Genomic DNA, 115,343 nt, shown 5'->3' with positions numbered 1-115,343 from the left:
CCACGACGACATCGCGATGATCGCCGTCTCGCGCCTGCAATTCCAGCGCGCCGAGATATTCGCTGATGTCCTTGGTAAGCGCGGAGACGGTCGCGGCAGATGCAGCAAATTGCGGGTCTTCCCGCAGCATATGGCCGTAGTCCTTGATCACGGTTCCGCAGCCCGACGTCGTCACCAGGATGGCATCTAAGCCGCCGCGCGCGGCCTCCGCAGTCCACGCCCTGATGTTGGCGCGCGCGCTGGCCAGCGCCTCGTCGTCGCGGCCCATGTGATGGGTGAGCGCGCCGCAGCATTGCTCGTCGCGGACCAGCACCACCTCGATGCCGTGGCGTGTGAGCACGCGAATCGCCGCCTCGTTGATCCGCGGCGCCAGCGCTTGCTGCGCGCATCCCTGCAGCAGCGCAACCCGCCCGCGTCGCGGGCCCTGCGCTCCGAACACGGCGCCGGGCGCTGGACCGGGCGCCGGCAGGCTGGCGCTAGGGGCCAATGCCAGCATCGCCCTGATCCGCCGCAGCAGGCTCGGATTCGGGCTAGCCGAAACCGGGGGCGACGGCAGCAGGGCTGCCAGCGGCCGGCCGATCCGCGCCAGCGTCATGGCGATCCGAAACACGCCGGGCCTCGGCAGCACGAAAGCCAGCACGGAGCGCAGCAGCCGATCGGTCAGCGGCCGCTGGTAGGTCTTCTCGATGCGGACCCGCGCCTGGTCGACCAGGTGCATGTAGTGGACGCCGGAGGGACAGGTCGTCATGCAGGCCAGGCAGGACAGGCAGCGGTCGATATGCTTGACGACTTCGGCAGTCGGCGCCTGGTCCTTCTCCAGCATCTGCTTGATCAGGTAGATCCGCCCCCGCGGGCTGTCGAGCTCGTCGCCGAGCAGCACATAGGTCGGACAGGTCGCGGTGCAGAAGCCGCAATGGACGCAGGCGCGCAGGATCTTGTCGGCGACGGCGATATCGGGATCGGCGAGCTGCGCCAGGCTGAATTCGGTCTTCATGGTGCAAGGCTCCGGCGCATACGGCCGCGATTGAGAATGATCTTGGGATCGAAGGCGTGGCGGACGCGCTCCTCCAGCGCGGCGACGCCAGGAGCCTGCGGCTGGAACACATCGACCGTGCGCCGGACGTCCTCCGAGGCCCGCAGCAGCGTGGCATGGCCGGAGGCGGCCGCGACGCGCTGGCGCACCAGGCCGGCCTGCGCATCCGCACTCGGCGGCAGCGCGGCCCAGATCAGCCCGCCCCCCCAATCGTAGATCACCTGCCCGTCCGTCTCCCGCGCCAGCGCCTGTCCCAGCGCGCCGCCAGCGGCCGGCGGGCAGACGATGCGCCACACCGGCCAGTCCCCGACCGGCCCTCCCGCCGCAAACGGCAGCACGTCGCGCAGCGCGCCCCACGCCGCGGCGGACGCCGCGTCCTCAATGATTTCGGCATCGCCGAACGGCGCCAATTGCCTGGCAAGCGAGGCCGCGCGATCGGCGGCGGACGCCGTGATGCCCTCCAACCGCAGCAAGGTCAGCGCCTGCCCCGGCGACCCGATCCGCGCCAGCGCCTCGACCTCGGACCACGAGGTGGAGGCCGGCAGATGCGCGGCGCCGGAGACGTCGAACGGCGAGCCGAGCGCAGCTGTCATGGCCTGGTTCGCTTTGAGATCATCGAGCCCGCGCAGCACCAAGGTGCGCTCGGCTTCGGGCCGCGGCATCACCTTGAGCGTCACCTCGGTCATCACCGCGAGCGTGCCCCAGGACCCTGCCAGCAGCTTGCAGAGGTCGTAGCCGGTGACGTTCTTCACCACCTTGCCGCCGGTCTTGAAGCTGTCGCCGAAGCCCGACACGGCATGCGCCCCGAGCAGGTGGTCGCGCGCCCCGCCGGCCTTGACGCGGCGCGGACCGGCCAGCCCCGCCGCGATCATGCCGCCAATTGTTCCCTTGTCTTGCGTGCCCCTGCCCCGCGTGCCCAGCAGCGGTGCGGTATCGACCGGCTCGAACGCGAATTGCTGGTTCTTGGAATCGATCAGCGACAGCACGTCCGAAAGCGGCGCACCGGCCTGCACCGTGATGATCAGCTCGTTCGGCTCATAGGCAGTGACGGCGTTCAGTGCCGAGAGGTCCAGCACCGCGTTGGTGGCCATGACCTGCCCGACCTGGCGCCTGGTGCCGTGCCCGATGATCTCGAGCGGCTGCTCACCTGCGATGGCCGCGCGGACCACCTCCTCCACGTCGGCTGCGTTGCGTACTTTGAGGGCGTCCACCACTGCTGGCCTTGCTTGATTGTGACGATCGAGCGGATGCGCGAGGCGACCGCTGCCATTGCAGCCTTTCTAATGCGTTGGAGGCCGGACACAAGGGCAGGCGTGACGGAACATGCAGCCTGCGCTTGGCGTATCCGCTTCGATGCCGCGGAAGCGCTCAGGAGCGCGCGTCATCCCGCAACCATCGTTCATCCACGATCGAACTATCCGCTGCTGAACGGAGCTATCGATGGCCTCGCAGATCTCCGAAAGAAAGGATGAGGACAATGGCCCGATATGCAATCGATACGAAGACCGTAAGCGAGGCCGTCAGCGGCGGCGGCCTGCTGGTGGTGGCGCAATGGGAGGCCAGGGATGGCGAGGCCGACCGCGTCGCCGAGATCCTGTCACGCTTCCTGCCCGAGGCGCAGCAGGAGCCCGGCGTGCAACTGTTCCTGATCTCCCGCGCCAAGGATAACCCGGCGCAGTTCCTGTTCTACGAACTGTTCCGCGACGAGGCCGCCTTCAAGGCGCATCAGGAGAGCGATCACTTCAAGACCTATATCGGCGGCCAGGCCCTGCCCTTGCTGGCGCGGCGCGAGCGGGCGCAATACAACTTGATGTAGACGAGCGTGTCGTGAAGTATTTCAAATCGAAGGGCCGAGGCTGGCAGACCATGATTGATGACGCCCTGGTCGAGATCGTCGCAAAGAAACCAACGAAGAAGCGCAAGGCAGCGAAGAAGTCACCCCGCCAGGCCGCGTGAGCGGCTGGTGAAGCAATCGGTATTGCAGCGCGTCCAGAGGTCCGCTCGGACTGTACCGTGCTTGTCACTGTGCAGCGGCGCCCTTCCCGCAAAGTTCGCGTTCAGATGCCGCGGAGGAAGTCGATCTTGCCGATCTCCACCCCGTTGTGGCGCAGGATCGCGTAGGCGGTGGTCACGTGGAAGTAGAAATTCGGGATCATGAAGCCGAACAGATACTGCTTGGCGGGGAAGGTCATGTCCTTGCCGGCGAGCTTCTGGGTGATGGTGCGATCCTCGGTCCCGGTGAACGTCTCCGCCCGTATGCTCTCCAGGAAGGCTATGGTCTTGGCGAGGCGGTCCTTCAGCTCCGCCACGGTCTTGTCCTCATCGGGCAAGCTCGGGATCTCCATTTGGGCCAGGCGCGCCGCGCCGCCCCTCGCCGTTTCCGTGGCGCGATGGATCTGGGTCGAGAAGGGCAGCATGTCGATGGCGAGCCGGCTGCCCATGAGGATGGTCGGGTCGGCCTTCTTGCCCTCGGCATAGGCCACGGCCTTGTCGAGGATGGCATCGAGATTCTTCAACGCGCGCACCGTGGCGGGAACGGCGGCGTCGTACATGGACAGGGACACGAGCACACCTTCCGGTTTTGCGATTTGATCAAGTGGACGCAGGCTTCACTTGCTATGGCGATCACCATAGTATGGCGATCGCCATAGCGTCGTCAAGCGGGGCTCGGTATGATCAGGTCATGCCACGCAAGACCGACGCCCGCGCCCGCGCGATTGCCACCGCCGAACGACTGTTTCGCATCCAGGGCTACGCTGCGACCGGATTGACCCAGATCATTGAACAAAGCGGCTCGCCGAAGGGATCGTTCTACTTTCACTTTCCGCGCGGCAAGTCCCAGCTGGCAGAGGAAACGATCGATCTCTACGTTGCGAACAGAGCAGCCGCGTTCCGGCACATCTCGGCGAATACGACCGGCGACGCGCCGAGTTTTTTCAAACGGATTTTTACGGTCATCGCGGCCGAAATGATTGCCGACAACTACCAGTACGGATGCCTGATGCAAAACCTGGTGAATGAGCGGTCCGCGCTGGATGCTGAGCTGACCGAACGGGTCGCACGCGGATTTGTCGATCTGACCGACATCATTGCAGAGCATCTCCGCGGCTGCGGTTTCGCTCCCGCGCGCGCCTCCTCCAGCGCAGTCGCATTGTTGGCCGCCATCGAAGGCGGACGAACGATTGCCCGCGTGGAACGCGCGCCTGCTGTCTTCGAGGCGCTGGCGGATATTTTTTGCCGGAGGTGGCCTGCGCCCGAGCGACTACGGTGACGCTGCATTTTAATATTTCACCGGATTTAGTGCACTGTCACCGTAATTCAGGAGGGTGAGCACTTCAGGACCTACATCGCGTGCCAAGCCCTGCCACTGCTGGCGCGGCGCGAGCGGATACAGACGGGCTGATCTAGGGCGTGAGCCCATCAAGACCGGATTGGGTGGATAGCGGCCTGTCCCTTTTCCGCGCGGTAACAGGCAGGACGCCGGCAGAGGGCGCTTTTTCAGCGGCAACGTACGGTACGCTGCACCAGCTAACAAAGTGCACCGTCGCCGTATTCATCGTGGAATTCTAAAGTCCGAATGAAGTCGAGATTCCGCGCCTGACAACCTGAAAAAAAGTCATTGCGGTAGGAATCAATAGGAAAATAAAACCAACTAGGTAGAACCACAAAATGGCGATACGTAACCAGCGCATCGACCGGTTCTGCAGGAAGTAGTGCTGCCCCATCAATTCAGAGAGGTCGGTCTGCTTCATCATCTCTTCTGCGGAGCGAGCTGGATACATGTATTCAGCTGCAATATAGCTATTAATGCTAAGCGCGATAATGTGATTGATTAGAAAAAGCCGATGTTGAGCAGTGTCGTAATAGTCCTTTTCGCTCTCATAGAAATCATGGGCGTTAGCATGACGATCGACGACCTGCGGGCAGAACATGGTGTAGAGCAACGAGCCGACGGCGATAAAGAACCCACCGATGTACAGAGCGTACAATCTAGGCGACACACTGCAATCGAGGCAGAATGAGGAGTGGATCTTCAGGTACGCGACCGCGTAGTCGTTGAAGAGTATCAGATACCCCAAGACCGGGAATGCGATGGCTGCTTTGCCCAGCGCGGACCCGCCGATCACACCCAACCTGTTCCACTTTGACCACTCACTAACGCGTTGCGGCGCCCCGACCGGCCGGAACTCAAGATCCGAGTTCAGGTTGCCTTTGACGTTTTCTTGCATTCGAATCGCTCTTTAGCTCAGCGTAAGATTTTATCGTAAGTATCCGGTGAAGACCGCGGGTTAGTCGATTGCCGCCCCGCCAGTCCAAGGATCAGGCGACGAGCTTCTGGGCTGAGAGCTTCCAATTCCAAGGCAGAAGCTGGTCAAGCGTGCGGATGTTGTGGTCGTTGATTCGAGCGAGGACGTCGGCGAGCCAAGCCTGAGGGTCGACGTCGTTGAGCTTGGCGGTCTGTATCAGCGTGTACATCACGGCGGCCCGTTCGCCGCCGCGATCGGAGCCGGCGAACAGCCACGCCTTGCGGCCGAGTGCGATGCCGCGCAACTCGCGCTCGGCGGCGTTATTGGTCAGGCAGATGCGGCCGTCGGAGAGAAAGCGCGCGAACGTCTCCCAGCGCTTGAGCATATAGTCCATGGCCTTGGCGACCTCGGAGTGCCGTGACAGCTTAGCGCGCTCGGTGCGCATCCAGATCTGCAGATCAGCGACCAGCGGCGCAACGCGCAGCGCGCGCTCGGCGAGCCGTTCGAGCGGCACCCGGCCGTTGATCTTGCGTTCGACGTCAAAGATCGCGTCGATGCGCTTCACCGCCTCGAACGCCATCGGCGCGATGACGGCGAGTTTGCCACGCGCCTTGGCGGTGACGTCGGCGAGCACGAAGAACTTGCGCCGAGCATGCGCCCAGCAAGCGGCCTCGGTGATCGGCCCTCCTTGCGGCCGGCCTCGTACAGCCGGTTGAAGCCAGCGTAGCAGTCGGCCTGCAGGATGCCGCCATAGCCGTGCAGGTGACGCTCGGCGTGCTCGCCCGCGCGGTCGCGCGAGTAGAAGAACACTGCCGCTGGTGGATCGTGGCCGCCGAATGGGCGATCGTCGCGCACATAGACCCAGGCCCGTCCAGTCGCCGTCTGGCCCTTGGCAAGCACTGGCACCGGGGTCTCGTCGCCATGGACGCGGTTGCCCGCGAGCACGTGCGCACGGATCAGATCATGCAGCGGCCGCAGCAGCGCCGCGCAACCGCCCACCTGGTCGGCGAGCGTCGACAGGCTCAGCGCGATGCCCTCGCGCGCGTAGCGCTCCGACTGGCGATTGAGCGGCTGGTGCTGCCCGTACTTCTCGAACAGGATCATCGCCAACAGAGAAGGCCCGGCGAAGCCGCGCGGCAGAACGTGGAACGGCGCAGGCACCTGCGTGATCTTCTCGCAGTCCCGGCAGGTGAACTTCTCGCGCACGTATTGCACGACCTTCCACTGCCGCGGCACCACCTCCAGTGTCTCAGTAACATCCTCGCCGAGCTTGGCGAGCCGGGTCGAGCCACAGCAGGCGCAGGCATCGGGACCGGGCAGCACGACCCGCTCGCGCGGCAGATGCGCCGGGAACGGCTTGCGCGCAGGCTTGTTGCGCGGGAACGCAGACAGCGGCGGCGTCTCGCCAACAGCAGCGGCTGTCTTCTCGGCCGCAAGTTCGTCCTCCGCCGCAGTTGCTTCCAGCTCCTCAAGCTGAAGCTCCATCTGGTCAAGGAGCCGCGCCTTGTGCTCGCTGCGCTGTCCAAAGAGCTCGCGCCGCATCTTCGCAATCGTCAGACGCAGATGCGTGATCAGAGCCTCCGCGCCAGTCGCCTCGGCACGCATCCGCGCGATCTCGGCGTCGCGATCGCGCAGCAGGCGCGTCAATCTCTCGATCTCATCCGTGGGAGAATCACTGGGGCTCATCGCCAATGATGGAATCACAGGGCGCGCGGTTTGTATGCCCTTCCTATCGCGCTCCAACGCGTTCAGCCCGCCGCCTCCGGCCGCCATGTCCGCTGCGGCAGCCGCCAGTCGATCCCTTCCAGGAGATACCCGAGTTGGGCCGGCGTGATCGCCACCGTCCCGTCCGCCGGCGACGGCCAGATGAAGCGGCCGCGCTCCAGGCGCTTGGAGAACAGGCACATGCCCTGGCCATCGTGCCACAGCACTTTGATCAGGTCGCCGCGCCGGCCGCGGAATACGAACAGGTGGCCGCCATGCGGATCGCGCTTGAGGGTCTCCTGCACCAGCAGCGCCAGCCCATCGAACCCCTTGCGCATGTCGGTGCGGCCTGTCGCCAGCCACACCCGCGCCCCGCTCGGAATAGGGATCGTCATCGCCGCTCCAGCGCGCCGATCATCCGCGCCAGCGCACCGGGATCGACGCCTTGCTCGACGATGACCCGCAGCCCATCCGCAAGCACGATCTCCATGCGTCTGCACCCACCAGCGGGAGGCGGCGATGCCGCCGCGGCCGATCCTCCATCCGCAATCACCGCTTCGGCAAACGACACGGGCTCGGCATTCCCGCCCAGTCGCCCCTTGCGTGCCAGCCGACGCCAGGTGAACAACTGACCGGTCGACAAGCCATACCGCCGGGCGGTTGCCGAGACCTGCCGCGTGCCGCTATCGCTCTCGGCGACGATCCGCCGCTTCTCTTCCAGCGTCCAGCGACGCCGCGACCCGGTCTGGATCACCTCAAGCCGCGACACCTTCGGCATAGTCGTATGCTCAGTCATACGACTATGTCTTCGCGCCTCCCTGCATCAGCGCAAGGCGGTTCTCACCGGAGGGGTACATTTTATCGGCCATAGGCCCTTAGTTTCTATTCAACAAGGATGTTCTCATCCCCATAACATGGGTGAGACAAGCGCTCGCTCCTGCGCTTCTGGGAATATCCGCATGAGTGGAGCCATCAACTGTTCAGCCGTCGGCCGTTAAGAAGCTGGTTTTTAAAGTGCACTTAGTAGATAGATTGAGGAGTCGGACAGTCCGGCAAAGCAACGGCCTTATCAAACTCCGTAATTAAGTGCACTGTTCCGGAGACACGCGTGGAGTATCTCAACATCGTTCTTGCCGATGGTGATCCCGCCGAGGTGCGCGACGACCTCAATCTCATCGCCCGAGCGCAGGGCATGAGCCAAGTCGCAAAGGCCGCCGGCGTGACCTGAGAGGGGCTTTACAAGACGCTCGGCGAGAATGGAAATCCAGAGTTCGCAACTGTCCTGCGGGTCATCGGAGCCATGGGAATCCGCCTTAAGGCGGAGCCGACCCGAGCCAAGCCGAAAAAGAAAGCCGTGGCTTGACGCCGCGTCTTGCAGCGAACTTACCCACATCCGTGGATTCGCGGGTTCCGGGCCGCGCGAAGTAATGGCACAGTCATTGCTTCGCAACTTTGGGAGGAATCGATGTCACTTCGCGAGGGCGAAATTGCCATAGTCAAAGGAATGCTACTTCGCGGTGACAAGCAGCATGACATTGCCGCATGGTTCGGCGTCAACCCCGCTCGGGTAAACGAAATCAGCCAAGGCACAAACGGCTCTAGCGTCGCAGCAGCCCCGGCTGATCAACTGCCACCCCGAGGCCCCTATATGGCTGGCCGATCGGCATCACGCGCGCGCGACACCCTGATCGCCCTACGCGAACTAGTAGATGAGGCCATTGCTGATATCGACCTGTATGAGCGAGTCGGATAGAGAGACGCCCAAAGTCTCCACAGGCCCCAAGCGCAAATCAAGATATGGGAATGTGTGATATAACCTCCTTGTAATGTTAGTTGGGATGATCGAATGGCTCGCACCACGCAACCGCCCCCGCCTCCTCACCGTCCTTCTCTGTCGATCGAGCAGAAGCGACGGTTCATGGATCGATTGCGCCAGCGAATCGCCGATCTTGAAGCCTTCGATCCACAAAAAATTCAAGTCCGTCGTGACCCCAGCGTATTGGCACTCGAAACCGCTATCGACGAAACGTTATCGTCGGCATTTGGGCACGATACGATCGAATACAAACGCTACAGCGCCGCCGCGCGACTGGACAATGGCCCAATTAGTGCGATGTATATCGCCGGCCGGCGCCCACCGGGTTACGATGCATCGCAACTAACCAACGCGCGACACTATCTAACCCAAGGGAAAGCAAAATCCATCGCGCTTCTCGGTCAGGCCATCCGCTTCCTTGAAGACGAAATTGCCGAGCAAGAAGAACTCCCACCATCGAATGTCAAGGCGATCCGACCGACTCAGAAAAATGAAGTCTTCGTCGTACACGGCCATGACGAGGCCGCCCTGCAGGCAGTTGCTCGCTTCCTCGAACGGTTGGAATTGCCCGCCATCGTCCTACGCGAGCAGCCCGACCAGGGGCGCACGATTATCGAGAAATTCGAGGATTGCGCCGGCCGAGTCGGTTTCGCGGTTGTGCTCCTCACCCCCGACGATATCGTCGGTACTTCGTCGGCGCCTGCAGCGCGCAGCCGTCAGAATGTAATTTTTGAGCTGGGCTATTTTGCCGGCAAGCTCGGCCGCGGGCGCACATGTCTTTTGCGTAGAGGCGATGTCGAGATCCCGTCGGACCTTTACGGGGTCATCTATACCGAACTCGATCTCGCTGAAGGCTGGAAAATGAAGCTCGTAAAGGAGCTGAAGGCGGCAGGCATGAATTTTGATGCAAACAAGGCGTGGGGATAAAACGCGGCAAAGCACCGCCTCATGAGAGTCATGGCGATCCGGCTTAAGGCGGAGCCGACCCGAGCCACGCCGAAGAAGAAGGCCGTGGCATGATGACGTGAGCAGGCGGACGGCTGCATTACGACCGTCTTCCCCTCTGAAACTCGATCTTTGGAGAGATTTCGTCCCGAAACAGCCGGGCGTTGGAGAGCGCCGCGAGCTGCTCTAACATTTGTTCGTGGTTATTCAAATATTCCGGGATCGGACCACCGAAACCATCCGTTGATCCAAGACTCTGAAAACCGATCTTCCGTTGTACGAATACCGCTGTGAGTTTACCGATGGCTTCCATAAAGCGATCGCTCAGATCTTTCGGCATAAAAATTAGCTGCTTACGGAGCAGCAATCTCGCCTGGTGCTGTTCGCGGCCGGCGCGCGCTATCTGTTGCCATGTTACGATAGCCACGTATTCCTTATTCTTGTCGGCGGCTTTGCGAAGTCGTTCCTTTTCACGGTCTGGGAAATCGCTCCCATAGATGAACGCCTCTTGCTCAGCTTCGGACATGCCCGCGAAGTCGGGATGTTCGACATACCCCAGTGCGCAGGTGGTCGTCGCTAAATATGCTTCGACGAAACTCTCCCAAACCAGCTTAATCGCAGCAAACTCCATTTCATTCGATCGTTTTCCGCGGTCACCAAAATGGGCGAGCTGTTCCTTAAGTTTCTCGATCTCCTGGTTTTGCTGATCCTTCAGATCAGCGAGCTTCCGGTCGAAATGAAAGCCGAGATATTTCTCTCCCAACTTTGTGGGCAACAAGACGACAAAACCCATCCCAGCGACGCCGGCAGCGACCGCCGTTTGCAGGAGCCAGGATACAATTTCCCCCCAACTGATCATTGCGGCGAAACCTCGTCCTTATGCGAGGACAGCGAACCTTGGTTGCCAGTCTCGCTGCTGACCACTCAACCGTATTTTACCACGCGGCCACGCCGCGCGGCGAGGGCCGAAGGCCACCCGCCCAAAAATTCGCCCAAGCGCCCAGGGCAACGCCGAAAAGGACCGAGATAACAAAACGATAAGATAGGGTCTTCCCTACCTTTACACGGGAGAGGTCCAACGTTCGATCCCTTGCGCGTCGGACGAGATCATCCCGCCCTGCTTCGAAGAGACTGTCTCCAAAGCGTCGGGCAAATCACTTTGTGTTTTGCGCGATCTAACGTCACAAATTACGCTGGCGGATACAGAAATCGCCCGCGCGTAAAAACTCATTTCACAAGCTATTTCAACGCAGAACGCCGAACTGCCTCCAGATGGCGAAAATCTCCCCTTTCGTTTTTACAGAAATCGTGCATTATTACGCGCATCCTGCCTCACCGAGAGGGGCGCACGCGCGGTCGTCACGATGCGTGAGGCGGGGATGCGGTGGCCGTGTCGGGTCGCAGCGTGATCTGATCATGCCGACGAACGATGCCGATGCGGACGTGAAATCGTGTGGGCCTGGCCTCCCGGTGCTGAGGTCAAGCCGGTCGCAGCGCTTGCGCGTTGTTGCCGACGACGGGGGCAAGACAGCCGGTCCCCGGGGCGAGCACGTATAAGCGTTAAAACCAGCGCGCGGGGAATGCCGGTTGACCGGCTGCACCTGTGGTACCTGCCGCCTGCATTTTTTTCTGCAGGCGGGCCATGGGTGAGGCCTTCACCCGGCATTCCCCGCGCCCTCTCGATTTTTTCGAAGGGCATGTCGGTCGCACTGCCCGGGCGCAACGCGCCGCGGGGATGCGGGCGTGTGTCTGCGGTTCGAGACCATGGATAGGATCAGGAAGGCTCTCGCCGTCATCGCGAGCGAAGCGAAGCGATGCAGGATCGCTCGGAGAAGCAAGTCTGGATTGTTTCGCTTCGCTCGCAATGACGACGTTGAAGAGCCGATGCGTACTTCAAAATCTCGGAATGTCCGGGAAGGCGAGCTTGCCGGCATGGACGTGCATGCGGCCGAGCTCGGCGCAGCGATGCAGGGTCGGGAACACCTTGCCGGGGTTGAGCAGGCCCAAATGATCGAAAGCGCATTTGAGGCGCTGCTGCTGGTTCAGGTCGATCTCGCTGAACATCTCGCCCATCAGGTCGCGCTTCTCGATTCCCACCCCGTGCTCGCCGGTCAGGACGCCGCCGAGCTCGACGCAGCAGCGCAGGATGTCGGCGCCGAAGGCTTCCGCCCGCTCGATCTCGCCGGGCTTGTTGGCGTCATAGAGGATCAGCGGGTGCAGATTGCCGTCGCCGGCGTGAAACACGTTGGCGCAGGCGAGACCGTATTGCTCGGACAATTCGCGGATGCGCGCCAGCGCCTTCGGCAGCGCGCCGCGCGGGATGGTGCCGTCCATGCAGAGATAATCCGGCGAGATGCGCCCCACCGCCGGAAACGCCGCCTTGCGGCCGGCCCAGAACAGATTGCGCTCAGCCTCGGAGGTCGAGATGCGGCAGGTGGTCGAGCCGCAGCCGGTCGCGATGCTCTCGACACGCGTGATCAGCTCGTCGACCTCGACCGAGGGGCCGTCGAGCTCGATGATCAGGAGCGCCTCGACATCGAGCGGATAGCCGGCATGCACGAACGCCTCCGCGGCGTGAATGGCGGGCTTGTCCATCATCTCCATGCCGCCCGGAATGATGCCGGCGCCGATGATGCGCGCAACGCATTCACCGGCGGCCTCGACCTGCGCAAATCCGACCATCAGCGCGCGCGCCGTCTCCGGCTTCTGCAGGATGCGCACCGTCACCTCCGTGACGACGCCAAGCAGGCCCTCCGATCCCGTGATCACGCCCATCAGATCGTAGCCGGCATTCTCGGCGCACTTGCCGCCGATGCGCAGGATCTCGCCGGTCATCAGCACGATCTCGCAGCCGAGCACGTTGTTGGTCGTCATGCCGTATTTCAGGCAATGCACGCCGCCGGAATTCTCCGCGATGTTGCCGCCGATCGAGCAGGCGATCTGCGAGGATGGATCGGGCGCGTAGTAGAAGCCGGCATGCGCGACCGCCTGGCTGATGGCAAGATTGGTGACGCCGGGCTCGGTGACGACGACGCGGTTCTCGAAATCGATCTCGCGGATGCGCTTGAACTTGCCGAGTCCCAGCAGCACGGCATCGGCCAGCGGCAGCGCGCCGCCCGACAGCGAGGTGCCCGAGCCGCGCGGCACGACCTTGATGCCCTGCGCATGGCAATATTTCAGGATCTGCGAAACCTGCTCGGTGGTCTCCGGCAACACCACGACCATCGGCGGCTGGCGATAGGCCATCAGCCCGTCGGACTCGTAAGGCAGCATCTCGGCGGTGCTGTCGATGACGCCCTCGCCCGGCACGATCGACCGCAATGCAGCAACGATTTGCTCGCGGCGCGCGAGCACGCCCCTGTCCGCCTCGGGCATCTTGATCGCCATCGTCGCTCTCCCGGTGTCACGCGCGATTTGTCGTGTCTTATCAATCACAACTGCGAGGATTTGAACAGGCGGCAGAGCGGCTTTGCTGCGAGGTGCGCGGCCAATGGGTCGCCCAAATTGATGATTTCCCAAAACGCGTCACGGCTTGTGCGAGGCGTGACGCCATGTAACAAACCGCGCACATCCGTCTCGCAACCACAGAGTCTGATCCATGAACAAACTGACTTTGAGCGCTCTCGTCGTCATCGCCTGCTCGTCGCTTGCCTCTGCGGCGCTGGCGCAGGACGCTGCCGCAGGAAAGACCGCGTTCAACAAGTGCCTGCCCTGCCACTCGATCGGCGAAGGCGCCAAGAACAAGGTCGGCCCCGAACTGAACGGGCTCGATGGCCGCAAGTCGGGCACGGCGCCGGACTACAACTACTCGGATGCAAACAAGAACTCCGGCATCACCTGGAACGAGGCGGTGTTCAAGGAATACATCAAGGACCCGAAGGCCAAGATTCCCGGCACCAAGATGACCTTCGCCGGCATCAAGAACGAGACCGAAATCAACAATCTGTGGGCTTATGTTTCGTCCTTCGACAAGGATGGCAAGCAGAAGCAGTGATCGGCGCTGTCGCGCCGCAGCGAAACGTGGCGCCAGCAACTGGCCTCAAAACCCCGGGCGATGGCCCGGGGTTTTCATTTCGTGAGCGCATCCGCCGCCTCGGGCACGCGGCCGAGCTCGGCGACCATCCGCGAGACCTCGGCCGCGACGAGGTCGGGCGCGGCGTTCTGCACCATGTGACCGAGATCCGGGATCACGACCAGCCGGGTCTGCGCCACGGCTTTGGCGAAGGCGCGCGAATGGATGTCCGTGAACACCGTCCGGTCGGCCTCGCCCGAGATCACCGTGACCGGGCAGCGGATGTCGCCATAGCGCGGCATCTGCTCCATGACCGCCGGCTTCAAGGTCACGAGATCATGGGCATTGGCGAGAAACTCGCGCGGCCGCAGCAGCAGTGGCGTGGCGCTTTGGTCGACGAAATCGTCCGGCATGGGCTGCGGCAGGAAGACGCCGCGGGCACCGGGATCGAGCAGCCCAAGGCCAAGCGGAAGCGTGATCGTATGCGCCAGCAACGGCCCGAGCAGCGGCGTGGTGACAAGCTTGTTGTAGCGGCCGACCCCGCCGCGCCACACATGGGTCACCGGCGCCAGCATGACGAGCCCTGCCACGCGCTCGGGGAAGTCGAGCGCCATCCGCGTGCCCAGCGCGCCGCTCCAGGAATGCACGACGAGAACGACGGACGTAACGCCGATCTTATCGAGCGCCTGGTTCAGCATGCGCGCCTGGACCGCCGGCGTGGAATCCTGAACATGCGTTCGCCTGCTCCAGCCGTGGCCGGGACGGTCGACGAGCAGCACACGATGGCCCTGGGCCGCCAGCAGCTCGCCAAGCGGGTGCCGCATCGCTTCGAGATTGGAGCTCGCGCCATGGATCAGGAGCAGCGGCGGCTTACTTGCATGCTTGGCGCCGATATCCACAAGATTGATGGTTGCATCGTCAACTTCGATCGCCTGTCCTCGCGCCGGATAGCGGCGCTCGATCACAACAATGCCGACCTGCGTGAGGAGCGCCAGCAAAGCCAGGGCGCCGAGTAAGAACATTGGAATCATTGATGTTTTTCTACCTGCCACGCAACCAGATACGAGTCCGGTCGGGACAGGTTGCACAATTGTCGGGACCGTGTCCGGCGCGATCGCGCAGATCCTGTCATCACGGCGTCGTCGGCCTTTTTATAACCATGGTCGGGACTTTTTCTCACCTGCGTGGGCAAACGCCGTGAATCGCTCGCGGCCCCGATCTATCCACATGATCCACAGCAACGCGGATCGGGCGCCGGGGTTAGACCTGAAGGTTAGTTGAGGGGGTATCCGATGAGTTTCCGATCAAGCGAGGCCGCGATCGACGAGATCGTCGCGAGCTGTAATGGCGACCTTCGGGGCGCGCTGAAGGCGCTCCTGCTGGTCAACGAGCATCTTGAGGCCGAGATCGCCCAGCTCTACGCCGCGGCGGCTCAATACGGTCTCAGCGAGCGCAATCGCAACGCGCTGCACTGAATTGCCTTCCGGGCTTGCCGGCGCGCCACCCGCACCAGGCGCGCATGAAGGATGTGGACTCCGCCTCACAAGGCGGGCCTGAGATCGTGGTTGGAGTTGCCAGCGCGTCGTCAGATGTCGCGCCCTTCGACCTTCTCGCTCAGGGTCTTCACCAGCTCCGGCACCTTCTCCAGGTAGGGGTCGACCTCGAGCGCCCTTCGGAAGGCTTCGAGCGCGCGCTTGTCCTCGCCGAGGTCCTGCATGATCATGCCGAGGCCGGCGAGCGCCCCGAAATGGCGAGGCTCGCGCACCAGCACCTGCTGGATGTCGGAGAGCGAGCGCGCGTAGTCGTTCTGCAGATAGTACAGCGTGGCGCGGCGGTTCCAGGCCTCGACATAGTCGGGCCGCAGCTTGATCACCGCATCCAGGAGCTTCAGCGCGATCTCGGTCTGATGCGCATCCAGCGCGGCCTTCGACCGGGTCATCAACAGGGCGACCGTATCGCTCGGCGTCTGCAGCCACGCCGCCCAGATCCGCGCTTCGACATGGCGGGCGCTGACCTCGTCCGGGGCCGCCTTCAGCGCCCCGAACAGGAAATCGAGATTTTTGCTCTTGTCGCCGCCGACCTTGGGCAGCTTGGCAGGCGCCTCAGGCGGCTTTTGTTTTGGCGCCGCATTGCGCGGATCACCCTGCGCACTGGCAATGCTGGGTGCGGAGATGACGAGCGCGGCGAGCAGAATCGCCCGGGAGAGTCTCGATGTCATCCCCGAAGTTTAGCCGCAGCCGAACAGCCTTGCAAAGCAAGGCTGGCGTCAAACAGCCGTGAGCGATCGGCTCAAGAAGACTTAGCCCTGACGCGCCTTGAAGCGGCGCTGGACCTTGTTGATCACATAGACGCGGCCCTTGCGGCGGACCAGGCGGTTGGCGCGATGGCGGCCACGCAGCGATTTCAGCGAGTTACGGACCTTCATGGGACATCCTGATGCGGTAAAAGGCCGTGTTGGACAGGCCGAAAGTGGCAAAAAGGAATTCTTTCCCGCTGGCGGCCGCGCCGCCCGGGACGGCCGGTTTCTACCCACCACCCGGGTTGATGTCAATCGAAACGGCCCTTTTATTAACTCTGCGGAGCCGCCCCCCGCCCGGCCGGTCCGGAACCGCTCCTCCCCCTAAAAAAATCCCGCCGCAGACCCGCGAATACCATCGCTGCCAAATTTGTTATATCGTATAATCAATTCGCAACGCCAAAAATGAACACCGGGAACGCCTGAGATGCCCAAGCTCGCTTTGCCCAAGATCGATGATGTCGTCGCCATCGATATCCACACCCATGCCGAAGAACCCTGCGGCATGCACGGCGATGACGGCTATGACGACTTCCAGGCGCAGATGGCGGAGTATTTCAAATCGCCGCACAAGCATCCGCCAACGGTGCCGGAGACGGCCGCCTATTATCGCTCCAAGAACATCGCCGCCGTGATCTTTCCGGTCGATGCCGAGCGCGAGACCGGCTTTCGCCGCTACAACAATTACGAAATGCTCGAGGTCGCCTCCGAGCATCTCGACGTCCTGATCCCCTTCGTCAGCATCGATCCGCACAAGGGCAAGCTCGGTGTGCGCGAGGCCCGCAGGCTGATCGAGGAGTACGGCGTCCGCGGCTTCAAATTCCATCCCACCATGCAGGGCTTCTACGCCAACGACCGCATGGCCTACCCGCTCTACGAGGCGATCAACGACGGCGGCGCGATCGCGCTGTTTCACACCGGCCAGACCGGCGTCGGCTCCGGCATGCCCGGCGGCATGGGCATGCGGCTGAAATATTCCAACCCGATGTATATGGACGACGTCGCGGCGGATTTCCCGGACCTCAAGATCATCCTCGCCCACCCCTCCTTCCCCTGGCAGGAAGAGGCGCTCTCGGTCGCGACCCACAAGCCCAACGTCTACATCGACCTCTCAGGCTGGTCGCCGAAATATTTCCCGCCGATCCTGGTGCGCTACATCAATTCGATCCTGCAGGACAAGATGCTGTTCGGCTCCGACTGGCCCGTCATCACGCCGGACCGCTGGCTCGCCGACTTCGCCAAGCTCGAGATCCGCGACGAGATCAGGCCGAAAGTGCTAAAAGCGAACGCACGGAAGCTGCTCGGAATCTGACGCGGAGGCGCGCGATGCCGTTCAAAGCCGTGGTCTTCGACGCTTATGGCACACTGTACGACATCCAGTCGGTCGCAGCGGTGACGGAGGCTGCGTTTCCCGGCCATGGCGATCTGATCACGCAAATCTGGCGCATCAAACAGCTCGAATACACCTGGCTGCGCTCGCTGATGCGGCATTACCAGGATTTCGCCACTGTGACCCGCGACTCCCTGGCCTACACGCTGCGCACGGTCGGCCTGAGCTGCGATGCGGCCACTTTCGATCGGATCATGGACAAATATCTGCATCTGGATCTCTATCCGGATGCGCTGGCCGCGCTCGGCGCAATGAACGATCGCAAGCTCGCGATCCTATCCAACGGCAGCCCGGCGATGCTGGAGCCGCTGGTGACCAACAGCGGGCTCGACTGCCTGCTCGATGCCGTCATCAGCGTCGATGCGGCCAAGGCGTTCAAGCCGCGGCCGCATGCCTATGCGTTGATCGAGAGCACGCTTCATATCGCGCCGGCCGACGTGCTGTTCGTCTCGTCCAATCCGTGGGACGCTTCCGGCGCCAAGTCTTTCGGGTTACGCGTGGCCTGGATCGAGCGGGTAAGCGCGCGAGCCATGGCGGCGGCCTGCGCCAGAGGCGATCTCGTCGCGCCACTGACAATGTTCAATGCCTTGCGCACCCAGATGGACGAGTTGGGTTTTGCGCCGGATTATCGTATTGCTGCCCTGTCCGAACTACCTGAGATCGTCGCCCGCGCATGAGCCTTGCATCCGTCCGCGCCTTCTTCGCGGAAAAAGCCCCCGACATCAACGTGATCGAATCCGTCCAGAGCTCGGCGACTGTCGCGCTCGCGGCGGAAGCCTATGGCGTCGAGCCGGCGCGCATCGCCAAGACCCTGTCGCTACGGATCGGCGATCGCGTCATCCTGATCGTGGCCGCCGGCACGACACGGATGGACAACAAGAAGGTCAAGGCGCTGTTCGGTGGCAAGCCGAAGATGCTAGGCCTCGAAGAGGTCGCCGACATCACCGGCCACGAGGTCGGCGGCGTCTGCCCGTTCGGGCTGAAGATGCCGCTGCCGGTCTATTGCGATGTGTCGCTGAAGGCTTTCGATATTGTGGTGCCGGCTGCGGGCTCGACCCACAGCGCGGTGAAGATCACGCCTCACCGCTTGGCCGAGCTGACATCAGCCGAATGGGTCGACGTCTGCCAGCATCCCGCCGAGAGCACGCTGCAGGGCGCCGATCACTCGTCGTCCTGATAGGCGGGATACTGCGGATAGGTCTGATAGGGTGGTGGTGGCGGCGCTACCGGACGACGCGCGCCGCGGCGTGGCTCCGTGCTCGCCGTTTCGAACACCGCGCGGCAGGGCGGGCTGAGGCGAGGCACGTTGGCGCGCAGACAGGCCTTGATGCGCTCAACATCGGGAATCTCTGCTCCGCACAATCGCCAGACATCCGGCGTGCAGGCCATCCGCTGCTCCTCAGTTCCACGATTTTCCTGCGAGACCGCCGGATCCACGGCCATGCCGCCCATCATCAACGCCGAGACAAACAAAACCAATCCTTGCACGCGCATGCCGTGCCCTTCCCTCGTTCGAAATCATGCTTCCCCGCGACAGGGGCACCCAAGCTGCCCAATGACCGGGGCGCGGGAAGGTTCGCATCAGACAACAAGACGTGATCGCGCTGATTTGGAACCACACGTCCACACAACCACGCGTGAGCTCGCGCCTGTCGTTACGGTGAAATGCCTGCCAGTGGCATCGTCACTCCACCCGGCCGATCCGCTTCACCGCCGCAATCAATCGCGCACTGTCTGTCGCAACGAATTTTGCGAAGTCCGGCGCATCGAGATAGGCGACCATGCTACCAGCAGCCTCGAAGGATTTCGTCACGTCTGGGCTGGTCGCGACCTGTGCCATCGCTTCGCGCAGCCGCGTCATGATGGCTTGTGGAAGCGCGCGCGGCGCGAACAGGCCAGCCCAGATGTACATCTCGACGTCCTTGTGGCCGAGCTCGATGAAGGTCGGCGTATCAGGGAAGCTCGGAATGCGCGCGGCGCCCCAATTGGCGAGCACGCGCAGCCGGCCATCATCGACCTGCGGCTTCACGGTGCCGGGCGCTGCGGCCATCGCCTGCACCGTGCCGCTGAGCAGCGCGGTCAAGGCGGGGCTGCCACCGCGAAACGGCACGTGCAGCAATTTGATGTCGGCACTCGCGGCAAACATCTCCATCGCAACATGCAGCACGCCATAGGGGCCGGATGAGCCGTACGGAATTTCGCCGGGGCGCGCCCTGGCATCTTCGACGAACTCCGCGAGCGTCTTCCAGGGCGCCGTGGCCGGCACCGCAAGCAGGGTCGGATCCGCCAGCACGCGCGCGATCGGCGCGAACTGCGCGACCTCATAGGCGACGGGACGATTGAACAGCCGGTCGGCTTCCGGCAACACAGCCAGTGACGACAGCGTCATCAACAGCGTGTAGCCATCGGGCGCGGCACGCGCGGCCTGCGCATTGCCGACCGAGCCGCCGCCGCCACCGGCGCGGTTGTCGACGATCACGGGCTTGCCGAGAATCCGCTCCATCGCCGCGGCCACCGGGCGCGCGGCAAGATCGGCTTGTCCGCCGGCGGGGAATGGCACGACCATTGTGATGTTGCGGCTGGGATAGGCATCGTCCGCGAACGCGCTGTCCGCAAGCGCCTGTCCAAGCAGTGGCGCCGCAGCTGCAGCGTGCAGAAAATCGCGTCGGTTCATCGGCCATCCCTCCCCGTTTTTTGCTTGGGGAAAGCCTAACCCGAACTGCGTTCGTCCGTCAGCATGACATTGCGCGGCAATGCAGGCGTCTCATGCTCAGCGCTGCGCCGATCTGCCCTTTTTGCCTTTCGCCAATTCCGTGACCAGAAACTCCGTGAGCACCTCGACCCGTGCCGGCCGCGGTCCGCCGGGCGGCATCACCAGATGTACCGCGCCTTCCACCTGTTTCCAGCCTTTCAGGATCACCTCGACCGCCCCGGCGGCGATCGCATCCCCAATGATGAATTCGGGAAGATCCGCAATGCCGAGACCAGCGACAACCGCCGGCAGCACCGCCTCGCCGTTGTTGACGCGAAGCTGTCCGCCGGGACGGACGCTCGCCTGCTCGCCGGTCCCGTTGGTGTAGGTCCAGACAGCGGGGTTCGAGAGATAGGCATAGCCGAAGCATTTGTGCTCGGCGAGATGCATAGGATGAGATGGCCGCCCGTGCCGTTTCAGATAGGACGGCGCCGCCACCGTATAGCGCGGCATGCCGCACAGGCGCCGCGCGATCAGCGAGGAATCCGGCAGCCGGGCAATTCGGAGCGCAAGGTCAAAGCCCTCGCCGACCAGATCGACCGTCGCATCGCTCAAGTGAAGGTCGATCGAGACCTCCGGATATTCCGCAAGGAACGCAGGCAGCAGCGGCGCGATGCGCTTGACACCGAAGGTCATCGGCACCGCGAAGCGCACCAGCCCGCGCGGCACGACCGACTGCGCCAGGGCTTCAGTCTCGGCCTCCTCGCCTTCGGCGAGCAAGCGTGCCGCACGCTCCGATAGCCGCTGGCCGGCATCGGTGAGCGCAAGGCGGCGCGAAGTGCGGTTGAACAGCCGCGTGCCGAGCCGCTCTTCCAGCCGGCCAACTGCCTTCGAGACCGTGGCCTTGGAGAGCGCGAGATCCTGCGCGGCGCCTGCGAAGGAGCGCAGCTCGACCACCTTCGCGAAGATCGCCATCGCCTCGAAATCGGGAAGTTTTGCCATCGCGGAAACTATGTCTCGCTTTTAGAAACAATTCGTTTCGATCATTTCTATTTCTACACTAGCTGCGGAGGCATATCCAGACGTCATCGCAAATTTCAGCAGCGGAGAAATCCGATGACCAAGAAGCTCTCAGGAAAGGTTGCCCTCGTCACCGGCGGTTCGCGCGGCATCGGCGCAGCCACCGCCCGCGCACTGGCCGAGGAAGGCGCCCATGTCGCGATCAGCTACGTCGCCTCGCCCGAGAAGGCCGAGGCCCTGGTGACGGAGCTGAAAGCCAAGGGCGTCACGGCGCGCGCCTACAGGGCTGACCAGGCATCGAGCAGGGAGGTCGAGCAACTGGTCAACAATGTTGCCCGCGATTTCGGCCACCTCGACATTCTCATCAACAATGCCGGTGTGGTGGCTGTCGGCGCGGTCGATGATCCCAAGGCCGACTCTGCGGCACTCGACCGGCAGGATGCCGTGAACGTGCACGGCGTGATCACGGCGATCCGCGCGGCGTCGCGGCTGATGGGCGACGGTGGCCGCATCGTCACCATCGGCTCCGATCTTGCAACACGCGCCACCTTCCCGGGCGTCGCCGATTACGTCGCCAGCAAGGCTGCGATCGTCGGCTACACAAAGGGCGCGGCACGAGACCTGGGACCGCGCGGCATTACCGTGAACGTGCTGCAGCCGGGCTCGACCAACACCGACATGAACCCGGATGACGACCGCGAATTTGCCGAGGCGCAGCGCCAGCAACATGCGCTGAAGCGGTTCGCAAGGCCCGAGGAGATCGCAGCCGGCGTCGTCTTCCTCGCCAGCCCGGACGCCTCATTCGTCACCGGCACGGTGCTCGACGTCGACGGCGGCTTCAACGCCTGAGCCCGAGCGCAGCCGCCAGGCCCGGCCGCGGGTCGCGGCCGGCACTGATCCATTCAATAAGGGGAACAATCCATGATCGAGCTCAAACCATTCGCGACACTCGGCGCCGCCGACCACGGCTGGCTGAAGGCGAAGCATCACTTCTCGTTCGCCAGCTATTACGATCCGAACAATGTGAGCCATGGCGCGTTGCGGGTGTGGAACGACGACGAGATCGCGCCGAACACCGGCTTTCCGGCCCACCCGCACGCCAACATGGAGATCATCACCTATGTCCGCGAAGGGGCGATCACCCACCAGGACAGTCTTGGCAACAAGGGCCGGACCGAGGCAGGCGACGTGCAGGTCATGAGCGCCGGCAGCGGCATCCGCCACTCCGAATACAATCTGGAGCCAATCACGACGCGGATCTTCCAGATCTGGATCGAGCCGACCACCGAAGGCGGCCAGCCGACCTGGGGCGCCAAGCCGTTCCCCAAGGCGGACCGCTCCGGCAGACTGATGACGCTGGCGAGCGGTTTTGCCGATGATGCCGACGCGCTGCCGATCCGCGCCAACGCCCGCGTGCTCGGCACCACGCTGCGCGCCGGCGAGCTCGCCGAATACGACGCCAACGCCTCACGGCACCTTTATCTGGTGCCGGCGACCGGCAGCGTCGAGGTCAATGGCGTTCGTGTCAACGCCCGCGACGGCGCTGCGATCCACGACGAAGCCAGGCTCACGATCACCGCGCTCGAAGATTCCGAGCTGGTGCTGGTGGATGCCGCCTGACCCCTCACTCACGATCATTGAACTCAACGGAGCATTCCATGACCAAAGTTCTCGTTCTCTACTACTCCGCCTACGGCCATATCGAGGCAATGGCCAATGCGGTCGCCGAAGGCGCCCGTGAAGCCGGCGCCACCGTCGACATCAAGCGCGTGCCGGAATTGGTACCGGCCGAGATTGCCAAAGCCTCGCACTACAAGCTCGATCAGGCCGCACCAATCGCCAAGGTCGAGGAGCTCGCCAACTACGACGCCATCATCATCGGCACCGGCACCCGCTTCGGCCGCATGGCGTCGCAGATGGCCAACTTTCTCGACCAGGCCGGCGGCCTCTGGGCGACGGGCGCGCTGCACGGCAAGGTCGGCGGCGCCTTCACCTCGACCGCGACCCAACATGGCGGCCAGGAGACCACGCTGTTCTCGATCATTACCAACCTCCTGCATTTCGGCATGACGGTGATCGGTCTGAACTACGGCTTCGCCGGACAGATGAAGCTCGACGAGGTGACGGGCGGCTCGCCCTATGGTGCGACGACGATCACCGGTGGTGACGGCAGCCGGCAGCCCAGCGCGAACGAACTCGCCGGGGCGCGCTATCAGGGACGCGTCATCGCAGAGACCGCGAAGAAACTACATAGTTAATGTTACGCCCGTAACGCTGGAGTTGACGTTTGCATGACGTCGTAATGAAGGAACGGCAAACGTCAACTCTGCTGCATGGCTGATGCGACGCATGCGGCACTCCTCTCGCAGGTTGGGTCGCACCATCTGATGCGGGGGGAAGAAGGATTTTGCCATGCTCGAACTCTTCATGATCATAAACATGGCGCGCAGCCCACTGCAGGCGATGGCGCGGCGCTGGTATTGCAAGGGACTGTTCCGGGCCACCCGCGGCCAGCGGCGCTGTGCGGAATGCGGGGCAGCCTGAGCCGTCGACCGGTTGGCGCGCCATCCGTCGGAGGTGCGCCATTGGCTTCGTGGCCATTCATTGAGCTTGTCCCCATATGGGTTTGACAACTCACGACGCCGGGCCGGCCGCGTCTGTTGTTGCATGCACCTGCGACACTCATAGTTAATCCGTGAGACCTGGTACGAATTCTTCCAAACCTTGTTTCGATTTCAGACAGCAATGCTGTGCCGCGACCGCACCAAATCGGGGCAGCCTGCGATGTCCTTGACGATTGCCGCGTAAAACCCTGGCCGATTTCGCCCGCCCCACGCATCTCTCCGTTCTCCACCGATGGCACGGCAGTTGCTGACATGCCGTCGCAAAAGCCCGCTTCGACATGTTGTCCGACGACCGACAGTTCAGGGCGCTCCGGGCATCTCATACTCTCGAAACAGGGCACGCGAGGACACATGCTGTTCATGCTGGGACATGACCGGTCGGCCCTGGTCCATGCCGTCTGCCGGACCCGCGAGCTGCAGCTTCCGGATTTCACCGATGCGCGGCGCGAGCCGATGCGCGCCCCGCGACCCCATGGCATGGATTTCGCGCAACAGTTCGACGCCACCACGCTGCTCTACGACGCGCTCGACCTCGGCGATGGCGAGGCCGTGCTGCTGGCGCCGCCCCTCTTCAATCTCGCGGACGAGATCGCCGCCACGACATTCACGGGCGATGGCGAGATCTGCCGGGCAGACATCAAGACTTACGACCGCCATGCGCAGATCTGGCTGACCGGCATTCGCGCCAACGCGGTGCAAGCGCGTGGACCGATCGGTGATATCACGATTCCGCTGTCGCCGAGCCACAGCGAGATGTTCCGCGATCGCCGTGTCATCTTCACGATCTCGAAGGACAATCCGGTCGCGTGGATCCTCGATTGGGTCCGGTTCAATCGCGATATCCATGGCGCCGATGCCGTGCTGATCTACGACAACGGCTCGGCTGCTTATGACGGCGCGACGCTGAGCCAAGCACTGCAATCGATCCGGGGCATCGCTTGCTCAGTCGTGGTCGAATGGCCCTATCCCCGCGGTGCTCAAGGTACGAACAGTCGGGATCACGCCGATGTCTGTCGGCTCGGTGCATGGGAGCACGCGCGCTGGTGCTTCCTGCAGCATGCGCGCAGCGCAATGAACTCCGATGTCAACGAACTGGTGCTGTCGCAGGATGGGCGCTCGGTGTTCGAGGCGGCCGAACGCTCCCACTACGGCTTCGTCCGGTATCGTGGGCGCTGGATCATCGGCGTTGACGGCCCCGATGCCGATCCCGGCGATCGGCTGCCGCGCCATCGCGACTTCTCGATCCTGATGCCGCCGGACTACCGCTGGTCCTGGCGGCGTGGCCGGCGGGACCTAAGCCGCTGTCTGCCAAAATGGACAGTAGTGCCGGCGCGGTGTCCACGCGACGTGCAATGGCATGTCCATTCGGTCGCGTCATGGCTGCCCTCCTATCTGCCGTGCAGCCGGAATTTCTCGTTCAGCCGTTTCGGCGAGATAGGCAGCGACTGGAAATCCCAGCGCACCAACCGTGTCGCGTTCGACCCGGCCGTTCACATCACAAATGATCTGCTGGTGAAGACGCTCGCGCGCGTCGACTGGAGCGCCTGACGCGCGATGCGCTCAATCTGCTGTCTGGAGAGCCGGCCGTATTGGCGGCCGGCTCCCGGAGCTCACAGCCGCGTTGCGCTATAGCGGCTTGATCTGCACCTTCCGGAACTTCACCACGCCTGAGCCATATTGCAGGGCGATCGGCCCGCTCGCATGCGTGCTGTCATCGACATCGGCCGTCTTTTCGCCGTTCAGCACGACGGTGAGATGCGGCCCCTTGGCGGTGATCTCATAAGTGTTCCACTTGCCACCGGCCTTCGGCATCGGATCGACCTTGGAGACATCGACGATCGCACCGGTGCCGTATTTCGGATCGGGCCGCTTGTCGAACACATTCACCTCGTAGCAGATCTTGGAGTCGATCGCGTCGGACTTGTCGCAACGGATGAAGATGCCGCTGTTGGCCGCATCATCCACCCAGAACTCGGCCCGGATCTGGAAATCCTTGTAGCTGTCCTTGGAGACGAGATAGGCGAGATCCTTGCCGTCGAGCTTGTCGGCGGTCAGCGCGCCGTCCTTCATCTCCCAATTGGCCTTGCCGACCTCGCTCCAGTCGCCCTTGTGGGTGCTGTCGAGCAGCGTGATCCAGCCATCCTCGGCCGATGCCGCGCGGCCGGATTGAAAAGCAACGGCGCCGATCAGAAATCCAGCCGCGAGAATGAAAGAGCGATAACGCATCGAAAGTCCTCTCCTTGGGTCGTATCGGAGCAGCACAATAGCAAAGTGCCGCGCAGTGCAAGCACCGTTTCAATGCTGCAGTTGCGTTGTCAACGACGCATCGCGCTTGCTTGCCCTTGGACAGCGGCCCCAGCTAACATAGCTGCCAAAGACGGCCGCAGGTCATGTCAGGAGGATTGTCGTGAGGATGGACACACGCCGGAATATGCATTGGCGCGGCTGGCGCCATCTCGCTCTCCCCGTCGTATTTGCGGCTACGTTGAGCGTCGGCTCGGCCGCAGAACTCAATCCCGCTGCCCTGGCTTACAAGCTGCCGGATCAAATTCCTTGGGGTCCGGTCGATGCGCGCGGCGCACAGATGGCGGTCGTGGTCGGTGATCCCGACAAGCCCGGCTTCTACATGGTCTACAACAAATGGACCAAGGGGCATCATTTCAGCCACCCGCACTTCCATCCCAACGATCGCTACATCGTGGTGCTGCAAGGCACATGGTGGGTCGGCACCGGCGCGAAATTCGATCCCGAGCACAGCTCGGTGCCGATGCCGGCCGGCAGCTTCGTCACCCATTTCGGCAAGCAGGTGCACTGGGACGGCGCCAAGGACGAGGACGCCGTGCTCCTGATCATGGGCGAAGGTCCGGGAACGGCGACCGCCGTACCGGAGGAGAAGTGACGCGCTGCTTCTTGGCCCCAGCATTCGGGAGAGCGAATGTTGGTGCCAAAATGAAGAGCGTTACGAAGGCGCGGCAGCTTCAGTGACGGGCGAGCGCCGGCCGAGGATCGCGGAGGCCAGCGCCGCCACGACGACGTTGAGGATCAGCGCGCCGAGCCCGACATAGAAGCTGTAGGTGGTCTCGCCCAGCGTCATGGTCGCAAGCGGCTTCAGCCCGTTGCTCCAGGCCGTATACGTGCCCCAGAGGATGCCGACCGCCCAGCCCGCGAACAGGCCTTCAGCGCGGAACCAGCGCGTGAACAGTGTGAACACCAGCGCCGGGAAAGTCTGCAGGATCCAGAGGCCGCCGAGCAGCTGCAGGTCGAGCGCATACTGCACCGGCAGGAACAGCGTGAAGGCGAGCGCGCCGACCTTGACCACGAGCGAGGTGATCTTGGCGACACTGGCTTCACCGGCGTGCGTGATCGCCGGATTGACATAGGCCTTCCAGACATTGCGCGTGAACAGATTGGCGGCGCCGATGCTCATCACTGCGGCCGGCACCAGGGCGCCGATCGCGATGGCAGCAAAGGCGAAGCCCGAGAACCAGGACGGGAACAGCGTCTGGAACAGCTGCGGCACCACCTCGTTCGGCGAGCTCACCTTGAGCTGCGCCGCATGGGCCATGTAGCCGAGCAGCGCGATGAGGCCGAGCAGCAACGTATAAGCCGGCAGCAGGATCGCGTTCTTGCGGATCGTGTCGGCCGACTTGGAGGCGAACACGCCCGTCAGCGTGTGCGGATACATGAAGGCCGCGAGCGCCGAGCCCAGCGCGAGCGTCGAATAGGCAAGATACAGCGATGGGTGAAGCGTCAGACCCGTTGTGCCGCCTTTGGCGGCAAAGGCATCGCCCGCCGCGGCGAACACCGCGCCATAGCCGCCGAGCTTGGCCGGCACCACCACGACCGCCGTCAGCACCACGATATAGATCATGATGTCCTTGACGAACGCGATCAGCGCCGGTGCACGCAGGCCGGAGCTGTAAGTGTAGAGCGCAAGGATGATGAAGGCCGCGACGATCGGCAATTCGCCCTGGAGGCCCATGGTCTTGATGACAGCGCCCATGCCGACCAGCTGCAGCGCGATATAGGGCATGGTCGCAACGATGCCGGTGAGCGCGACCGCAAGCTCCAGGGCGCGCGACTGATAGGCGCCATGGACGACGTCGGCTGCCGTGACATAACCGTTGCGATGCGCCACCTTCCACAGCACCGGCATCACCGCGAACACGAAGGGATAGACGATGATCGTGTATGGCAGCGCGAAGAAGCCGTAGGCGCCGACCGCATAGACCAGCGCCGGCACTGCGATTACGGTGTACGCAGTGTAGAAATCGCCGCCGACCAGAAACCAGGTGATCCAGGTGCCGAACTGACGGCCACCGAGACCCCATTCATCGAGATGCTCGCTCACCGGCCCCGATTTCCAGCGGGACGCGACGAAGCCCATCACGGTGACGAGCGCAAAGAAGAAGACGAAAACCGAGACGGCTACCCATTGGATCTGACCGGGCATCGCGTGCACTCGCTCAATTGGCTTGGTCGTCGTGTGGCTGGCTGCGATAGACCAGCCAGATCAGAAGCGACGAGATCGGCACCCAGGCGAGCTGATACCAGTAGAAGAAGGGGAAGCCGAACAGCTCCGGCTCCATGAAATTATAGAACGGTACCCAGAGCAGTCCGACAAAGGGCACCAGCAGCAGCAATCGGATCAAGGAAAGCCTCATCGATGGCGAGTTTGGCTGCCCTTATTCGTCACGGAATGGCGCAATCAAAATAAACTTATTGCGATTGGCTTCGCAGGCGCGCTTCGTCGCGAAACCGCGCCGGCAGCAGCATAACCGCTGCCGCCGCATCGCCGCACTGCCCTACTTCACGAGCTCGGCGCCGATCTTGCAGATGGCGGCGTCCTGATCGCCGGTGCCGCCGCTGCAGCCGATCGCGCCGATCAGCTTGCCGCCTTCCACCAGCGGAAAGCCGCCCGGACTTGCAACCAGCGTCGGATCGAGCGTGCTGACATAGGGATGACCGGTCTCAAACGCATTGTAGAACGCGCGCGTCTCTCGGCGGAAGCGCGCCGCCGTCCGCGCCTTGCCGATCGAGATCGGCACGGAGGCGAGCTGTGCACCGTCCATGCGGGCGAAATGCACGAGCTCGCCATGCGTGTCGACCACGGCGATGTTCATCTTCCAGTTCCGTTTCTTGGCCTCGGCCTCGGCGGCCGCCAGCACTTCCTTCGCCCGTTCGAGTCCGATCGGCGTGCCATAGGGAATATCGAACGGCATCGCATCGGGCGTGCCGCCCGCTGCCGGCGGGGCTGGCGGAGCAGCGGGCGCCGCAGCATTCTGCGCCGTCGCAGGCAGGCATATGGCCGTGACGGCGCAGACGCCGAGTACCGTCAGAACAATCGAACGCATCTCATTCCTCCCCATGTTGTCTATGATTTGCCGATCTCGTCTCCGAACGGCGGCGCCGTGGACGACTCCCTGCAACCCCTGTGCACAATCAATATTCCAACCCGCGGCTTATCCCGACCACATCATCAAGATCGTGGTGCCGTTTGCGTCCGGTGGCGGCACCGGCGTCGCAACCGCGAACAACCACGCCTGGATTGAAGGACAGCATTGCGGATCGGGAGTGGTGCATCACTCCGGCTCATTTCCTTGTTGTTATGCGTTTCCTTGTTGTTATGCGCTGCGTGCGCGACGGCCGCGCGACCACGGTGATGGACGTCGCGATCGCCAACAGACTAGCATTGGTACCAACAGCAAAAACAAGCAAACTTTCACTTGGGAGGATCGACATGAAGCGCGCGCTGCTCGGATGCCTGCTGCTTTTCGCCTCGCCCGCGCTGGCGCAGCAATCCGTACCATCGATCAATTTCGAGTCGGTGCCCAACCCGCTGAAGCTGCCTCGCAACATGTATTTCGGCGAGGTCTCCGGCGTCGCGGTTCCAAGGGGCACGTTTACGTGCTCTCGCGGGGCAACACGACAGGTCCCGCCTACGCCGCCGCTGCGGCGCAATTGCTCGAATTCGACGCCAGCGGCAAATATATCGGCGAGATGGGCAAGAACCTCTATGCATGGTCGTTCGCCCATACGGTCAAGGTCGACCCGCAGGACAATATCTGGGTCACGGACAAGGGCTCGGACATGGTCATCAAGTTCGATCCCCAGGGCCGGGTGCTGATGGTGTTCGGCCGCAAGCAGGAGGCATCCGACGAGGACACCGCCCCGCTCAAGCACCCGAAACCGCCGCTGCCGGCCGAGGACGGCCGCTTCCGCCAGGTCACTGATGTCGCCTGGGACAAGCAAGGCAACGCTTTCATCAGCGACGGCTACATCAATTCGCGCGTTGCCAAGGTGGACAGGGACGGCAACTGGGTCAAATCCTGGGGTGACCGCGGCAGCGAGCCTGGGCAGTTCAACACGCCGCATTCGATCGCAACCGATGCCGACGGGAACGTCTATGTCGCCGACCGCGGCAACCATCGCATCCAGGTCTTCGATAGCGACGGCAAATTCCTGCGCCAGTTCACCATCGACGTGCCCGTGCCGCCGGATGCCAAGCCCGCGATCGGCAAGATCCCGGACGAGGCGATGATCAAGGGCGGCACCTTCGCACCAGGATCGCCCTGGGCGCTCTGCATCACGCCGCCGCCGCACCAGGTGCTCTACAGCTCCGATGCCTGGCCAGGCCGCATCTACAAGCTCTCGCTCGACGGCAAAGTGCTCGGCATGCTCGGGCAGTCCGGCAAGCAGCCGAAGCAGTTCGGTTGGATCCACGCCATCGCCTGTCCGTCAGAGAACACGCTCTACGTCGGCGAGCTCCTGAACTGGCGCGTGCAGAAGCTGATCCTGAAGCCCTGATCGGCCCTCAGGTATAGGGATCTATCAGCTTCTTCTGATCGGCGCTGTGGCGCGCCAAAAGATCGATGAAGATCCGCACTTTCGCCGCAAGGTAATGCCGATGCGGATAGCTCGCGTTGACGGCAAATTCGAGCGGCCGATAGTCCGGCAATAGCCGCACCAGATGACCTGCATCGAGATCGCCGCGAACCAAAAATCCGGCGGCGAGGCTGATGCCGACGCCATTGAGTGCAGCTTGACGCAGCGTCTCGCCACTGTTCGTAACGAGCTGACCGGAAATCCGCAGCGCAACCGGTGCGCCAGTGGGATCGAGAAATCGCCATTCGTCCTGATACGGGTAATGCACGTGCCGCATGCAGTTGTGTGCGGCAAGGTCGGACAACTGACGCGGCATGCCATGTTTCCCGATATAGGCGGGTGAGCAGCACAGCACGTGGCGCCACGTAGCAAGGCTGCGGGTGATCAGACTGGAGTCGCGTGGCGGCACCAGCCGAACTGCCAGATCAAATCCCTCCTCGATCATGTCGACCTCGCGCTCGCCCATCATGACTTCGAGCTTGACCTCGGGATAGGTCGACATGAACTCGGTCACGACCGGCACCACGAATGGGACGAGGTGGGTTGCGATATAGAGGCGCAGCGTGCCGCGCGGCGTCGATTGCAAGGTGCTGGCGATGTTGTCGGCTTGTTCGAGATCGGCGAGGATCTGCGTGGCGCGATCGTAATAGGCCTTGCCGACCTCGGTCAGACTGACCTTGCGCGTCGTGCGGTTGAGCAGCCGGACACCGAGCCGGTCCTCCAGCGCCTGCACGTGGCTGCTCACCATGGTGGTCGACATGTTGAGGCGGCGGCCGGCGGCTGAGAACCCGCCGGCGTCGACCACGCGGACGAAGGCCGTCAGGCTGGTCAAGCGATCCATTGCCACCCCGCATTATACGCTATCACAGGATAATCCTTCTAGTTTTTGCCAGATTATCAGACCGAGGAAGACATCGCATCTTACCGGGCAACAGGCGCCCTGGGCGCGAACGCGTTGTTCGGAGATCACCATGTCCAGCCTCGATTATGTCTCTGATCCGAAACAAAAAATCGGCGCGGCGCCGTCGCGGAATGCGATCAAGCGCGCCGCCATCGGGTTGGCCCTGGCGCTCGGCGTCACGGCCGCCGCGGATTATGGCTATGACTATCTGACCGTCGGCCGCTACCTGGAGACCACCGACGATGCCTATGTCAAAGCCGACTCCACGCTGATCTCGCCAAAGGTCTCCGGTTACATCGCCGCGGTGCTGGTCAGCGACAACGAGAAGGTCAAGGCCGGCCAACTCCTTGCCCGCATCGACGACCGCGATTTCAAGACAGCATTGGCGCAGGCCCGCGCCGACCTCGCAGCTTCGGAGGCTGCGGTCCGCAATCTCGACGCCCAGATCGAGCTGCAGAAGCCCATCATCGCGCAGCAGGCCGCCGAGGTCGATGCAGCCGACGCCAACCTCAAATTCGCCGAGCAGGAACGCGCTCGCTATGACGAGCTGATGAAGTCCGGCTCCGGCACCGTGCAGCGGGCGCAGCAGACCGACGCGGCCCTGCGCGCCCAGACCGCGCAACTGCAGCAGGGCCAGGCCGGCTTGATCGCGGCCAACAAGAAGCTCGAGGTGCTGGCGACCGACCGCGCCAAGGCGGTCGCGCAGCTCGACCATGCGCGGGCCGTTGCGCAGCAGGCCGAGCTGAACCTGTCCTACACGGAGATCACCGCGCCGGTCGACGGCACTGTCGGCGCACGCACGCTGCGGGTCGGGCAGTTCGTGCAGGCCGGCACGCAGCTGATGGCGGTCGTGCCGCTGGATCAGGTCTATGTCGTCGCCAATTTCAAGGAGACGCAGCTCACGCATATGGGGGACGGCCAGCCGGTCGAGCTGCGCATCGACAGCTTCCGCGGCACGCCGCTCAAGGGCCATGTCGACAGCCTGTCACCTGCGTCAGGGCTCGAATTCGCGCTGCTGCCGCCCGACAACGCCACCGGCAATTTCACCAAGATCGTGCAGCGCGTGCCGGTGAAGATCGTGCTCGATGCGCACGATCTGAACGGCCTGTTGCGGCCGGGGATGTCGGTCGAGCCGACCGTCGACACCAAGGCGACCGTGATCGCCGAGCGCGCGTCCGGCCGACAAGTCGCGACCAATCGTCCGGCGTCCCGCCCGAACGGCGGTTGAAGCTGAAGGAGGCTCCGATGACCGCGCTGCAATCCACGCTCCCCTCCCTTCCCGCCGCGCAAGCCGGGACTGCGCGGGTTCCTGCCGCGACGCCAGAGGTCTCGGCGCGCACCTGGGTCGCGGTGCTCGGCGCCACGCTCGGCGCCTTCATGGCGGTGCTCAACATCCAGATCGTCAACGCCTCGCTGGCCGACGTGCAGGGCGCGATCGGCGCCGGCATCGACGATGGCGGCTGGATCTCGACCTCCTATCTCATCGCCGAGATCGTCGTGATCCCCTTGAGCGGCTGGCTCGCCCAGGTGTTCTCGATCCGCATCTATCTGCTCACCAATGCGGTGCTGTTCCTCATCCTGTCGGCGGCCTGCGCGCTGGCGCAGGACCTGCCGCAGATGATCGCGCTGCGCGCCGTGCAGGGCTTCACCGGCGGCGTGCTGATCCCGATGGCCTTCACCCTGATCATCACCCTGCTGCCGAAGGCGAAGCAGCCGGTGGGCCTCGCGCTGTTCGCGATCTCCGCCACCTTCGCGCCTGCAATCGGGCCGACCATCGGCGGCTATCTGACGGAGAACTGGGGCTGGCAGTACATCTTCTACGTCAACATCGTGCCGGGCGCGGTGATGGTCGCCATGCTGTACTTCTCGCTCGACGCCAAGCCGATGAAGCTCTCCTTGCTGCGCCAGGGCGACTGGCCCGGCATCATCACGATGGCGATCGGCCTCTCCGCGCTGCAGACCGTGCTCGAGGAGGGCAACAAAGACGATTGGTTCGGTTCGCCCTTCATCGTCCGCCTCACCGTGATCGCGGTCATCGCGCTCGGCCTGTTCCTGGTGATCGAGTTCACCACCGAGAAGCCGCTCTTGAACCTGCGCCTGCTGTTCCGCCGCAATTTCGGCTTCGGCATCCTCGCCAATGTCCTGCTCGGCACCGCGCTGTACGGCTCAGTCTACATCCTGCCGGTCTATCTCTCCCGCATCCAGGGCTACAATGCCGAGCAGATCGGCATGGTGCTGGCCTGGACCGGACTGCCGCAGCTCGTCTTGATTCCGCTGGTGCCGCGGCTGATGCAGAAGGTCGACGCGAGGATTGTGATCGGCGTGGGCTTTGCGCTGTTCGCGGCTTCCAACTTCATGAACATCTTCATGACCAACGACTACGCCACCGACCAGCTGTTCTGGCCGAACGTGGTCCGCGCCGTGGGCCAGGCGCTGGTGATGGCCCCCCTGTCAGCCGTTGCGACCGCCGGCATCGAGCACGAGCATGCCGGCTCCGCTTCCGGCCTGTTCAACATGATGCGCAATCTCGGCGGCGCGGTCGGCATCGCGGTGCTGCAGACGTTCCTCACCAAACGCGAGCAATATCACTCCAATGTGCTGATGCAATCCGTCTCGCTGCTCGAACAGGCGACCCTCAACAGGCTCGACCAGCTCACCCAGTACTTCGTCAATCACGGTGTGATCGACCGGGTTGATGCAGCCCACCGTGCCTATGTCGCGATCGGCCACACCGTGCAGAAACAGGCCTTCATCCTCGCTTTCAGCGACACCTTCTACCTGCTCGGCGTCGCCCTGATCGTTGCGCTGATCGCGACGGCGCTCTTGAAGAAGCCCGATCACGTCAGCGCGGGTGAAGCGCACTGATGACTCACACTGCCGTGGCGCGCGCGAAATCGATGTAGATCTCGCGCAGCCGCGTCGCCATCGGCCCGACCCTGCCATCGCCAACCGGCTTGCCGTCAATCGTGACCACCGGCTGCACGAACGCGCTTGCGCTGGTGATGAAGGCCTCCTTGGCCTTGAGTGCCTCTTCGACAGTGAACGCCCGCTCCTCGACCTTGAGCTGCCGCTCCTCGGCAAGCGCCACTACCGCCTTGCGGGTGCAGCCCGGCAGGATCGCATTCGAATTCGGCCGCGTCACGATCACGTCGTCCTTTGTCAGGATGAAGGCCGAGGACGAGCCTCCCTCGGTGATCTGGCCATCCTCGATCATCCAGGCTTCGCCGGCGCCGGCCGCTGCCGCCGCCTGCTTCGCGAGCACCTGCGCGAGCAGCGCCACGCTCTTGATGTCGCGCCGCGCCCAGCGGATGTCAGGCACGGTGATGACGCCGATGCCGGTCTTGGCCGACGGCGCGTTGACGATGTCCTTCACAGTGACGAACATGATCAGGGTCGGCGTCACGCCCTTCGGAAAGGGAAAGTCCCGGCTCTTGTCGGCGCCGCGGGTGACCTGCAGATAGACCATGCCGTTGTCGAGCTGGTTGCGCGCGATCAGCTCCTTCTGCAATTCCTCAATTCGCGCGACGCTCTCCGGCAGCGCGAGGCCGATCTCGCCGACCGAGCGCTCCAGCCGCGCCAGATGCGAGGCACTGTCGACCAGCTTGCCGTCCAGGACCGCCGCGACCTCGTAGATGCCGTCGGCGAACAGGAAACCGCGGTCGAGGATCGAGACCTTGGCCTCGGAGAGCGGAACGAACGAGCCGTTGACGTAAGCGATCGGGTCCAAGGTCTTTCTCCTAAACTTCGAGTTTCCTGGCTCAGGGCTGCGGCCTTGCCCCGGAGGTTGCCCCCGGTGTCATCGTCCGCCACCCGGTCCGGCCTTCGGCCGGCCGGATGACAGGCTCCGGCGGACGATCCAGTACGCCGCGACGCTTCGGTTCGATCTCTTCTGCCGCTGAGTACTGGATGCTCCGCCTGCGCGGAGCATGACAGCGGTGGGAATCAGTGCGACAGGATCTTCGACAGGAACTGCTGGGCGCGCTCGCTGCGCGGCTTGCCGAAGAAATCCTCCTTCTTCGCATCCTCGACGATCTCGCCGCGGTCCATGAAGATGACGCGATTGGCGACTTTCCTCGCAAAGCCCATCTCGTGGGTGACAACCATCATGGTCATGCCTTCGCGGGCGAGATCGACCATGACGTCGAGCACCTCGCTGATCATCTCGGGATCGAGCGCCGAGGTCGGCTCGTCGAACAGCATCGCGATCGGGTCCATGGCAAGCGCGCGTGCGATCGCGACGCGCTGCTGCTGGCCGCCGGACAGCTGTGCGGGGAATTTCTGCGCCTGCTCCTTCAGCCCGACCCGTTCGAGCAGCTTCATGCCTTTGGCGCTCGCCTCGTCATGCCTGCGGCCCAGCACCTTCTCCTGCGCCAGGCAAAGATTGTCGATGATCTTGAGGTGCGGAAACAGCTCGAAATGCTGGAACACCATGCCGACGCGCGAGCGCAGCTTGGGCAGGTTGGTCTTGGAATCGTTGACCTTGATGCCGTCGATGGTGATCACGCCCTCCTGGAAAGGCTCCAGCGCATTGACGCATTTGATGAGCGTCGACTTGCCCGATCCCGAGGGGCCGCAGACCACCACCACCTCCCCCTTCGCGACAAAGGTCGTGCAATCCTTCAGCACCTGGAAGGCCGGGCTGTACCATTTATTGACGTGGCTGATTTCGATCATGCGAACACTATCTGACGATGGCGATGCGCGACTGCAGCTGACGAACGCTGAATGACGCAACACAGGAGATGACGAAGTAGACCAGAGCCGCGAACAGGTACATCTCGACCAGGCGGCCGTCGCGCTGGGCGACCTTCGAGGCCGCGCCGAGGAAGTCGGGGATCGAGAGCACGTAGACCAGGGAGGTATCCTGGAACAGCACGATGGTCTGGGTGAGCAGCACCGGCAGCATGTTGCGGAACGCCTGCGGCAGCACGACGTAGCGCATGGTCTGGCTGTAGGTCAGGCCGAGTGCGGATGCCGCCGCCGGCTGGCCGCGCGAGATCGACTGGATACCGGAGCGCATGATCTCGGAGAAATAGGCCGCCTCGAACATGATGAAGGTGATCAGCGAGGAGGCGAAGGGACCGACGCTGATCGGCCGCGACGCGCCCGTGAGCCATTGCCCGATATAGGGAACCAGGAAGTAGAACCAGAAGATCACCAGCACCAGCGGCAGCGAGCGGATGAAGTCGACATAGAGGCCCGCGAACCAGCCGAGCGTGCGATAGCCGGAGAGCCGCATCAGCGCGATCAGCGTGCCGAAGATCAGACCGCCGGCCGCCGACAGAGCGGTCAGCAGCAGCGTGAAGCTCATGCCGTCGATGAACAGATAGCCGAGCGAGCGGCGGATGACGTCGAAATCGAAATTGGCCAGCATCTCATTTGCCCGTGATGTAGCCGGGGATCGCGACGCTGCGCTCCAGCAGGCGCATGCCGATCACGACGACGACGTTGATGGCCAGATACATGATGGTGGCGGCACTGAACGCCTCGAACACCTGGAACGAGAACTCCTGCATCGAGCGCGCCGCCCCCGTCAGCTCGATCAAGCCGATGGTGATTGCGACTGCGCTGTTCTTCACAGTGTTCAGGAACTCGGAAGTGAGCGGCGGCAGGATGATGCGGAAAGCCATCGGCAACAACACATAACGATAGACCTGCGCGGTGGTGAGGCCGACCGCCGTCCCGGCCATCCTCTGGCCGCGCGGCAATGAGCCGATGCCGGCCGCCAGTTGCACGGCAACGCGCGCCGACATGAACAGGCCGACGCCGATGGCGGCGGTGTAGAACGGCGCGTTCGGCATCTGCTTCAGCCACAGCCCGGCCGCGGGCGGCAGCAGCTCCGGCAGCACGAAGAACCAGAGAAAGAGCTGCACCAGGAGCGGCATGTTGCGGAAGAATTCGACGTAGCAAAAGCTGAACCACGATGCCGTCTTGGACGGCAAGGTCCTGAGCACGCCGACGATCGATCCGGTGACGAGCGCGACGATCCAGGCGAACAGCGAGACCTTGATCGTCACCCACAGTCCCGACAGCAGCATGTCGAGATAGGTGCCTGCCCCGGTCGGGTCAGGCTCGAAGAAGATGTGCCAATTCCAGTGATAGTTCACGAACGCTGTCCGAGCGGGTTCAGATAAGGATCGCGCCCATGCAATGACTAGGCCATTGCATGGGCGCACGCATCGTCGCTTTTTACTTCAGAACGTAGGACGCCGGATCCGGCGAATCAGACGGCTTGGCAAATTCCGCTTTCAGCTCCGGCGAGATCGGCGTGTTGAGGTTAAGGCCCTTCGGCGGGATCTTCTGCGTGAACCACTTGTCGTAGAGCTTGAGCCCCTCGCCGCTCGTATAGATATGGGCGGTGGCGGCATCGACGACCTTCTTGAAGGCGGGATCGTCCTTGCGCAGCATGATGCCGTAAGGCTCGGGCGTCGAGAACGCGTCCGTCGAAATCGCGTAGAGGCTCGGGTCCTTCGATCCGGCCACCAGGCTCGCCAGCAGGATGTCATCCATCACGAAGGCGGCCGCACGATCGGTCTCGACCATCAGAAAGGCTTCGGCGTGATCCTTGGCCGGGATGATGGTGGCGCCGAGGCCCTTGGCCGCATTGGCCTCGGTCAGCTGCTTGATGTTGGTGGTGCCGGCGGTCGACACCACGGTCTTGCCCTTGAGGTCCGCAATCGACTTGATGCCGCTCGACTTCTTGAAGACGTAGCGGCTCGCGGTCAGGAAGTGGGTGTTGGTGAACGAGACCTGTTTCTGCCGCTCGGCATTGTTGGTGGTCGAGCCGCATTCGAGATCGATGGTGCCATTGGCGAGCAGCGGAATGCGGGTCGAGGACGTCACCGGATTGAGCTTGACCTCGAGCTTGTCGAGTTTCAGCTCCTTCTTGATGGCATCGACGACGCCATAGCAGATGTCCATGGCGAAGCCGATCGGCTTCTGATTGTCGTCGAGATAGGAGAACGGGATCGAAGAATCGCGGAAGCCGAGCGTGATCGCGCCCGTATCCTTGATGTTCTTCAAGGTCCCCGTCAGCTCCTCGGCCTGCGCCTGGGCCGACAACTGGCTCGCGCCAAGCACGGCGGCGAACGCAAGGCCCAAAATTCGAAATTGCTTCATTCGTGATCTCCTCGGTCCGGCAATTTTGCCGGATGCTTGCATAAACCGGGCCCGATTCCTATGGCCCGCCGGTCCCGCGTGGGCGCGGCCGGCCGGGACCATAAACCGTCTGCCGGCGGCCGCCGCCCGGACGATTGCGACAAATTGCCTGTCCTCCGCGCCATTCGGCAACTACGCAGTAGCGCCAAGCTTGCGGATGGTAAACAGCGACGCGAGGCTGAGCAGGGCCACCAGACTAAGGTAGTAGCCGGGCGCCATGTCGCCGATAAAGGCGATGGTGCCAAGCGCCGTCATGATCGCCGGCCCCATGCCGCCGAAGATCATGACGCCGATATTGTAGCCAAGCCCGAGCCCGGTGGCCCGCGACTCCGCCGGCAGCAGCTCCGCCATCAGCGCCGCGAGCGGACCATAATAGAGCGCCTTCAGGGTGGCGACCGCAAACACGGCGCCGATGATGATACCGGATGTCGGATACCGCGTCAGGATATAGAAGGCCGGATAGATCGCGAGCAGCAGCAGCACGTTGATCGTGATCATGTGGGTGGTGCGGCCGATCCGGTCGGAAACCGCACCCGCCAGCGGCGTCAATAGCGTGACGGCGAACTGGCCGGCCAGCGACGCCATGAATCCGACGGTGGCCGGCACGTTCAGCTTCTGCACGGCGTAGGTCGGAAAATAGACGATCAGATAGTTCACCGCCGTCGACACCGCGAGCACGCCGATGCCGAGCAGCACGGCACGCTTCTGCTTGAAGAACACGTCCCTGACCGGCGAGCCGTCCTTGCCCCCCGGGGGCGGACCGGGATCCTCCATGTGGTTGCGGATATAGAGGCCGACCGGTCCGATCAGCACGCCAAAGAAGAAAGGAATCCGCCAGCCCCAGGCCTGCAGATCGGCGGGGCTCATCGCTGAGGTCAGGATGGCGCCGAAGGCGGCCCCGAGCAGGCCGCTGACGCCCTGGCTCGCAAACTGCCAGCTCGCGATGAAACCGCGCCGCTCCGGCATGTGTTCGACGAGGAAGGCGGTCGAGCTGCCGAACTCGCCGCCGGCCGAGAAGCCCTGCACCAGGCGCGCCATGATGACCAGCAGCGGCGCCAGCACCCCGATGGTCGCATAGGTCGGCATCAACGCGACCGCGAGCGTGCCGAACGTCATCAGCAGGATCGAGATCATCAGCGAGGCCTTGCGGCCGCAGCGATCGGCATAGGCGCCGAGCACGATGCCGCCGATCGGGCGCACCAGATAGGACAGACCGAAGGTGCCGAAGGTCAGCAGCAGCGACGTCGTCGCATCATTCGAGGGAAAGAAGGCCTTGGAGATGTAGACCGCGAAGTAGCCGTAGACCGCGATGTCGAACCATTCCAGCGCGTTGCCGACCGACGTCGCGATCACCTGCTTGGCGAAGCTTTTTTCGCTCGCAATCCCTGCTGTCACCGGGGTCGAAAGTGTCATGGATTTTCTTTCTGGCAGACGCTTTGCAAAGCCTTTAGTTCGACCTCGCCGGCTGGATGGTTCGCGTGGGCACGCCTCTCGCGGCGCACTCGCTGCAACCTCGCCCCGCTTGCGGGGAGAGATCGGATCGCATCGTCAGATGCAATCCGGGTGAGGGGGTACAGGTCCAACGACTTGCACCCATCGTGCGTCTGCCCCTCACCCCAACCCTCCGAGCGCGAGCGAAGCTCGTCGCGGCCCCGTAAGAACGGGGAGAGGGAGCGCACCGTGCTCGTTGTTAGGAGGCGTAGCCCGGATGAGCGCAGCGATATCCGGGAATTGCATCCCCGCATGTCGCTGCGCTCATGCGGGCTACCTGCTAGAAACACCGTCACAGCGGCCTCTCCAGCTCGCCGATGTCCCAGAACAGGCCAGCCATGATCGCGAGCGCCTCCTCCGTGACGCTGAGCAGAATGTGCTCGTCGGGCGCGTGCTGGGAGCAGCCGGGATAGGAATGCGGCAGCCAGATGGTCGGCATCTTCAGGACGTCCGCGAACACATCGTTCGGCAGCGAGCCGCCGAAATTCGGCAGCACCGCAGGCTGCTTGCCGCTGCTCGCCTTCACGGACTCCGCCGCCCATTTGATCCAGGGGCTGTCGAGATCGGCGCGCGAGGCGATGAAGCTCTGCGCCGTCGTCACCTCGATCATCGGGAAGCCGTTTGCCGCGAGATGCTCGCGGATCACCTCCGCAATGTTGTCCACCTTGGTGCCGACCACGAAGCGGAGCTGCAGCACGGCGCGGGCGCGGCCGGGGATCGCGTTCGCGGGCTTATCGATATTGCCGGTCGAGAGCGCCAGCACCTCGAGCGTATTCCAGGCGTAGAGCCGCTCGGCCGGCGACAGCCCGTCCTCACCCCAATTGTCCGACAGCTGCGGCTCGTCTTCTGTCGGCTCGACCTTGACGTCGGCGAGCGCATCGCGAATGGCATTGGTGAGCCGTGGCGGCTTCAGCGCCTCGAGCTTGATGCGGCCATGGCCGTCGACCAATGTCGCAATCGCATTCACCAGGATGGTCGCGGGATTGGCAAGCACCCCGCCCCAATTGCCGGAGTGATGCGCGCCCTCGCGCAAGTTCACGTCGAGATGAATGCGGATGCCGCCGCGGCAGCCGAGAAAGATGGTCGGCCGCTCCGCCGACAGCCGCGGCCCGTCGGAGCCGATGAACAGATCGGCCTTCAGTGCATCGCGATGCATGTCGGCGACGCGGGCCAGATCCGGCGAGCCGGTCTCCTCTCCCATCTCGATGATGAACTTGGCGTTGAAACCGAGCTTGCCGCCGCGCGTCTCCTTCACCGCACGCAGAGCCGCCATGTTGATGCTGTGCTGGCCCTTGTTGTCGGCGGTACCACGACCATAGGCGCGATTGCCTGATGTGGTGATGGTCCAGGGATCGAGGCCGTCGCGCCACTCCCCGACCATGCCGTCGACGGTATCGCCGTGGCCATAGCTCAGCACCGTCGGCGCGCTGTCGCTCTCGTGGTGTTCCGCGATCAGGAACGGCGACCGTCCGCTCGGAGAATCGATGATGCGGCTTTCGAAGCCGAGTGCGGCGAAGGATGGCGTCAGCTCATCCTTGAGATAGGCGTAGAGCTCGTTTTTGCGTTCGGCGTTGAGGCTCTCGGTCCGATACGCCACCCTGCGGTCGAGCTCAGCAAGGAACTCGCCTGATTGGAGATATAGGCGGGCGCGGGCGATTGCATCATTCCTGGTCATGGCGCTTTTCCGGTCACGAGGCGACGGCGCGTCTTATCGGGATCGGCGGCGGAACGAAAGAGCTGATATCCGCAAGCGCCGCACGCCTTGTCAGAGTCACCGGAATGCAGCACCGTCCCGCCCTGCCCCGGCACGAGACCGGGCATCGTCAAGGGAGGTGACCTATGAAAACGCTGTTGCGCGCGGGCGCGCTGTCGCTGCTGCTGGCCGGCTCCGCGCTGGCATTGACCGGCGAACGCATGGCCGAGATTCCCCTGGACAAGATGACCCCGGCCCAGCGCGCGGTGGCCGAGGGCATCATGTCCGGCCCGCGCAAGAGCCTGAGCGGCCCGTTCAACGCCTGGCTGCGCAGCCCGGAGCTCGCCGACCGCCTGCAGAAGGTCGGCGAATATCTGCGCTTCAACACCTCGCTCGACAAGCGCCTCAACGAGATGGCGATCATCATGTCGGCGCAATATTGGGGCGCGCAATATGAGTGGTACGCGCACGCGCCGCTGGCACTGAAGGCCGGGCTCGATCCAGCCATCATCGCTGCGCTCGGCGAGGGCAAGAAGCCCGAGACCATGAAGGACGACGAGGCAATCGTCTGGGAATTCACCACGCAGCTTCGCCGCGACCACAATGTCGATGATGCGATTTATGCGCGCGCGGTCGACAAGTTCGGCGAACAGGGCGTGATGGATCTGATCGCCGTCAACGGCTACTACGATGTGGCGTCGATGACGCTCAACGTCGCTCATGTCATGCCGCCCGCGGGGACGGAGATGCCGTTCAAGCAGGCGGGGAAGTAGGCCGTTGCCGTCGCTCCATCCTCGTCATTGCGAGGAGCGCAAGCGACGAAGCAATCCAGACTTCCTCTATGCAAAGACGCTGGATTGCTTCGCTTCGCTCGCAATGACGGAAGGCAGCATTTTGTTTGGATACGCGACCTCCAATTCTCTGCTGTCGTCCCCGCGAACGCGGGGACCCATACCGCGTAATGTCTGAAACAGGCATGCCGTGAGCACCGCGCAAGACAATCAAATCCTGTGGTTGGGTCCCGGGTCGGCGCCCGCCATCGCTATCGCGCTGGCGGGCTTGCCCGGGACGACAGCTGAGAACAATTCGCCGACTTGCGCGTCATCGTTCTCGCGGCGCATTCACGCCCGAGCTATCGATCAGTTCTCGCTCTCCGAAAATCGGAGGGCGCAGGGAAGGCCGGGTGCTTAGCCCACACCCATGGCCCGCCTGCAACAAAGAAAGCAGGCGGCAGTCACCACAGGTACGAGCCGAAACACCGGCCTTCCCTGCGCGGATGGGTTACGGCTTATACGCGCTCTCCTTGGGGACCGGCTCTCTTGCCCCATCGCTCGCGTGCTCGTCAAAGCAACGCGACCTTGGCATCAGCACCGGGATGCCAGGACCACGCGACTTCACTGTCCGCGTCGACAGCCGTTCGTCCGACGGCATCAACGCATCCACCGCATCCCGCGCTCAACGTCCGTGACGACGCGTACGCCCCTCCGGTCGAGCCGGGACGTGGCTAGAAGATCATGTTTTCTGGAAAAACGAAACAAGATTATTTTTGCGCGAGGGGCTGGACTGCCGAATCGGCTTTGAAAGCGTTCACGAAATGAGTTTTTCCGCGCATTGGATGTCGTCCCGGCGGCACAAGATTGGCACGACACCGTTGATGTGACTGCCTCTCAGGCAAATGATCACGCTTTTGCGCGGTCGCAATCACAGCTGCGACATGCAATGCCTGTCGAGGCTCGCTTCAGGATCAGAAAATGGCCTGTTCCCAGGGACCTTGCAGGGCCAGCAACATTTGGAAAAGCTGAGCCCTTTCCAAAAGTTAACGCGACAAGCCGTCGTGAATGCCGTCAGGATGCCGGGCAGAGAAAGTACGGGAAGCTCCAGCTCGGCTAGGCTATTACCGGACAATCAAACCGCCGTCCGAGCCGAATTTCTGAAGTAGAGCAATGGACCAACCGCTGAAGCCACCGAACGTAGCTCCCGAGCGCGAGCCAGAGACCAAGACGCCAGCCAAGCGCCGTCGCGGCCGGCCGCTGCTCACCATCCTCATCCTCGTGCTGCTGGCGGCCGGCGCCGTCTGGTGGCTACGGCGAGAGAAGGCTCCCCAGCAGGACACCGCACGCGCCGGCCGCAACGCTGCGCCAATGTCCGTCGTGGACGAGACCATCGGCAAGGGCGATATCGGCATCAGCCTGAACGCGCTCGGCACGGTCAGCTCGCTTGCGACCGTCACCATCAGGAGCCAGATCTCGGGCTACCTGATGAAGATCGTTTTCAAGGAGGGCGACGAGGTCAAGAAGGGCGACCTGCTCGCGGAAATCGATTCCCGCCCCTATGAGGCCGCGCTGGCACAGGCCAAGGGCCAGCTCGCGCGCGACGAGGCGACGCTGAAGGGCGCGCAGGTCGACCTGCAGCGCTACCAGGGCCTTGCCGCCCAGAATGCGGTTCCTCACCAGACGCTCGATACGCAGATCGCGCTGGTCGCCCAGGACCAGGGCACCGTCGAGGCCGATCGCGCCGCGGTCAAATCGGCCGAGGTCAATTTGAACTACACGAAGATCCTGGCGCCGATCGATGGCCGGGTCGGCCTGCGCCAGGTCGACCAGGGCAACTACGTCACTCCCGGCGATACCAACGGGCTGGTCGTCATCACCCAACTGGCGCCGATCAGCGTGCTGTTCACGGTGCCGGAAGACAACCTGCAGGCGATTGCCAGGCGGCTTGCGAGCGGCGCGGTGCTGCCGGTCACGGCGCTCGACCGCGGCGGCGCCAACAAGCTGGCGGAGGGCTCCCTGCAGACCTTCGACAGCCAGATCGATGCTACCACCGGCACCATCAAGCTGCGTGCGCAATTCCCCAATGACCAGCGCACGCTCTATCCGAACCAGTTCGTCAACATCCGCCTGCTGCTCGACACCCACAAGGACGTCACCACAATGTCGACGTCCGGCGTCCAGCGCGGCGTGCCCGGGACCTTCGTCTATCTGGTCAAGGACGACAGTACGGTCACGGTGCGCCCGATCAAGCTCGGTGTCACCGACGGCGACCGTGTCGAGGTATTGTCCGGGCTTTCGCCGGGCGATCGCGTCGTCATCGACGGTGCCGACAAGCTTCGCGAGGGCGCCAAGGTGGTGGTGCGTCCGCCCACGGATGCCGCGGCTCCGGCATCCGCGCCGCCCGCCTCCGGACCGAACGGCCCCGGCGCTCCCGGCGGCGCCACGAAGCGGCGTTCGGAGGGCGGGCCCAAGCAATGAACCCGTCGCGCCCCTTCATCTTAAGGCCAGTTGCGACGACGCTGTTCATGGTCGCGATCATGCTGTCCGGCATGCTCGCGTTTCGCTTCCTGCCCGTGGCCGCCCTGCCCGAGGTCGATTACCCGACCATCCAGGTGCAGACCTTCTATCCCGGCGCCAGTCCGGACGTGATGACCTCCTCGGTGACGGCACCGCTCGAGGTCCAGTTCGGGCAGATGCCGAACCTGAATCAGATGAGCTCGGTGAGCTCGGCCGGCGCCTCCGTCATCACGCTGCAGTTCGGGCTCTCCATCTCGCTCGACGTCGCCGAGCAGGAGGTGCAGGCCGCGATCAATGCCGCCGGCAATCTGCTGCCTTCGGACCTGCCGGCGCCGCCGATCTACGCCAAGGTCAATCCGGCGGATGCGCCGATCCTCACGCTCGGCCTGACCTCGAAGACGATGCCGCTGACGCAGGTCCAGGACTTCACCGACACCAGGCTGGCGCAGAAGATCTCGCAGCTTCCCGGCGTCGGCCTCGTCAGCATCTCCGGCGGCCAGCGCCCGGCGGTGCGCATCCGCGCGGACATCCGCAAGCTCGCCGCCTATGGGCTGAACATCGATGATCTGCGCACCACGCTCGGCAACGCCAACGTCAATACGCCCAAGGGCAATTTCGATGGGGCGATGCGCGCCTATACCATCAATGCCAACGACCAGATCCGCAACGCAGCGGACTACGCCTCGCTGATCGTCGCCTACAAGAACGGCTCGCCGGTGCGCCTGCGGGACGTCGGCGACGTCGTCGACGGCGCGCAGAACGACAAGCTCGGCGCCTGGATGAACGAGACGCCGGCCATCATCCTCAACATCCAGCGGCAGCCCGGCGCCAACGTCATCTCGGTCGTCAACGGCATCAAGGAGCTGCTGCCGCAGCTGCAGGCGACGCTGCCGGCCGCGATCGATCTCAACATCCTGACCGACCGCACCACCACGATCCGCGCCTCTGTGCGCGACGTCGAATATGAGCTGTCGCTCGCGGTGATCCTGGTCGTGCTGGTGATCTTCGTGTTCCTGCGCTCGACGCGCGCCACCCTGATCCCGAGCCTGTCGGTGCCGCTGTCGCTGGTCGGCACGCTGGGGGCCATGTACCTGTTCGGCTTCAGCCTGAACAATCTGTCGCTGATGGCGCTGACCATCGCGACCGGTTTCGTGGTCGACGACGCCATCGTCGTGATCGAGAACATCTCGCGCTACATCGAGGAGGGCGAGCCGCCGCTTGCCGCCGCGCTGAAGGGCTCCGAGCAGATCGGCTTCACCATCATCTCGCTCACCGTCTCGCTGATCGCGGTGCTGATCCCGCTCTTGTTCATGGGCGACGTGGTCGGGCGGCTATTCCGCGAATTCGCCATCACGCTGTCGGTGACGATCCTGATCTCCGCGGTGGTGTCGCTGACTTTGGTGCCGATGGCCTGCGCCAAGCTGCTCAGGACCGACGACCATGCGCGCGAGAATGCGCTGCAGCGCTTCAACCGCAGGGCGTTCGACTGGGTGATCGCGCAATATGGCCGGATGCTGAACTGGGTGCTCGATCGTCAGACGTTCGTGCTCTTGATCGCGCTCGCGACCTTCGCGCTGACCGCCTATCTCTACGTCATCATTCCCAAGGGCTTCTTCCCGCTGCAGGACTCCGGCGTGATCCAGGCGATCTCGGAGGCGCCGCAATCGGTCTCCTATGCCGCGATGGCCGAGCGGCAGCAGCAGCTCGCCAGCGTCATCTTGAAAGATCCTGATGTCGACAGCCTGTCCTCCTTCATCGGGGTCGACGGCACCAACACCACGCTCAACAGCGGCCGCATCCTGATCAACCTCAAGCCGCATGAGGAGCGCAAGTCCGACATCACCGCGACCATGCAGCGGATCAAGAACGCGACCGCGCAGCTCACCGGCATCACGCTCTACATGCAGCCGGTGCAGGACCTCACCATCGAGGGCACGGTCAGCCGGACGCAGTATCAGTTCATCCTGCAGGATGCCGATCCGGTTCAGCTTGCCGAATGGACGCCGAAGCTGGTCGACAAGCTCCGCAGCCTGCCGCAGTTCGCCGACGTCTCCACCGACATCGCGGCGCAGGGCTTGTCGATCTCGGTCCAGATCGACCGCGACCAGGCGGCGCGCTTCGGCATCACGCCCGCGACGATCGACAATGCGCTGTATGATTCCTACGGCCAGCGCATCGTCTCGACCATCTTCACCAATTCCAACCAGTACCGCGTCATTCTCGAGGCCGATCCGGCGCTGCAGAACTCGCTGAAGTCGCTGAACGACATCTATCTGCCGTCGTCAGTCGGCACGACGCCGGTGCCGCTGGCCGTGATGGCGAAGATGACCGAGAGCACCGCGCCGCTGCAGGTCTCGCATCTTGGACAGTTTCCTTCCGCCACCGTCTCGTTCAATCTCGCCCCGGGCGCTTCGCTCGGTGAAGCCGTCGAGGCCGTCAAGCAGGCGCAAATCGACATCGGCCAGCCGCTCAGCGTCATCACCAGCTTCCAGGGCGCGGCGCTCGCCTTCCAGGCCTCGCTGACCAATCAGCTGTTCCTGATCCTAGCCGCGATCGTCACCGTCTACATCGTGCTCGGCGTGCTCTATGAGAGCTTCATCCACCCGATCACGATCCTCTCCACCCTGCCCTCGGCCGGCATCGGCGCGCTGCTGGCGCTGATGCTGGGCGGCCATGAGCTCACTATCGTCGCGATCATCGGCATCATCCTCCTGATCGGCATCGTCAAGAAGAACGCGATCATGATGATCGACTTCGCGCTCGATGCCGAGCGCAATGAGGGGCTGGCGCCGCGCGATGCGATCTACCAGGCCTGCCTTCTGCGCTTCCGCCCGATCCTGATGACCACGATGGCCGCCGTGCTCGGCGCGCTGCCGCTGATGCTAGGCACCGGCGCCGGCTCCGAGCTGCGCCATCCGCTCGGCGTCTCCATCGTCGGCGGGCTTTTGGTCAGCCAGCTGCTGACGCTGTTCACGACGCCGGTGATCTATCTCTGGTTCGACCGCATCGCGCTGCGGCTGGGCGGACGGTCACGCCAAGCCGGCGAACTCGGCGGATCGCATTAGCCATGGATCCGGCCACACCCTTCATCCGCCGGCCGGTCGCGACCACGCTGCTGACCTTCGGCCTCGCGGCTGCGGGCATCGTGGCGTTCTTCAAGCTGCCGGTGTCGCCGCTGCCGCAGGTGGATTTCCCGACCATCTCGGTGCAGGCGACCTTGCCCGGCGCGAGCCCGCAGGACGTCGCGACCACAGTCGCGAGCCCGTTGGAGCGGCATCTCGGCCAGATCGCAGATGTGACCGAGATGACGTCGCAGAGCTCGGTCGGCACCACCCGCATCACCCTGCAGTTCGGCCTCAACCGCGACATCGACGGCGCCGCGCGCGACGTGCAGGCCGCGATCAACGCCGCCCGCGCCGACCTGCCGACCAGCCTGCGCAGCAACCCGACCTACCGCAAGGTCAATCCCGCCGATGCGCCGATCCTGATCATGGCGCTGACCTCGGACACCATGCCGCCCGGCGAGATCTATGATGCGGCCTCCACGGTGCTGGCGCAGAAGCTGTCGCAGGTCTCGGGCATCGGCGAGGTCGTGGTCGGCGGCGGCTCGCTGCCGGCCGTCCGCGTCGATCTGATCCCGCAGGCGCTCTACAAATATGGCATCGGGCTCGAGGACGTCCGCGCCGCGCTGGCCTCCGCCAATGCGCATAGCCCCAAGGGCGGCATCGATGTCGGCGACCAGCGTTACCAGATCTACGCCAACGACCAGGCCAACAAGGCAGAGGACTACAAGCCGCTGATCGTCGCCTATCGCAACGGCGCGCCGGTTCGCCTGTCCGATGTCGGCGAGATCTCGAACGGGGTCGAGAACCTGCGCAACGCCGGCCTCGCCAACGGCAAGCCGGCGGTGCTGATCATTCTCTACCGCCAGCCCGGCGCCAACATCATCTCCACCGTCGACGCGGTGAAGGCGCTGATGCCCACCTTGCGCGCGTCGATCTCGCCGTCGATCGACATCAACATCGCGGTCGACCGCTCCACCACCATCCGCGCCTCGCTGCACGACGTGGAGCGCACGTTGGTGCTGGCGGTGCTGCTGGTGATCATCGTGGTGTTCGCGTTCCTGCGCAACCTGCGCGCCACCTTCATTCCGGTCGTCGCGGTGTCGGTGTCGCTGGTCGCCACCTTCGGCGCGATGTACCTGATGGGCTACAGCCTGGACAATCTGTCGCTGATGGCGCTGACGGTCGCGACCGGCTTCGTGGTCGACGACGCCATCGTTGTGTTGGAGAACGTCACCCGTTACATCGAAGAGGGCTTGTCGCCGTTCCAGGCCGCGCTCAAAGGCGCCAACGAGGTCGGCTTCACCGTGCTCTCGATGAGCATCTCGCTGATCGCGGTGTTCATCCCGATCCTGATGATGGGCGGCATCATCGGGCGCCTGTTCCGCGAATTCGCGGTTGTGATCTCGATCTCGATCCTGATCTCGCTGGCGGTGTCGCTGTCGACCACGCCGATGATGTGCTCGGTGCTGCTGAGGCCGATGAGTGGCGAGCGGCACGGCCGGCTCTACCAGTTGAGCGAGCGCGTTTTCGAGGCGCTGCTGAATGCCTATCGGCGATCGCTCACCCTTGCGCTGGACCATCCGCGCGCGATCGTCGCGATCCTGATTCTGGTCATCGGCTTCAACGTCTATCTCTATGACGTGATCCCGAAAGGCTTCTTCCCGCAGCAGGACACCGGCCGAATGGTCGGCATCATCCAGGCCGACCAGAGCATCTCCTTCCAGCTGATGCAGAAGAAGCTCGCGCAGTTCGTGGGCATCATCAAGCAGGATCCCGCGGTCGATACCGCGGTCGGATTCACCGGCGGCGGACAGACCAATTCGGGGTTCATGTTCGTCTCGCTGAAGCCGCTCGCCGAGCGCAGGATTTCGGTCGACGGCGTGATCGGACGCTTGCGCCGGCAGATGGCCGTGGTGCCGGGCGCGACCCTGTTCCTGCAGGCGGTGCAGGACATCCGGATCGGCGGCCGTGCCAGCAATGCGCAATATCAATACACGTTGCAGGGTTCGACGCTCGAAGAGCTCAACGAATGGACACCAAAGATCGCAGCCGCCCTGCAGCGCGAGCCCAATCTCGCCGACGTCAACAGCGACCAGCAGAACAAGGGGCTGGAGACCGATCTCGTGATCGACCGCGACGCGGCGGCAAGGCTCGGCATCACCGTGAGCCAGATCGACAACACGCTCTATGACGCCTTCGGCCAGCGACAGGTCTCGACCATCTATGTCGCCCGCAACCAGTACCACGTCATCATGGAGGTGGCGCCGCGCTACTGGCAGAATCCGGAAACGCTGAAGGATGTTTATGTCAGCACCTCCGGCGGCTCGGTCGGCGGCTCGCAGGCCACCAACGCCGTGGTCGGCACCGTCGTCTCATCCACCAAGACCTCGGCAGCGAATTCGGCCAACGCGCAGGCGGCGCGCAATGCCGCCACCAACTCGATCGGCGCCACCGGCAGGGGCGTGGCCTCCACCGGCGCGGCGGTCGCGACGTCGCAGGAAACCATGATCCCATTGTCGGCGGTGGCGCACTACACGACATCCGCTACGCCGCTTGGCGTCAATCATCAGGGCCTCCTCGTCGCCAACACCATCTCGTTCAACCTGCCGCCCAATGTCGCATTGAGCACGGCGGTCGCGACCATCGAAGCAACGATGAACCGGATCGGCGTGCCCGCCACCATCCGCGGCACCTTCCAGGGCGCGGCCAAGGCGTTCCAGGATTCGCTGAGCAACCAGCCATTCCTGATCCTGGCTGCGCTGCTGACGATCTACATCGTGCTCGGCGTGCTCTACGAAAGCTATGTGCATCCGCTGACCATCCTCTCGACGCTGCCGTCCGCCGGCGTCGGCGCCCTGCTCGCCTTGATGGCCTTCAACACCGAGTTCAGCATCATGGCGCTGATCGGCGTCATCCTGCTGATCGGCATCGTGAAGAAAAATGCGATCATGATGATCGACTTCGCGCTCGAAGCCGAGCGCAGCCGCGGCCTCTCCCCGCTGGACGCGATTCGCGAGGCGTGCCTGCTGCGGTTCCGGCCGATCATGATGACGACCATGGCCGCCATGCTAGGCGCCGTTCCGCTGGCGCTGGGCCTCGGCGAAGGCGCCGAGCTGCGCCAGCCGCTCGGCATCGCGATCGTCGGCGGCTTGGCGCTGAGCCAGATGCTGACACTTTATTCGACACCTGTGATCTATTTGTATCTGGACAGGTTTCGCCTCTGGAGCCAACGTCGCCGCGGCGCAGCGCCGCATGCTGGCGCACCTTCACTGCAACCAGGCGAGTAGATGCCGAATCCCGAATCGATCAGCCTCGTTCGCCCGGTCAGGAGCGGCACTCGGACTGCACCCAGGGGCGGCGCGCTGCGCACCACGGCTGCCTTGGTCGCCCTGGTGCTCAGCCCCGGCCTCTCCGGCTGCATCCTTGGCACCGAGCGGCCGGACCTCAATCTCGATGTGCCCGTGGCCTATCGCGCCGGGCCGAAGAGCGAGGCCGCAGCCGACAAGGCGCCGCCCGCCGTCGACTGGTGGCGCGGCTTCCGTTCCCGCGAGCTGACCTCGCTGATGGATGCTGCGCAGATCAACAATCTCGACATCGCTGTTGCGGTCGCCCAGATCATCCAGGCGGACGCGCAGGTCGGCGTCTCCGGCGCGGCGCTGCTGCCGACCATCTCGGGCAATGCGAGCGCCGAGCGCGAGCGTGGCGGCACGTCCAGTGCTGCCACCGCCGCCGGCGGCAGCTCGTCGACGATCTCGATCTTCTCGACGGGGTTGAGCGCGAGCTACATGCTCGACTTCTGGGGCAAGAACCGCGCGACGCTGGCGGCCTCCGAGGAAAGCGCCACCGCCTCGCGCTATAATCGCGACGTGGTCACGCTGAGCACGCTCGCGACTGTCGCCAACACCTACTTCCAGGTGCTCGCCGCGCAGGATCAGCTCCGCGTCACACGCGAGAATCTTGCGGCCGCCCAGCGCATTCTCGACCTGATCAAGACCCAGTTCACCGGCGGCACCGCCTCGCAGCTCGATCTGTCACAGCAGGAGGCGTTGGTCGCGACGCAACGCGCGGCGATCCCGCCGCTCGAGGTCACGGTCGGCCAGGATACGGCTGCGCTGGCGCTGCTGGTCGGCAAGGCGCCGGCGCATTTCAGCCTGCGCGGTGGCTCGCTCAGCAGGATATCGGTGCCGCGGGTCACGCCCGGCCTGCCCTCGCAATTGCTCTATCAGCGGCCTGACATTCGCCAGGCCGAAGCCACCCTCGCGGCGTCGAACTTCAGCGTCGAATCGGCGCGTGCCGCCTTCTTCCCGCAGATCCAGCTGACCGGCACGACGGGCTTCCAGAGCACCGCGCTGGCTTCGCTGTTCACGCCGGGCGCGTGGTTCTACACCATGACGGCGAGCCTCACTCAGCCGATCTTCGACGGATTCCTGCTCGAAAGCCAGTTGAAGCAGGCCAAGGGCGTGCAGCTGCAGAACCTGCAGACCTATCGCAAGACCGTGCTGTCGGCCTTCTCCGACGTCGAGAAGGCGCTGATCGGCCTGCAGAAGTTCACCGAGCAGGAGCGGCTGCAGAACGACGTGGTGATCGCCTCGCGCAAGGCGTTCGAGGTGGCGGAGGCGCAGCTGCGCGGCGGCACGGTCAACCTGATCACCGTGCTGCAGACCGAGCAGACGCTGTTCACCGCGGAGAACAACCTGGTCACGGTGCGGCTGAACAAGATGCTCGCAGCCAGCAGCCTGTTCCAGGCGCTCGGCGGCGGCTGGACGCCGCAGGGCACTCTGGCGACGGCATCGGTGGAGTAGCGCATGCGCAAGCAATCTGACCGAGGCTCGATGGTTATGGCGGTGCGCCGCGCGCGGCCGCACGCAGTCATGCTGACCTTCTGGCTCACGTTGAGCTGCATCGGCTTCGCAGCCGCATCCGCACAGACCACATTCGCGCCGAGCCGGGCGACGCTGCCGCTCAGCTTCGGCATGACGCCTGACCAGGCCTCGCAGTCGCTGGGCGTGCCGCTGTTTTACGTACGCGGGACAACCGGCAACGAGCTCCTGATCGCGATCCCCAACGTCAAGGGCGCGGCGCTGTCGAACCGCAGCGATGGGCTGTACCTGCAGTTTCGCAAGGGCAAGCTCACGGGATGGAAGGGCGATTGGGGGACGATCAGGCCATGACAGCCAGCGACAAGATCGCAGCGAGGACAGCGCTGCTGTTTTCAATCGTGTCGAGCCTTGCGACCGCGTCGCCATCGGCCGCGCAGGACGGCCGCGCGCCCGTGCTGCGCTATGGCCATACGTCCTCGTTCTGGTTCTTCGACGGCCGCGACGACAACCGCGATTTCCGCAATAATGGCGTCTTTCCCGGCAATTTCGCCGGCGATCCACCGAGCGCCTCGATCGGCATCGAAGGCTTCCTCGCTGGCAATTCGCGGCGCTCACCGGAGCCCTATCCGTCGCAGGTGATCATGACACCGCCGCAGGCTCCGCCGTGCCTGCACCACCGCAGGCGCGCTTGCAAGTAGCGGCCGCAGATCGCGGCGAACACCCGGGCGCTCGGTCTCGGGCCCACCCACATCCCGCCGCGCGCGCGAGGGTCGTTATGTCTGGGGGCACCCGCGAAGTGAGGCGGGCTACTCTGATCGGCATTGTCATTGCGAGGCGCAACGCGACGAAGCAATCCAGACTTCTCTCGCCGCTCTGCACTGCTTCGCTTCGCTCACAACGACGGAGCCTGCGTCGCGCGCGATCGGCTCGAGGATGGCCTTCGGTCGGCGTTTGTCAATGCTATGGCCGTGCCATATAATATGATTAATCATTAACTGACGTTTGCCGTACCGGGTGCGTGCTTGGCTGAGTTGACCAAAGTTCTTGTGTCAGCCTTTAAGGTTGCCTGGATCGATTATTACGGGCGGCCTGAGGGCGACTGCGCGCTGAGCATCGAAGTTGCGAGGCCCGCGCTCGCGAGATTTCTGGTCGAGAAGTCGCGCGAAGGAATAACTGATGAGGCCAGCTTGGCCGCGGCTGGGCTGCAGTTTCTGATCTCGCTCGAGATGGCGGATAGACCAAGCGACAGCGCATCTTCCGAGCCGTCTACCTGGCATGTCAGCGGAAACGGGACAGCTCGCTTCCTTGTGCAAGGACGCATCCGTCTGCAAATGAAGTAACAGGTCGACAGCGGGAATACGACAATACCCTCGACGATTAAGCTTTCTCGTTGAGCTTAATCAGCAGATGATCTCGACACCTTGAGCCGCTTGGCCCATTCGAGGCGCGGGGCTGAAGGAATGGTCATGCTGGTTGATCTCAGTGTTTTCGCCGCCATCTGCTGCATCGTTTGTTCGGCCGCGGCCGCCGTTCGTGAACGCCGGCAGAACATTCGCCGGGAGCATCACAGGCCCTGGTATCAGAAACGACGTGCCTAATGCGGTCGCTCTGGCAAACCGGCTTGCGGCAAGCTGATACGAATGTCGGAGCCGGAACATCCGATACGAAATTGCGGCCGCATCTCTTGCCGGCGCGCTGGCCATCATGGCCGGGCGCCATAGCCAGCCTGGATCACCCGACTTACGCGCTGCCGCAGTCCTGCCAGGGCTTCTCCAGCCTATCGGCGGCCGGAGGATTGAGCGAACGCTTCCAGCGCGTGAGCGGAGAAGATCCCGATGCTGAAAACGGCGATGACAAACGCAATCGACCCGAACATGAGCTTGACCTTAACTAAGCATGCAACACGCCCCACGCCTATGACGCGCCTGTTTCAGGATGACTTCGTGACCTCTGAAAATGGTTTCGCGCCGAAACCTCCTGGTCGCGGACCGGCCGCCGAACTGTCGATCAAACAACTCGCAGATCCGGCCAGGCAGAGGTCCGTCGTAGGAGAGTCCGCCCCCGATCGGTCGGCTGGTTAAACTGGTGAGCTCGCACTGAGGGATGCCCGTCAGGGTCCTTGAACCGGACGCCTTGCTGCTATACTCAGGGTTAATGTTATTTTTCTGTATTCCCAAAAAGATTGCTGTAAGAGCCACGAGATGGCAAGCGCATTCCAGACCATCGTCGAAATCTACGTCCGCGGTCGAAACAGCAAGGCAATTCAGGACTCGCTCGCCCATCGCCGCAAACTGACCAGCGACCTCGAATCGATTTCCACCGGCAGTCATGCTGCGCTGCTCGCGGAGCTCGCGCAGGAGATCGCACTGCTGGAAGCAGGCTTGAAACGCCTGGAAGAGCCCATTCAAGAAGCTGCGAGCCAGGAGACGGATCAGGCTCCCACGAAAGACCGTTCAAAGCCTGTCAATCCAGAGACGACCAGAGCGGATATGGAGCGGCATACGCCGGCAGCCCAGCTCGAAACACCGCCAGGCGAGAAGCAGGTCGAGATTCTGGTGGTCGACATATCCAGGGCGCCGCCTGAGCAGTCAGCGGTGGCGCCCCCCCAGCCTCCCCCCGACCGGCCGGTGCAGGTTCAAATTGTCGGCTTGACGATTGCCGCTTCATCCTCCGAAGCCGATGATCAAAGCACCGAACACGTCGATGGAAAGCGAGCCAACGACGCTTCGGCCTGAAAATCAGCCCCTGAAAGGCGGATAATATGCAGGGGCAAGATGGTTGGGCAAACACCATAGGCCGGAAGAAATTCCAGCCGATGCGGTGGAGCTGACAATTACTTCAGCATGACGGCAGGGATCCAAGCGAATGCCGGATCCCAAACCGCACAAGAATCATAATCTTGCTGATGTCCTTATGCTCCGAGATTCGTAAACGAGCTCGCGGCAGGAAGCGAACTTGCGGCAGGGCGGTACGAATGTCAAAGCCGGAACGCTAGTGAAAGATAACCGGGGCCGCCGCTTGCCGCACGACCAACTTCGGCGCGTTCTCGAGGCCAGGTTTGGCAGCTCTTTCAATGTCACGTTCAGCTTTTCGCACCTGAGCGCGCAGCTGAAGCAATTCACGAAAACATTGGTCAAGCTCTTGGCTTGTTAAAGGCTTTTGCATTGCCCCCCGCTCCGATCCAATTCGTGTTCAACAACCAAGTTTCACGGAGACAGCAACCACCGTGAAAGTCGTTTCAAATAGCACTCGAATTATCCGTATCTTTATGGGATGCTTCACTATCACACCTGCGGTGCTCGCGACACTCCTTTTCTTGCGTGACTCGACATCCCCGGCAGCGGACCGCCATTCGATGTCCGACATCGCAGAGCATCCCAATCTTTGGCTGCCAAACAATGATAACGCCTGCCAAAGATTGATTTTTCTTCTTCGACTGCGCCACTTTCTCCTGATGCGCCGCGCACAATAGTGGTTTTCCGTCTGCGTTCATAAACCCAACCAGCGCGTCGCGCCAAACAGCCTGACTTTCCGTCGGGACCGCCGGCCAACCCGTGCACCTGTCGCGGCTTATTCGCAACGCCTGCGCTTGGATGATTTTTCTACTGACGGGCGTTCATCCCAGCGGGCGACACGCCCACATTGAGCCACTCGCAACTGGCGACGAAGTCGCTTGAGTTCGAGAAACTGGGCGGCCAATTCCAGCGAGCCAACCTGCTTCGAGACCACCAGCTCGTTATTTTCCTTGGAAAGTCCCACTTGCGGCGAAAACCGGCATCGCATTCTGCGCATCTCCTATCATCTGCTTTGCCTCAGCACGACGCGTGCCATCCGCTGTCGTGCCATTTCGATGCGGACGACCTCCGTTTGACCCAGCCTCGCTCGGCGGACTGTGCCTAGCGTCTCATTGTGGGACGTATGTTAAGGGAACCGAGATGTCCGGCTCGTGACGCAAACGCGCACCATCTGCATCGAACCTGAGAATGCCCTCGAGCGACATCAGCATGGCTGGCAGCAAGCCCGATCCGGTAATGAGGAGAAAATCGTCTCGCCTTTAATCGCGGGCGGGCGGTTCGGGCCCTCGCAGCGGCGACCGCGTCTCTCGCGCCGCACGCCTGTCGACTGTCGAAAACTACCACACAGGAATAAAGCTGAGCTTGGCAAAATAAATATTGCGCCACAGAAACCGTCATCATATGTTATCGTGGTTAACCGATAATTTAAAATCAAATGATTTTAACAGGTTCCCCGCTGAGCCAAATTAAATAGATGGTGGCACGGCTATGTCGATCGATTCGAACATTAATCAGCAAGCGACGTACTCCGGATATTCAGTCGATCAGGGTTCGAAGACGCTTTCTTCCGACTTGGTATCCTATTTACTCCTGGGCAGCGACGCCATCGTCATTCTCATCTCCGCTCTCGTTGCGGGCGTCAGCTATCAATTTCTCGCCGGCAAGACCGGTTCGGACTATGTCCTCCAATGCGGCATAGGGTTGCTCGCCGGCACCTTGTACGTGCTTCGGATGCACGGCAGCGGCCACTACAATTTTCAGGAAGTTGCCAAGCCGCGGGTCGAACTCCGCGACATACTCATGTGCTGGTTCAGCACCGGCCTGCTCCTTGCCTTCATCGCATTCCTCCTCAAGATCAGCAGCGTTTACTCACGCGGCGCTTTCGTGATTTTCGGGTTCGTTGCCGCCGGAGGACTGGTTTTGGCCCGAAAGACTGCGAAACAGGCCGTCGCGCGGGCGGTCGAACGGGGCACCATCCGCGGGCGTGACACCGTCCTGATTGGCGACTTCGAGGAAATGGCTGCGTTGACGCCAGCCGACTTGCTGGTTCTCTGTGGTGCAACAGAGGTCAACCGATTTATTCTGGGGGTCGAGCGGGACAATTCGGAGCGGCCGCTGCTGGATGTCCAGGTGATCAGTGCCGCCTCTCAATATGTGCGCAAGCACCATTGCCGGCAGGTCCTCATCGCGGTGCCTTGGAACGACACCGACCGTATCGAGCTGATCAAGAATCAAATGAAGCTGCTTCCGGTTGCGGCCCAGTTGCTGCCGGACCTGCGCATCCGCTCATTCACCAGCGTGACCTCGTCCGCACAGCGAAGGGCACTCGTCGTCGAGCTTCAGAGAGCGCCCCTGTCGGAACTGCAGCGACTCGTGAAGCGCGGAATGGACGTCGCGCTGTCCTCTCTGGCGATCATATTTTTCCTGCCACTGATGGCTCTTGCGGCTCTCGCCATCAAGATTGAAAGCACTGGACCCGTTATTTTCAGGCAGGTTCGGCGCGGATTTAATGGCGAGGAATTCGTCATCTACAAGTTTCGTACGATGACGGTTCAGGAAGACGGCCCGCAAATCGTGCAAGCGACTCGTCATGATTCGAGGGTGACGAACGTCGGGCGCATGCTCAGAGCGGCGAGCATCGATGAACTGCCGCAGCTCATCAACGTCATCAAGGGCGATATGTCGCTCGTCGGCCCCAGACCTCATGCTCTCGCTCATGACAGCTACTTTGAGACCATTCTCAGCGGCTACGCCGTTCGCCACCATGTCAAACCGGGCATAACCGGATGGGCCCAGTGCAACGGCGCCCGTGGCGAAACGCCGACAGTCCAGCACATCGCACGGCGCGTAGAGCTCGACCTGTGGTACATCAACAATTGGAGCTTCTGGCTCGACCTGTTCATCCTGCTCAAGACCGCATTCGAAGTCTTGCGCAAGCGGAATGCTTATTGAAGCGCAGAGACGATCGAGACATGTCCGAATGGAATGGGACTGTCCTCGTCGGACCGCTGCGGGACTGACAAGGCCTGACAGCAAGCCCCATTAGTTTCGCATCGGGGCCTTTGCGAGCTGTCAGGCTTGCTATTGGGCAGCCGGCCGACGGCTCGCGGCGACCGGCTGCCCAACGTGTCGCTTAGAGCGGCTTCAAAGTGAAGTGAGCCGGTTTTCGCCAACGAAAACGCGTCAAACTAAGGTACGCAGCGCCAACGGAGCGCCGGGTTCGCGCCGCTTCAACGATCATTGACGACCAAGATCTCGCGCGAGCCTGTCTTCGTCCTCTTGGCGTCGTGATGAGCCCACCTCTTTGATGATCATCACCCCAAGCTCGCCCTATTGTGTGACATGGTGAAAAAGCGCGCACACGTCCTGACCCGGGGACATTGCCGATCGGCCATAGCGCGGAACGAACTAATGGGGCGAATCGGCCAGCTTAACGCGAGGCGTTCTATTTAATTGTGAAAATGTTTCGGCTTCCGTTGGGCGTTCCTGGGCGGGAACACATTATTCTGGTAATCGGATAAAACGACATTTAATATGTCCGGATTCGCGAGACCGGAAATTGCGGGATGGTCAAGAAATTAAACCTCGATGCCATGTCTGTGGGCGAGATATGGCAGCTTCACCAGATGGTTATCGAAGTCCTGGCAACAAGATTAACCGCCGAAAAGCACGAACTCGACAAGCGGTTGGCTCAGTTGCGCCGGGAACAGCAACAGTCTCTTGCGCTGCCTAGCGAAGGCGCTTCTCGGTGGCTCGCAGGCGATCAGGACTCGCGCAAGCACGCAAAGGTGCCGCCGAAATATCGGAATCCCAACGAACCTTCAGAGACGTGGTCCGGCAGAGGCAAACGGCCGCGTTGGCTGACCCAGGCGCTTCTTGCAGGACAGAAGATAGAAGATTTTGTCATCAGCGCGAGCGAGCCGCAGGATGGCACCTTGCATGAAGCCTAGTATCTCGGCCCGACATTCGGATCAGTTCGCCGCTCTTCGGTTTACGAATGGCGGAGCCGTTAGGGACTTAGCTGTTAGTTGTCCGGCGCCTGACGCCTCATGATTCGAGTGCGGTTTTGTCACTGACGTCGCTTCTGTCCCCGCACGCACCAAAAGCCAATCTCCGATTCCGGCGTGCTGGAGCGCATGCCCTGAAGCGCCGACCCGCGGACGGGGTCACGGCCTCCTCAACTGCCCGCAACCGCCGTCTTTCGATTTCGCACGGCGCAGCAGCTCTGCCAATCCGGGCCGGTCTGGTGCTGATATGGCTGCGTTTCGCGAGCAGGTCGCGTCGTGCAGGTCATTTTGTGACCAACTTTTAGTCAGAAGTTGCGCCTTTAGCCGCATATTTGCGCAAACTGTATTCATACGGGGTCGATTTCACGTGACGAATCATCAATTTCCGTGCCGACTCGCTCAGAGATTGTTAACTTGGGGATGGGAACCTGAACGCGCCGCGTAGCGTTATTGGCCGATCGGAGCGATTGGGGAGGTGCTAACAGTGACTGTAGTCATCTTCAGCCTTGCTCTCGGCGGGTTGCTGGCGCAACGGTATTCCATACTGGCACTTCCGGCTGCGACGCTCGTTGTCGTCATGATCGTGGTCGGTCTCAATCTGATGTGGCCGACAGGGGTTTGGTCAACGGTCGCAAAGGCGATCGTCGCGTCGTTCAGCTTGCAAATCGGCTATTTCGTCGGGCTCGCCTGCGCGCACCTGCTGTCAACGCGGATGCCGGCTAAGCTGTCGGTCTACACTCATTCGACATCGACCCAGAATTCTGCAAGGTGAGCTCAGCGCCAGTCGTCGTCCGGCCAGGTCTGCGCCCCATCTGTCGATCACCCCGTCTCGCCATCCCTGCGGAGCGGCCGCAGCTTGAATGGCATGTCAGGTACGCCTGCGTCGACCAGCGGAAGGGCTATTTGACTTCATGAATGTCGGATTGGACCCGGTGCAGGCTCGCATATCGCCCGCCTCGCCTGATGAGCTCGTCGTGGGTTCCGTCCTCTACCAGCCTGCCGCGATCGATGGTGATGATGCGATTGCTGCGGCGAACCGTCGACAAACGATGTGCGATCACCACGACCGTACGGCCTTGCGCAATGCGCTGCATGTTCTCCTGAATGATGCGCTCGCTCTCGTAGTCGAGTGCGCTGGTTGCTTCGTCGAAGATCAGAATGCGCGGATTTGTAACCAGCGCACGCGCAATGGCGACGCGTTGGCGCTGTCCGCCTGAGAGACTGGCGCCGCGCTCGCCGACCACGGTGTCGTACCCCTCGGGCAGCTCGAGGATGAAGTCGTGAGCGCCTGCGAGCTTGGCTGCTTCGACCACCTGCTCAATCGACATCGCCGGATCGGCCAGCGCAATGTTCTCTCTGATCGAGCGATTGAAGAGGACGCTTTCCTGCAGCACGGCACCGATCTGCCGACGCAGCCAGGCGGTGTCGACCATCGCGAGGTCCACACCATCGATGAGCACACGGCCGCGCTCCGGAACGTAGAGCCGCTGGATGAGCTTGGCGACCGTGCTCTTGCCGGATCCGGAGGCTCCCACGATCCCGACGACCTGCCCCGCCGAGACGCTGAAGCTCACGTCGTGCAATATCTCCGGACCGTCGATCCGATATCGAAACGAGACATGTTCAAAAGTCACATCCCCGCGAATCGCCGGCAGCGCGGCCCGGGTCGGGTTGAACTTGGGCTCGGGTGTCGTATTCAGGATGTCGCCCAGCCGCTCGACGGAAATCTTGGCCTGGTGAAAATCCTGCCAGATCTGGGCCAGCCGCAGCACAGGTTGAGTGACACGACTGGCCAGCATGTTGAAGGCGACGAGCTCTCCGACGCTGAGCCCTCCCGCAATGACGAGCTTGGCTCCAAAATACAGCACGCCGGCCATCACCAGCTTGTTGGCGAACTGAACACTGTTGCTTGCGGTGTTACCCAATCGCAGCACGCGAAAGCTCGATGCCACATAGCCCGCCAGCTGCTCCTCCCAGCGGCGCTGCATTTGCGGCTCGATGGCCATCGCCTTGAGTGTTTCCACGCCGCCGATGCTCTCGACCAGGAAGGCCTGGTTTTCGGCGCCGCGCTTGAATTTCTCGTCGAGCAACCGCCGAAAGCGTGGGGTCGCTCCTGCAGAAATCGCGATATAGAACGGAAAGCCGGCGAGCACGATTCCGGTCAGAAGCGGAGAATAGAACAGCATCACGCCAATGAATACGAGCGTGAAGAACAGATCGATGACGAGCGTCAGCGCGGAGCTCGTCAGAAAATTCCTGATGTTCTCCAGCTCGCGCACCCGCGCAACGGAATCGCCGACCCGGCGCGTTTGGAAGTAGGACACCGGCAGCGCCAGCAGATGCTGAAACAGCCGGGCGCCCAGTTCGACGTCGATGCGGTTCGTGGTATGCGAAAACAAGTACGTACGTATGATCGACAGGATCGTCTCAAAGGTCGCGATGCCGACCAGCCCGATCGTCAATACATCAAGCGTGCTGACGCTGCGGTGAACCAGAACCTTGTCGATCACGACCTGAAAAAAAAGCGGAGAGACCAGCGCAAACAGCTGAAGGAAGAAGGAGGCGAGCAGGACTTCCGAGAACTGCCGGTGATATTTCCGGATCGCATCCAAGAACCACGTGATGTCGAAGCGACGCGACAGCTCCATCAGCCCCGAGCGCCTGGTCATCAGGACAACGCGCCCGGTCCAGATCTCCTCGAGCTCCGCTTTCGTCATCAGGGAAGGACGAGGCGTTCTGGTCGACTGCACCATGATCTTGTCTTGCCCGAACTTGCCGAGCACGAGAAAATCGCCGCCTCGCAGAACCGCGATTGCAGGCAAGGGTGTGGTCGCCAATCGCGCCCAAGTCGTTTTCGACTCGCGCGCCTTCAGCCCGAATTCCTTGGCGGAGCGGATCATCTCCGAAACGCCGATTTCGGACGTTCCGCAGTGGTGACGGATTTGCGACGGATCGGCGCCGACACCGTGAAAGCGCAACAGCATGACCAGCGCCGTGAGGCCCGGATCACTCGGTTCTCGCTGCTCCGGATTTACCGTCATGGAAGCGACGCTCCTGGAAATCTTGGGGCCGCCCTGGCCTCGGTAATTGGTTGTGCAAATAACGTGTATACTTTAACGCGTGTTTACTATATTTAAATGGGACACTCTTCCACTGTTTTCGGCCTTGCCAGAGCCGACCTGGATGAGCCGCTCCCTCCACAGCGCTGACACAAAACAGCCCGCAAGTCGGTTTAAATCGATTGGAAAGCAACTCCGGCCATACTGATGGAGGCGCCACTGTCAGGTCAACCTAATCGGTCTGCGCGCTCTACGATTGGCAGGGCTTTCATGCGGCCGGAATTGAAAATCATTCCGTTCCCTGCGCGTCCAGCGCTTCGGGACAAGGAAGAATTCGCCTTCCTGCCTGCTGCCCTGGAGATCGTCGAAACGCCGGCCTCACCGACCGGCAGGGCAATCGGTGCGACCCTCATCGCGCTTTTTCTGACCGCGCTGATCTGGGCCAGCCTTAGTCATGTCGACATTGTGGCAACGGCGAATGGCAAGGTCATTCCCACAGGCCGCAGCAAGGTCATCCAGCCACTCGAGGCCGGTGTCGTGCGGTCGATACGGGTCACCGACGGGCAGAGCGTCAATGCCGGCGACGTTTTGGTCGAGCTCGATCCCACCATCGTCCAGGGCGAAGTCAATCATTTGCAAGGCGACCTGCTCGCGGCGCAGCTCGAGATCGCCCGCTTGCGTGCAGCGCTCACAGATGCTGACGATCCGTTATCAGCATTCCAGCCGCCCAAGGGAGCAGACGCATCCCTGGTCGCGATGCAGCGGCAGTTCTTGATGGCCCAGACGACCGAGCAGCGCTCGAAGCTCGCGGCGCTAGACGGGCATCGGACTCAGAAGGAGGCCGAGCTCGCGACGATCTCAGCCACGATCGAGAAGCTCAATGCGGTCATTCCAACCATCGAGGAACGGGTCAACATCCGGAAGTCTCTGAACGAGTACGGCTCCAGACTGCAGTATTACGAGGTGCTGCAGCAGCTGACGGAAGGACAACAGGAACGCATGGTCCAGAAGAGCCGGCTGAAAGAGGTGCAGGCGGCCCTTGCAGCGATCGTCGAGACGCGTGCACAAACGGTCGGAGAATATCGGCGGACCTTGTTCGGAGAGCTGGCCGAGGCCGAGCGGAAGGCCGCCGGTCTCACGGCCGACTTGTCGAAGGCCGAACAGCGGCTGAAGCTTCAGGAACTGACCGCTCCCGTCTCGGGCATCGTGCAACAGCTCGCGATCCATACCTTGGGCGGCGTGGTGAGTCCGGCGCAGACCCTCATGGTGATCGTGCCGAGCGATAGCCCGCTGGAAGTCGAAGCGATGGTGAGCAACCGCGACATCGGATTCGTCCACGCCGGCGACGATGTCGAGATCAAGGTCGATACGTTCGATTTTACGCGATACGGGCTGCTTCACGGCAAGGTGCGAACCATCTCGTCTGATTCGATCGCGCGAGAAACAAGCGACAAACAAAATGACAAGGTCACCGGCTCGCCGGAGGCCACGAGTGAACCTGCCGGGCAACAGCTGACCTACGCGGCGCGCATTTCGGTCATCAGCCAGGAGATGCGGGTTGAGGACAAAACCGTTCGCCTCTCGCCCGGAATGGCCGTCACTGCGGAAATCAAGACCGGCTCCCGCAGGATCATCAGCTATCTGTTGTCCCCGGTGCTGAAATACGGGCAGGAAAGCTTCCGCGAGCGCTAATCTCCTCCAGGATGTCGCTGCATCCGGCTTGAACTGCCGCTGCGCCGGGCTCGTTGCCGGTCGGCGTGTGCCTTGCCTGTCGATAAGGATCGCCTGCGGGCGTCAGCTGCGGGCAAGTCATTCCCAGACTAATCTGCTGGCGGGATCGCCGCTGGTGTTTCTGCGGGAGCCCCTGCAGCAGGCTTCTTGGCAGGCTGCACCACCGGTATGCCTGTCGAAGCAGTCGGACGGCCCCGAGGGACAGTCCCGGCCGCCACCGAGCCGCTGCTCACGGGCCGCGGGACACTCGCCGTTGCAGGCGCCTCCAAGCTCGGCCTGAGCGGAACCGGCGGAGCGCGCCCCGGTGCGCTGGGCGCTGCGGCCGGACCGTTCGCGACGGCAGCTCCCGCGCGTGGCACACTCGGCTTGGCGGCTTGCATCGCTTGGCGGGCCGCTTGGGGAGCACGCTCAGTGAGCCCCGCCGAAGGCAGCGGTCTCGCTGCCAAAGAAGGCACCCGGTTCGACGGGCCAAGTGCTGGCCGCCGCGCGTCGTCAGAGACAGGTTTTCCGCTCGATGCCGACGCGGATGGTGGGGTCGTTTGCCGTGGCGTGCCCGCGGCCGGCGCCACCGATTGGTAGCTCGGCCCGCCAATGATCCAGGGCGCCGCGGCCACAGCGGGAGATGTAGCGTTCGTCGCGCCTGCGGTCGGGTCCCATGGGGCGGGCCGCACGGAAGGCGGCACCGCGCTTATCGAATTAGCTGCGTCACCGGTCTTGGCATAGTCCTGGGGGAGCTGCTCAGCTTCCCTGGGAAGCGGAGGGGCTGCTGCAACCGCCGCACCCGACTTTGCAGGGAATGGCGACGTCAGGGCTGGCAGATCATGGTCGCCGATAGGGCCGACCGGGACAGCCAAGCGCGGAGGCTCCAGGGCCGAAGCGTTGAGGAAATAGTTCGGCATCGGCAACAGCGGCTCGAAAGCCAAATCCGGGTCGCCGAGATTTAGTCGCGTGCGTTCGACATATTGCCGCTCGTCCGGCAGCGGAGACGGAACGTCACATTCCATTCTGGCAAAAGTGGCAGGCGGCACGGCGGCGGCCCCTGCACGCGTCAGCCATCGCTGAGCATCAGCCAGATGCGGACCACGCGGATACCGCTCCAAATACGTCCAATACGCGTTCGCATTGTTCTTCTGAGTGCTGCGATGCCAAGTGAGGACCTCGCGCCGCACCGCAAGCAAGGCGCGTACGCGGCTTGTCATCGGATCTTTCCAGTATTCTGCGAGAAACTCGGAATAACCGTCGAAGGTATCGCGCAACAATGCTGTGAAATAGGCGTCGCCCGCCGACAATGTGCGCATCGGCTGCGTTCGGAAACTGCGGGTCAATTCGGGGGCATCCGTCCGCTGGGGCGCATCGGAAGGACGTTCCGCGAACACGAACGAATTCTCCAGCTTGGCGTTTTGCCATGGTACCTGACCGCCATTCGTTGTCTCGTTGACCCTCAGTCTGACGCGGGCAAAGAGGTCCCCCGCAGACAGGCCGTCCTGACCAAGCATCTCGGCGAGAGCGACCGCGTAAGGACCGAAGCCAGCGCTATTGTCAGAAGCGATGGTGCCGGGCGCGGCACTGAGCGCGACGAGAAAATTGGTCTCCGGTTCGGCCCAGGCGAAGCCGGCCGCCAACGGCCCGTCAGCGATCGCGAACGGATTCTTCCGTGCGGCATCCAGAATAACAAACGCAGCTTTTGGGCCGAGTTCGGCGAGCGATCCGGTGAGGCCCGACAGTTGAACGGCGTCCCGCCGGATGTCCGAGGTCTGAGTGGGGACGGCGTCGACCGGAAGCAAGTAGTTGTTGCCTTCGACCTGCAATCCAAGACCGGCAAAGTAGACCACGACCACACTGCCGGGTCCGAACGCTCGAACCTTGTTGCGGAACGACTCGAACGCCTGCCGCAAACCTTTTGTATCGAGATCGCGGCTGCCGGTCACGTCGAACCCTTGCATCCGCAACGTCTGTGCGACCAGAGCGGCGTCATTAGCCGGCGTAGCCAGCGCCCCGGTCTTGTATGTGGCATTCCCGATCACCAGCGCTAGCCGGCTTTCCGACGCGTTCGCGACGGCTGCGAGCGGAACAGACAGAAGCAAGAGCGCGAAGAGGCTTCGCAGAATATGCGATATCATCACAATAGCCTTAAAGGACCCGAGGAGGCTGAGCGCAAGGACCGAAAAGGCCTTGCGCCCCTATTCAAGGCTCCCCTGCCATGAGCCGGCCGCCCGACGCTCGATCAGGAGCGTTCTCAGACGTTGGCGTGCTGCTGGGGCGGGATCACCGCCAGATGAGCTAGGCTCGACAACTGGTCCAGGCCGAGCAGCGAACCGTGTTCGGTGTTGGACGACGTGCTTGCGAAATCCGAAGCCATATACTGCGAGAACAGGGCGATCTGCTGATCCAGGCTGCTGACCTGCGCCGAGGCAATCGGAGGATCAACGACCGAGGTGCCGCCATGCCCATCGCTCGATGCCGTGAAATTCGCGAGCGAGTAGCTGCCCAGCAGGGCCACCTGCGCAGTGTGCGTCCCGTCGCTCACCGTCAATGTGCCCGGAGAATTGTTGCCTGAATACGCGAGCGACGCATTGCTTCCCGCGGTGATGTCCTTGAAATCGATGACATCGGTGGTGGTGAGCTGGCCGCCGATCGTGCCATGGAACTGGTCAGAGTGATCGATGATGAGCGTGCCAGTGGCGCCGCCGAACATGATCTCGCCGGAGAAGCTCCCGGTCAGCTCCATCGTTTGCCCGTTCGGGATGGTAATGATGCCGTCACCGTTGAGATCTTGCTGGAAGAGCAGCTCATAGGTCTTCAAAGCGTTACTATCAGCTGAAACTCCGGAGACCAGATCCTTGACGTAGTTCCCGCTGCTGTCAACGCTCCATACGTTGTACAGGCCGGTCGTTGTATTTTTCCAGACCACGTCGTAGCCGCCGCTGACCGCCTCGGCTCCAAGGATCGTCCAACTGCTGCCGAGCTGACCAACGGCCAAAACAGCTCCACCGAACTTCAGCTGCGGACCGGTGCCGCCGCTCGATGGATTAAGATAGTAGGTGTCCGCGACCTGGGTTAGCTTGGTCGCGCCAGAGGATTCCAAAGCCCCCGTGTAAACGCCAATTGTACCATCACCATTGAGGTCCTGCTGGAAGACCGTCTCAAATGATTCGAGAACGCCACTCGTGGCGGAAGCTCCGGAGACCAGGTCCTTGACGTAGTTCCCGCTGCCGTCGACGCTCCAGACGTTGTACAGGCCGGTCGATGTATTTTTCCAGACCACGTCGTAGCCGCCGCTGACCGCCTCGGCTCCAAGGATCGTCCAATTGCTGCCGAGCTGACCGACCGTCAAGACCGCTCCACCGAACTTCAGCTGCGGACCGGTGCCGCCGCTCGATGGATTAAGATAGTAGGTGTCCGCGACCTGGGTTAGCTTGGTCGCGCCAGAGGATTCCAAAGCCCTCGTGTAAACGCCAATTGTACCATCACCATTGAGGTCCTGCTGGAAGACCGTCTCGAATGATTCGAGAACGCCGCTCGTGGCGGAAGCTCCGGAGACCAGATCCTTGACGTAGTTCCCGCTGCTGTCCACGCTCCAGACGTTGTACAGGCCGGTCGAGGTATTTTTCCAGACCACCTCGTAGCCGCCGCTAACCGCCTCGGCTCCAAGGACTGTCCAACTGCTGCCAAACTGACCGACGGTCAAAGCTGATTTGTCGAATATCAACTCTACGCCGCTAGTTCCTCCAACCGGCGTCAGGAAATAATTGCTGCCGACCCGGAGTAGACTGGTGGACCCGGCCGCATCGATCGGTGTGCCAACCAGACCAACTGTACCATCACCATTGAGGTCCTGTTGGAGAACGCTCTCGAATGATTCGAGAACGCCGCTCGTGGCGGAAGCTCCGGAGACCAGGTCCTTGACGTAGCTCCCGCTGCCGTCGACGCTCCAGACGTTGTACAGGCCGGTCGACGTGTTCTTCCAAACCACGTCGTAGCCGCCACCGACCGCCTCGGCTCCAAGTATCGTCCAATTGCTGCCGAGCTGACCGACCGTCAAGACCGCTCCACCGAACTTCAGCTGCGGACCGGTGCCGCCGCTCGATGGATTAAGATAGTAGGTGTCCGCGACCTGGGTTAGCTTGGTCGCGCCAGAGGATTCCAAAGCCCTCGTGTAAACGCCAATTGTACCATCACCATTGAGGTCCTGCTGGAAGACCGTCTCAAATGATTCGAGAACGCCGCTGGCGGCGGAAGCTCCGGAGACCAGATCCTTGACGTAGTTCCCGCTGCTGTCCACGCTCCAGACGTTGTACAGGCCGGTAGAGGTATTTTTCCAGACCACCTCGTAGCCGCCGCTAACCGCCTCGGCTCCAAGGACTGTCCAACTGCTGCCAAACTGACCGACGGTCAAAGCTGATTTGTCGAATATCAACTCTACGCCGCTAGTTCCTCCAACCGGCGTCAGGAAATAATTGCTGCCGACCCGGAGTAGACTGGTGGACCCGGCCGCATCGATCGGTGTGCCAACCAGACCAACTGTACCATCACCATTGAGGTCCTGTTGGAGAACGCTCTCGAATGATTCGAGAACGCCGCTCGTGGCGGAAGCTCCGGAGACCAGGTCCTTGACGTAGCTCCCGCTGCCGTCGACGCTCCAGACGTTGTACAGGCCGGTCGACGTGTTCTTCCAAACCACGTCGTAGCCGCCACCGACCGCCTCGGCTCCAAGTATCGTCCAATTGCTGCCGAGCTGACCGACCGTCAAGACCGCTCCACCGAACTTCAGCTGCGGGCCGGTGCCGCCGTTCGAAGGGTCGAGATAGTAGGTATGGGCGGCTTGGACCAGGTCCGTCGTGCCAGCAGCCTCGATGGTGCTCGGCTGGTCCACCGACAGGCTTGAAAAAGTAACCGCAATGCCTGTCAAGTTGGCATTATTGCCCGCGCTGTCCTTGATGGTCGTGCCGCTCGGCAGATTGAGTTGGCTGATGGCGAGCGCAGAAACATCACTGTCGCTCGCAGCTACCGTATAACTGAAGGTCAGCGCATTGGTGCCGGAGCCGCCGACATAGATCGCCGTGCCGCCATCATTGAGCGTCAGCGTCGGCGTGCCACCCGCCACCGTCACCGCCTCGCTCAGTTTCACCGTCAGCGTCACCACGCTGCCCGCCGCCACGCTACCTGCGCTACCCGTGATCCCCGTTCCGGAGGCTGCCACCGACGATATGGTCGGTGCCGTACCATCGATCTGCAGCGTTCCCGAGGGGTTGGTGATGGCCCCCGTCAAGGCGGCGCTATTCCCTGCGCCGTCCTTGACCGTCGCACCATTGAGATTGACCGCCGTCACTGTCAGGTCGGCGGTGTTCTGGCCTGCCGCCACCGTGTAGCTGAAGGTCAGCGCGTTGGTGCCGGAGCCGCCGGCGTAGGTCGCCGTGCCGCCGTCATTGAGCGTCAGGGTCGGCGTGCCGCCCGCGACCGTGACCGCCTCGCTCAAATTCACCGTCAGCGTCACCACGCTGCCGGCGCCAAGATCGCCACTGCCGGACGCCACCCCCGTCCCGGAGGCCACCACCGACGAGACCGTCGGCGTGGTCGTGTCGATCTGCAGCGTTCCCGATGGATTGGTAACCGCCCCGGTGAGGATGGCGCTGTTGCCTGCACCATCCTTGACTGTCGCGCCATTGAGGCTGACCGCCGTCACCGTCAGGTCGGACGTATTCTGGCCGGCCGCCACCTTGTAGCTGAAGGTCAGTGCATTCGTGCCCGAGCCGCCGCTATAGGTCGCCGTGCCGCCATTGTTGAGCGACAGCGTCGGCGTACCGCCCGCCACCGTCACAGCCTCGCTCAGGTTCACCGTCAGCGTCACCACGCTGCCAGCGCCAAGATCGCCGCGGCCTGAGGTAATGCCCGTCCCCGAAGTCACCACCGACGATACGGTCGGTGCGGTGCCATCGATCTGCAGCGTCCCCGAGGGGTTCGTGACCGCCCCGCTCAGCGTGGCGCTGTTGCCCGCGCCATCCTTGACCGTCGCCCCATTGAGACTGATCGCTGTCACCGCCAGGTCGGAGGTGCTCTGGCCTGCAGAGACCGTGTAGCTGAAGGTCAGCGTCGAGGTACCGGAGCCGCCGGTATAGGTCGCCGTGCCGCCGTCGTTGAGCGTCAGCGTCGGCGTGCCGCCGGCCACCGTCACCGCCTCGCTCAGGTTCACCGTCAGCGTCACCACGCTGCCGGCGCCAAGATTGCCGCTGCCCGAGGTGATGCCGGTCCCCGAGGCCGCCACCGACGAGACCGTCGGCGCGGTCGTGTCGATCTGCAACGTCCCGGAGGGATTGGCGACCGCCCCGGTCAGGGTGGCGCTGTTGCCGGCGCCGTCCGTGACCGTCGCGCCGTTGAGGCTGAGCGCCGTCACCGTCAGGTCGGAGGTGTTCTGGCCCGCCGCTACCGTGTAGCTGAAGGTCAGCGCTGACGTGCCGGAGCCGCCGGTATAGGTCGCCGTGCCGCCATTGTTGAGCGTCAGGGTCGGCGTGCCGCCCGCGACCGTCACCGCCTCACTCAGATTCACCGTCAGCGTCACGACGCTGCCGGCGCCAAGATCGCCATTGCCCGAGGTGATGCCGGTCCCCGAGGCTGCCACCGACGACACCGTCGGCGACGTCGTGTCGATCTGCAGCGTTCCCGAGGGATTGGTGACCGCGCCTGTCAGCGTGGCGCTGGTGCCGGTGCTATCCTTGACCGTGGCGCCATTGAGATTGAACGCCGTCACGCTCAGATCGGACGTGTTCTGGCCCGCGGCGACCGTGTAGCTGAAGGTCAGCGCTGACGTGCCGGAGCCGCCTGTATAGGTCGCCGTGCCCCCGTCATTGAGCGTCAGCGTCGGCGTGCCGCCCGCGACCGTCACCACGTCGCTCAGGTTCACCGTCAGCGTCACCACACTGCCGGCGCCGAGGTCGCCATTGCCGGACGTGATTCCAGTGCCCGAGGCAACGATCGATGAGACTGGAAGGACCTTGGCGTTGACCTGCAAGGTACCAGACGGATTTGTCACAGCCCCTGCGAGATTCGCGGCATTGCCTGCGCCATCTGCCACTGTGGCGCCGTTCAGATTAACAGCGGTCACCGCGAGGTCAGACGTGCTCTGACCTGCCCCGACCGTGTAGCTGAAGGTCAGTGCCGACGTCCCAGAGCCCCCGGTGTAGGTGGCGGTCCCACCATCATTCAGGGTCAAGGTCGGAGTGCCACCGGTGACGGTTACCGCCTCGCTTATATTGACGGTCAGCGTCACCACGTTACCGGTGGTAAGATTGCCACTGCCCGAGGTGATGCCGGTGCCGGACGCCACGACCGACGCCACCGTCGGCAAGGTGGTGTCGATCTGCAAGGTGCCAGACGGGTTGCTCACGACGCCTGACAGATCAGCCGCATTGCCGGACGCATCCGTCAGGGTGCCGCCATTGAGGGTGAAGGCTGTGACCGCGAGATCGGAGGTATTCTGACCCGCCGCCACCGTGTAGCTGAAGGTCAGCGTGCTGGTGCCCGAGCCGCCAACATAGGTTGCCGTGCCGCCGTCGTTGAGCGTCAGGGTCGGCGGTCCACCGGCAACTGTCACATTGCCGCTCATGTTGACGGTCAGCGTAACCACGCTGGCCGCGCCGAGATCGCCTGATCCCGACGTGATTCCGGTTCCGGAAGCCACGATCGATGAGACGCCGACCGAGGCGCCCCCGATCAGCAGCGTATCGACCGCCGACTTGCCGGATGTGCCGGACGAGTTTGTCGCCGTGGCGGACAGTTTGTGAGCGCCGCCGGACAACGCGCCGGTCGTGAATGACCAGGTGTTGTCGCTGTTGACGGTCGCGGTTCCGAGCGCGGTCGTGCCGTCATACACCGTGACCTTGGTGACGCCTGAACCCACCGTGCCGTAGAGCGTAACAGCATTTCCAGTGAGCGCATTGCCGGTGATCGTCGGTGACGCCGGCACTTTCACGGTCGCGCCGAACCCGGACCCATTCTCGGTCCCGATCGCGCTGACGTCGCCCAGCGAATTGACATTGTAGGCCTGGATCGAATTCCACGTGCCGTATTCGAAAGAGGGGCTTGTGAACGTCCAGTGGCCGGTGCTGTCCACAGCGGCGCTGCCGAGCGGCGAGCCGTACGACGTCATGAAATAGACGGTCGTGTTCGCGCCTGCCGTGCCGGTGAAGGTGAAGGTCCCATCGCTATTGGCGACGGGGTCGCCGAACACGGGCGTCTTGACGGCCTGGGTATCGATGGTGACGCCGGGGAATTGAACGGCCGCGCCGGTGAGGATGGCGCCATTGCCGCTGGAGTCGGTGATGGCAGCCCCGCTCGGCAGGGTCATGCCGGTGATGGCCAGCCCCCTGAGCGTCGTGTCGCTCGCGCCCACGACATAGGTGAAGGTCAGCGTGCTCGAGCCCGAGCCGCTCTTGTAGACCGCGGTGCCGCCGTCATTGAGACTGAGCGTCGGCGTCCCCGTGACGGTCACAGCGGAGCTCATCGTGAGGGTGAAGGTGATGGTCTGGCCGACCAGCGCCTCTCCGCTTGCGGCTGAGATCGCGACGTTCTTGATGATGGGACCGGTGAATGTGCTGATCGTCGCGGCCGCGGCCGACGATGCAGCGCCGACCGTTCCCGACCCATCGGTGGCGGTGGCGGTCAGGGTGTGGCTGCCTGTCGCGAGTGCGCCGGTCTCATAGAACCAGGCGCCGTTGGACGCAACCGTGACCGTCCCGAGCTTGATTGATCCGTCATACACGGTCACGGTGCTATTGGCCTGTGCGGTGCCACTCAGCATCACCTGATTGCCGTTCACGGTGTTGCCGAGAATGAGCGGCGCACCCGGCGCTGCTGTCACCGTGGTGTTAGCGTAATTGACCGTGATGGTCTGATTGCTCGACCAACCCTCGTAGACGCCCTCTTTCCAATACATGCCGCCGCCATAGCCAATCGGACCATGGTAATCGACGACCTGCGTGCCATTGATCCAGATCTCCACGAAACCGTTGGAGTTGTTTTGGAAGCTGACCTCGATTTGGATGTCGTAGTACTGGCCGCGGACGATCGGCGTGGGCGACACGTAGAGATAGCCGTTGTAGGGATCCCCAGTCGGCGTTGCAACCGTCCAACTGTTCTGCCCGGTGAGCGCATAGAATCCCTCAATTGCAAGATAGTCACCCTGGCCCTGCCCGTTCGCCCCTGCCAAGTGAAAGGCCAGCGGCGGGCTTCCGCCCTGAATGTTTTGATAGGTGGTGTTGTTATCGTCGCCGTGAAATTGGCCAAGAATCAACCAGGCCAGATTTCCACTAGTGTCGCTGAAGCCGGGCAAAACCTCGAACTGGTATGAGACACTAATCGTCTTCGTCGCGGCGAATACGGTGCCGCCAGAAATCTCGCTTCGATGGCTGTCATTGTCTGCCCAGATATCGTTGGGCCGCAACTGAAACTGCAAGGTGTGGCTGTCAAGCTGCGTGATCGCCCACGGTGCGTTGCCATTCACATTGGCATTTTCAACGTAGTAGGGTTGCCCGCCGACATAAATCGGGGCCGACCATTGATCAGTCAGCGGCGAGAAATTGCTGATATCGGACGCGACGGTCAGCGTCACCGCGGCCGAGGCCGAACTGGTGGTTGATCCGGCGGCGGTCGCAGTCGCGGTAAAGCTGTGACTGCTGTCGGTCAGCGGCTTGGTCTGAAAGGTCCAGACTCCGCTGCTGTTCGCGGTCGCGGTGCCAATCTGGGTCGAACCATCATAGATGACGATCGAACTGTACGGCACGGCGGTGCCGACCAGAGTTAGTTCGTCGGAATAGCTCGTCGAGCCATCGTTATCGAGGGCGAGATCGTCAGGAGATACCGCAAGAATGACCGGCGATGGAGTTTTCGCCATTAATCGATCCTCTCATGGTCTGCAAACATTCGTGCAAGGCCAGCCGATAGATCACGCTCGTCAGGCAATTCAGGAGCCAACGCGCAAAGTATTTGCCGTTCGCAAAAAAAGGGTTCCAAACGGGGATCTATTTTTAAACGAGGGTCGATTTTTAAATGAGGCTCCATTTTTAAATGCGGGTTGCTTGATAAAGACCGCGAATCGTGTGGCCGCCGCGCGCCGGCAAGCCGGCTCCCGATCGCGCTGCAGGTGACTGCCGCGCCCAGCCTTATTCCCGTCAAAGGCAAAACCGTCCCCCGAGCTTGTCAGACCGTCCTTACGCTCGCCGCAACCCCACAGCTCACTCTGTGATCACCGCCCCCCGCCCCCGGGAGCAGATAACAAAATTCCAACATGGTTAACTGAAGGTCGCTGGAGTAGGTGCTCGGGTTGTTCAAAATGTGGCGCGAGACGGGTTAAACCGCCGCACCCCACCTTATGCGACCCGAAATAAGCAGGAAATCCGGCACAACGGAAAATTCGAGAAAATGTTCAGCAAAAATGCGTGGATAGCGTAATGGCCTATTCGACGGCGCGCAGCTTGATTTCGGCGCGTTTTTGCCGCCAGCATTGCGATTCCGCATTGCAAACGGCACCTTTCAGCGCTTTAGCCCCGGCATCAGCAGGGCAATTTATCGACCAAACGTCGCTTCTTGTTCTGGCGGCCAGGCCAGTGTTCGCGCTGTGGATAACCAACCGACGTTATTCCGCTTCCGGGCTTGCGCGATGATATCAAACGTAATTTAAATTCTCTTAAACGTTTTCAGCTGATGCCGAGCCGCCTGTGTCGGTTACGGCCTTCGCGTCTGCCTGCGATTTGCCGGAGGCGTCGGCCATCACCAAGATCAGCGGTTCGGCATTACCGTCTGCTCCCTTACTACTACTGCGGAAATACTCCGCACTCGCCGTCAGTCTTCTTGCGCGCTTGCGGATGTTGGCGCATTAGACTGACAGCTTGGCCGTTCGTTTGCTTTATTCATTATTGGGAGCTAAGGACGATCCATGAGGGACGATATTTACAGGCGCTTTAGCCTGCTTTGGATTGCTCTCCTCTATTTCTTTGTACACGGCGCGCTGTTCATATTCGACATCTACCACCCTCTTGCCTTCCTGAATGGCGACAGAGGCAATGATCGCATCGTTCAGGTCCAGGAGTTCACGACGCGATCTTCCGATTATTGGGCGCTCCTCTTAAGCCCCTCCCCGGGCGACTATGCATTTCATGCGATCCTGTACCGCTTCGGCGGCCAGTATCTCGTCATCGCCGGCCAGGTCCTAATCGAGTTTGGCATTCTCGTCGGCGTCTATATGAGCGTGTCGCACCTGATCGGCCGGCGAGCTGCCTTTTGGGCAGGTGTTCTTCTGGTCTTGATGCCGGGCGGATTGATGAGCCCGCACCTGCTGGTCACCGAAACATGGTGCACGGCCTTTCTCTCGCTCGGCGTTCTTTTCCTCTGTCTCGCAATCGAAGACGACGGGGACCGATGGAGCGCCGGGTCGGTGGCCTTCATTCTGGCTGGCTTCGTAAGCCTCGCTCTGGCAAGCTTCGTCCGACCGCAGGGACTGCTCTTGCCGCTGGCCGGAGGCCTGACGATCCTCGCCACGATCAATCGCGGTCAATCCAGCGTCGTGCTCGGCATTGTTGCGAGTTATCTGTTGTTTCCAACGTCTCTGTTGGCGTTTCACTTCGTTTCGAATGGCTCCTTCGCCCTCGGCGCGTCCGATGCGGATCTCGGGACGAACCTTTTGCTGCGGGCAAACCGGATTCTGAATAACCCGTTTCTCACGCCGGGCGAAAAGCTGACGATCCCTCAGTTCCTCCACATCGCGGCTGGGCACCCAGTGGCTACTGTCAAGACGCTCTATGCCGACGCCGTGAACTTGTTTCTCAACCCGGGCAGCAACCATCTCTTCGGCCGCTATCTCACGGTCTACGATCCGGAGGACTTCACGTTCTGGGTCGGCTTGTTGGACAAGACCGGCCCTGTGGGCGTCGTGAGCCGGATCATTCGCCAGGGCGGCCTCTTCCTTCTTACATTCGCATTTTGGGCGGCCCTGCATGCCACCGTGCTCTTCGGAGTGACGTTGGCCCTCTGGCGTGCCTTTCGCTGCCGCCCCGCGATGCCGCCCTGGTTCTGGATCATCGTCGCCGTCGCCGGCGTCTATCTCGTCACGGCCTTTGCGGCGGGCCAGTTGAGATGGTCGCATCGGGCGGGAATCGAGCCACTGCTGGTTATCCTCTCCGTGTGGGGACTCCATACACCTTTGAGGAAGTCCGAGTCCGAACCCGCAAGGCCCGTAACGGCGGCGGTCTGATGACTGTCGTCGCGCCGATTCCCAGAGGCGGCTTGGCGCATCGCGCAGTCCCGAAAACGACTTGGTGCGATACGACGATGCCGCGCCCGCGACACGCGGGGACAAGCCGAAAAGGGCTATCTCGTCGCTGACCTAGACGCTACATGGCGAAGATGACGATGGCCACGATCGTTGCGATCGCAAGCATGCTGATCCTGTCCCTCAACGCAAACACAATAGGATCGTCATCCATGTGCCGGCGATGCGCCATCATCAAGGCCCGGCCGATCCAGTAGAGCAGGATCGGGCAGATCAGCCACAGCGCCTTCGGATTTCGATAAAGTACCTGGACGTCCGGCGAGGTGACATAGAGCGAAAAGATAGTGATCGCATTCATACCCGCGGCGGCCGCCAACGCTGCAACAATGTCGAGGTCGCTGACGCGGTAGTTGCGGTCGGAACGCTCGGGTAAGCCTCGGTCCAGTCGCGTCGAGAGTTCGACGTAGCGCTTGATGAGCGCCAGAGAGGTGAACATAAAGATCGAGAAAATGAACAGCCACTGCGAAATGGGGATACCCGCAGCCACGCCGCCGGCGACGATACGCGCTGCATAGAGCATCGCGAGGACCACCACGTCCACGAGCATCTTGCGCTTCAGATAAAGCGAATAGGCCGTCGTTAGGACGAAATACCCGGCCAGCGCAGCAAAGAACTCCCGTGAGATCTGCAAAGCTACGATAGCGGCAAAGAGCAGGAGCGCCGGACACACGATCATACCGGCCGAAAGTGAAAGGGCGCCGCTGGCAAACGGCCTATTCCGCTTTCTTGGATGCGCGCGATCAGACTGCAGGTCGAGCAAATCGTTCAGGATGTAGACGGCCGAGGCGCACGCACAAAAGCCGACGAAGGCAATTACCGCCTTCAGGATCGTCGCGGGATTGAACTGATGCGAGGTCAGCAGCGGAACGAAGATGAGAAGGTTCTTAACGTATTGGTGGTAACGCAGCGCCTTGAGCCAAATCTTCCAATTCGCCGAGCTACGCTGCAACGTGACGAAGTCGCCCTTCATCGCTCGCAGCCGGCCTTTCTGCGAACTGGAAAGACCGACGGCGTAGGCCTTGTCGGCACGTTCCCAGACTGGCATGTCGGCGGCACCATTGCCGATATAATCGAAGCCGTTTTCACCGAATTTTGCGACGAGCGCGGCAGCCTTCCGCTCCGCCGACAGATTTGTTTTCCCGTCCGACGCAAACCAACCGTCGAAAACTCCTAGATGGTCACAGATGGCTCGAGCATGCTTGGCGTCGGAGGCAGTCGCTAGAAAAATTTGACGTCCCTCCTCCTTCGCTGCGCGGATCTGATCGAGGACCTGATTATCATAGGGCAAGGTCGAATAATCCAGACGTGACGCCTCAGCCAATCGGTATTTCAATAAGGCCCTGCAACTAAACAGGGCATTGATGACCTCGGCGCCCGACTTCAACCCATAAGGGAAGCTATTGAAAAAGGATTCATGGAGCAGGTCCGTGCGGACCAGGGTCCCGTCGAGGTCCACGACTAAAGGCTTGAGGTCGCTCGCCAAAATATCGCTCGTATCCAATCTCGCAATCCTCTATCCTGTTGGGCTCGCCCAAATCCTCGAATTCTATTTTTAGCAAGCCCCCTCGCGTCGGAGCCCACACCACCGAGCGGTTTTCCGTGGTCGCACGCCGCCAGAGCCGGGTTCATAATGCCCCCCGGGGGTCATAAGGTCCGTGATGCGCGCCGCTGCTACGGCGGGTGAGCTTGTTCGCGTTCAGAGCCCCCCTGCTTGCGCGCGATATTGATGAGGCCGATTTTTCGGACTGGACGAAAACAACAGGCCAAGCGCGATGGAGGTGAGCACCGTGCTCAGGTTCTTGGCCATGAAATTGCTCTCGGTGTAATTGGCGATCAGAATGATCGACCACATGGCGAACGGAAACACGTCCGCGTTGGTATCCTTGTTCGGGGTGGTGACAATCAGCTTGATTCCCCACCACAGCGTGGCGGCGAAAACGAAATAGACCAGGGGTGAGAACAACACACCAAATTCGAGGTACTTGTCGATGAAGCCGTTGTCGACGCTCCATTCCGACAGATCCGAGGCGATATCCGCACCGAAGCCACCGCCGAGGAAGGCGTAGCCGGAATTCGCGAAATTCTGCAGCACAATCGGCCAGATATCGGCGCGGCCGGTCATGTCGGTCGATTTGCCCAGGATCTGGACGATGACGTAGTCGAATGTCCCCGCTTTGAACGCGACAATCAGCAAGACAGCCGCGGCCGCGAACTTGACGAACGCCGGCCCCCGCATCGGTATCGAAAGGCGCGCGACGAACTGAGCGACAAAAAACACCACAGGCGTGATCAGCATGGTGATGAGCCCGGTCGCCGATCCCGTGCCGAAGACGCATGCGACCGCACAGCCGAGGAAAAACAAGAAGACGATCATCGGATAGATGGCAGTCCGGTAAAAAATGAGCAGACCGGCCGTCAGTCCGGCAAACAGGCCGAGGCCCTGCTTGTGACTGAAAATGCCTCGCCAAAGACCCGCATGCACCGTCTGATAGGGATCGGTGAGCTGGTGAATGGCAACCTCGGGAAACAATATCACCCAAATGATGCTGAGCAGACAGCCGAGCGCCATGGTCCGGATAACCAGCTTGACGCATTCAAAGCCGGGAAACAGGCCGACCAGCGCCACTCCGAACAGGGCGACCGTCATGTACGTATTTGCGGTGTGAATTGTCGCGGCAGGAATGCGAGACCAGATCGCGGACATAAATGCCAGACCGACCAGCAGCCAGATCGGCCAGCATCGGACAATCAGCGCCCGCACCTGGGCCGACCCTAAAATGACACCGATCACGAACAATTCAGAACTGATGGTCATAACCTGAAGGATTGGAGAACCGACCCATTTGCCAGTGGCATCCATCGCCAGCTGCATGGTGAAGCCGGGAAAATCAAAAATAATGAAAAATACGCACAACAGGCGGACCAGGAAGCCGGCCTTCCGTGCGGAAGGGACGGTCTGCGCCGTCGGCGGCGGCGTCAGAGGTCGTGGACGCGAGACAAATCGGGCCCGGTCGGGAATTGGGGCAATGCTCATGGGCCTGGTTCCGAACTGCCTGCCGAGCGGCCAGTATGGCGAACAAAAATATTTTTATCCACTTCGGAATATGGCTTGCAATGTTATGGATAAAAAAATCGTATAGTACATAATTCCGGTGCGCTGACCGCCTGGAGCGCACTGACCATAGTTCCAGAATGCTGTCAAATACTTACACTTTAACCACACCCGATGAAACGCATTTAAATTCCATTTGGCGCCCATTATGATGGAAGCAGCGGGATCAGCGTGTTATTTTCGTCCCAGCGAGCGCTACTGCAGGTAAAGGATCGGGAATTCTTATGCTTCATGTAAGCAAGGATCGTAAGCTCGCTGCGTTCGAACCAGAAGTTGTGAACGCTCCCGTATCATCATCGCCCGCCCAGTATATTCAAATCGCGCGCGGTTTCCTCCGCCGTCAGCTTTGGATCTTGCTTGCGACCGTCGCAGTGGCTTTGAGTGCCGCAGCGGCGTTCTTCTTGGTCACGCCTGCGACTTACAAGGCGACATCCACTGTCGGCATCGATACGGCGAAATTCCAGCTTTTCCAGCCTGTCGGCGAACTGTCCATCGAATCGTCGGCGGCGGTCGAAAGCCAGCTCGAAATCATCCGGTCCGAAAAAATCGCGCTCGAGGTCATCAAGACGCTCCATCTGGCCGATGATGCCAGCGAACAGGGCGGCCTGTTCTCATCCTCCAAGCCGGGCTCGGATTTCGAGAACACGCGAAAGATGCTGGCGATCGTGCAGAAGCGCCTCACCGTCAAGCGCCTCGGCATAGCCTGGATCATCGATATCAGCTACGAAGACACCGATCCGAGCCGCGCGGCGCAGATCGCCAACGCATTCGCCGACGCCTATATCACCGACCAGCTGGACGCCAAATACCAGATCACCCGTCAGGCCAGTTCATGGCTCGAAGGCCGCGCCAAGGAGATGCGCGAGCAGCTGCAGGCCGCACAACGCGCCATCGTCGACTTCAAGTCAAAAAACAACATCGTCGATACCGGCGGTCGGCTCATGAGCGACCAGCAACTGGCCGAACTCAACGGGCAGCTTGCGACGGCTCGTACGCAGACCATTGAGGCCAAGGCGCGGCTCGAGCGAATCAACGGCATCATCCAATCGGCTCTCGCGCCGGGAAACAGCAATCCGCTCATTACCGACGTGCCGATCAACGATGCTTTCGCGAAATTGCGCACGCAGCTGGTCGATCTGACCTCCAGGGAGACCGAGTGGGCCGCGAAGGTGGGGCCGAACCATTCGGCTGTGCTCAACGTGCGCAACCAGATGAACCAGGTGCGCAACGCCATGCTCGATGAGTTGCACCGGGTCGGCGAGACCTCCAAGAGCGACTATGAGGTCGCGCAGCGCCGAGAAAAGAGCCTCGACAGCCAGGTGGCGCAGGCGCTCGCGCAATTCGAGGCGTCGAACCGCGCGCAAGTCACCCTTCGGGAGCTGGAGAGCTCTGCGGCGACCACCAAAGAGATCTACGAAAAGATCAACAAGCGATACCTGGAATCGGTCGAGCAAAAATCATTTCCTGTGTCGGAAGCCCGGGTGATTACGCGAGCGGAGCGCCCGCTCCATCGTGAATTCAAGACGACCCTGAAGATCCTGGGCGGCATTGTCGGCGGCAGCCTGGCGCTCGGCTTCGGCCTCGCGGCGGTTCGCGAGCTCACGGACAGCGTCTTCCGCACTGTCGCGCAGGTCGAAAGGCGCTTGCAGATGAGCTGCCTCGCGCTCGTTCCTCTGCGAAAGGACGAAACGCCGGAGCACGCCATGCCCTATCAGTGGCCCGGGCCTCGCGCCGTCCACGTCGAAGGTCCGCCGAGGTCCGTGATCGATGCCCCGTTGTCGGGCTATTCGGAGGCGGTGCGCTCGATCAAGCTCGCAATCGACCTCAACGGCACATTCAGCGGCACCAAAATCATCGGCCTGACATCGTCGCTGCCGAAAGAAGGCAAGTCGACGCTCTCAGCCTCTCTCGCGCTCGCCATCGCCCGCGCCGGCTCCAAAGTCGCCCTGGTGGATTTCGACCTCCGCAACCCCACGCTCACTCGGACGCTGTCCCCGGGGGCGACTGTCGGCTTTCTCGACGTGATTTCCGGCGGAACGCCGCTGGCCGACGCGCTCTGGAGCGACGAGACCAAGAACCTCTCGTTCCTTCCGACGGTCGTGAAGGATCAGTTCGTGCAAAGCAACGAGATCATGGTCGCGCCCGTGACCAAGATGTTCCTGGAGCGGCTGCGCAACGAGTACGCTTACGTGATCGTCGACCTGCCTCCGCTCGCGCCGGTCATCGACACCAGGGCCACCACCAATCTGGTCGACTTCTACATCGGCGTCATCGAATGGGGCGGCACAAAGATCGATGTCGTCGAACACGCGCTGAGCCGAGCGTCCGAGGTCGCCAGCAATATGCTGGGTGTCGTCTTGAACAAAGTCGATATGGAAAAGTTTGACAATTACGATTTCGAAAATCGAGACTACTATATCAACGAGCATTATTCCCAATATGGATATAAGGCCTGAGCTGCCGGCGCTGCGGCTGTCGGCTGACGCTCGTCCACAATCGCTGCTGCCAGTAGCCGCCTGCGGAATTGAGCGCGAACGGACAGGCTGAGCCGGGGCGTTAAACACCGGATCGGCACTTGGGATTCAGCGGAGTGGCGCCACGCCGACCCTGCTGCCCTGCGGCCTGCTCGGACCTCGCGGGGCCAACCGGGCTGCCATAGGTTCATCCGGACTGCATACGCATCGGGTCTCGGCGATGAACGGCCGCACGCCGCGCAGCCTCGGTCCGCGAAAGAAAGTTCATCGACCGGGAGTGCGAATGCGACGGACGGATGCGGCTTGAGCTTTGCCGGCCGGGGCCATCTAGCCTTTCGCGTGGACCTCCGCCCGGGCAAGGCGGCGCAGCGCCAGCCACAATCCCGCGCCTCGCGCGATATCAGAGGAATACAGGGCGACATAGATCCCGACAGGACCAAGGGCACTGCCAAGCACGACCACCATGCCCGCGCCGGCGACGTTGGCGACCCCACTGACCGCCGCCGACACCTTGTGCCGATCTGCAGCGTTCAACGCATCGAAAGCGAGAAACTGGATGGCCGTAGGGATAACCGTCCACGCCAGGACCTGCACGACGCCGGTGGCCTCGTGATAGGCCGCTCCGAACGCCAGCGGCGCAAAGGGAGCGACAACAAACAGACCCATGCTGGTCAGCGCGCTGATCGCGAGGGAATAGACGAGATATTTTCTCGCCAGCTTCAGACTGGCAGCCGCGCCGGCCCGCCCCGCGACGGCGAGCTTCCCGTAAATGACCCGATCGAACGCGCCGGGCACAACGAGCGCCGCGCCGATCAGACGCCGGCCCGCACCGTACACCGCGACGAATTCGGCGCTGGTCACTACGCTCAGGACCAGAATATCGACGTTGTGGCGGAGCATGATCAGAAAGCTCGACCAGGCCAGATGCCAGCCGAGCCAAATCTCCTCCCGCAGCACGCGCCAGCGCGGTCTGCCGAAATGCCGGATGGCCAGGAAGCCAGCGACACCGAGTGCGACGTGGCACCCCGCCCACCATATGGCCCACGTCGTGAGCGATCCGACGCCGAAACCAAGGCACGCAACGGCCGCGACGATCGCCCGGACCACCCCTGCCCCGCTATTGATGAGATTGGCGCGCTTGAAATCATGACGAGCCAGGAAGACGTTTTCGACCTGGCTCAGATAGGCCGGCATGATGACGTTGGTCGGCACCAACAGGCCGAGGATCGTCAGGCGCTCCAGGGGGGGAGCCCCCACATGCACGAAGGGCATCATGCCGACAACCAGCAAAAGGCTCAGGCCGGCGCCGGTCAGCACGATCATCAGGGTGGTGTGACCCAGCGCCTCGGGATAACGGGCCGGGTCGCGACTCACGATCCTACGCAGGACTTCGCCCGGACCGAATCCGCACAAAGTGTTCGCCAACGCCGTGACCGCCGTGATCGTCGTCAGATGACCGAATTCCGTCGTCCCCAGAAAGCGTGCAAGCAGGACGAACGCCAGCGCCTGGGCGAAGATGCCGATGACCAGGCTTCCGATCGAGCCGACCACCAGCCGTAACGTCGGAAGCTTCGGCCGAACGAATTGAACAACCGCGGGGATGCTAATCATTGCCAGCTTCGTCTGCGGCTCGCGGTATCATATCGTTGGCCGCGATCTGGCGACGATGGGGTTCAACCGTATCAACTTTCTCGCCGCTCCGGAGTCTTGCATAACAGCCCCAGCAGGTCGATGCACCTAGATAACGATGCGTCGGAATGGTCCGAGACAGCGCAGGCACGGTCCACTGATCCACAATGTCATATCCCAACTCATCCAGAGAGGCGAGAAATTGCGGAAGATTCCGTATTTGATAAGGGACTTCTGCACAGCCGAAGTTTTCCAGCGTCACGACCGTCGGCCCTTCACGCGTCTGGACCTTGTTGAGCAGGAGGTGTCGCGGCAAAGCCTGAAGCTGGCGAAGAAGGTCGCCGAAAGGAATATCGAGATACTGCAGCAATCCGGAAGCGAGCAGAACGTCGATCCGCGGCAATGCGATCAGCGTGTCGACGAAGCGTATTCCGCTCAATCCCTCCTCGATCGCTCTCTGTTGTCCGGCACGAACGATCGACGGCACGTCATAGACAATCCACTCCAGCTTGCGGACCAGATCCAGATGCTGTCGGAACGCCCGAAATTTCGTGCCCATATGGCCGCCGGCGTCGAGCAGCACCTGCGCGTCGTCACCGATCTGGGATAGCCAGAACAGGACGGGGTAGTCCTCCAGGTTGATCTGGCACATCATATCGAACGCGTGCATGACCACCGCGTCGTGATCGTAGCCGACCAGCGTCCCTGGCCGAACGGCAGCGGCGGCTTCGGCGACGTCCGCGAAAGACCCGCGGTAACGCAGGTGCGATGAGCCGAAGAACGCCAGCACGCGCCAGATGGCGGTCCGCGCGAGCATATCGATCCTGTCAACGAGACTGGCGCGCCTGATTTCGGGTAGCTTCGCGTTCACGACCTGATCAGCCCGTCGTCATTCCGCGGCCGTCGGCATGACGCTCTTTGAGCGACTGCGCACCCACGCTTCGGCACGCAGGACAAACTGGCCGCGAAGCGAGCATGACGGCTGAGTAATATCCTGAAACGTGATTTCGTTCGGCTTCCAGCGCAATTTCGAGAGATCTTTTCCGGTCGAAAGGTTCAATAGCCCGAACTTGTGCTCAATGGCCCATTTGATGATCTCGACCACGAGCGTGGTCATGACGCCGTATTTCCTCCATTCCGGATCGAAGCCGGAGAAGTACAGGTACAGTTCGTCATCGAACACGAATGCCAGCCGGATGGCGGCAAGCTTTCCATTCACGTGCATCTCGAATGCGCGCGCACATCCCTGTGCCGCAAAGCCGTTAATGGCGTCCGCCAGGAAGTCGCGGTGTCGTTTGATGGCAAAATTATCGCGGTGATAGGCCATGTCGTCGGCCTGGGACCGAGCCTTATGAAGATCGAGAAAGCGATGGAGCGCCTCCTTCAATTCGCCCTGCTGATCGATGACGCGGAATTCGAGCTTGTGACCGTCCCGATCAATGAACTCATAGCCCTTTCGCAGGCTCTTGCGCGTGTTGTTCGACAGCCGTGCGTGAAACTCCTCCCAGGTGCCAGGAAGCGGCACGACATAGTCGGGCAGCGACCGTTCCAACGTCGAGCGCTCGAGCGCTTCGAGCGGGCGCTGCGCACCCACATCGGTCCGAACACCACTCCACTTGAAGATATCCCAATCCGCATCATTGCACTTGAAGTAGTTCAGAAGGGCTTCGACGACCTCCTTCTGCCGCTCGGGACGGCAGACGATGCCGCGAATTTCGGTCAGACTCGGGTCGGCTCCGAAGAATTGGATTTTACAGAACCGTATAGGTCCGTAGCCCGGCCGATAGATCTTCACCAGCGGCACCACGGCCACGAGACGACCGTCTGCATCCCGTACGGAATGGAGGAAGAATTCGTCGCGCTTCAGCGACCCTCTGCGCGCAAAGTGCTTCCACCACAATTGGTGCCACAAGGGCGATGTGAACGGAGTGCGCGGGGAAATTTCCGAATCGAGTTGCCGCCATTCGGCAAGCAGGCCCTCGAACGCTTCCTTAACCGTGAGCTTCCGGATTTTGAGCGTCATAGCTTCACTTAATCGCTTTACAGGAATCTCAGGAACCCACGCGCAAACAGCTTCAGCGCGTAGAATTCGACGAAACCGTGATCACGCTTATATTTAGAATTAGTGTGCATCCGGGCTTGGCGCAGTTGCCGCTCGTCCTCCTCCGTCAACTCGGATGCGTGCATGAGAGATGGAAATCCAATTCGATATTTTAGGCCAACCTGATCGATGAAATGTACGCCAAATCGTCGCATGACACGCACGTAGAAATCGACGTCTTCCCGAAGACGAAGCTTGGGATCGAATCCTCCCGTTTGCTCCATGCACTCGCGCCGCACGATCCCACCGCTGCAGACGAGCAGCGCCCGTTGGAACATGAGGCACGCGACGAATGCCAGTTTGTTGCGGAATCGCTGACAAATCCGTGACATTCGGGCAGACTCGGCGAAATATTGAATCTCCTGCTCGAGTTGTTCTTTTGGGCAGTCGCCGAACGGCTCGATCCGACCATAGATGAGCCCGACGTCCGGCCGCTCGGCAAATGCGGCCCTCACGGCCGCATAGTAACCGGGTGGAACGATGTCATCGTCATCAAGGAAGTGGATGAAATTCCCGCTGGCCTGCGGCCAGCAGAGATTCCGAACGATGCTTGGGAAACCTCCGGTCGGCTGCGGATTGGGCAGATAGCGCACCCGCGGATCTGCGAGGCTCGCTACGACCGGCTCGGCCGAGCGCTCGGGGCTGTCATCCATCACGATGACTTCGACAGCAACGTCGTGCTGATCCAGGGCGCTTTGGATCGCTGCCCGCAGCAGCGCCGGCCTGCGAAAGGTAGGCATGACAACCGAGAATTCAGGCGCACTCATCGCGTATTCCGGCACCGGCCGCTCACTTCTATTTGCGGAGATTTCCCGATCACACATGGATCCTGCTGCTCAATACACGATCCCGCCTTGTATTTCGCGCAATTTGAGTAAATTGATTAATCACTGTTAGTCGTGCTGCTTCGGCAGAAATTCATTCAAAAACCGCCTCTCCGCAGGGTCGGAGCGGAACGGTCAGTACCGTCTGCTTGTGAGATGCGCCGGGATGGCGCATGCCGTTACCGGGATCGTCGGTGTCGTTAACCCAGAAAACATTCCGCACGGCCTCATCCCTCCGGAATGGCGTGCTCGAAGCGGTATTCCCCGTCCGAATGCGAACGGTCGAGCAGCGGCTGCGCTGTTCCCTTCAGGTAACGATCGAAGAATGCCAGCGCATATTCTCTAATAATCTGTGCCGCCCGTTGCGGAGCGATCCGGCCGGATCGGTTGAGCCTCCGCAAAGGAGAGAAGAATGCATAATCTGAAAAATTGAAGTGCTTGACTGCGTTGATCGAAAGCCAATAGCCGCCATGCTCCTGGAACAGCTTCTTCATCTGCACGAACTGGTCCCATTCGAGCCCCATCTCCCTCCGTTGGGCCGGACTGGCGTTCGGCACGGCATCCGGCGACGCCGGATCGGCGCCCGCCATCAGGAGAAATGGCGCGCGCGCCCCCTCGCGGAACGATTCCCCGGCCATCACGCCATCCATGTCGAGACAGGCCTTCAGGCGTGGGTCGCTCCAACAGGCCTGCGCCGCGACACCGCCCCCCAGGGAAAATCCGAACACCCCGATCCGCCCGAGATCGAGGCGGCCTGAAAGAGATCCTTTCGGATCGGCGGCGTCGAGCGCACGCAGGCGATCCAGCACGAACCGCAGATCGGCGGCCCTCAGCATGATCTGAGCCTCGATCGTCCGCACGAAATCCTGATAGCTGGCCTCGGAATCGTAGGCGTGCTCGTCCGACAGTGCCGTCCTGACGATCCTGCCGTCCGGAAACACCGTCGCACGCGAGCCATAGGGATGATCCAGCCCCACCACGATATAGCCATGGCTTGCAAACTCCTCGGACAGCGCGGTGTTTTCCGTGCGCATTCCGTCCCAGGATGGCTCATAGATCAGAATCGGATAGCGCGCCTGAGCGGACGCAAGCGGCGCGTCGGCCTTGGCATGGGTCTTCACCAGCGCGAATTGCGCGCTCCTGATGGAGGTCGTCGCCCGCTCGCGATAGGCAACGACCTGCTCACTCCCTGACGGCGCCGCGGGGTACCAGATCTGGACCATCAACTCCCTGGCTCGTTCTTGCAAAGCCGGCTCGCGCCTGCTGTCGTCAACGAAGTGTCTGACCTCTGTCCCGACCTGATAGGGTCCGCTTGGTACGGGCAATTGAAACACCGGAAAAACCGTGCTCAGCACAATTCCTCCACCGAGCCCGCCGAGCATGAGGACGGCGGCCGCATACTGGAATTCGGCGTCCGCCGTGAGCCCAGGCAGCATTTGCCGCAGGATGCCGCCCGCAAGCACGATGTAGATCGGCAGCATCTGCCAGCGATACCCCTCGGCCAGCAGGTGCCACGCCAGAATCGGCACACAAAGCCAAAGGCTCCAACTGATCCATTCATACTCGGTGCGATCCGGCGAGAGCAGATGCAGGACATAGCCGAACAGCCCGACGGCAATCACGCACTCCAGAGGACGCATGTCTCAGCCCCGATCGCCTGCCGGCATCATAAAAGCACTCAGCTGGCTCTGCGTGCAGAACCTAAACCAACTTCTCAAACAAGGTATGTCACGAGTTGCTCAGCCACTCGCGTGACGTGAGGCTGCCGCATGAACGACAGATGATTACCGGGCACGTAGTGCACCTTGACGCCGTTCTGCGCGATCAGCTCCCAGCCGAGAGATACATTGTGATTGTATTCCGGATCGCGCTCGGTGACCCTGAAGAGAATGATCTCGGATGGAACGGGCGTCGGTTCGTATCCGCGGGCCGTCGTCTTGAACATCGTCACGTTGTCGCGCAGCAGGACGGGCATCGGACGATTGGCGATCCGGAACAGCCGTCGGCTGATGGACCAGAACCGTTCATGCACGTTCTTCCGGACGAAATAGGACGCACTTGAGAAGGCGACGCTGGCCTTGTGGTCTGCGAAGCGCCGATAATAGCGATGGATGCGATCGAGCACGCGCGTGGTCCAGAACTGCATCCAGCTGCCCCAGGGCAGGTTGCGGTAATAGCCGGAGTTTGCGGTGTCGAGCATGACGATGAACTCGACGACCTCACCGGCGGCAACGAGCTGCGCCGCCATTTCCAGCGCGACCATTCCGCCGAACGAATAACCGCACAGCCGGTATGGCCCGTGCGCCTGAACGCGTTTGATCTCCTGATTGTACAGGGTGGCGAGCTCACGCACGCTCATGGCCTTCTGAGCGCCGTCGAGCTCGGGGGCGGCGAGCCCGTAGACGGGCTGGTCGCCCGGCAGCGACTCCGCGAGCGCCTGATAGGCCAGCACATGGCCGCCGCCGCCATGGACGCAGAACAGCGGGGTTCTAGAACCGGTTACGCGCAAGGGAACGAGAGACGATTCCAGGCTGTCGGCATGGCCGCCGTCGATCAGCTGGCCGAGTTGCTCGATAGTCCGGCTAAGCAGCAGGTTCGAGAGATCGACCTTGGTGCCGAACTCCCTCTCGATGATCGACATCAGCGACGCCGCCATCAGCGAATGCCCGCCAAGATCGAAGAAATCATCACAGACGCTGACTTTCGGGAGTTCAAAAAGCTGGCCCCAGATCGCCGCCAGCTTGGCCTCCGTGGCACTGCGCGGAGCGACATATGGCCGGACCATTCGCTCAGCGACCGCAGCGGGCGTCCGTTGCGCGAGCGCCGGAGGCGCCAAGGCCGCAATGGTTTGGCCTGCGTCGGCGGCGATCGCTTCCAACACGGAGACGAAATATGTCAGGACGTTCCGGATCGAGACCGGCTCGAACAGACCCTGATTGTATTCGAGATTGGCGAAGACGCCGTCATGGCGCTCGATGACGGCGAGTTGTAGTTCGAACGGATTGCCGAAGCTCGGCGTCGGCACCGGCGTGACCAGGAGATCGCCGGCCCGGCGAGGCTGCAGGAAAGCGGTCTGATATAGAAAATAGAACTGAAACAGCGGATTTCTGCCCTGCACCGAGCGCATCTTAAGGCGCTCCATGATGCTCTCGAACGGGTAGACCGCGTGATCCAGCGCGTCCATCGTCACCTGACTGACCCGCTTCAGCACCTCGCTGAGCGTCGGATCGCCAGCCAGATCCAGCCGCAACGCGATCGGTCCGGAAAACGGCCCGATCAGCGGCTCCGTCTGGGTGTTGCGGTTCGCCGAAGGCGCACCGATGATCAGATGAGGTTGTCCCGTGAACCGCTCCAGCAGAACGGCAAAGGCGCTCACCGTCAGCATGAACATCGTAACATTGGCCGATTGAGCCGCCGTCTTGAGCCTGTCGACGAGGCGTTCATCCAGCCGCTGCGATTGGACGGCGCCGCGGACGCTCGGCCGCTGCCCGGGCGGATGGTCGGTCGGAAAGTCGAGCACAGGTAGCGAGCCACCCAGCGTCGACATCCAATAGTCGAGATGCTCGACTGCCTGCTCCGATGCGAGCCATTCGTTCTGCCAGACCGCAAAATCCGCGTATTGGATCGGCAGCGGCGCCAGCTCCGGCGTGGCTGTTCGCGCCAGCGCCTCGTAGATCGTCCACAGCTCGCGCTGCAGGATGTTCTGCGACCAGCCGTCCGAAATGATGTGGTGCATGGTGACGATCAGGACGTGATCGTCGGCGCCGACATGGACCAGGTGCGCCCTGAGCAGCGGTCCGCGCTCCAGATCGAACAGGCGACGCGCTTCTTCGGCAACGAGGCTGGAGATCCCGCTTTGCCCTGCATCCGCATCCCGCAGATCGGATCGCTGCAGAACGATATCGGCGTGGGTCACAACCAGCTGATGGAGCTCGCCGTCGAGCTCTTTGAACGTGGTCCTCAGGATCTCGTGCCGATCGACCACGACCTGCAGGGCTCGTTCGAGATGATCGGCCGACAGCGGGCCGCTGATCCGGACTGCCGCCGGCATGTTGAAGGCCGGGCTGTCCGGCCAGATCCGCGACAGCCGCCAGAAACGGAACTGGCTGGCGCTCGCCGGCAGCTCGAAGATCTCGGCGGCCTCCGCTTCGGACGAAGCCGCCAGCTGTGCCTCCGGGACGGGCGCTTGGCTCGGCGGCGTCTCGGTCAGCAGGGGTGCAACGGGCGCCTCGTTTTGTGCCGGCGCGATCGGCTGCTCCACCGCCAGCAGCTGCGACAACCTCTTGTCCGGACGGTCAGCAACCTCCTCGACGATGCGGCAGAACTCGTCCAGCAGCCTGTCGCCGGTCGCGGGACTGTAGCGCTCCGTCTTGTACTCCAGCGAAACGCGCCAGCCCGAGTCGCGCTCGATCAGGAAGAAGTTGAGATCGAACAGGCCGCCAGGTGACCGCGATGGCATCGGCGTCACGTCGATGCCCGAGAAGTCGAACTCCGAATTAACCGAACCGCCGAAGGCGCGCTGGCAGATGAAGTTCACCTTGTAGAAAGGCCCGCTCTGCGGCCTGTCCGCACTGGGAAGCGCATCGATTACCGTCTCGAACGCAACCGCCTGATGCGCGAGCGCATCCCAGAGGGCGTCCCGCACCCTGCTTGCCAGCTCAATGAAGGTCGGGTCACCGGCCAGATCTACCCGCAGGGCCGCCGGATTGACGAACAATCCGATCAAGCCTTCGATCTCGGAGCGATCGCGACCGGCGAGCGGCGTTCCGATGGCCAGATCGGTTTCGCCGCTCTGCCTGTTCAGCAACGCCAGGCACGCGGCAAAGGTCAGCGTGAACATGGTGCCGGAGTGGCGGTTGATCGCGCCTTTCAGCCGCTCGGTGATCTCGCGCGGCAACAGCCGCGAGACGATGGCGCTGTTGATGGAGCGGTCCGAGGCATCCGGCAGATCGGGCGGCAGCCGAAAGCGGCGATAGCCACGCAGCGCGGACGTCCAGTACGCGAGGTCACGGCTTTGCAGGTCCGCATCCTGATTGCTGCGCCAGATCACATAGTCGGAGAACTGAATCGGCAACGGCGGCAACGGCGAGGGGCGTCCTTCGACATCGGCCGAATAGACCTGCTGCAGCTCGCGCATGATCACGCCGATGGACCAGCCATCGCAGATGATGTGGTGCAGCGTGAGCATCAGGATGTAGCGCGTATCCTGGACACGCAGCAGCCCCACCCGGATGAGCGGCCCTCGCTCGAGATTGAAGCTGCGTTCGGCCTCCGCCGCGCAGATCTGCTCGATGCGGTCGTCGACACTGGCGGCAGGCGCGCTGCGCAGATCGGTCACCGGAATCAGCAGCCGCAGCGAAGGCTGAACCAGCTGGTGCACGATCCCGTCCACCGGACCGAAGGTGGTTCGCAGCACCTCATGGCGTGCAATGATCTCGTTGAACGAGCGCTGCAGCGCGGACAGATCCAGAGGCCCTTCGAGAGTCCAGCGAAACGAGGCATTGTAGGCCGGATTGCCCGGCCATTCCTCATTGGCCAGCCACATGCGATGCTGCCCGGGCGACAGCGGGAATGCGAGCAGTTCCTCCTCTGGCCTCGTGGGAGATCCGGCTGCGCCGACACCTCCCTGCATGGAACTCAGCACGGTCATGACACAGCTTTACTCTTGCGCCTGCTTGATCAGCGATGCCTCGCGCCGGACACGATAGCCACGCCGTTCCACCGGCGCGATGATCTGCACCTGCGACTGGGCCTTGCCGGCGCTCAGCTCTTCCATGATGCCGCTGATGGTGCGTTGCTGCAGCACCAGCTTCGGCGTCACGTGCAGGCCGGCCTTCACGGCGCGCGACGTGATCTGGAAGACGTGGAGCGAGTCGGCGCCAAGCTCGAACAGATTGTCGGTGACGCCAATCTTCTCGCGGCGCAACACCTCGCAGATGATCTGCGCCAGTTTTTCCTCCTGCTCGGTCCGCGGCGCCACATACGCGCTTTCCTGGACTGCGAAAGCGCTCTCGACCGCCGGCAGGCTCTTCTGGTCGACCTTGCCGTTGACGGTCAACGGAATCGCCTCGATCGGCACGCAGGCGTGCGGGATCATGTGGCCCGGCAGCTTCTTCTGCAGAAATTCCCTCAGCTCGCTTGGTACCAGCGCCGTTCCTGGCCTTGGCACGGCATAGGCGACCAGCTTCGGCGTGCCGGTGGAGTCGGTGCGCACCACCACTGCGGCCTGCTGCACGCCCGGATGTCCGACCAGCGCCGATTCGATCTCGCCTGGCTCGATGCGGAAGCCACGGATCTTGATCTGGCTATCGGCGCGGCCAAGATATTCGACGTCGCCGGTCTTCAACAGACGCGCGAGGTCGCCGGACTTGTACATCCGCGCTCCCGGAGCGGCCGCGAACGGATCGGCCATGAAGCGCTCGGCGGTCAGATCCGGACGGTTGAGATATCCCTGCGCGACGCCGGCTCCACCGACATAGATCTCACCCGGCACGCCCGGGGGCACCGGCTGCCGCTTGGCGTCCAGCACGTAGAGCTTGAGATCCGGTATCGGCGCTCCGATCAGGCTGCGCTGCTCGCCCTCGATATCGGCCGCTGTCAGCGGCCGGTAAGTGACATGCACCGTCGTTTCAGTGATGCCATACATGTTGACGAGCTGCGGCGCGCTATCGCCATGGCGCTTGAGCCAGGGCCGCAGCTGCGCGAAGTTCAACGCTTCGCCGCCGAAGATCACGTAGCGCAGGCTCAAAGGCCTGACCACGCCGGACTCCTCGACCTGAATGAGCTGGTAGAATGCGGCCGGCGTCTGATTGAGCACCGTGACCCGCTCCTGCGCCAGCAGGCCGTAGAAATCCTGCGGCGATCGCGTCACCAGATAGGGCACGATCACCAGCCGTCCGCCTGTCAGCAGGCATCCCCAGATCTCCCATACCGAAAAGTCGAATGACGACGAGTGGAACAGCGTCCAGACATCGCTCTCGCCGAAGCCGAACCATGGCTTGGTCGAGGTCAAGAGGCGCACCACGTTGTGGTGATTGATCAGAACGCCCTTCGGCTTGCCGGTCGATCCCGAGGTGTAGATCACGTAGGCAAGGCTGTCCGGCTTGGCCAGCGCGGCAAGATTCCCCTGGTCCTCCTTGCTGATCGCGGCCGCATCGCGATCGAGACAAATCGTCTGCGCGGCGCCCTGGGGCAGGCTCGCGACGAGCTTCTCCTGGGTCAGCAGCGCCGCCGGCTTGGCGTCCTCAAGCAGCGTGGCAAGCCGCTCGAACGGATAGGACGCGTCGAGCGGAACATAGGCGGCGCCGGCCTTCAGCACCGCCAGCATGGCGATGATCATCTCCGGCGAGCGCTCGAAGCTGGTCGCGACGAGTGACGACGGCGTCACGCCGCGCTTGATCAGCATGCGGGCGACCTGGTTGGCGCGCGCATTCAGCTCGCGATAAGTGAGACGCTGCTCGCCGAGCTGGACGGCAGGCTTCTCCGGGGTGCGGGCGGCCTGGGCCTCGAACATCGCGACGATCGATTGCGAGCTGGACGCCGCCGGCGAGGCGAGCTTGCCTTGAGCCGTGAAGGCGGCGAGCTTCTCGGGCGCCATCAACAAGAGATCATTCACCCGCTTGTTAGGATCGAGGACAGCGTCGAGGAGCAGGGTCTCGAAATACTGCAGCCACAGCGCGATCGTCTGCTCGTCGAACAGGTCGGAATTGTAGTCGCAATCGACCACGAGACCGCGATCGGATTCGATGATGTTGAAGAACAGGTCGAGAATGACCGCGGCCTTCGGATTGGGCTCGACCTCCGAGGTCAGGCCGCTGAATTTGGCCCCTGCCCCGAGCCGCTCCAGGTTGAACTGAACCTCCATCAGCGGCAGGCGCGCGGGATCGCGGCGAATGCCGAGCTTTCGCACCAAGGTGCCGTAGGTGTAGCTCTGATGATCGTAGCCATCGAGCAGGCAGCGCTTGGTCTGATCGAGCAGGTCCGCGAATGAGGCGGTCTCGGCGATCTTGGCGCGCAGCGGCAGGAAGTTGACGCAATGGCCGACGAGATTGCCGTCGCTAAGCAGGCTCTGTCCGGCCGCGGGAATGCCGACGACGATATCGTCCTGGTTGGTCAGCCGGTGCAGCAGCGCATTGAACCCGGCCAGCAGGGTCGCGAACAGCGTGCAGCCCCTCTTGGCGCCGAGCCGCTTGATCTTCTGATAGCTGTCGGCATCGATCTTCGCACGCAGGCTGGCGCCGGCCTGGGTCTTGATCGAGCGCCGCGGGCGATCGGTCGGCAAATCGAGCGGCGGCGGAAGGTCCTTGAATTGATCGAGCCAATAGGCTTCGACCGCTTCCTGCTTGCCGGATCGGCGCTCCTCGGCCTGGTCGCGGGCGTAATCGCTGAAGCGCACCGGCGGCTCCAGACCGGGACCGCGCCCCTCGGCCTTCGCCGTATAGAGCTGGGCCATTTCCTCGACCAGTACGTTGGTCGACCAGCCATCGCACACCAGATGATGCGCCGTGACCACGAGTGCATGGTCGTCCCGGCCGAGACGGACCAGGGCGGCGCGCACCAGCGGCCCGTTGATGAGATCGAACGATGTCCGCGCATCAGTAGCGAGAATACGCGCGAACTCCTCATCGCGCGAGGCGGCGGCAAGGCCTTCGAGATCGTGCACCGGCACGTCGATTACGAGCTTCGGATGGATGCGGAGCAGCGTGCCCTCGCGATCGATCGTCGCACGCAGGGATTCGTGCCGTGCGACCAGCGCATTGACGGACTCGCGCAGCGCGTCCGTCTTGAGCTCACCGCGCAGCCGCACGCTGAAGGATTCATTGTAGGCGCAGGAGGCCTCCTCGCTCAGCATCGCGGCGAGGAAGATCTCCCGCTGCGGCTCGGTCAGCTCGACCGCTTTCTCCGTCTCCTCGGCCGGCGCTGGAGCAGCCTGCGGCGACGGAACCGCCGCGGCGGAGAAGAAGCCCGCCTGGCGCATCTCCGCCGCACTCTCGTCGAATGCGCGCACGATCGCCTCGATGTCGGCGTCGGTGTGCGCGGTCGTCATGAAGCAGGGGAAGCCTTCGCGGATGTGAATCCCCTTGTCGCGCAGATAGAAATAGAACAGCGCGGCCAGCGGCTCCGAGATCGGGAACGAGAGATAGAACACGCTGCCGAAATGCTCGATCCGGGTCGGAACGGCATGCTTCTGCAGAACGTCGTTCAGGCGGCCGACCAGGTTCGCGGTGCGCTCGTTCAGCCGGTCCTGGAGTTGCGGCCCTTCTTCCTTGAAATGCTTCAACACTGCGCGCATCGCCGCGAGCGTCAGCGGATGCCGAACGAAGGTGCCGGCAAAGAAGGTGACGCCGACCTGCGGATAGGAATCATCGCCAAACTGCCACGCTCCGCCGTCGAGCGCGTCCATGAAGCGGCTCTTGCCGGCAATGACGCCGACCGGCATGCCGCCGGCGACCACCTTGCCATAGGTGGCGAGGTCGGCCCGGATGCCGAATTTGGCCTGACAGCCGCCCTGATGCACCCGGAAACCCGTGACCACCTCGTCGAAGATGAAGGCGGTGCCGGACTCCTCAGTGATCTTGCGCAGCTCCTTAAGAAATTCGACCGGCTGCAGCGATGGATGCCGGCTCTGCACCGGCTCCACGATGATTGCGGCCAGATCGTTGGCGTTGCGGCGGATCCACTCGAGCGACTGCTCGGTGCCGTAATCCAGCACGACCATGTTCGAGACGCTCTGGCGCGGAATGCCGGGCGCGATCGGTGCCGACTGCGGCTCGCCCGCCTTGTTCATGAAGCCCTTGACCAGAACCTCGTCGAACATGCCGTGATAGTCGCCGGTGAACATCACGACCTTGTTGCGGCCGGTCACGGTGCGGGAAACGCGCAATGCAGCGAGCACGGCCTCCGAGCCCGTGTTGCAGAACGCCACACGCTCGTTGCCGGTCAGCTCGCAGAACAGCTCCGCCACCTCGCCGGCAAGCGGCGTCTGCGGTCCGATCTCGAATCCGGCATGGAGCTGCGCCTCGATCGCCTGCGTGACGAAGTCCGGACGGTGACCCAGCATGATCGGGCCGAACCCGTTGACGAGGTCGATGTATTCGTTGCCGTCGATGTCCCAGAGCTTCGATCCCTTCGAACGGTCGGTGACCATCGAATAGACCATCTCCTTCCACTGCGGGCGGAAGCCGGACACGACGCGCGGATCGGCCAGGATCTGTCGATATTTCTGCGTGAAAGCCTTCGATTTCGCCGTGCGCCGCGCAACCCGGTCGACCAGCGCGGCAAGATGCTTCTGCTGGTGCTCAGTCATGTCCTGCGACGAGGTGGCCTGCGGCGGCTTGTAGGGGCCAAACGGTTTGCTCGGCGTGCCAGCATCGGGCGAGGCCACGGTCTCCTGCGCTTTTGCCGGCGCCGTCTGAATCTGCTGGCTCTGCACGACGGCAGGCGGGCTGACCGCAGGCATCACGGCTGCTGCAGGCGCGGGCTTGGCGGCCGAACCATTGAGCGTGTCGAGCTGCTTTGCGAACAGCTGGTTCATCGCCTGCAGCTGCTCGCGCATGAGGCGTTCGATCGCGCCTTCCGCCACGGCGCCAGCAGCGACAGTGGCGATTGGCACCGGCTGCATCTGCATAACGGGAGCGGACGCAGCCACGACGGGCAACGGCTCGGGGGCGGGCACTGCGACCGGGGTGACGGGCGCCGGATCCGCATAGGCATCCGACGGCAGCCGGCTCGCCACGTAATCCGTCAGTGCCGTCAGGCTCGAGACATCGCCGAGCAGCTGGCGGAAGGTGGTCTTGACAGAGAATTTCTCCTGCACCGCCTGCGCCACCTGCGTCAGGAACAGCGAGTCGAAACCAAGCTCGAGGAACGTCGTGGCGCTGTCCGCCGCAGCCAGATCGACGCCCGACAATTCGCTGAACATCTCGATCAGGGCCGATTGGATGCGGCCGGAGCGGTTCGCGGCGGCGTCGGCAGCAGCCGGCGTTGAACGGAGATCTGACATCTTATTCACGGCTTCGATTCCCTGAACAATGAAAGGCGGGGCTTCGGTGACGGCGGCCTGGAGCGGCGCGGTCAAACCGGGATCGGTCGCAGCATTGGCTGCGGCTGTACTTTGCAGCCAGAAGCGCTTGCGTTCGAAAGGATAGGTCGGCAGCGACACCTTTTGGCGGCGCTCGTCTCCGGCAACAGCCGCCCAGTCCGGGGTTTGGCCGGCGAGCCACACATCGCCCAGCGCAGCCATCAGCGCGGCGTAATCGCCTGACCCGGAATAGCCGTCGGACAGCGATGACAGGATGGCCTGACCGGCCCCGAGCGGGCCGTGCTGGCGCGCCAGCGTCGCGAGCACGGTGCCGGGCCCGACCTCGAGCAGGACCGCGTCCGGGTGGCTGCGCAGCTCGCGCACGGCTGCCGAGAAGTGCACCGGCGCGCGTGCGTGCCGCGCCCAATAATGCGGATCGGTCGCTTCCTCTGCGGTAATCCAGGTGCCGGTCACGCCGGAAACGTAGGGGATCGTCGGCGGATTGAGCTTGATCTTGCCGAGGGCGGCCGCCAGCGGCTCGGTGATCGGATCCATCATCGCCGAATGGAACGCGTGCGAGGTGACCAGGCGGCGACAGGCGATGCCGGCCGCGTTCAACTCGCTCTCGAAAGCTCCGAGCGGCTCGAACGGCCCCGCGACCACGCAGAGCGAGGGCGAGTTTACTGCGGCGAGCGACAGCTCCTCCGGCAAGCGTGGCAGGAGATCCGCCTCCGGCAGCCGCACCGACAGCATGCCGCCGGCAGGGACATCCTGCATCAGCCGTCCGCGCAGCGCGACGAAGGCCAGCGCGTCCTCGAGCGCAATGACGCCCGCGACGCACGCGGCAGCGAGCTCGCCAACGCTATGGCCGGCCATCGCCTTCGGGCGGATGCCCCAGCTGATCCAGAGCTGGGCCAGCGCATACTCAATAGTGAAAATGGCCGGCTGCGCCATCACCGTCTCGGTGACGGCGCGCTTCGCCTCCTCGCTAGCGCCATCAGCCGGGTAAAGCAGCGTGCGAAGGTCGCGGCCCAGATGCGGGCGCAGCAGCTCGGCGCAGCGATCGACCGTCGCGCGGAACACCGGCTCGGTCTCGTAGATCTCGCGCCCCATGTTCGGGTGCTGCGAGCCCTGTCCCGGAAACAGGAAATAGACCTGCGGTGCCTCGCCGGCACCGCTCCGGGTGTGGATCTGCTCGCGACCGGTCAACAGACGCGCCGCTTCTTCATTCGATCCAGCGACGACAGCGCGGCGGTGAGCAAAGGCGCGCCGTCCGGTCTGCAGCGTCCAGGCCACGTCGGCGAGATTGATGTCTGGATGCGCCGTCAGATGCGCGGCAAGATTGTCGGTCGCCTGTTCCAGCGCTGCCGGCGACCGGGCCGACAGCAATAGCAACTGCTGCGGCCGTCGGGAGAGCTGTTGCTCCCGTTCCGGGGCCTGCTCGAGGATCACATGGGCATTGGTGCCGCCGACGCCGAAGGCGCTCACGCCGGCGCGCCGCGGACCCTGCCCCGTCTTCCATTCCGTCCGCTCGTTCAGGACGCGGAATGGGCTGCTGGCGAAATCGAATTTGGGATTGGGCGCCTTGAAATGCAGCGTCGGCGGAAAAATGCCGTGCCGCACGACATTGGTGGCATTGATCAGGCCGGTCACGCCAGCAGCGACATCGAGGTGGCCCACATTGGTCTTCGCCGTGCCGATGACGCAGAACTGCCGCCGGCTCGTTCGCTTGCGGAAGGCCTGGGTCAGACCTGCAAGTTCGATGGGGTCGCCGAGCGGAGTTCCGGTTCCGTGCGCCTCGATATAGCCGATCGTGTCCGGATCGACGTCCGCGCTATCCAGCGCGGTTGCAATGACACCGGCCTGTCCTTCCACGCTCGGCGCGGTGTAGCCGATCTTAGAGGAGCCGTCATTGTTGACGGCAAAGCCGCGAATGACCGCATGGATCTGATCGTTGTCGCGCAGCGCCTCATCCAGACGCTTGAGCAGGACGACCCCAAGGCCGCTGCCGAATATCGTGCCATTGGCATCGGCGTCGAACGCCCGGCAGTGACCGTCATTCGATCCCATGCCGCCGTCCTGGTAGGTATAGCCGCGCTGCTGCGGAAAGGTGACCGACACGCCGCCCGCCAGCGCCAGATCGCTTTGATAGGTCAGCAACGACTGACAGGCCTGGGTGACCGCCACCAGCGATGTCGAGCAGGCCGACAGCATGGTGAAGCTCGGGCCGCGCAGATTGAGCTTGTACGATACCCGCGTCGCCAGGAAGTCCAGGCTGTTGCCCATCATCTCCACATAGTTGGAGATCTGGTAGCCCGAGGTGAACTTCTCGATGAAGCCCGGCGTGGTGCAGAGCTGGCGGAGGAAATAGGACCAGATGCTGGAGCCGGCGTAGACGCCGATCAGGCCGGAATAGCTGTCGGGAACGACGCCCCCATCCTCAAGTGCCTGCCAGCAGCATTCCAGGAACAGCCGCTGCTGCGGATCCATCAATTCCGCTTCGCGCGGATAAATGCCGAAGAACTCGGCATCGAACATATCGACATCGGCAAGGACGGAGCGCGATCGCACATAACGCGGATCGCTCGCGACCTCGGCCTTATTTGCGATCTCGAGCTGTTCGACGCGAAAATGCGAGATGGCTTCGATGCCGGCGAGCTGATTGCGCCAGAACTCGTCGACGCTTTGCGCGCCCGGAAAACGTCCGGCCATGCCGATGATGGCAATGCCGTCTGGACCGTCGAGTGAGGTGTCGTGGTCGCTCATGATGCACTACGGTGTCGGCGTTGACGCTCTCGCGCGAAAGCGCCGCGCTGAAGCTGCCCCCGCGCCTGTTGCCCGGTAAGGGATGCTATGGGTCCGCTCTTGCCGCCCAGATGATCCGCCAGGGCGCGAACGGTGGTGAACTCGAACAGTGCGGTGACCGGGATCTCGCGGCCGAGGGCCTTCTGCAGACGATCATGCACACCGAGCAGCAGCAGCGAGTTGCCGCCGAGATCGAAGAAGTTGTCCTTGAGCCCGATGCGATCGGTGCCGAGAAGCTCTTTCCAGGCCTGCAGGATATGGCGCTCGAGATCGCCGACCGGCTCGGAGGCCATTGCAGGACGGGCGTCGTCGCGCGGGTCTGGCAGCGCAGCCCTGTCGACCTTGCCGTTCGGTGTGAGCGGCAGCAGGTTCATCGGCACGAAGGCCGCAGGCACCATGTAGGACGGCAGGCTTGCAGAGAGTAGCGCGCGCAGATCTGCTGCTGTGGGCTCGGGCTCGGCGGGCACATAGTAGGCGATCAGATGCTTGGACCCATCCTCGCTCGCGCGCGCGGTGACACAGACGTCCTTCACTCTCTCGCTGGCGCGCAGCGCGGCCTCGATTTCACCCGGCTCGATCCGATGTCCCGAAATCTTGACCTGGTTGTCGGCACGTCCGCAGAACTCCACGACACCATCCGCGCCGATCCGGGCGAGATCGCCGGTCCGGTACATGCGCGCGGCTTCATCTGCGACGAAGGGATCGCGGACGAATTTCTCGGCCGTCGCCTGCTCATTGTTGAGATAGCCCAGCGCGACGCCATCGCCGCCGGCATAGAGCTCACCGATCGTTCCCGGCGGCACTGCGCGCAACTGCTCGTCCAGGACATAGACCGTGGTGTTGGAGATCGGCCGGCCAATCGGAACTGAATCCGGCACGTGATCGCCAGGCCGCATGACATGGCAGCAGGTGAAGGTGGTGTTCTCCGTCGGACCATAGCCGTTGATGACGCGACAATTGGGCAGTCCGTCGAGCGCGCGCCGAACGTGACGCGCCGAGAGCTTGTCGCCGCCGGCCAGCAATTGCTTGACAGGCGCAAGATCCGGCAGCCGCTGGTCGACCATCAGATTGAACAGGCCGGCGGTCAGCCAAAGCACCGTGACGCCTTGCTCGCGAATGACGCGCCCCAGATCCTCGAGCGAAGTCTGGCAGGGCGGCATCACGACGAGACGGGCACCATTGAGGAGCGCGCCCCAAATCTCGAACGTCGATGCATCGAACGCAATCGGAGCGAATTGCAGGAAAACGTCGTCCGAGCCAAAACTGCAGTAGTTGGTCTCGCGTACCAGACGGACGACGGCGCGATTGTCGACCACGACGCCCTTGGGCCTTCCGGTCGAACCCGAGGTGTACATGACGTAAGCCGGGCTGTTCGGCTTTCCGGCCGGCGGAGGATTTGCAAGGTCGGGACCGGACGCAAGCGCCTCGCGGATATCGATGATCAAACAGTCGGACGGGCGCTCGGCCAAAACGGCCGGCGTCTCTCCGGCCGTCAGCACCACCTTGGTGGCGGTGTCTTCGAGAAAGAACTTCAAGCGCTCTTTCGGGTAGCTGAGATCGAACGGAACGTAGGCGCCCCCGACCTTGAGAATGGCGAGCAGCGCGACGATCAATTCGGCGGAGCGCTCGACACAGCACCCCACCATCATGCCGGGTCCTGCCCCGGCAGCGCGCAACCGACCCGCCAGACGGTTCGCCAGACCGTTCAGTTCACGATAGCTGAGATTCTGATTTTCAAAGGTGACAGCAATATAATCAGGACGGGCGGCTACAACGCCCTCGAACAACTCGGCGATGCTCTTATCACGAGGATAATTCGTACGAGTCGAGCTCCACATCCTGTAATTGACCCCATACTCGTGCCGCACGCGCGGAATCGAACGTTAGTATGCCTGCCTACCGCAAAGGTTCGCCGCAACGAGCCCAGCCGCGACAACCGCTAAAATGTCCGCTCCAGTTCGCCGTTCTGCTTGGTCGGCCGCGTGTCCTTTGCTCATTGGAGCTCGGCTTCAACCGACCGGCTTTTCCACGCAGCCCACCTCACCTGAGCGGTAGAACCAATCTGTTTTTATCGATGGCGTACTCATCCTCGATTGAAAATTAGAATGGAATTAAATGGAGGGAAACAACAAACTCTCGCAAGAACATTATTTTCGTTAACTGGTAAGGCTAATTCCAGGGACGTTTCCCTTGATTAAGCCGGTTTCCCGCCCAGGCTCGGAGCCATCAGAAGATCAGCGGGCGCCGGATTCATCACGTCGGGCAGCACTTCGGACTTGACAACTGCGGCGGGATTTCCCGCGACAACACAACGAGATGGAACATCCTTGGTGACCACCGCGCCGGCGCCTACGATTGCGCCATCGCCAACGCGGACGCCGCCGATGATGATCGCGTGCGGGCCGATCCAGACGTCATTCCCGATCACCGGATAGGCGGTTTCGCGGCCCTGCTCGGTGATCTTGTCCTTGCGGCCGATCACCACGCCATTGAACAGCGTCACGTTCGAGCCGAGCAGAGCATCCTTGTTGACGACGATGCCCCAGCCATGAACAAGCGTCAGTCCAGGCCCGGCCTTCACGCCCGAGGGAAAGTCGATTGCGGTCTGGCCCTGGGCCCAACGGTGCAGGATTCGGGTCACGGGCAGCAGGACCGGGACGTGATCCCTGGTCCACTGGCACAGCCGCAAGGTGAAAACGGGACGAAAGGTCCGGTTCGTCAGCGCGAGCCGGATGATGGAGGGCAGCGACACGCGCTTGCCGGTCACGCGGAACGCATCGCCTCCAATGTAGCTCGCGAACGGTCGCATGGACGTCAATCTTTACCGGCCAACGGCGCCAACAGACGCTTCACCAGGCTCGGGCTCTTTGCGCGGGCCGGCTGCTGCGCGAATACCCGCTCATAGGCTCTCAACAGCTTCGGCGCCTCATGCGGCCAGGCCAGATGGTCGACCACGCGCGTCCGGCCGAATTCTCCCATGCGCTGGCGGCGCGGCTCATCGGCCAGCAATTCGAGAATCTTGTCGGCGAAATCGACCGGATCGTTCTTGCGCGCATAGACCGAGGCCTCCTCGGCCGTGAAACGGCCCTCCGTCAGATCGAACTGCACGATCGGCTTGCCGAGCGCCATGTACTCCATGATCTTGTTCATGGTCGACTTGTCGTTCATGGCATTGCACTCGTCCGAATTGACGCAGACATCGGACGTGTTGAGGATCTTCAGCAACAAATCGTCGGAGACCCGGCCCGCAAAGGTGACGTGGTCCGCGACGCCTATCTTGACGGCGGACGCCTTCAGCTGCTCGAGCTCCGGACCGGAGCCGGCGACGCAGAACTGCACATCGGTCCGCTTCAGGTCCTGAACCATGTAGCGCGCGGCCTCAAGCAGATAATCCAGGCCCTCCTGCGCACCGATCACACCGACATAGCCGACGAGATATTTCCGCCCCTTCCGCAGCGCCGGATCCGGCGGCACGATCCGCATCCGGTTCAGGTTCGGCCCCGACCGGACCACGAACACCCGGTCCGGATCCATCCGGCCACGGCCGATCGCGATCGCGCGATAGGAGTTGTTTGTTGCGATCGAAATGTCGGCGATGGCGAAGGTCCAGCGCTCGAGCGCGGTGATCACCCGATACAGAAAATTGCGCGTGCCGAATTTGGCTTCGAACAGCTCGGGATTGATGTCGTGATGATCGAAAACGAACTTCGTGCCGAGCACGAGCTTGAAGAAGCCGCCGATCAGGAAGATCAGATCCGGCGGATTGCAGGCATGGATCACATCGAAGCCGCGCGTGAAGTAGACCCGCCAGGCCAGGACGAACTCCCAGAACAGCGCAACCGCATATTCGACGAAATAGAACGCCATCCCCCGCGCCTCAAAGATCGGGTGGCGGTAGATATGCACGCCGTCGAGGACCTCGTGCCTTGCCGTTGCATTATGCCCGATCGGGCAGATGACCGAGACCTCGTACCCGCCCTTCACCAGGGTGGTAGCCTCGTTCCAGACCCGCCGATCGAACGGGACCGGCAGATTCTCGACGATGATCAGGACGCGCTTTGCACGCAAGGACTCACCAACTGATGCCATTATACTGTCCATCGAGCTTGCGGAAGTCGCGAACGCGAACCAGGTCGACGACAAACTGATCCGGCCGAATCCGCTCGGAGAGGCTGTGGAATTCAGCATCTCCATTACCGATCACGATGATCTCGCCATGCGCGAGCGCCTCGTCGAGGGATTCGACCAGAAGCGACGACACGTGCGGGATCATGCGGAACAGATAATCGCGGTTGGCGCCGACGAGCTTGGAGAGGCTGACGTTCCGATCGAAGATGCGGACGTCGTAACCCTTGCCGATCAGGCGCTCGACCAGTTCGAGAACAGGGCTTTCGCGCAGATCGTCGGTGCCGGCCTTGAAGCTCATGCCCAGAATGCTGACCGGCCGCTTGCCAGCCTGAACGATCATATCGAAGCCGCGCGTAGTCTGCTTCTCGTTGGATGGCAGAATGGACGACAACACCGGTAGATCGAGATCCAGCGAGCGCGCGCGATGCACCAGCGCACGCACATCTTTGGGCAAGCAGGAGCCGCCAAACGAGAATCCCGGCTTCAGATAATACGGCGACAGGTTGAGCTTGGTATCGCGACAGAAGATGTCCATGACCTGATGGCCGTCGATGCCAACGCCTTTGCAGATCACTCCGATCTCGTTCGCGAAAGCCACTTTCAGCGCGTGCCAGACATTGTCGGAATATTTGACCATCTCCGCGACTTCGATCGGCACAACGAGCAGCGGCGCATCGATGCCGTCATACAGGCTCGCGATCTCCTTGCCGGTTCGTTCGTCCCGTGCGCCTACGATCGTTTTCGGCGGATGGTGGAAGTCGTCGAGCGCAGTTCCCTCACGCAGGAACTCAGGATTGCTGCCGACGCCGAAATCTACGCCCAGCTTCTTGCCGCTGGCCCTCTCGAGCTCGGGAATGACGATGTCGCGGATCGTTCCCGGCAGCACGGTGGAACGGATGACGACCGTGTGCCACGACGACTTGTCGCGAAGCACCTCGCCGATCTCGGCGCATACCGACTTCACGGCCGAGGTATCGAGATCGCCGTTCTTCTTGCTCGGCGTGCCGACGCAGATCAGGGACAGGTCCGATCCAAGGACCGCCTCCCGCGCATCGTGCGTGGCCTTCAGCCGCCCTTGTGCTACGGCAGCCGCAATCACCTGATCGAGATTTTTCTCGATGACCGGTGAATTGCCCGCATTGATCAGAGCGACCTTGGTCTCCGAATAATCGACCCCGATCACGGTATGACCGAATGAGCTTAAACAGCCCGACGTCACCGCACCGACATAACCCAAGCCAAAGACGCTAATTTTCATGATTCAATTCATCAAACAAAGCGTTGAGCCGCCGGATTTTCCGGCAGCATTGAATTTCAAAATAAACGATTAACCGGCGGCTTTCCAGCAAATAGATTTTAAATGATTAATATCAGGTCGTGATGTTATCGAGAAGCACTGATCCAACCGTCAAACCGCCAACGCGAGCTGTCCAGCCCCCGGCAGCGCCGCGTTGAGCCAGATATCCTCGAGTCTGGTCACATAATTTTCGATATTGTACCGCTCGGCGTGATCGCGCTTGGCGGCAGCGCCGAGCGCATTGCGCAGGCCCGTATCGGCGATCAAGCGGCGCAATGCCGAAGCGAGGCCGTCGACATCTCCCGCTTCCACGAGCAGACCGTTCTTGCCGTGCGTGATCACGTCGGGAACCGCACCGACTGGCGTCGCCACGACGGCGGCGCCGGCGGCAAACGCCTCCAGGATCGACATCGGCAGGTTCTCGGCGAATGACGGCAGAACGAAAATATCGGTCTTGCGAAGAACATTGGCCGTTCCAGCGCTGTCGAGCCAGCCCGGCACAGCAACGCGATCGCCGATCCCACGTTGCCGAGCCGCGGCAATCGTCTCCTCGACAGCGCCATTTCCGGCAATCGTGGCGGTCCAGTCCTGGCGATCGGCGAGTTGACCGAGCGCCTGGACCAGTTGCGGCGTCCCCTTGCGCGCGCCGACCTCGCCGAGAAACGAGATGCGCGCGCGGCCGTCGTCAGCGGGCTCGCGAGCCAGGCGCATCGGCGCCGTTGCATTTGGAAGGACGACGATCTTGTTCCTGACAGCCGGCACGTGGTCGGCGACCAGCTTCGCCCAGAAGCTGCCCAGCACGATTGTTGCTGAACTCTGGCCGAACATGCGATCGACGAGCTTGCGCGCATGCGGACCGGCGACGTCCCAGAACTGATGAAATCGGGACCCGTGCAGGTGGACGACATAGGGAATTCCCAGCGAGCGGGCGAAGCGCGCGAGAATTGCCTTGCGGAGGGCGCTGCCCCCGGCCGCGACATTGATGTGCAAGACGTCGACGTCTCCGCGCCGCTTGGCCATCCAGAGCTGAGCCAGGGCCGCGCTGAATATAGCGGGCGCCGACGCGAGCGAACCGGGCCCCCGCGTCACCAATCGCGAGACATGGATCCGATCTTTCGCGCCGCTTTCCGCGGTGTCGATGATAATATCGGTCAGGCGATCCATTCCGCCCCGCTGCCGCGCCCCAAATGGCGTCGCGATCAGCACGCGCAGTGCCCGCCCTTCAGCGCTTGTGACGTTCGGCTCAATCACGAGATCAGACTGTCCCCACATGTGCGTTTGACGGCCGGCCGCTATTAAGGTTCAAATTTTAATGATGCCACTATTGGAAGCGTGGTTTTTTGCAGGCCGGCGGCATCATACTGGCGAAAATCCGGCTGTATACGATATTTCGGCCAAAATGGACCGGATCCCTCCATTAATGTAAATTTGCTTGAGATGAAAATCCTTGGACCTATAATGCAGACTGATTTTAATTAGCCTGCTACAGGCAGAGCGACACATAATTATCATTATCCGGAGCGCGGGCCAGGCCATGCTCACCAGACCAATTCCTCTCATCGAACTCGACTGGGCCGGTTTTCGGCCCTGGGCGGTTGCTCCCGTCAAGCACAGGATCTCCGATCATCCTCTGTTCCAAGTCGACAAGCTGCTCGCCCTGGCCAAACGGTTGGAAGCCAAAGGCCGCATTCGGGCGCATAAGAACGATGCGCAAGCGGGAACGCCGTTCAACGCGGCGTCTGATCTCCACCCGGTCAATGCCCCGCTGATGGACAGCCTCGAGCATATCGAGGCGGCGGGAGCCTGGATGTCGCTCCTCAACGTCCAGACCGATGATGTCTATCGCGGCCTCGTCGACGAAGTGCTCGGGAGCATCAGCCCGCAGATTGAGGCGAAGGATCCGGGCATGTCCTACCGCGGCGGCTGGATCTTCGTTACCTCGCCGCGCACCGTGACGCCGTTTCACATCGACAAGGAACACAACTTCATTCTTCAGATCAAAGGCCGGAAGAAGATCTACGTGTGGGAGCCGGACGACGTCCGCGTGGTGAGCGATGCCGCGCGCCGCCGCTTTCACTCGCGACATAACCGCGATCTGATCGCCTGGCGCGAGGAGTTCCGCGCATTGGCGCATTGCTTCGACGTCGGTCCGGGCGAAGGCGCCTACATGCCGTCGACAAGTCCGCATTTGGTCGAGGTCGGCGATGAGCCGTCCATCACCATGAGCTTCACCTACTACACCAACAGCACCCGCCGCCGCGGCTTGGTTCACAAGACGCGTGGACGTTTGGCTGAGCATGGCCTTAACCTTCCAGAGAGCTGGAGCAACGGCCGCCTGGATGAAGCGTTGTATTGGGGGGCGTCGACCGCACAGTCAGCCACGCGTCTGCTGTATCGTGCAACCGGGAGGAAGATCGGCCAGGAGACTGCGCCTTATGCAAGGGCTGACAACATGTAGGCAATCAGCCGCTCGGCGCTGCGCAGCACGGCTGACCGGCGACCGCCCGTTGAATTCACATGGCGCATTTTTCGATCGCGCCAGAAGCTGAGCCCTGCTCCGGTCTGAGAGCGTCATTCGGAACACCTAATAACCAAATGCCTCTCCACGAGACCGATGTGTTTGATGAGCCGAGACGCGAGCTCGACCTCTGGGCTGCTCGCGGACTGAAGGCGAGCTTCTGGATGCGCGACGACGACGCCGTCGAGGTGTCCGACAGCCTCGTCCTACTCCGCGAAATCGCCGCTCGCTACGCGGTCAAGATTGGGCTCGCCGTCATCCCGGGCCAAGCCGTTCCGGAGCTCACCAGCTTCCTGGAGACGAATGCGCGGCACTTTTATCCAATGTGCCACGGCTGGCAGCATATCAACTACAATACCCGACATAAGCCGGCCGAATTCGGTGCCGAGCGCCCGCACCCGAAGCTGGTCCACGATGCCGAACTGGCACTCGGCTCGTTCAGCGCGGCTTTCCGTCACGTCAAGCCCATCTTCGTCCCGCCGTTCAACCGGATCACCCCCGCCTTGATCCGCGCTCTTCCCCGCGTGGGCTTCTTTGGTGTCTCACTGATGCCGACGCTTTTGGAACAGAAGCTTGCCCGACTGGGATCGAAGATCAACGTCGCTTTACCTGTGCCGCTTCCCGACCTGCGCAGCAGCAATCGCATTGATGTCCATATCGATCTCATCAATTGGCAGACCCGGTCGGCCCAGGATTACCGGCTGCTCGCGCAGCAGCTGGTGCGCGAGCTCCGCTACCGCCGGCTTGGATACCTGCGAACTGACAGCCCGATCGGTCTGTTGACGCATCATTTGGCCCACAATCTCAGCATTTGGCGGGCCTGCGACGACGTACTCGGCTTCCTTCGCTCGCATCCTGCAGTCCAGTTTCTCGATCTCGACCAGTGGACCAGGGCGCCTTCGCAGGAGCTCGAGCTTCGCTCGCAAGCGCCTGCGATCGACTGAAGTACGATGAGCCGGCCACCGCCTGCGCAGACGCTGCACGAAGCATCGCGTTTGCGATGCGCGGGAGCTGCGGAGTTCGACGACTTCGATATGGTGCGCAGCGCTGCCGTCCACTGCAGCGTCAACGCGTCTCAGGGATCAGGACGGCACAATGTGCGAATTCGAGATGGCCGATCTCGCTGACTGCGGTCGCGCGCCGCTATCGGCACGCCGGCATCTCTGGGATTGACAGACCGGCAATGGTGTTCAAAGCAAAGGCCATGCGTACGACGCGTAAGCCGCCTCCGTCGACGGATGATCCCGGCATGCCGGTTGCCCTGCCCGGCCGGCTTCCCGACGGAATGAGAATCTACGCCATCGGCGACGTGCATGGACGTCACGATCTCCTAGAGGCGCTGCTCGAGCGGGTCCGGAAGCATGTTGCGGCCAATCCGATCGCGCGGCCGCTCATCGTCTTCGTCGGCGACTATGTGGACCGCGGCCCCTCGTCGCGAGAGGTGCTGGACACTCTCCTCCTGCGCAGCAGCTACCAAGATACCATTTGCCTGCAGGGCAATCACGAGGGGTACGTGCTCGACTTCCTCGACAATCCTGCATCGCTTTCCGACTGGCTGCGCTTGGGCGCCCTGGAAACGTTGCGGTCCTATGGACTGGACCCCGGCAACTATCTCGACTCGCGGACGCAGGAGCTGCTTGCGATGTCGCTGTCCCTCGCCATGCACCAGACTGGGCATCTCGATTTTCTGCGAAACTTGCCCAGCAGCTTCACCTGCGGCGATTTCTTCTTCGTACATGCCGGGGTTCGCCCTGGCGTACCGCTCGATCAGCAGAGCCATCGGGACCTGGTGGAGATCCGCAAAGACTTTCTGCTCTGCACGGCCAGCTTTGGGAAAATCGTGGTGCACGGCCATACGCCGGTGTCCAAGGTCGAGATCCACCCGAACCGGATCAACATCGATACCGGCGCTTATGCGACCGGGCGGCTGACCTGCGTTGCTATCGAACGCGATCAGCTTCAAATCATTTGAAACGACAATCCGCATTTGCCGAATCTGAATTGGTCGATACTCGAAGGATATCCAATGCAAAAGCACGAGATAACCAAACCCTTTTCCGATTCTCCATCCATCCGAGCGATGCAGATGGCAGCGCGCCTGCCCCTTCTGCGGACCATCAGTTGGCTGACGCACCGTCGTTGCGCGCTCACCGCCTTCGCTCTCCTGACGCTTGGAGGAGCCGCGCAGGCCGAGGAGCTCGGCAATTTCAAATGGTCGGCGGTTGTCGACGCGAATGAACGCGTGGTTATCGGGGGCATCCAGTATGCGCCGGAATTCGCGCCGGAGCCCTGGAGCATCAGCCGCGCCAGTGATAGCGCGACAGACGTGACCCGCTTCGAGGTGCGCGCAGGCGATCAGTGGGGGGAAGACCGTTCGTCCGGCGAGAACAAGGAACGCTCCGAGCTCGACGGCTACAAGCGGCGTTTCCCGCAAGGCTCCGACGTCTGGGGCGCGTATGCCTTCCTGATCGAGCCCGGCCCGGAATACCATTCGGATTGGACCGCGATCAGCCAAATGCACGGCAGCAAGACGCGCTCGTTCCACGTCCATTTCAAGGAAGGCAGGTTGATCATCTACAGCGAGGCCGCGGGACCAAACGGCCAAGCGGCGAGCGGCACCCGCTATGCCGGCCCCGTCTCCCGCAACGCCTGGCACCAAGTCGTATTCCACCTCAAAGGTGGCTCGGGCGCCGATGGCCGGCTGGAATTCTGGCTCGATGCCAAGAAGATCGTCGACTACGCCGGGGCGATCGGGGCGCCCGGCAATCAGGCATATTGGAAGTTCGGCATCTATCGCGGCTACGGGCCGATCCAGACCCCTTTCGCGATTCAATTTGCCAATATGGAAGTCGGAACGAATAATTTGTCGGCGCGGATTACTAATCCGCTGCCGATCAAATGACCCTGGCCTCTTCAGGCCAGAGCGCCCAGCAGCTCAGTTGCACGTCACCTGGCCGGCAAAGCGCTGGCAGACCCGGCCGTCGCTGAGGTAAGTCGTATTGCCGTAGGTCTGCGTCACGGTACCGTTGCCGTAAACGCGGCTGTCGCCGAGGCGGTGATAGCTGCTGCCGTCGTTTGTCAGGTACGAGTTGCCGGAGGGGCCGACGGATCTGCCCTCGCTCCAGTAGTTGGCGCTTCCGTTTCGCTGATTGAGCGAACCGATGTCACACTGCGTCTGGTTGCCGACAAGCTGACAATTCTGGGCGTAAGCGCAAACCGGGAGCATCGAGAGAACAGCCACGATCAAGAACCGCATCGCTCGGTCTCCTTCCATTCATTCAGTCGGGGCGCCGCATCAACGGGCCGCTTGCCAGCTTCCCGAGGGAAGCACGGGCACGCGATTCGGCTTGCTCGCCGAACCCTTGCTGGAGCCAAAAGATTAGAGCAGACGGCGCGCTACGGCAATCTCATCCACCCCTCCCGTCGGCCGAACGATATCGCCGGACCGGGCCAATTGGCCCGCCATGACTGTAGCGCACCCCACAGCCGGGCCTTTAGTTGCCGGCTACTCCGGTCACAATCGCTGCACCAACTCCCTTACCCTCAATCGCAGCCTTCAGAGCGTAGCCGCTGATTCCGAGGTTAACCGGATCTTGGGCCGTCCGCACGATCTGGCTTATGTAGGTCAGTAACTTGGTTCCTTCGACCGACGAGGCATTGGAGACGTAGATCACGTCCTTATTTCGCATCTGGAATTTTGAGGCCAGGAAGTAGCCCGCGGGGTCTCGCAGGTCGAGCTGGTAGATGACGGGAATGACTGGTCCGTCGTACCCGGCGACATCAATGCCTAGCTCCCGTGCAACTTCGTGCGTCTCGCCACGATAGATGAACACGGCGGCCGGGTTCGCCTGAAGATCACTCAATCCGGTCGCCTTCGCGATCGCTTCCGACAGCGACACGCGCCAGGCATCGAACGCAAACTGGCCCTGCCGTCCCGCCGCACCGAATGCCAGGAAGGTCCGCGGTTCGCGATAGACATAAATTGTATCCAGCGGCCGCACGTAGATGTTGTTCGCGGGTTCGTCGACCAGCGCGCCGAAGGGGACCAAGGCGCGCTTGCCCTGGCGCTCGAGCACGACCCAGGTTTCATTGCCCTGGCCGAGCAATCCTCCGGCTCGTCCGATTGCATCGAGCAAGCGCTCGCCGCTTTGAAGCACGGGGAAGCGACCGGAGGCGCGCACGTCGCCCAGAACGGTGTAAGCGGACGCCCGCTGATCCAGGATCGTCACGACCACATTCGGCTCGAGCGCCCGATTCTTCAGCGCCGCGACAATCGATTGCTGCACCTGCGCAACTGTGTGGCCCTTGGCAGGAATGATCCCGGCCGACGGCACGGTGATGTTGCCATCGATTCCAACGGCCTGGGGCGGAACGGTGATCACATTGCTGGGCCGGATTCCGGTGTCACCGGGGACGAAGAGACCGGCGCCGGTATCGAAAATCGTGACGCCCACAATATCGCCCACGCCGATCACAACGGTCTGGGGCCCGCGCCGATCGCTGAATGTACCGACGAGTCGCGGCTCATGCGCGGCCAGCACGTTGATCGAATCCGGCCTCAGCTTGACGAGGGCATAAGGCAGCTCGGTTTCCGTCCCCTTTGTAATATCCCAGCTCTCCGGGCCGGATACCGGCGTAATCCCGCAGCCGCTCAAAATGGCCCCGGCTACCGCTACCACCAGACCCAGCGGAAACCGCTTGCTGAAAATCATTCCGTCCCCCAAATGTCGCCATCTCCTTAACACGATGTTTCGAGGGGGTTAGATACCCAACGCACTGAAACTCCGCGTTTACGGCCGAGGTGTCGCAGCAAAACCACACCCGGCAACACTCAAAACACTCGCCCCTGCGCCTAAGGCAGGAGTGCCCACTGGCCGGGCAAGATCCTTCGGGGATCCCCTGCGCTTCTGCGGCCAAGACCATGCCCAGAGCGGGATTGTTGTCTGCCGGCTGATTCTCGCCGCGCCGCGCAAGACAAGAGTGGCGCGCCATTCGCTTCATGAAAACTATTCGGCACTTGGTCTAATGAGGCGTTAACGGAAACGGAAAATTGCGAATCACTTCACATTTAATCGTGCCGTTTCTGATTTATTCTCGACACACGAGCGCCGCCTCCGGTAAATCACTGGGCACATTTTGGCCGGGCAGGAAGTTGAGAATGCGATCCAACCGGCAATGGACCCGTGAATGGGCTCCAGGCTTGATAGCTGTCACCGCACTCGGTTTTTTGCCTGTCCTGCAGCTTGTGTTCGCCGCGGCCGCCTCCGCCGCCGCATTGCCGGAAGCCATGGACGCATCACAGCAGTGCCCGACCGTGCCGGCAGGTAGGCGGGAGAGCTCCCGGTTACCACCGAACCAAAGCATGGAGGCCGGCGTCTCGTTTGCGACGGCCTGGAGCGAGCTGGCCACAGGCGGTTGGTACGGACGCCAAGCCATGGATGACTGCCGCATCAGGCCGGACGGAGTTCGCACCTGGCACGGCAAGGCCGCCGTGCGCGTCGAGGTACAGCCCAACGATGACCCGCTCGATCTGCACGCGAACAGCGAGCGGGCCGAGATGCTGGTGATGCAGGATGCATCCGGACGGGAGATCCGGGAAAGCCCGGCCAGCGGCGCGCAATATTATGCGACGAGTTATTTGCTTCCCCTGACCTGGCGCGGACAGCAGCTGCCGTGGTCTGCATTTGCGCCTATCGACTGCTCGCTCGCCCCCCGGACCGTCTGCAACAGTTGGTCCTACGTCTGGCAGTTCTACGGTTGGGGCGGCCTTACTGCTGCGCAGCGGACGCCGAATGGCCCGCAGCAATATACCTTCAATGATACGCCCCTGCGCGATGGGGGCCTGATCACCTTGGGCAAGTGGACCGACTTCGTTTTCCTGGTCGACTGGAGTACCGGCGCCTACACCGTATGGCGCCGCGATGAAGGCCAGAGCAAGTTCCACGAGGCGCTGACCGGCCGCTCGCCGGTACCGCGGGTGCGCTCAATCTATGTCAAGCAAGGACTTTATCGAGGCGGGAATACAGGCGGCCGGACTGATGTTCTCTGGATTGGCCCAACGGCGCGAGGATCGAGCTTCGCCTCTGTCGAACAGCAGGCGTTTGGAACCACAAATGGCGTCGAGTGACGAACAGAGCCTATTTAATGGATTTAATCCTTCCATGGCGAGGAATGTGAGCGGTGGTTAAGGTCAGTATTGTCATCAAAACACTTAATGAGGAAGCGAATATCAGCCGAGCGATCGAAAGCGCTCTCGCGGCGGTGGCGCCCTATCACGGCGAGGTCATCATCGCCGACAGCGTGTCGACCGACGGCACGGTCGGAATCGCGAAGGCGTTTCCCACCTCGATCGTGCAGCTTCGGCATGAAGGCGAGCGGTGTTGTGGCATCGGCCCGCAACTCGGCTACCAGCATAGCCTGGGCGAATATGTCTACATTCTCG

The 115,343-nt window shown here is 62.4% G+C and carries 88 protein-coding genes and 2 pseudogenes (2 of these 90 running past the window's edge); 43 read left to right on the top strand and 47 right to left on the bottom strand.

What is annotated here, in order from left to right; all coding sequences use genetic code 11:
- Together glcF and P6U24_RS09425 are read right to left on the bottom strand one after the other, a co-directional pair.
- On the bottom strand, window positions 1-994 hold the 5' portion of the coding sequence (gene glcF, locus P6U24_RS09430; protein ID WP_407158855.1) for a glycolate oxidase subunit GlcF. Its footprint begins 332 nt before the window's first position; only the first 994 of its 1,326 coding nucleotides appear in the window; the start codon lies at window positions 992-994; its stop codon lies off the left edge, out of view.
- Entirely contained in the window at window positions 991-2,244 is a 1,254-nt protein-coding gene (locus P6U24_RS09425) for an FAD-binding protein (RefSeq protein WP_407158854.1), read from the bottom strand. The genes glcF and P6U24_RS09425 overlap by 4 nt, the downstream gene beginning before the upstream one ends.
- 266 nt (window positions 2,245-2,510) lie before the next feature.
- Between P6U24_RS09425 and P6U24_RS09420 the strand changes: the two genes are divergently transcribed.
- The gene (locus P6U24_RS09420) at window positions 2,511-2,849 is read left to right on the top strand and encodes a putative quinol monooxygenase (RefSeq protein WP_407158853.1); all 339 of its coding nucleotides are present in this window, start codon (window positions 2,511-2,513) and stop codon (window positions 2,847-2,849) included.
- Window positions 2,825-2,989: pseudogene (locus tag P6U24_RS09415) on the top strand (BrnA antitoxin family protein); the annotation flags it as partial. The gene P6U24_RS09420 and the pseudogene P6U24_RS09415, both read left to right, overlap by 25 nt.
- Window positions 2,990-3,090: 101 nt before the next feature.
- On the opposite strand, the gene P6U24_RS09410 reads toward P6U24_RS09415, so the two are convergent.
- Window positions 3,091-3,597, bottom strand: a complete 507-nt coding sequence (locus P6U24_RS09410; RefSeq protein ID WP_407158852.1) for a DUF1993 family protein — start codon at window positions 3,595-3,597, stop codon at window positions 3,091-3,093.
- A gap of 119 nt (window positions 3,598-3,716) precedes the next feature.
- On the opposite strand from P6U24_RS09410, the gene P6U24_RS09405 reads away from it, so the two are divergent.
- Entirely contained in the window at window positions 3,717-4,304 is a 588-nt protein-coding gene (locus tag P6U24_RS09405; protein ID WP_407158851.1) for a TetR/AcrR family transcriptional regulator, read from the top strand.
- 295 nt (window positions 4,305-4,599) lie between these two features.
- Here the strand turns inward: P6U24_RS09405 and P6U24_RS09400 are convergent, their stop codons facing one another.
- From P6U24_RS09400 to tnpA, 4 genes are all read right to left on the bottom strand, one after another.
- Window positions 4,600-5,262 carry a hypothetical protein gene (locus P6U24_RS09400; RefSeq protein ID WP_407158850.1) on the bottom strand — a complete coding sequence of 221 codons (663 nt, stop codon included), beginning with the start codon at window positions 5,260-5,262 and terminating at the stop codon, window positions 4,600-4,602.
- A gap of 91 nt (window positions 5,263-5,353) precedes the next feature.
- A protein-coding gene (tnpC, locus tag P6U24_RS09395) for an IS66 family transposase (RefSeq protein ID WP_407158849.1) occupies window positions 5,354-6,966 on the bottom strand; the annotation gives its coding sequence in 2 pieces (ribosomal slippage) (window positions 5,354-5,964 and window positions 5,964-6,966; 1,614 coding nt in all).
- A gap of 62 nt (window positions 6,967-7,028) precedes the next feature.
- On the bottom strand, window positions 7,029-7,379 hold the full coding sequence (gene tnpB / locus P6U24_RS09390; protein WP_407153976.1) for an IS66 family insertion sequence element accessory protein TnpB: 351 nt from the start codon (window positions 7,377-7,379) through the stop codon (window positions 7,029-7,031).
- The gene (gene tnpA / locus P6U24_RS09385) at window positions 7,376-7,780 is read right to left on the bottom strand and encodes an IS66-like element accessory protein TnpA (RefSeq protein ID WP_407153975.1); all 405 of its coding nucleotides are present in this window, start codon (window positions 7,778-7,780) and stop codon (window positions 7,376-7,378) included. The genes tnpB and tnpA overlap by 4 nt, the downstream gene beginning before the upstream one ends.
- A gap of 312 nt (window positions 7,781-8,092) precedes the next feature.
- Between tnpA and P6U24_RS09380 the strand changes: the two genes are divergently transcribed.
- The 3 genes from P6U24_RS09380 (at window position 8,093) to P6U24_RS09370 (ending at window position 9,727) form a co-directional block, all read left to right on the top strand.
- The gene (locus P6U24_RS09380; protein WP_407158848.1) at window positions 8,093-8,212 is read left to right on the top strand and encodes a DNA-binding protein; all 120 of its coding nucleotides are present in this window, start codon (window positions 8,093-8,095) and stop codon (window positions 8,210-8,212) included.
- A gap of 237 nt (window positions 8,213-8,449) precedes the next feature.
- Complete coding sequence (locus P6U24_RS09375; RefSeq protein WP_407158847.1) at window positions 8,450-8,737, top strand: hypothetical protein; 288 nt, start codon at window positions 8,450-8,452, stop codon at window positions 8,735-8,737.
- 93 nt (window positions 8,738-8,830) lie between these two features.
- Window positions 8,831-9,727, top strand: a complete 897-nt coding sequence (locus P6U24_RS09370) for a TIR domain-containing protein (RefSeq protein WP_407158846.1) — start codon at window positions 8,831-8,833, stop codon at window positions 9,725-9,727.
- A gap of 118 nt (window positions 9,728-9,845) precedes the next feature.
- Here the strand turns inward: P6U24_RS09370 and P6U24_RS09365 are convergent, their stop codons facing one another.
- Window positions 9,846-10,604 (bottom strand): hypothetical protein, encoded by a 759-nt coding sequence (locus tag P6U24_RS09365; RefSeq protein WP_407158845.1) that lies wholly within the window; start codon window positions 10,602-10,604, stop codon window positions 9,846-9,848.
- A 1,034-nt stretch (window positions 10,605-11,638) separates the two neighbouring features.
- On the bottom strand, window positions 11,639-13,132 hold the full coding sequence (locus tag P6U24_RS09360) for an FAD-linked oxidase C-terminal domain-containing protein (RefSeq protein ID WP_407158844.1): 1,494 nt from the start codon (window positions 13,130-13,132) through the stop codon (window positions 11,639-11,641).
- A gap of 211 nt (window positions 13,133-13,343) precedes the next feature.
- Between P6U24_RS09360 and cycA the strand changes: the two genes are divergently transcribed.
- A complete protein-coding gene (gene cycA / locus P6U24_RS09355; protein ID WP_407158843.1) occupies window positions 13,344-13,739 on the top strand; it encodes a cytochrome c-550 CycA in 396 nt (131 codons plus the stop codon).
- 74 nt (window positions 13,740-13,813) lie between these two features.
- Here cycA and P6U24_RS09350 read toward each other — a convergent pair whose 3' ends face one another.
- On the bottom strand, window positions 13,814-14,788 hold the full coding sequence (locus P6U24_RS09350; RefSeq protein WP_407158842.1) for an alpha/beta fold hydrolase: 975 nt from the start codon (window positions 14,786-14,788) through the stop codon (window positions 13,814-13,816).
- Between the two features lie 261 nt (window positions 14,789-15,049).
- Between P6U24_RS09350 and P6U24_RS09345 the strand changes: the two genes are divergently transcribed.
- The gene (locus P6U24_RS09345) at window positions 15,050-15,232 is read left to right on the top strand and encodes a hypothetical protein (protein WP_407158841.1); all 183 of its coding nucleotides are present in this window, start codon (window positions 15,050-15,052) and stop codon (window positions 15,230-15,232) included.
- Between the two features lie 110 nt (window positions 15,233-15,342).
- On the opposite strand, the gene P6U24_RS09340 is transcribed toward P6U24_RS09345, so the two are convergent.
- Entirely contained in the window at window positions 15,343-15,975 is a 633-nt protein-coding gene (locus tag P6U24_RS09340) for a tetratricopeptide repeat protein (protein ID WP_407158840.1), read from the bottom strand.
- Between the two features lie 81 nt (window positions 15,976-16,056).
- Window positions 16,057-16,182, bottom strand: a complete 126-nt coding sequence (gene ykgO / locus P6U24_RS09335; protein ID WP_006611362.1) for a type B 50S ribosomal protein L36 — start codon at window positions 16,180-16,182, stop codon at window positions 16,057-16,059.
- A 298-nt stretch (window positions 16,183-16,480) separates the two neighbouring features.
- Between ykgO and P6U24_RS09330 the strand changes: the two genes are divergently transcribed.
- Genes P6U24_RS09330 through P6U24_RS09320 form a run of 3 tightly spaced genes read left to right on the top strand, consistent with a single transcriptional unit; the run spans window position 16,481 to window position 18,620 of the window.
- The gene (locus tag P6U24_RS09330) at window positions 16,481-17,365 is read left to right on the top strand and encodes an amidohydrolase family protein (RefSeq protein WP_407158839.1); all 885 of its coding nucleotides are present in this window, start codon (window positions 16,481-16,483) and stop codon (window positions 17,363-17,365) included.
- 14 nt (window positions 17,366-17,379) lie between these two features.
- Window positions 17,380-18,120 (top strand): haloacid dehalogenase type II, encoded by a 741-nt coding sequence (locus P6U24_RS09325; protein WP_407158838.1) that lies wholly within the window; start codon window positions 17,380-17,382, stop codon window positions 18,118-18,120.
- Window positions 18,117-18,620, top strand: coding sequence for a YbaK/EbsC family protein (locus tag P6U24_RS09320; protein WP_407158837.1), 504 nt, complete (start codon window positions 18,117-18,119; stop codon window positions 18,618-18,620). The genes P6U24_RS09325 and P6U24_RS09320 overlap by 4 nt, the downstream gene beginning before the upstream one ends.
- Here P6U24_RS09320 and P6U24_RS09315 read toward each other — a convergent pair.
- From P6U24_RS09315 to P6U24_RS09305, 3 genes are all read right to left on the bottom strand, one after another.
- A complete protein-coding gene (locus P6U24_RS09315) occupies window positions 18,605-18,937 on the bottom strand; it encodes a hypothetical protein (protein WP_407158836.1) in 333 nt (110 codons plus the stop codon). The genes P6U24_RS09320 and P6U24_RS09315 overlap by 16 nt on opposite strands.
- A gap of 190 nt (window positions 18,938-19,127) precedes the next feature.
- A complete protein-coding gene (locus tag P6U24_RS09310) occupies window positions 19,128-20,117 on the bottom strand; it encodes a tripartite tricarboxylate transporter substrate binding protein (RefSeq protein WP_407158835.1) in 990 nt (329 codons plus the stop codon).
- A gap of 96 nt (window positions 20,118-20,213) precedes the next feature.
- Window positions 20,214-21,137, bottom strand: a complete 924-nt coding sequence (locus P6U24_RS09305; protein ID WP_407158834.1) for a LysR family transcriptional regulator — start codon at window positions 21,135-21,137, stop codon at window positions 20,214-20,216.
- Between the two features lie 114 nt (window positions 21,138-21,251).
- Here P6U24_RS09305 and P6U24_RS09300 point away from each other — a divergent pair, with 114 nt between their 5' ends.
- The 5 genes from P6U24_RS09300 to P6U24_RS09280 all read left to right on the top strand — a co-directional run bounded on the left by P6U24_RS09300 (window position 21,252) and on the right by P6U24_RS09280 (window position 25,327).
- On the top strand, window positions 21,252-22,004 hold the full coding sequence (locus P6U24_RS09300; protein ID WP_407158833.1) for an SDR family NAD(P)-dependent oxidoreductase: 753 nt from the start codon (window positions 21,252-21,254) through the stop codon (window positions 22,002-22,004).
- A 72-nt stretch (window positions 22,005-22,076) separates the two neighbouring features.
- Entirely contained in the window at window positions 22,077-22,775 is a 699-nt protein-coding gene (locus P6U24_RS09295; protein ID WP_407158832.1) for a pirin family protein, read from the top strand.
- A gap of 38 nt (window positions 22,776-22,813) precedes the next feature.
- Window positions 22,814-23,413, top strand: a complete 600-nt coding sequence (gene wrbA / locus P6U24_RS09290; RefSeq protein ID WP_407158831.1) for an NAD(P)H:quinone oxidoreductase — start codon at window positions 22,814-22,816, stop codon at window positions 23,411-23,413.
- Window positions 23,414-23,567: 154 nt separating this feature from the next.
- A complete protein-coding gene (locus P6U24_RS09285) occupies window positions 23,568-23,699 on the top strand; it encodes a hypothetical protein (RefSeq protein WP_407158830.1) in 132 nt (43 codons plus the stop codon).
- A 431-nt stretch (window positions 23,700-24,130) separates the two neighbouring features.
- Window positions 24,131-25,327, top strand: a complete 1,197-nt coding sequence (locus tag P6U24_RS09280; protein WP_407158829.1) for a hypothetical protein — start codon at window positions 24,131-24,133, stop codon at window positions 25,325-25,327.
- A gap of 78 nt (window positions 25,328-25,405) precedes the next feature.
- Here P6U24_RS09280 and P6U24_RS09275 read toward each other — a convergent pair whose 3' ends face one another.
- Window positions 25,406-26,005 carry a DUF1080 domain-containing protein gene (locus tag P6U24_RS09275; RefSeq protein WP_407158828.1) on the bottom strand — a complete coding sequence of 200 codons (600 nt, stop codon included), beginning with the start codon at window positions 26,003-26,005 and terminating at the stop codon, window positions 25,406-25,408.
- Between the two features lie 187 nt (window positions 26,006-26,192).
- Between P6U24_RS09275 and P6U24_RS09270 the strand changes: the two genes are divergently transcribed.
- Window positions 26,193-26,678, top strand: a complete 486-nt coding sequence (locus P6U24_RS09270) for a cupin domain-containing protein (protein ID WP_407158827.1) — start codon at window positions 26,193-26,195, stop codon at window positions 26,676-26,678.
- 60 nt (window positions 26,679-26,738) lie between these two features.
- On the opposite strand, the gene mctP is transcribed toward P6U24_RS09270, so the two are convergent.
- The 4 genes from mctP to P6U24_RS09250 all read right to left on the bottom strand — a co-directional run bounded on the left by mctP (window position 26,739) and on the right by P6U24_RS09250 (window position 29,680).
- Window positions 26,739-28,232 carry a monocarboxylate uptake permease MctP gene (gene mctP / locus P6U24_RS09265; RefSeq protein ID WP_407158826.1) on the bottom strand — a complete coding sequence of 498 codons (1,494 nt, stop codon included), beginning with the start codon at window positions 28,230-28,232 and terminating at the stop codon, window positions 26,739-26,741.
- 13 nt (window positions 28,233-28,245) lie between these two features.
- Window positions 28,246-28,428 carry a DUF3311 domain-containing protein gene (locus P6U24_RS09260; RefSeq protein WP_407160405.1) on the bottom strand — a complete coding sequence of 61 codons (183 nt, stop codon included), beginning with the start codon at window positions 28,426-28,428 and terminating at the stop codon, window positions 28,246-28,248.
- 156 nt (window positions 28,429-28,584) lie between these two features.
- Complete coding sequence (locus tag P6U24_RS09255) at window positions 28,585-29,133, bottom strand: GlcG/HbpS family heme-binding protein (protein ID WP_407158825.1); 549 nt, start codon at window positions 29,131-29,133, stop codon at window positions 28,585-28,587.
- A gap of 238 nt (window positions 29,134-29,371) precedes the next feature.
- Window positions 29,372-29,680, bottom strand: a complete 309-nt coding sequence (locus P6U24_RS09250) for a hypothetical protein (protein WP_407158824.1) — start codon at window positions 29,678-29,680, stop codon at window positions 29,372-29,374.
- Between the two features lie 6 nt (window positions 29,681-29,686).
- Here P6U24_RS09250 and P6U24_RS09245 point away from each other — a divergent pair, with 6 nt between their 5' ends.
- The gene (locus P6U24_RS09245; protein WP_407158823.1) at window positions 29,687-30,586 is read left to right on the top strand and encodes a peptidyl-alpha-hydroxyglycine alpha-amidating lyase family protein; all 900 of its coding nucleotides are present in this window, start codon (window positions 29,687-29,689) and stop codon (window positions 30,584-30,586) included.
- Between the two features lie 7 nt (window positions 30,587-30,593).
- On the opposite strand, the gene P6U24_RS09240 is transcribed toward P6U24_RS09245, so the two are convergent.
- Window positions 30,594-31,505 (bottom strand): LysR family transcriptional regulator, encoded by a 912-nt coding sequence (locus P6U24_RS09240; RefSeq protein ID WP_407158822.1) that lies wholly within the window; start codon window positions 31,503-31,505, stop codon window positions 30,594-30,596.
- A gap of 130 nt (window positions 31,506-31,635) precedes the next feature.
- On the opposite strand from P6U24_RS09240, the gene P6U24_RS09235 reads away from it, so the two are divergent.
- A complete protein-coding gene (locus P6U24_RS09235) occupies window positions 31,636-32,793 on the top strand; it encodes an HlyD family secretion protein (RefSeq protein ID WP_407158821.1) in 1,158 nt (385 codons plus the stop codon).
- Between the two features lie 149 nt (window positions 32,794-32,942).
- A complete protein-coding gene (locus P6U24_RS09230) occupies window positions 32,943-34,430 on the top strand; it encodes an MDR family MFS transporter (protein ID WP_407160404.1) in 1,488 nt (495 codons plus the stop codon).
- A gap of 4 nt (window positions 34,431-34,434) precedes the next feature.
- Here the strand turns inward: P6U24_RS09230 and P6U24_RS09225 are convergent, their stop codons facing one another.
- The 7 genes from P6U24_RS09225 to P6U24_RS09195 form a co-directional block, all read right to left on the bottom strand.
- Window positions 34,435-35,292, bottom strand: a complete 858-nt coding sequence (locus P6U24_RS09225; RefSeq protein WP_407158820.1) for a D-amino-acid transaminase — start codon at window positions 35,290-35,292, stop codon at window positions 34,435-34,437.
- A gap of 215 nt (window positions 35,293-35,507) precedes the next feature.
- Window positions 35,508-36,239: an amino acid ABC transporter ATP-binding protein gene (locus tag P6U24_RS09220; protein WP_407158819.1), complete on the bottom strand. Its 732-nt coding sequence runs from the start codon at window positions 36,237-36,239 to the stop codon at window positions 35,508-35,510.
- Between the two features lie 7 nt (window positions 36,240-36,246).
- Window positions 36,247-36,939 (bottom strand): amino acid ABC transporter permease, encoded by a 693-nt coding sequence (locus P6U24_RS09215; protein WP_407158818.1) that lies wholly within the window; start codon window positions 36,937-36,939, stop codon window positions 36,247-36,249.
- 1 nt (window position 36,940) lies between these two features.
- Entirely contained in the window at window positions 36,941-37,672 is a 732-nt protein-coding gene (locus P6U24_RS09210; protein WP_407158817.1) for an amino acid ABC transporter permease, read from the bottom strand.
- 82 nt (window positions 37,673-37,754) lie between these two features.
- Entirely contained in the window at window positions 37,755-38,684 is a 930-nt protein-coding gene (locus P6U24_RS09205) for an amino acid ABC transporter substrate-binding protein (RefSeq protein WP_407158816.1), read from the bottom strand.
- A gap of 171 nt (window positions 38,685-38,855) precedes the next feature.
- Complete coding sequence (locus P6U24_RS09200) at window positions 38,856-40,136, bottom strand: MFS transporter (RefSeq protein WP_407158815.1); 1,281 nt, start codon at window positions 40,134-40,136, stop codon at window positions 38,856-38,858.
- Window positions 40,137-40,506: 370 nt separating this feature from the next.
- On the bottom strand, window positions 40,507-41,889 hold the full coding sequence (locus P6U24_RS09195; protein WP_407158814.1) for a M20 family metallopeptidase: 1,383 nt from the start codon (window positions 41,887-41,889) through the stop codon (window positions 40,507-40,509).
- A 164-nt stretch (window positions 41,890-42,053) separates the two neighbouring features.
- On the opposite strand from P6U24_RS09195, the gene P6U24_RS09190 reads away from it, so the two are divergent.
- From P6U24_RS09190 to P6U24_RS09130, 13 genes are all read left to right on the top strand, one after another.
- Window positions 42,054-42,680, top strand: a complete 627-nt coding sequence (locus tag P6U24_RS09190; protein ID WP_407158813.1) for a carboxymuconolactone decarboxylase family protein — start codon at window positions 42,054-42,056, stop codon at window positions 42,678-42,680.
- Window positions 42,681-43,850: 1,170 nt separating this feature from the next.
- The gene (locus tag P6U24_RS09185) at window positions 43,851-45,158 is read left to right on the top strand and encodes an MdtA/MuxA family multidrug efflux RND transporter periplasmic adaptor subunit (protein ID WP_407158812.1); all 1,308 of its coding nucleotides are present in this window, start codon (window positions 43,851-43,853) and stop codon (window positions 45,156-45,158) included.
- On the top strand, window positions 45,155-48,262 hold the full coding sequence (locus P6U24_RS09180; protein WP_407158811.1) for an MdtB/MuxB family multidrug efflux RND transporter permease subunit: 3,108 nt from the start codon (window positions 45,155-45,157) through the stop codon (window positions 48,260-48,262). Before P6U24_RS09185 ends, P6U24_RS09180 begins: the two co-directional genes overlap by 4 nt.
- A gap of 2 nt (window positions 48,263-48,264) precedes the next feature.
- Window positions 48,265-51,549 (top strand): efflux RND transporter permease subunit, encoded by a 3,285-nt coding sequence (locus tag P6U24_RS09175; protein WP_407158810.1) that lies wholly within the window; start codon window positions 48,265-48,267, stop codon window positions 51,547-51,549.
- Entirely contained in the window at window positions 51,550-53,064 is a 1,515-nt protein-coding gene (locus P6U24_RS09170) for an efflux transporter outer membrane subunit (protein WP_407158809.1), read from the top strand. It abuts the gene before it with no gap.
- Window positions 53,065-53,067: 3 nt separating this feature from the next.
- Window positions 53,068-53,433 (top strand): hypothetical protein, encoded by a 366-nt coding sequence (locus P6U24_RS09165; protein ID WP_407158808.1) that lies wholly within the window; start codon window positions 53,068-53,070, stop codon window positions 53,431-53,433.
- The gene (locus P6U24_RS09160; protein WP_407158807.1) at window positions 53,430-53,780 is read left to right on the top strand and encodes a BA14K family protein; all 351 of its coding nucleotides are present in this window, start codon (window positions 53,430-53,432) and stop codon (window positions 53,778-53,780) included. The genes P6U24_RS09165 and P6U24_RS09160 overlap by 4 nt, the downstream gene beginning before the upstream one ends.
- 324 nt (window positions 53,781-54,104) lie before the next feature.
- A complete protein-coding gene (locus P6U24_RS09155; RefSeq protein WP_407158806.1) occupies window positions 54,105-54,422 on the top strand; it encodes a hypothetical protein in 318 nt (105 codons plus the stop codon).
- A gap of 257 nt (window positions 54,423-54,679) precedes the next feature.
- Window positions 54,680-54,976, top strand: a complete 297-nt coding sequence (locus P6U24_RS09150) for a hypothetical protein (protein ID WP_407158805.1) — start codon at window positions 54,680-54,682, stop codon at window positions 54,974-54,976.
- A 307-nt stretch (window positions 54,977-55,283) separates the two neighbouring features.
- The gene (locus P6U24_RS09145; protein ID WP_407158804.1) at window positions 55,284-55,817 is read left to right on the top strand and encodes a hypothetical protein; all 534 of its coding nucleotides are present in this window, start codon (window positions 55,284-55,286) and stop codon (window positions 55,815-55,817) included.
- A 1,548-nt stretch (window positions 55,818-57,365) separates the two neighbouring features.
- Window positions 57,366-58,829 carry an undecaprenyl-phosphate glucose phosphotransferase gene (locus P6U24_RS09140; protein WP_407158803.1) on the top strand — a complete coding sequence of 488 codons (1,464 nt, stop codon included), beginning with the start codon at window positions 57,366-57,368 and terminating at the stop codon, window positions 58,827-58,829.
- A 614-nt stretch (window positions 58,830-59,443) separates the two neighbouring features.
- On the top strand, window positions 59,444-59,827 hold the full coding sequence (locus P6U24_RS09135) for an H-NS family nucleoid-associated regulatory protein (RefSeq protein ID WP_407158802.1): 384 nt from the start codon (window positions 59,444-59,446) through the stop codon (window positions 59,825-59,827).
- A gap of 541 nt (window positions 59,828-60,368) precedes the next feature.
- Complete coding sequence (locus P6U24_RS09130; protein ID WP_407158801.1) at window positions 60,369-60,656, top strand: hypothetical protein; 288 nt, start codon at window positions 60,369-60,371, stop codon at window positions 60,654-60,656.
- A 127-nt stretch (window positions 60,657-60,783) separates the two neighbouring features.
- Here the strand turns inward: P6U24_RS09130 and P6U24_RS09125 are convergent, their stop codons facing one another.
- On the bottom strand, window positions 60,784-62,925 hold the full coding sequence (locus P6U24_RS09125) for a type I secretion system permease/ATPase (protein ID WP_407158800.1): 2,142 nt from the start codon (window positions 62,923-62,925) through the stop codon (window positions 60,784-60,786).
- Between the two features lie 225 nt (window positions 62,926-63,150).
- Between P6U24_RS09125 and P6U24_RS09120 the strand changes: the two genes are divergently transcribed.
- On the top strand, window positions 63,151-64,635 hold the full coding sequence (locus P6U24_RS09120; protein WP_407158799.1) for an HlyD family type I secretion periplasmic adaptor subunit: 1,485 nt from the start codon (window positions 63,151-63,153) through the stop codon (window positions 64,633-64,635).
- 128 nt (window positions 64,636-64,763) lie between these two features.
- Here the strand turns inward: P6U24_RS09120 and P6U24_RS09115 are convergent, their stop codons facing one another.
- On the bottom strand, window positions 64,764-66,794 hold the full coding sequence (locus P6U24_RS09115; protein WP_407158798.1) for a caspase family protein: 2,031 nt from the start codon (window positions 66,792-66,794) through the stop codon (window positions 64,764-64,766).
- Between the two features lie 116 nt (window positions 66,795-66,910).
- The gene (locus P6U24_RS09110; RefSeq protein ID WP_407158797.1) at window positions 66,911-74,560 is read right to left on the bottom strand and encodes a heparin lyase I family protein; all 7,650 of its coding nucleotides are present in this window, start codon (window positions 74,558-74,560) and stop codon (window positions 66,911-66,913) included.
- 556 nt (window positions 74,561-75,116) lie between these two features.
- On the opposite strand from P6U24_RS09110, the gene P6U24_RS09105 reads away from it, so the two are divergent.
- Together P6U24_RS09105 and P6U24_RS09100 are read left to right on the top strand one after the other, a co-directional pair.
- Window positions 75,117-75,329 carry a hypothetical protein gene (locus P6U24_RS09105; RefSeq protein WP_407158796.1) on the top strand — a complete coding sequence of 71 codons (213 nt, stop codon included), beginning with the start codon at window positions 75,117-75,119 and terminating at the stop codon, window positions 75,327-75,329.
- Between the two features lie 272 nt (window positions 75,330-75,601).
- Window positions 75,602-76,915, top strand: coding sequence for a hypothetical protein (locus tag P6U24_RS09100; protein WP_407158795.1), 1,314 nt, complete (start codon window positions 75,602-75,604; stop codon window positions 76,913-76,915).
- Window positions 76,916-77,054: 139 nt separating this feature from the next.
- Here the strand turns inward: P6U24_RS09100 and P6U24_RS09095 are convergent, their stop codons facing one another.
- Together P6U24_RS09095 and P6U24_RS09090 are read right to left on the bottom strand one after the other, a co-directional pair.
- Window positions 77,055-78,494, bottom strand: a complete 1,440-nt coding sequence (locus P6U24_RS09095; protein WP_407158794.1) for a UbiA family prenyltransferase — start codon at window positions 78,492-78,494, stop codon at window positions 77,055-77,057.
- A 195-nt stretch (window positions 78,495-78,689) separates the two neighbouring features.
- Window positions 78,690-80,027, bottom strand: coding sequence for an O-antigen ligase family protein (locus P6U24_RS09090; protein ID WP_407158793.1), 1,338 nt, complete (start codon window positions 80,025-80,027; stop codon window positions 78,690-78,692).
- Window positions 80,028-80,506: 479 nt separating this feature from the next.
- Here P6U24_RS09090 and P6U24_RS09085 point away from each other — a divergent pair, with 479 nt between their 5' ends.
- Window positions 80,507-82,561, top strand: a complete 2,055-nt coding sequence (locus tag P6U24_RS09085; protein WP_407158792.1) for an AAA family ATPase — start codon at window positions 80,507-80,509, stop codon at window positions 82,559-82,561.
- Between the two features lie 345 nt (window positions 82,562-82,906).
- Here the strand turns inward: P6U24_RS09085 and P6U24_RS09080 are convergent, their stop codons facing one another.
- From P6U24_RS09080 to P6U24_RS09025, 12 genes and pseudogenes are all read right to left on the bottom strand, one after another.
- Window positions 82,907-84,190: a lipopolysaccharide biosynthesis protein gene (locus P6U24_RS09080; protein WP_407158791.1), complete on the bottom strand. Its 1,284-nt coding sequence runs from the start codon at window positions 84,188-84,190 to the stop codon at window positions 82,907-82,909.
- Entirely contained in the window at window positions 84,183-85,079 is an 897-nt protein-coding gene (locus P6U24_RS09075; RefSeq protein ID WP_407158790.1) for a methyltransferase, TIGR04325 family, read from the bottom strand. Before P6U24_RS09075 ends, P6U24_RS09080 begins: the two co-directional genes overlap by 8 nt.
- 18 nt (window positions 85,080-85,097) lie before the next feature.
- The gene (locus tag P6U24_RS09070) at window positions 85,098-86,231 is read right to left on the bottom strand and encodes a GNAT family N-acetyltransferase (protein ID WP_407158789.1); all 1,134 of its coding nucleotides are present in this window, start codon (window positions 86,229-86,231) and stop codon (window positions 85,098-85,100) included.
- 17 nt (window positions 86,232-86,248) lie between these two features.
- Window positions 86,249-87,076 (bottom strand): glycosyltransferase family 2 protein, encoded by an 828-nt coding sequence (locus P6U24_RS09065; RefSeq protein ID WP_407158788.1) that lies wholly within the window; start codon window positions 87,074-87,076, stop codon window positions 86,249-86,251.
- Between the two features lie 284 nt (window positions 87,077-87,360).
- Window positions 87,361-88,773, bottom strand: coding sequence for an alpha/beta hydrolase family protein (locus tag P6U24_RS09060; protein ID WP_407158787.1), 1,413 nt, complete (start codon window positions 88,771-88,773; stop codon window positions 87,361-87,363).
- Window positions 88,774-88,847: 74 nt separating this feature from the next.
- Window positions 88,848-92,783, bottom strand: a complete 3,936-nt coding sequence (locus tag P6U24_RS09055; RefSeq protein ID WP_407158786.1) for an alpha/beta fold hydrolase — start codon at window positions 92,781-92,783, stop codon at window positions 88,848-88,850.
- A gap of 9 nt (window positions 92,784-92,792) precedes the next feature.
- Complete coding sequence (locus P6U24_RS09050) at window positions 92,793-100,919, bottom strand: amino acid adenylation domain-containing protein (protein WP_407158785.1); 8,127 nt, start codon at window positions 100,917-100,919, stop codon at window positions 92,793-92,795.
- Window positions 100,916-102,796, bottom strand: coding sequence for an amino acid adenylation domain-containing protein (locus P6U24_RS09045; RefSeq protein WP_407158784.1), 1,881 nt, complete (start codon window positions 102,794-102,796; stop codon window positions 100,916-100,918). The genes P6U24_RS09050 and P6U24_RS09045 overlap by 4 nt, the downstream gene beginning before the upstream one ends.
- Before the next feature lie 356 nt (window positions 102,797-103,152).
- Window positions 103,153-103,386: pseudogene (locus P6U24_RS09040) on the bottom strand (DapH/DapD/GlmU-related protein); the annotation flags it as partial.
- Window positions 103,387-103,772: 386 nt separating this feature from the next.
- On the bottom strand, window positions 103,773-105,047 hold the full coding sequence (locus P6U24_RS09035; RefSeq protein WP_407158783.1) for a glycosyltransferase family 4 protein: 1,275 nt from the start codon (window positions 105,045-105,047) through the stop codon (window positions 103,773-103,775).
- Window positions 105,031-106,344, bottom strand: coding sequence for a nucleotide sugar dehydrogenase (locus tag P6U24_RS09030; protein WP_407158782.1), 1,314 nt, complete (start codon window positions 106,342-106,344; stop codon window positions 105,031-105,033). Before P6U24_RS09030 ends, P6U24_RS09035 begins: the two co-directional genes overlap by 17 nt.
- Before the next feature lie 150 nt (window positions 106,345-106,494).
- The gene (locus P6U24_RS09025) at window positions 106,495-107,547 is read right to left on the bottom strand and encodes a glycosyltransferase family 4 protein (RefSeq protein WP_407158781.1); all 1,053 of its coding nucleotides are present in this window, start codon (window positions 107,545-107,547) and stop codon (window positions 106,495-106,497) included.
- A gap of 505 nt (window positions 107,548-108,052) precedes the next feature.
- On the opposite strand from P6U24_RS09025, the gene P6U24_RS09020 reads away from it, so the two are divergent.
- The 4 genes from P6U24_RS09020 to P6U24_RS09005 all read left to right on the top strand — a co-directional run bounded on the left by P6U24_RS09020 (window position 108,053) and on the right by P6U24_RS09005 (window position 111,803).
- Window positions 108,053-108,841 carry a cupin-like domain-containing protein gene (locus P6U24_RS09020; protein WP_407158780.1) on the top strand — a complete coding sequence of 263 codons (789 nt, stop codon included), beginning with the start codon at window positions 108,053-108,055 and terminating at the stop codon, window positions 108,839-108,841.
- A gap of 158 nt (window positions 108,842-108,999) precedes the next feature.
- Entirely contained in the window at window positions 109,000-109,845 is an 846-nt protein-coding gene (locus P6U24_RS09015; protein WP_407158779.1) for a hypothetical protein, read from the top strand.
- Between the two features lie 305 nt (window positions 109,846-110,150).
- Window positions 110,151-110,873: a metallophosphoesterase family protein gene (locus tag P6U24_RS09010; RefSeq protein ID WP_407158778.1), complete on the top strand. Its 723-nt coding sequence runs from the start codon at window positions 110,151-110,153 to the stop codon at window positions 110,871-110,873.
- A 114-nt stretch (window positions 110,874-110,987) separates the two neighbouring features.
- A complete protein-coding gene (locus P6U24_RS09005; protein WP_407158777.1) occupies window positions 110,988-111,803 on the top strand; it encodes a heparin lyase I family protein in 816 nt (271 codons plus the stop codon).
- Between the two features lie 33 nt (window positions 111,804-111,836).
- Here P6U24_RS09005 and P6U24_RS09000 read toward each other — a convergent pair whose 3' ends face one another.
- Both P6U24_RS09000 and P6U24_RS08995 read right to left on the bottom strand, forming a co-directional pair.
- Entirely contained in the window at window positions 111,837-112,157 is a 321-nt protein-coding gene (locus tag P6U24_RS09000) for a hypothetical protein (RefSeq protein WP_407158776.1), read from the bottom strand.
- Between the two features lie 238 nt (window positions 112,158-112,395).
- Window positions 112,396-113,613, bottom strand: coding sequence for a polysaccharide biosynthesis/export family protein (locus P6U24_RS08995; protein ID WP_407158775.1), 1,218 nt, complete (start codon window positions 113,611-113,613; stop codon window positions 112,396-112,398).
- Window positions 113,614-113,975: 362 nt separating this feature from the next.
- On the opposite strand from P6U24_RS08995, the gene P6U24_RS08990 reads away from it, so the two are divergent.
- Together P6U24_RS08990 and P6U24_RS08985 are read left to right on the top strand one after the other, a co-directional pair.
- The gene (locus P6U24_RS08990) at window positions 113,976-115,028 is read left to right on the top strand and encodes a heparin lyase I family protein (protein ID WP_407158774.1); all 1,053 of its coding nucleotides are present in this window, start codon (window positions 113,976-113,978) and stop codon (window positions 115,026-115,028) included.
- A 53-nt stretch (window positions 115,029-115,081) separates the two neighbouring features.
- Window positions 115,082-115,343, top strand: the 5' end (the start) of a protein-coding gene (locus P6U24_RS08985) for a glycosyltransferase (RefSeq protein WP_407158773.1). It continues 761 nt past the right edge of the window; only the first 262 of its 1,023 coding nucleotides appear in the window; it begins with the start codon at window positions 115,082-115,084; its stop codon lies beyond the right edge, outside the window.

It is taken from the genome of Bradyrhizobium sp. STM 3557 (genome assembly GCF_045571465.1).
GTDB lineage: Bacteria > Pseudomonadota > Alphaproteobacteria > Rhizobiales > Xanthobacteraceae > Bradyrhizobium.
The sequence above is the reverse complement of the archived record's forward strand: the minus strand, read 5'-3'. Positions and strand labels throughout refer to the sequence as shown.

Coding starts and splice junctions, on each gene's coding strand:
- P6U24_RS09420 (WP_407158853.1), top strand. CDS start 2,511: ATGGCCCGATATGCAATCGATACGAAGACCGTAAGCGAGGCCGTCAGC.
- P6U24_RS09405 (WP_407158851.1), top strand. CDS start 3,717: ATGCCACGCAAGACCGACGCCCGCGCCCGCGCGATTGCCACCGCCGAA.
- P6U24_RS09400 (WP_407158850.1), bottom strand. CDS start 5,262: ATGCAAGAAAACGTCAAAGGCAACCTGAACTCGGATCTTGAGTTCCGG.
- tnpB (WP_407153976.1), bottom strand. CDS start 7,379: ATGACGATCCCTATTCCGAGCGGGGCGCGGGTGTGGCTGGCGACAGGC.
- tnpA (WP_407153975.1), bottom strand. CDS start 7,780: ATGACTGAGCATACGACTATGCCGAAGGTGTCGCGGCTTGAGGTGATC.
- P6U24_RS09375 (WP_407158847.1), top strand. CDS start 8,450: ATGTCACTTCGCGAGGGCGAAATTGCCATAGTCAAAGGAATGCTACTT.
- P6U24_RS09370 (WP_407158846.1), top strand. CDS start 8,831: ATGGCTCGCACCACGCAACCGCCCCCGCCTCCTCACCGTCCTTCTCTG.
- P6U24_RS09365 (WP_407158845.1), bottom strand. CDS start 10,604: ATGATCAGTTGGGGGGAAATTGTATCCTGGCTCCTGCAAACGGCGGTC.
- P6U24_RS09360 (WP_407158844.1), bottom strand. CDS start 13,132: ATGGCGATCAAGATGCCCGAGGCGGACAGGGGCGTGCTCGCGCGCCGC.
- cycA (WP_407158843.1), top strand. CDS start 13,344: ATGAACAAACTGACTTTGAGCGCTCTCGTCGTCATCGCCTGCTCGTCG.
- P6U24_RS09350 (WP_407158842.1), bottom strand. CDS start 14,788: ATGATTCCAATGTTCTTACTCGGCGCCCTGGCTTTGCTGGCGCTCCTC.
- P6U24_RS09345 (WP_407158841.1), top strand. CDS start 15,050: ATGAGTTTCCGATCAAGCGAGGCCGCGATCGACGAGATCGTCGCGAGC.
- P6U24_RS09340 (WP_407158840.1), bottom strand. CDS start 15,975: ATGACATCGAGACTCTCCCGGGCGATTCTGCTCGCCGCGCTCGTCATC.
- ykgO (WP_006611362.1), bottom strand. CDS start 16,182: ATGAAGGTCCGTAACTCGCTGAAATCGCTGCGTGGCCGCCATCGCGCC.
- P6U24_RS09330 (WP_407158839.1), top strand. CDS start 16,481: ATGCCCAAGCTCGCTTTGCCCAAGATCGATGATGTCGTCGCCATCGAT.
- P6U24_RS09325 (WP_407158838.1), top strand. CDS start 17,380: ATGCCGTTCAAAGCCGTGGTCTTCGACGCTTATGGCACACTGTACGAC.
- P6U24_RS09320 (WP_407158837.1), top strand. CDS start 18,117: ATGAGCCTTGCATCCGTCCGCGCCTTCTTCGCGGAAAAAGCCCCCGAC.
- P6U24_RS09315 (WP_407158836.1), bottom strand. CDS start 18,937: ATGCGCGTGCAAGGATTGGTTTTGTTTGTCTCGGCGTTGATGATGGGC.
- P6U24_RS09310 (WP_407158835.1), bottom strand. CDS start 20,117: ATGAACCGACGCGATTTTCTGCACGCTGCAGCTGCGGCGCCACTGCTT.
- P6U24_RS09305 (WP_407158834.1), bottom strand. CDS start 21,137: ATGGCAAAACTTCCCGATTTCGAGGCGATGGCGATCTTCGCGAAGGTG.
- P6U24_RS09300 (WP_407158833.1), top strand. CDS start 21,252: ATGACCAAGAAGCTCTCAGGAAAGGTTGCCCTCGTCACCGGCGGTTCG.
- P6U24_RS09295 (WP_407158832.1), top strand. CDS start 22,077: ATGATCGAGCTCAAACCATTCGCGACACTCGGCGCCGCCGACCACGGC.
- wrbA (WP_407158831.1), top strand. CDS start 22,814: ATGACCAAAGTTCTCGTTCTCTACTACTCCGCCTACGGCCATATCGAG.
- P6U24_RS09285 (WP_407158830.1), top strand. CDS start 23,568: ATGCTCGAACTCTTCATGATCATAAACATGGCGCGCAGCCCACTGCAG.
- P6U24_RS09280 (WP_407158829.1), top strand. CDS start 24,131: ATGCTGTTCATGCTGGGACATGACCGGTCGGCCCTGGTCCATGCCGTC.
- P6U24_RS09275 (WP_407158828.1), bottom strand. CDS start 26,005: ATGCGTTATCGCTCTTTCATTCTCGCGGCTGGATTTCTGATCGGCGCC.
- P6U24_RS09270 (WP_407158827.1), top strand. CDS start 26,193: ATGGACACACGCCGGAATATGCATTGGCGCGGCTGGCGCCATCTCGCT.
- mctP (WP_407158826.1), bottom strand. CDS start 28,232: ATGCCCGGTCAGATCCAATGGGTAGCCGTCTCGGTTTTCGTCTTCTTC.
- P6U24_RS09255 (WP_407158825.1), bottom strand. CDS start 29,133: ATGCGTTCGATTGTTCTGACGGTACTCGGCGTCTGCGCCGTCACGGCC.
- P6U24_RS09240 (WP_407158822.1), bottom strand. CDS start 31,505: ATGGATCGCTTGACCAGCCTGACGGCCTTCGTCCGCGTGGTCGACGCC.
- P6U24_RS09235 (WP_407158821.1), top strand. CDS start 31,636: ATGTCCAGCCTCGATTATGTCTCTGATCCGAAACAAAAAATCGGCGCG.
- P6U24_RS09230 (WP_407160404.1), top strand. CDS start 32,943: ATGGCGGTGCTCAACATCCAGATCGTCAACGCCTCGCTGGCCGACGTG.
- P6U24_RS09220 (WP_407158819.1), bottom strand. CDS start 36,239: ATGATCGAAATCAGCCACGTCAATAAATGGTACAGCCCGGCCTTCCAG.
- P6U24_RS09215 (WP_407158818.1), bottom strand. CDS start 36,939: ATGCTGGCCAATTTCGATTTCGACGTCATCCGCCGCTCGCTCGGCTAT.
- P6U24_RS09205 (WP_407158816.1), bottom strand. CDS start 38,684: ATGAAGCAATTTCGAATTTTGGGCCTTGCGTTCGCCGCCGTGCTTGGC.
- P6U24_RS09200 (WP_407158815.1), bottom strand. CDS start 40,136: ATGACACTTTCGACCCCGGTGACAGCAGGGATTGCGAGCGAAAAAAGC.
- P6U24_RS09195 (WP_407158814.1), bottom strand. CDS start 41,889: ATGACCAGGAATGATGCAATCGCCCGCGCCCGCCTATATCTCCAATCA.
- P6U24_RS09190 (WP_407158813.1), top strand. CDS start 42,054: ATGAAAACGCTGTTGCGCGCGGGCGCGCTGTCGCTGCTGCTGGCCGGC.
- P6U24_RS09185 (WP_407158812.1), top strand. CDS start 43,851: ATGGACCAACCGCTGAAGCCACCGAACGTAGCTCCCGAGCGCGAGCCA.
- P6U24_RS09180 (WP_407158811.1), top strand. CDS start 45,155: ATGAACCCGTCGCGCCCCTTCATCTTAAGGCCAGTTGCGACGACGCTG.
- P6U24_RS09175 (WP_407158810.1), top strand. CDS start 48,265: ATGGATCCGGCCACACCCTTCATCCGCCGGCCGGTCGCGACCACGCTG.
- P6U24_RS09170 (WP_407158809.1), top strand. CDS start 51,550: ATGCCGAATCCCGAATCGATCAGCCTCGTTCGCCCGGTCAGGAGCGGC.
- P6U24_RS09165 (WP_407158808.1), top strand. CDS start 53,068: ATGCGCAAGCAATCTGACCGAGGCTCGATGGTTATGGCGGTGCGCCGC.
- P6U24_RS09160 (WP_407158807.1), top strand. CDS start 53,430: ATGACAGCCAGCGACAAGATCGCAGCGAGGACAGCGCTGCTGTTTTCA.
- P6U24_RS09150 (WP_407158805.1), top strand. CDS start 54,680: ATGCGGTCGCTCTGGCAAACCGGCTTGCGGCAAGCTGATACGAATGTC.
- P6U24_RS09145 (WP_407158804.1), top strand. CDS start 55,284: ATGGCAAGCGCATTCCAGACCATCGTCGAAATCTACGTCCGCGGTCGA.
- P6U24_RS09140 (WP_407158803.1), top strand. CDS start 57,366: ATGTCGATCGATTCGAACATTAATCAGCAAGCGACGTACTCCGGATAT.
- P6U24_RS09135 (WP_407158802.1), top strand. CDS start 59,444: ATGGTCAAGAAATTAAACCTCGATGCCATGTCTGTGGGCGAGATATGG.
- P6U24_RS09125 (WP_407158800.1), bottom strand. CDS start 62,925: ATGACGGTAAATCCGGAGCAGCGAGAACCGAGTGATCCGGGCCTCACG.
- P6U24_RS09120 (WP_407158799.1), top strand. CDS start 63,151: ATGGAGGCGCCACTGTCAGGTCAACCTAATCGGTCTGCGCGCTCTACG.
- P6U24_RS09115 (WP_407158798.1), bottom strand. CDS start 66,794: ATGATATCGCATATTCTGCGAAGCCTCTTCGCGCTCTTGCTTCTGTCT.
- P6U24_RS09110 (WP_407158797.1), bottom strand. CDS start 74,560: ATGGCGAAAACTCCATCGCCGGTCATTCTTGCGGTATCTCCTGACGAT.
- P6U24_RS09105 (WP_407158796.1), top strand. CDS start 75,117: ATGGCCTATTCGACGGCGCGCAGCTTGATTTCGGCGCGTTTTTGCCGC.
- P6U24_RS09100 (WP_407158795.1), top strand. CDS start 75,602: ATGAGGGACGATATTTACAGGCGCTTTAGCCTGCTTTGGATTGCTCTC.
- P6U24_RS09090 (WP_407158793.1), bottom strand. CDS start 80,027: ATGAGCATTGCCCCAATTCCCGACCGGGCCCGATTTGTCTCGCGTCCA.
- P6U24_RS09080 (WP_407158791.1), bottom strand. CDS start 84,190: ATGATTAGCATCCCCGCGGTTGTTCAATTCGTTCGGCCGAAGCTTCCG.
- P6U24_RS09070 (WP_407158789.1), bottom strand. CDS start 86,231: ATGACGCTCAAAATCCGGAAGCTCACGGTTAAGGAAGCGTTCGAGGGC.
- P6U24_RS09065 (WP_407158788.1), bottom strand. CDS start 87,076: ATGAGTGCGCCTGAATTCTCGGTTGTCATGCCTACCTTTCGCAGGCCG.
- P6U24_RS09060 (WP_407158787.1), bottom strand. CDS start 88,773: ATGCGTCCTCTGGAGTGCGTGATTGCCGTCGGGCTGTTCGGCTATGTC.
- P6U24_RS09055 (WP_407158786.1), bottom strand. CDS start 92,783: ATGACCGTGCTGAGTTCCATGCAGGGAGGTGTCGGCGCAGCCGGATCT.
- P6U24_RS09050 (WP_407158785.1), bottom strand. CDS start 100,919: ATGAGCGACCACGACACCTCACTCGACGGTCCAGACGGCATTGCCATC.
- P6U24_RS09045 (WP_407158784.1), bottom strand. CDS start 102,796: ATGTGGAGCTCGACTCGTACGAATTATCCTCGTGATAAGAGCATCGCC.
- P6U24_RS09035 (WP_407158783.1), bottom strand. CDS start 105,047: ATGGCATCAGTTGGTGAGTCCTTGCGTGCAAAGCGCGTCCTGATCATC.
- P6U24_RS09030 (WP_407158782.1), bottom strand. CDS start 106,344: ATGAAAATTAGCGTCTTTGGCTTGGGTTATGTCGGTGCGGTGACGTCG.
- P6U24_RS09025 (WP_407158781.1), bottom strand. CDS start 107,547: ATGGATCGCCTGACCGATATTATCATCGACACCGCGGAAAGCGGCGCG.
- P6U24_RS09010 (WP_407158778.1), top strand. CDS start 110,151: ATGCCGGTTGCCCTGCCCGGCCGGCTTCCCGACGGAATGAGAATCTAC.
- P6U24_RS09005 (WP_407158777.1), top strand. CDS start 110,988: ATGGCAGCGCGCCTGCCCCTTCTGCGGACCATCAGTTGGCTGACGCAC.
- P6U24_RS09000 (WP_407158776.1), bottom strand. CDS start 112,157: ATGCGGTTCTTGATCGTGGCTGTTCTCTCGATGCTCCCGGTTTGCGCT.
- P6U24_RS08995 (WP_407158775.1), bottom strand. CDS start 113,613: ATGATTTTCAGCAAGCGGTTTCCGCTGGGTCTGGTGGTAGCGGTAGCC.